This window comes from Enterobacter sp. HSTU-ASh6 (assembly GCF_026319105.1).
GTDB classification, from domain to species: domain Bacteria; phylum Pseudomonadota; class Gammaproteobacteria; order Enterobacterales; family Enterobacteriaceae; genus Enterobacter; species Enterobacter sichuanensis.
This window is the reverse complement of sequence record NZ_WSPD01000001.1, coordinates 1-115343: the sequence shown is the minus strand read 5'-3', so window position 1 is coordinate 115343 and position 115343 is coordinate 1. Positions and strand designations below refer to the sequence as shown.

At 54.5% G+C, this 115343-nt stretch carries 116 protein-coding genes and 1 other annotated feature (1 of these 117 running past the window's edge); of the genes, 40 read left to right on the top strand and 76 right to left on the bottom strand.

Annotated features, from left to right (window positions below):
- From GM298_RS00585 to GM298_RS00540, 10 genes are all read right to left on the bottom strand, one after another.
- Positions 1-120: the 5' end (the start) of a putative T6SS immunity periplasmic lipoprotein gene (locus GM298_RS00585; protein ID WP_231584234.1), read on the bottom strand. 348 nt of this gene lie to the left of the window's left edge; the window shows 120 of its 468 coding nt (coding positions 1-120); its start codon is at positions 118-120; its stop codon lies beyond the left edge, outside the window.
- Positions 114-668 carry a type IV secretion protein Rhs gene (locus GM298_RS00580; RefSeq protein ID WP_266153269.1) on the bottom strand — a complete coding sequence of 185 codons (555 nt, stop codon included), beginning with the start codon at positions 666-668 and terminating at the stop codon, positions 114-116. Before GM298_RS00580 ends, GM298_RS00585 begins: the two co-directional genes overlap by 7 nt.
- A complete protein-coding gene (gene tssH / locus GM298_RS00575) occupies positions 661-3294 on the bottom strand; it encodes a type VI secretion system ATPase TssH (RefSeq protein WP_266153268.1) in 2634 nt (877 codons plus the stop codon). Before tssH ends, GM298_RS00580 begins: the two co-directional genes overlap by 8 nt.
- A 160-nt stretch (positions 3295-3454) precedes the next feature.
- Positions 3455-3946, bottom strand: a complete 492-nt coding sequence (gene hcp / locus GM298_RS00570) for a type VI secretion system effector Hcp (protein WP_023325816.1) — start codon at positions 3944-3946, stop codon at positions 3455-3457.
- 5 nt (positions 3947-3951) lie between these two features.
- On the bottom strand, positions 3952-5667 hold the full coding sequence (locus GM298_RS00565) for an OmpA family protein (protein WP_266153267.1): 1716 nt from the start codon (positions 5665-5667) through the stop codon (positions 3952-3954).
- A gap of 3 nt (positions 5668-5670) precedes the next feature.
- On the bottom strand, positions 5671-6324 hold the full coding sequence (tssL, locus tag GM298_RS00560; protein WP_266153266.1) for a type VI secretion system protein TssL, short form: 654 nt from the start codon (positions 6322-6324) through the stop codon (positions 5671-5673).
- On the bottom strand, positions 6321-7658 hold the full coding sequence (gene tssK / locus GM298_RS00555; RefSeq protein WP_266153265.1) for a type VI secretion system baseplate subunit TssK: 1338 nt from the start codon (positions 7656-7658) through the stop codon (positions 6321-6323). The genes tssL and tssK overlap by 4 nt, the downstream gene beginning before the upstream one ends.
- A 10-nt stretch (positions 7659-7668) precedes the next feature.
- Positions 7669-9219 (bottom strand): type VI secretion system contractile sheath large subunit, encoded by a 1551-nt coding sequence (gene tssC, locus GM298_RS00550; protein WP_095449087.1) that lies wholly within the window; start codon positions 9217-9219, stop codon positions 7669-7671.
- 36 nt (positions 9220-9255) lie between these two features.
- The gene (gene tssB / locus GM298_RS00545) at positions 9256-9753 is read right to left on the bottom strand and encodes a type VI secretion system contractile sheath small subunit (RefSeq protein WP_045285074.1); all 498 of its coding nucleotides are present in this window, start codon (positions 9751-9753) and stop codon (positions 9256-9258) included.
- 545 nt (positions 9754-10298) lie between these two features.
- Positions 10299-11915 carry a peptide ABC transporter substrate-binding protein gene (locus GM298_RS00540; protein WP_266153264.1) on the bottom strand — a complete coding sequence of 539 codons (1617 nt, stop codon included), beginning with the start codon at positions 11913-11915 and terminating at the stop codon, positions 10299-10301.
- A gap of 185 nt (positions 11916-12100) precedes the next feature.
- Here GM298_RS00540 and mpaA point away from each other — a divergent pair, with 185 nt between their 5' ends.
- Positions 12101-12814: a murein tripeptide amidase MpaA gene (mpaA, locus tag GM298_RS00535; RefSeq protein ID WP_025756632.1), complete on the top strand. Its 714-nt coding sequence runs from the start codon at positions 12101-12103 to the stop codon at positions 12812-12814.
- On the opposite strand, the gene ycjG is transcribed toward mpaA, so the two are convergent.
- A complete protein-coding gene (gene ycjG, locus GM298_RS00530; protein ID WP_128340099.1) occupies positions 12805-13770 on the bottom strand; it encodes an L-Ala-D/L-Glu epimerase in 966 nt (321 codons plus the stop codon). The genes mpaA and ycjG overlap by 10 nt on opposite strands.
- 107 nt (positions 13771-13877) lie before the next feature.
- Between ycjG and tpx the strand changes: the two genes are divergently transcribed.
- Both tpx and GM298_RS00520 read left to right on the top strand, forming a co-directional pair.
- Positions 13878-14384, top strand: a complete 507-nt coding sequence (gene tpx / locus GM298_RS00525) for a thiol peroxidase (protein ID WP_025756630.1) — start codon at positions 13878-13880, stop codon at positions 14382-14384.
- A 274-nt stretch (positions 14385-14658) separates the two neighbouring features.
- On the top strand, positions 14659-15867 hold the full coding sequence (locus GM298_RS00520; RefSeq protein WP_266153263.1) for an aldose 1-epimerase family protein: 1209 nt from the start codon (positions 14659-14661) through the stop codon (positions 15865-15867).
- 37 nt (positions 15868-15904) lie between these two features.
- Here the strand turns inward: GM298_RS00520 and tyrR are convergent, their stop codons facing one another.
- From tyrR to GM298_RS00505, 3 genes are all read right to left on the bottom strand, one after another.
- Positions 15905-17446 carry a transcriptional regulator TyrR gene (tyrR, locus tag GM298_RS00515; RefSeq protein ID WP_045285079.1) on the bottom strand — a complete coding sequence of 514 codons (1542 nt, stop codon included), beginning with the start codon at positions 17444-17446 and terminating at the stop codon, positions 15905-15907.
- Positions 17447-17558: 112 nt separating this feature from the next.
- Positions 17559-18611, bottom strand: a complete 1053-nt coding sequence (locus tag GM298_RS00510) for a YcjF family protein (protein WP_047958798.1) — start codon at positions 18609-18611, stop codon at positions 17559-17561.
- On the bottom strand, positions 18608-20005 hold the full coding sequence (locus GM298_RS00505; RefSeq protein ID WP_025756626.1) for a YcjX family protein: 1398 nt from the start codon (positions 20003-20005) through the stop codon (positions 18608-18610). The genes GM298_RS00510 and GM298_RS00505 overlap by 4 nt, the downstream gene beginning before the upstream one ends.
- A gap of 155 nt (positions 20006-20160) precedes the next feature.
- Between GM298_RS00505 and GM298_RS00500 the strand changes: the two genes are divergently transcribed.
- The gene (locus tag GM298_RS00500) at positions 20161-21171 is read left to right on the top strand and encodes a LacI family DNA-binding transcriptional regulator (RefSeq protein ID WP_025756625.1); all 1011 of its coding nucleotides are present in this window, start codon (positions 20161-20163) and stop codon (positions 21169-21171) included.
- A gap of 32 nt (positions 21172-21203) precedes the next feature.
- Here the strand turns inward: GM298_RS00500 and GM298_RS00495 are convergent, their stop codons facing one another.
- From GM298_RS00495 to pspA, 15 genes are all read right to left on the bottom strand, one after another.
- The gene (locus GM298_RS00495) at positions 21204-22118 is read right to left on the bottom strand and encodes an OmpG family monomeric porin (RefSeq protein WP_266153262.1); all 915 of its coding nucleotides are present in this window, start codon (positions 22116-22118) and stop codon (positions 21204-21206) included.
- Between the two features lie 64 nt (positions 22119-22182).
- On the bottom strand, positions 22183-23265 hold the full coding sequence (locus tag GM298_RS00490) for an ABC transporter ATP-binding protein (protein ID WP_266153259.1): 1083 nt from the start codon (positions 23263-23265) through the stop codon (positions 22183-22185).
- A 13-nt stretch (positions 23266-23278) separates the two neighbouring features.
- Positions 23279-23944: a beta-phosphoglucomutase gene (gene pgmB / locus GM298_RS00485; protein ID WP_045285083.1), complete on the bottom strand. Its 666-nt coding sequence runs from the start codon at positions 23942-23944 to the stop codon at positions 23279-23281.
- Positions 23934-26213 carry a glycoside hydrolase family 65 protein gene (locus GM298_RS00480; RefSeq protein ID WP_266153258.1) on the bottom strand — a complete coding sequence of 760 codons (2280 nt, stop codon included), beginning with the start codon at positions 26211-26213 and terminating at the stop codon, positions 23934-23936. The genes pgmB and GM298_RS00480 overlap by 11 nt, the downstream gene beginning before the upstream one ends.
- A complete protein-coding gene (locus GM298_RS00475; protein ID WP_407719133.1) occupies positions 26207-27262 on the bottom strand; it encodes a Gfo/Idh/MocA family protein in 1056 nt (351 codons plus the stop codon). The genes GM298_RS00480 and GM298_RS00475 overlap by 7 nt, the downstream gene beginning before the upstream one ends.
- A 14-nt stretch (positions 27263-27276) precedes the next feature.
- Positions 27277-28065 (bottom strand): sugar phosphate isomerase/epimerase family protein, encoded by a 789-nt coding sequence (locus GM298_RS00470; protein WP_025756619.1) that lies wholly within the window; start codon positions 28063-28065, stop codon positions 27277-27279.
- A gap of 16 nt (positions 28066-28081) precedes the next feature.
- Positions 28082-29134, bottom strand: a complete 1053-nt coding sequence (locus GM298_RS00465; protein WP_266153256.1) for a zinc-dependent alcohol dehydrogenase — start codon at positions 29132-29134, stop codon at positions 28082-28084.
- Positions 29135-29165: 31 nt separating this feature from the next.
- Positions 29166-30008, bottom strand: coding sequence for a carbohydrate ABC transporter permease (locus GM298_RS00460; RefSeq protein ID WP_045285087.1), 843 nt, complete (start codon positions 30006-30008; stop codon positions 29166-29168).
- The gene (locus tag GM298_RS00455) at positions 29995-30876 is read right to left on the bottom strand and encodes a carbohydrate ABC transporter permease (protein ID WP_047958807.1); all 882 of its coding nucleotides are present in this window, start codon (positions 30874-30876) and stop codon (positions 29995-29997) included. The genes GM298_RS00460 and GM298_RS00455 overlap by 14 nt, the downstream gene beginning before the upstream one ends.
- 22 nt (positions 30877-30898) lie before the next feature.
- Entirely contained in the window at positions 30899-32191 is a 1293-nt protein-coding gene (locus GM298_RS00450; protein WP_225287692.1) for an ABC transporter substrate-binding protein, read from the bottom strand.
- Positions 32192-32206: 15 nt separating this feature from the next.
- On the bottom strand, positions 32207-33904 hold the full coding sequence (locus GM298_RS00445; protein WP_323138395.1) for a sugar phosphorylase: 1698 nt from the start codon (positions 33902-33904) through the stop codon (positions 32207-32209).
- 195 nt (positions 33905-34099) lie between these two features.
- A complete protein-coding gene (gene pspD, locus GM298_RS00440; RefSeq protein WP_047958810.1) occupies positions 34100-34324 on the bottom strand; it encodes a phage shock protein PspD in 225 nt (74 codons plus the stop codon).
- 12 nt (positions 34325-34336) lie between these two features.
- Positions 34337-34696, bottom strand: a complete 360-nt coding sequence (gene pspC, locus GM298_RS00435) for an envelope stress response membrane protein PspC (RefSeq protein ID WP_025756612.1) — start codon at positions 34694-34696, stop codon at positions 34337-34339.
- Complete coding sequence (gene pspB, locus GM298_RS00430) at positions 34696-34920, bottom strand: envelope stress response membrane protein PspB (protein WP_025756611.1); 225 nt, start codon at positions 34918-34920, stop codon at positions 34696-34698. The genes pspC and pspB overlap by 1 nt, the downstream gene beginning before the upstream one ends.
- 49 nt (positions 34921-34969) lie before the next feature.
- Positions 34970-35638: a phage shock protein PspA gene (pspA, locus tag GM298_RS00425; protein ID WP_025756610.1), complete on the bottom strand. Its 669-nt coding sequence runs from the start codon at positions 35636-35638 to the stop codon at positions 34970-34972.
- Positions 35639-35803: 165 nt separating this feature from the next.
- On the opposite strand from pspA, the gene pspF reads away from it, so the two are divergent.
- The 7 genes from pspF (at position 35804) to GM298_RS00390 (ending at position 43239) form a co-directional block, all read left to right on the top strand.
- Positions 35804-36781, top strand: a complete 978-nt coding sequence (gene pspF / locus GM298_RS00420; RefSeq protein ID WP_266153255.1) for a phage shock protein operon transcriptional activator — start codon at positions 35804-35806, stop codon at positions 36779-36781.
- 88 nt (positions 36782-36869) lie between these two features.
- Positions 36870-38510: an ABC transporter substrate-binding protein SapA gene (sapA, locus tag GM298_RS00415; RefSeq protein ID WP_266153254.1), complete on the top strand. Its 1641-nt coding sequence runs from the start codon at positions 36870-36872 to the stop codon at positions 38508-38510.
- The gene (gene sapB / locus GM298_RS00410; protein ID WP_045285954.1) at positions 38507-39472 is read left to right on the top strand and encodes a putrescine export ABC transporter permease SapB; all 966 of its coding nucleotides are present in this window, start codon (positions 38507-38509) and stop codon (positions 39470-39472) included. Before sapA ends, sapB begins: the two co-directional genes overlap by 4 nt.
- Positions 39459-40349, top strand: coding sequence for a putrescine export ABC transporter permease SapC (gene sapC, locus GM298_RS00405; RefSeq protein ID WP_025756606.1), 891 nt, complete (start codon positions 39459-39461; stop codon positions 40347-40349). Before sapB ends, sapC begins: the two co-directional genes overlap by 14 nt.
- The gene (gene sapD, locus GM298_RS00400; RefSeq protein ID WP_025756605.1) at positions 40349-41341 is read left to right on the top strand and encodes a putrescine export ABC transporter ATP-binding protein SapD; all 993 of its coding nucleotides are present in this window, start codon (positions 40349-40351) and stop codon (positions 41339-41341) included. Before sapC ends, sapD begins: the two co-directional genes overlap by 1 nt.
- Position 41342: 1 nt before the next feature.
- Positions 41343-42149, top strand: coding sequence for a putrescine export ABC transporter ATP-binding protein SapF (gene sapF, locus GM298_RS00395; RefSeq protein ID WP_266153252.1), 807 nt, complete (start codon positions 41343-41345; stop codon positions 42147-42149).
- 148 nt (positions 42150-42297) lie between these two features.
- Positions 42298-43239: an ATP-grasp fold amidoligase family protein gene (locus GM298_RS00390; protein WP_266153251.1), complete on the top strand. Its 942-nt coding sequence runs from the start codon at positions 42298-42300 to the stop codon at positions 43237-43239.
- On the opposite strand, the gene GM298_RS00385 is transcribed toward GM298_RS00390, so the two are convergent.
- Positions 43220-44284 (bottom strand): ATP-binding protein, encoded by a 1065-nt coding sequence (locus GM298_RS00385; RefSeq protein WP_266153250.1) that lies wholly within the window; start codon positions 44282-44284, stop codon positions 43220-43222. The two genes, GM298_RS00390 and GM298_RS00385, sit on opposite strands and share 20 nt — an antisense overlap.
- Entirely contained in the window at positions 44281-44985 is a 705-nt protein-coding gene (locus GM298_RS00380) for a response regulator (protein ID WP_025756601.1), read from the bottom strand. Before GM298_RS00380 ends, GM298_RS00385 begins: the two co-directional genes overlap by 4 nt.
- 271 nt (positions 44986-45256) lie before the next feature.
- On the opposite strand from GM298_RS00380, the gene GM298_RS00375 reads away from it, so the two are divergent.
- The 7 genes from GM298_RS00375 to pdeR all read left to right on the top strand — a co-directional run bounded on the left by GM298_RS00375 (position 45257) and on the right by pdeR (position 56311).
- Positions 45257-45643, top strand: a complete 387-nt coding sequence (locus GM298_RS00375; RefSeq protein WP_045285958.1) for a hypothetical protein — start codon at positions 45257-45259, stop codon at positions 45641-45643.
- A gap of 124 nt (positions 45644-45767) precedes the next feature.
- A complete protein-coding gene (locus GM298_RS00370) occupies positions 45768-46676 on the top strand; it encodes an ABC transporter six-transmembrane domain-containing protein (RefSeq protein WP_266153249.1) in 909 nt (302 codons plus the stop codon).
- A 4-nt stretch (positions 46677-46680) separates the two neighbouring features.
- Positions 46681-49776 (top strand): multidrug efflux RND transporter permease subunit, encoded by a 3096-nt coding sequence (locus GM298_RS00365; RefSeq protein ID WP_266153248.1) that lies wholly within the window; start codon positions 46681-46683, stop codon positions 49774-49776.
- Positions 49777-50046: 270 nt separating this feature from the next.
- Entirely contained in the window at positions 50047-50835 is a 789-nt protein-coding gene (fabI, locus tag GM298_RS00360; RefSeq protein WP_025756597.1) for an enoyl-ACP reductase FabI, read from the top strand.
- A gap of 152 nt (positions 50836-50987) precedes the next feature.
- Complete coding sequence (locus tag GM298_RS00355; RefSeq protein WP_266153247.1) at positions 50988-51974, top strand: CMD domain-containing protein; 987 nt, start codon at positions 50988-50990, stop codon at positions 51972-51974.
- An 88-nt stretch (positions 51975-52062) separates the two neighbouring features.
- Complete coding sequence (locus GM298_RS00350) at positions 52063-53997, top strand: exoribonuclease II (protein WP_095449148.1); 1935 nt, start codon at positions 52063-52065, stop codon at positions 53995-53997.
- A 322-nt stretch (positions 53998-54319) separates the two neighbouring features.
- The gene (gene pdeR, locus GM298_RS00345; RefSeq protein WP_208283194.1) at positions 54320-56311 is read left to right on the top strand and encodes a cyclic di-GMP phosphodiesterase; all 1992 of its coding nucleotides are present in this window, start codon (positions 54320-54322) and stop codon (positions 56309-56311) included.
- Here the strand turns inward: pdeR and GM298_RS00340 are convergent.
- Positions 56308-57177, bottom strand: a complete 870-nt coding sequence (locus GM298_RS00340; RefSeq protein ID WP_266153245.1) for a crotonase/enoyl-CoA hydratase family protein — start codon at positions 57175-57177, stop codon at positions 56308-56310. The two genes, pdeR and GM298_RS00340, sit on opposite strands and share 4 nt — an antisense overlap.
- A gap of 192 nt (positions 57178-57369) precedes the next feature.
- Between GM298_RS00340 and GM298_RS00335 the strand changes: the two genes are divergently transcribed.
- The 3 genes from GM298_RS00335 to osmB all read left to right on the top strand — a co-directional run bounded on the left by GM298_RS00335 (position 57370) and on the right by osmB (position 58829).
- Complete coding sequence (locus GM298_RS00335) at positions 57370-57552, top strand: hypothetical protein (RefSeq protein WP_045285947.1); 183 nt, start codon at positions 57370-57372, stop codon at positions 57550-57552.
- 43 nt (positions 57553-57595) lie between these two features.
- Positions 57596-58348, top strand: a complete 753-nt coding sequence (locus GM298_RS00330; protein ID WP_259566060.1) for a DNA-binding transcriptional regulator YciT — start codon at positions 57596-57598, stop codon at positions 58346-58348.
- A gap of 262 nt (positions 58349-58610) precedes the next feature.
- A complete protein-coding gene (gene osmB, locus GM298_RS00325) occupies positions 58611-58829 on the top strand; it encodes an osmotically-inducible lipoprotein OsmB (protein ID WP_008501216.1) in 219 nt (72 codons plus the stop codon).
- Between the two features lie 106 nt (positions 58830-58935).
- Here osmB and yciH read toward each other — a convergent pair whose 3' ends face one another.
- The 5 genes from yciH to pgpB all read right to left on the bottom strand — a co-directional run bounded on the left by yciH (position 58936) and on the right by pgpB (position 62586).
- On the bottom strand, positions 58936-59262 hold the full coding sequence (gene yciH, locus GM298_RS00320) for a stress response translation initiation inhibitor YciH (protein WP_025756590.1): 327 nt from the start codon (positions 59260-59262) through the stop codon (positions 58936-58938).
- Positions 59262-59999: an orotidine-5'-phosphate decarboxylase gene (gene pyrF / locus GM298_RS00315; RefSeq protein WP_095449215.1), complete on the bottom strand. Its 738-nt coding sequence runs from the start codon at positions 59997-59999 to the stop codon at positions 59262-59264. Before pyrF ends, yciH begins: the two co-directional genes overlap by 1 nt.
- 186 nt (positions 60000-60185) lie before the next feature.
- The gene (lapB, locus tag GM298_RS00310) at positions 60186-61355 is read right to left on the bottom strand and encodes a lipopolysaccharide assembly protein LapB (RefSeq protein ID WP_025756588.1); all 1170 of its coding nucleotides are present in this window, start codon (positions 61353-61355) and stop codon (positions 60186-60188) included.
- A 6-nt stretch (positions 61356-61361) separates the two neighbouring features.
- Positions 61362-61670 (bottom strand): LapA family protein, encoded by a 309-nt coding sequence (locus GM298_RS00305; RefSeq protein ID WP_025756587.1) that lies wholly within the window; start codon positions 61668-61670, stop codon positions 61362-61364.
- A 148-nt stretch (positions 61671-61818) separates the two neighbouring features.
- Entirely contained in the window at positions 61819-62586 is a 768-nt protein-coding gene (gene pgpB / locus GM298_RS00300; protein WP_095440495.1) for a phosphatidylglycerophosphatase B, read from the bottom strand.
- A gap of 197 nt (positions 62587-62783) precedes the next feature.
- Between pgpB and ribA the strand changes: the two genes are divergently transcribed.
- Complete coding sequence (gene ribA / locus GM298_RS00295; RefSeq protein ID WP_008501210.1) at positions 62784-63374, top strand: GTP cyclohydrolase II; 591 nt, start codon at positions 62784-62786, stop codon at positions 63372-63374.
- Between the two features lie 34 nt (positions 63375-63408).
- On the opposite strand, the gene acnA is transcribed toward ribA, so the two are convergent.
- From acnA to topA, 5 genes are all read right to left on the bottom strand, one after another.
- Entirely contained in the window at positions 63409-66084 is a 2676-nt protein-coding gene (acnA, locus tag GM298_RS00290; RefSeq protein ID WP_266153244.1) for an aconitate hydratase AcnA, read from the bottom strand.
- A 162-nt stretch (positions 66085-66246) separates the two neighbouring features.
- Positions 66247-66345: a small membrane protein YmiC gene (gene ymiC, locus GM298_RS00285; protein ID WP_032672427.1), complete on the bottom strand. Its 99-nt coding sequence runs from the start codon at positions 66343-66345 to the stop codon at positions 66247-66249.
- Between the two features lie 310 nt (positions 66346-66655).
- Positions 66656-66796: a YmiA family putative membrane protein gene (locus GM298_RS00275; protein ID WP_216689425.1), complete on the bottom strand. Its 141-nt coding sequence runs from the start codon at positions 66794-66796 to the stop codon at positions 66656-66658.
- 336 nt (positions 66797-67132) lie between these two features.
- Complete coding sequence (gene cysB / locus GM298_RS00270; protein WP_006175683.1) at positions 67133-68107, bottom strand: HTH-type transcriptional regulator CysB; 975 nt, start codon at positions 68105-68107, stop codon at positions 67133-67135.
- Between the two features lie 187 nt (positions 68108-68294).
- Positions 68295-70892, bottom strand: a complete 2598-nt coding sequence (gene topA / locus GM298_RS00265; RefSeq protein ID WP_025756584.1) for a type I DNA topoisomerase — start codon at positions 70890-70892, stop codon at positions 68295-68297.
- 399 nt (positions 70893-71291) lie between these two features.
- On the opposite strand from topA, the gene GM298_RS00260 reads away from it, so the two are divergent.
- The gene (locus tag GM298_RS00260) at positions 71292-71543 is read left to right on the top strand and encodes a YciN family protein (RefSeq protein WP_003856804.1); all 252 of its coding nucleotides are present in this window, start codon (positions 71292-71294) and stop codon (positions 71541-71543) included.
- Between the two features lie 34 nt (positions 71544-71577).
- On the opposite strand, the gene sohB is transcribed toward GM298_RS00260, so the two are convergent.
- Positions 71578-72624, bottom strand: coding sequence for a protease SohB (gene sohB / locus GM298_RS00255; protein WP_025756582.1), 1047 nt, complete (start codon positions 72622-72624; stop codon positions 71578-71580).
- Positions 72625-72875: 251 nt separating this feature from the next.
- On the opposite strand from sohB, the gene GM298_RS00250 reads away from it, so the two are divergent.
- Positions 72876-73637 carry a YciK family oxidoreductase gene (locus GM298_RS00250; protein ID WP_262783694.1) on the top strand — a complete coding sequence of 254 codons (762 nt, stop codon included), beginning with the start codon at positions 72876-72878 and terminating at the stop codon, positions 73635-73637.
- Positions 73634-74224, top strand: coding sequence for a cob(I)yrinic acid a,c-diamide adenosyltransferase (gene cobO / locus GM298_RS00245; RefSeq protein ID WP_059387019.1), 591 nt, complete (start codon positions 73634-73636; stop codon positions 74222-74224). Before GM298_RS00250 ends, cobO begins: the two co-directional genes overlap by 4 nt.
- A gap of 35 nt (positions 74225-74259) precedes the next feature.
- On the opposite strand, the gene rluB is transcribed toward cobO, so the two are convergent.
- From rluB to rnm, 3 genes are all read right to left on the bottom strand, one after another.
- A complete protein-coding gene (gene rluB / locus GM298_RS00240; protein WP_025756579.1) occupies positions 74260-75135 on the bottom strand; it encodes a 23S rRNA pseudouridine(2605) synthase RluB in 876 nt (291 codons plus the stop codon).
- 96 nt (positions 75136-75231) lie between these two features.
- Positions 75232-75852 (bottom strand): L-threonylcarbamoyladenylate synthase, encoded by a 621-nt coding sequence (locus GM298_RS00235; RefSeq protein WP_025756578.1) that lies wholly within the window; start codon positions 75850-75852, stop codon positions 75232-75234.
- Positions 75849-76742: an RNase RNM gene (gene rnm, locus GM298_RS00230; protein WP_126800172.1), complete on the bottom strand. Its 894-nt coding sequence runs from the start codon at positions 76740-76742 to the stop codon at positions 75849-75851. The genes GM298_RS00235 and rnm overlap by 4 nt, the downstream gene beginning before the upstream one ends.
- A gap of 148 nt (positions 76743-76890) precedes the next feature.
- Positions 76891-76985 (top strand) — a sequence feature (Trp leader region).
- Positions 76986-77008: 23 nt separating this feature from the next.
- Here rnm and GM298_RS00225 point away from each other — a divergent pair.
- From GM298_RS00225 to yedF, 7 genes are all read left to right on the top strand, one after another.
- A complete protein-coding gene (locus GM298_RS00225) occupies positions 77009-78571 on the top strand; it encodes an anthranilate synthase component 1 (RefSeq protein WP_266153242.1) in 1563 nt (520 codons plus the stop codon).
- Positions 78571-80166, top strand: a complete 1596-nt coding sequence (gene trpD, locus GM298_RS00220) for a bifunctional anthranilate synthase glutamate amidotransferase component TrpG/anthranilate phosphoribosyltransferase TrpD (protein WP_266153241.1) — start codon at positions 78571-78573, stop codon at positions 80164-80166. The genes GM298_RS00225 and trpD overlap by 1 nt, the downstream gene beginning before the upstream one ends.
- Positions 80167-80169: 3 nt before the next feature.
- Positions 80170-81528 carry a bifunctional indole-3-glycerol-phosphate synthase TrpC/phosphoribosylanthranilate isomerase TrpF gene (gene trpCF / locus GM298_RS00215; RefSeq protein WP_266153240.1) on the top strand — a complete coding sequence of 453 codons (1359 nt, stop codon included), beginning with the start codon at positions 80170-80172 and terminating at the stop codon, positions 81526-81528.
- A 10-nt stretch (positions 81529-81538) separates the two neighbouring features.
- On the top strand, positions 81539-82732 hold the full coding sequence (trpB, locus tag GM298_RS00210; RefSeq protein WP_047958829.1) for a tryptophan synthase subunit beta: 1194 nt from the start codon (positions 81539-81541) through the stop codon (positions 82730-82732).
- Complete coding sequence (gene trpA / locus GM298_RS00205; protein WP_045285935.1) at positions 82732-83541, top strand: tryptophan synthase subunit alpha; 810 nt, start codon at positions 82732-82734, stop codon at positions 83539-83541. The genes trpB and trpA overlap by 1 nt, the downstream gene beginning before the upstream one ends.
- 181 nt (positions 83542-83722) lie before the next feature.
- On the top strand, positions 83723-84934 hold the full coding sequence (gene yedE, locus GM298_RS00200; protein ID WP_266153239.1) for a selenium metabolism membrane protein YedE/FdhT: 1212 nt from the start codon (positions 83723-83725) through the stop codon (positions 84932-84934).
- The gene (gene yedF, locus GM298_RS00195) at positions 84931-85164 is read left to right on the top strand and encodes a sulfurtransferase-like selenium metabolism protein YedF (RefSeq protein ID WP_025756570.1); all 234 of its coding nucleotides are present in this window, start codon (positions 84931-84933) and stop codon (positions 85162-85164) included. The genes yedE and yedF overlap by 4 nt, the downstream gene beginning before the upstream one ends.
- A gap of 43 nt (positions 85165-85207) precedes the next feature.
- Here yedF and ompW read toward each other — a convergent pair whose 3' ends face one another.
- Positions 85208-85840, bottom strand: coding sequence for an outer membrane protein OmpW (ompW, locus tag GM298_RS00190; RefSeq protein ID WP_266153238.1), 633 nt, complete (start codon positions 85838-85840; stop codon positions 85208-85210).
- A gap of 282 nt (positions 85841-86122) precedes the next feature.
- On the opposite strand from ompW, the gene GM298_RS00185 reads away from it, so the two are divergent.
- The 4 genes from GM298_RS00185 to yciA all read left to right on the top strand — a co-directional run bounded on the left by GM298_RS00185 (position 86123) and on the right by yciA (position 88392).
- Positions 86123-86527, top strand: a complete 405-nt coding sequence (locus tag GM298_RS00185; RefSeq protein ID WP_047958832.1) for a YkgJ family cysteine cluster protein — start codon at positions 86123-86125, stop codon at positions 86525-86527.
- 25 nt (positions 86528-86552) lie between these two features.
- On the top strand, positions 86553-87296 hold the full coding sequence (locus GM298_RS00180; protein WP_025756567.1) for a YciC family protein: 744 nt from the start codon (positions 86553-86555) through the stop codon (positions 87294-87296).
- A 56-nt stretch (positions 87297-87352) separates the two neighbouring features.
- Positions 87353-87892, top strand: coding sequence for a septation protein A (locus tag GM298_RS00175; protein ID WP_025756566.1), 540 nt, complete (start codon positions 87353-87355; stop codon positions 87890-87892).
- A 104-nt stretch (positions 87893-87996) separates the two neighbouring features.
- A complete protein-coding gene (gene yciA / locus GM298_RS00170; RefSeq protein ID WP_008502796.1) occupies positions 87997-88392 on the top strand; it encodes an acyl-CoA thioester hydrolase YciA in 396 nt (131 codons plus the stop codon).
- Between the two features lie 38 nt (positions 88393-88430).
- Here yciA and tonB read toward each other — a convergent pair whose 3' ends face one another.
- Complete coding sequence (tonB, locus tag GM298_RS00165) at positions 88431-89153, bottom strand: TonB system transport protein TonB (protein ID WP_025756565.1); 723 nt, start codon at positions 89151-89153, stop codon at positions 88431-88433.
- A 220-nt stretch (positions 89154-89373) separates the two neighbouring features.
- On the opposite strand from tonB, the gene GM298_RS00160 reads away from it, so the two are divergent.
- Positions 89374-89670 (top strand): YciI family protein, encoded by a 297-nt coding sequence (locus tag GM298_RS00160; RefSeq protein WP_025756564.1) that lies wholly within the window; start codon positions 89374-89376, stop codon positions 89668-89670.
- Between the two features lie 41 nt (positions 89671-89711).
- On the opposite strand, the gene GM298_RS00155 is transcribed toward GM298_RS00160, so the two are convergent.
- From GM298_RS00155 to GM298_RS00020, 28 genes are all read right to left on the bottom strand, one after another.
- A complete protein-coding gene (locus tag GM298_RS00155) occupies positions 89712-90665 on the bottom strand; it encodes a bifunctional helix-turn-helix transcriptional regulator/GNAT family N-acetyltransferase (protein ID WP_266153237.1) in 954 nt (317 codons plus the stop codon).
- Between the two features lie 249 nt (positions 90666-90914).
- The gene (locus GM298_RS00150) at positions 90915-92216 is read right to left on the bottom strand and encodes an FRG domain-containing protein (RefSeq protein ID WP_266153236.1); all 1302 of its coding nucleotides are present in this window, start codon (positions 92214-92216) and stop codon (positions 90915-90917) included.
- A 286-nt stretch (positions 92217-92502) separates the two neighbouring features.
- The gene (locus tag GM298_RS00145) at positions 92503-92724 is read right to left on the bottom strand and encodes a DNA-binding transcriptional regulator (RefSeq protein WP_266153235.1); all 222 of its coding nucleotides are present in this window, start codon (positions 92722-92724) and stop codon (positions 92503-92505) included.
- Between the two features lie 79 nt (positions 92725-92803).
- The gene (locus GM298_RS00140; protein WP_266153234.1) at positions 92804-93970 is read right to left on the bottom strand and encodes a phage late control D family protein; all 1167 of its coding nucleotides are present in this window, start codon (positions 93968-93970) and stop codon (positions 92804-92806) included.
- Positions 93967-94431: a phage tail protein gene (locus GM298_RS00135; RefSeq protein WP_266153233.1), complete on the bottom strand. Its 465-nt coding sequence runs from the start codon at positions 94429-94431 to the stop codon at positions 93967-93969. The genes GM298_RS00140 and GM298_RS00135 overlap by 4 nt, the downstream gene beginning before the upstream one ends.
- A gap of 11 nt (positions 94432-94442) precedes the next feature.
- Entirely contained in the window at positions 94443-96890 is a 2448-nt protein-coding gene (locus GM298_RS00130; protein ID WP_266153232.1) for a phage tail tape measure protein, read from the bottom strand.
- Entirely contained in the window at positions 96880-97038 is a 159-nt protein-coding gene (locus GM298_RS00125) for a GpE family phage tail protein (protein ID WP_323138403.1), read from the bottom strand. Before GM298_RS00125 ends, GM298_RS00130 begins: the two co-directional genes overlap by 11 nt.
- Positions 97035-97340, bottom strand: a complete 306-nt coding sequence (locus GM298_RS00120) for a phage tail assembly protein (RefSeq protein WP_266153231.1) — start codon at positions 97338-97340, stop codon at positions 97035-97037. The genes GM298_RS00125 and GM298_RS00120 overlap by 4 nt, the downstream gene beginning before the upstream one ends.
- Positions 97341-97400: 60 nt before the next feature.
- Complete coding sequence (locus tag GM298_RS00115; protein WP_236921311.1) at positions 97401-97919, bottom strand: phage major tail tube protein; 519 nt, start codon at positions 97917-97919, stop codon at positions 97401-97403.
- 12 nt (positions 97920-97931) lie between these two features.
- Positions 97932-99125 (bottom strand): phage tail sheath protein, encoded by a 1194-nt coding sequence (locus GM298_RS00110; RefSeq protein WP_266153230.1) that lies wholly within the window; start codon positions 99123-99125, stop codon positions 97932-97934.
- Between the two features lie 123 nt (positions 99126-99248).
- On the bottom strand, positions 99249-99671 hold the full coding sequence (locus tag GM298_RS00105; protein ID WP_266153229.1) for a tail fiber assembly protein: 423 nt from the start codon (positions 99669-99671) through the stop codon (positions 99249-99251).
- Positions 99672-101732 carry a phage tail protein gene (locus GM298_RS00100; protein ID WP_266153228.1) on the bottom strand — a complete coding sequence of 687 codons (2061 nt, stop codon included), beginning with the start codon at positions 101730-101732 and terminating at the stop codon, positions 99672-99674. It lies immediately after the preceding gene.
- Between the two features lie 11 nt (positions 101733-101743).
- Positions 101744-102274 carry a phage tail protein I gene (locus GM298_RS00095; RefSeq protein WP_266153227.1) on the bottom strand — a complete coding sequence of 177 codons (531 nt, stop codon included), beginning with the start codon at positions 102272-102274 and terminating at the stop codon, positions 101744-101746.
- Complete coding sequence (locus GM298_RS00090) at positions 102267-103175, bottom strand: baseplate assembly protein (RefSeq protein WP_266153226.1); 909 nt, start codon at positions 103173-103175, stop codon at positions 102267-102269. The genes GM298_RS00095 and GM298_RS00090 overlap by 8 nt, the downstream gene beginning before the upstream one ends.
- A gap of 5 nt (positions 103176-103180) precedes the next feature.
- Positions 103181-103531, bottom strand: a complete 351-nt coding sequence (locus tag GM298_RS00085) for a GPW/gp25 family protein (protein ID WP_266153225.1) — start codon at positions 103529-103531, stop codon at positions 103181-103183.
- On the bottom strand, positions 103528-104169 hold the full coding sequence (locus GM298_RS00080; protein WP_266153224.1) for a phage baseplate assembly protein V: 642 nt from the start codon (positions 104167-104169) through the stop codon (positions 103528-103530). Before GM298_RS00080 ends, GM298_RS00085 begins: the two co-directional genes overlap by 4 nt.
- Positions 104170-104344: 175 nt before the next feature.
- Positions 104345-105325 carry a hypothetical protein gene (locus GM298_RS00075; RefSeq protein WP_266153223.1) on the bottom strand — a complete coding sequence of 327 codons (981 nt, stop codon included), beginning with the start codon at positions 105323-105325 and terminating at the stop codon, positions 104345-104347.
- Positions 105326-105440: 115 nt separating this feature from the next.
- Positions 105441-105902, bottom strand: coding sequence for a phage virion morphogenesis protein (locus GM298_RS00070; RefSeq protein ID WP_266153222.1), 462 nt, complete (start codon positions 105900-105902; stop codon positions 105441-105443).
- Complete coding sequence (locus GM298_RS00065; protein ID WP_266153221.1) at positions 105895-106362, bottom strand: phage tail protein; 468 nt, start codon at positions 106360-106362, stop codon at positions 105895-105897. Before GM298_RS00065 ends, GM298_RS00070 begins: the two co-directional genes overlap by 8 nt.
- On the bottom strand, positions 106325-106570 hold the full coding sequence (lysC, locus tag GM298_RS00060) for an Rz1-like lysis system protein LysC (RefSeq protein WP_266153220.1): 246 nt from the start codon (positions 106568-106570) through the stop codon (positions 106325-106327). The genes GM298_RS00065 and lysC overlap by 38 nt, the downstream gene beginning before the upstream one ends.
- Complete coding sequence (gene lysB, locus GM298_RS00055; RefSeq protein WP_266153219.1) at positions 106458-106883, bottom strand: Rz-like lysis system protein LysB; 426 nt, start codon at positions 106881-106883, stop codon at positions 106458-106460. The genes lysC and lysB overlap by 113 nt, the downstream gene beginning before the upstream one ends.
- Positions 106883-107389, bottom strand: coding sequence for a lysozyme (locus GM298_RS00050; protein ID WP_266153218.1), 507 nt, complete (start codon positions 107387-107389; stop codon positions 106883-106885). Before GM298_RS00050 ends, lysB begins: the two co-directional genes overlap by 1 nt.
- The gene (locus tag GM298_RS00045) at positions 107373-107594 is read right to left on the bottom strand and encodes a hypothetical protein (protein WP_001354073.1); all 222 of its coding nucleotides are present in this window, start codon (positions 107592-107594) and stop codon (positions 107373-107375) included. The genes GM298_RS00050 and GM298_RS00045 overlap by 17 nt, the downstream gene beginning before the upstream one ends.
- Complete coding sequence (locus GM298_RS00040) at positions 107585-107788, bottom strand: tail protein X (protein WP_266153217.1); 204 nt, start codon at positions 107786-107788, stop codon at positions 107585-107587. The genes GM298_RS00045 and GM298_RS00040 overlap by 10 nt, the downstream gene beginning before the upstream one ends.
- Positions 107788-108294, bottom strand: coding sequence for a head completion/stabilization protein (locus GM298_RS00035; protein ID WP_266153216.1), 507 nt, complete (start codon positions 108292-108294; stop codon positions 107788-107790). The genes GM298_RS00040 and GM298_RS00035 overlap by 1 nt, the downstream gene beginning before the upstream one ends.
- A 99-nt stretch (positions 108295-108393) precedes the next feature.
- Positions 108394-109149, bottom strand: a complete 756-nt coding sequence (locus GM298_RS00030) for a terminase endonuclease subunit (protein WP_266153215.1) — start codon at positions 109147-109149, stop codon at positions 108394-108396.
- A 3-nt stretch (positions 109150-109152) separates the two neighbouring features.
- Positions 109153-110220, bottom strand: a complete 1068-nt coding sequence (locus tag GM298_RS00025) for a phage major capsid protein, P2 family (RefSeq protein WP_266153214.1) — start codon at positions 110218-110220, stop codon at positions 109153-109155.
- Between the two features lie 55 nt (positions 110221-110275).
- Positions 110276-111130 carry a GPO family capsid scaffolding protein gene (locus tag GM298_RS00020; RefSeq protein WP_266153213.1) on the bottom strand — a complete coding sequence of 285 codons (855 nt, stop codon included), beginning with the start codon at positions 111128-111130 and terminating at the stop codon, positions 110276-110278.
- A 166-nt stretch (positions 111131-111296) separates the two neighbouring features.
- Between GM298_RS00020 and GM298_RS00015 the strand changes: the two genes are divergently transcribed.
- From GM298_RS00015 to GM298_RS00005, 3 genes are all read left to right on the top strand, one after another.
- The gene (locus GM298_RS00015; RefSeq protein ID WP_266153212.1) at positions 111297-113066 is read left to right on the top strand and encodes a terminase ATPase subunit family protein; all 1770 of its coding nucleotides are present in this window, start codon (positions 111297-111299) and stop codon (positions 113064-113066) included.
- 1 nt (position 113067) lies between these two features.
- Complete coding sequence (locus GM298_RS00010; protein WP_266153211.1) at positions 113068-114096, top strand: phage portal protein; 1029 nt, start codon at positions 113068-113070, stop codon at positions 114094-114096.
- 330 nt (positions 114097-114426) lie between these two features.
- Positions 114427-115343 (top strand): AAA family ATPase (locus GM298_RS00005; RefSeq protein ID WP_266153210.1); only part of this gene is annotated, 917 nt, incomplete at its 3' end.

The following is a 115343-nucleotide window of genomic DNA, read 5'->3' as shown; positions in this document are numbered from 1 at the left end:
AGAGGTTGTTTCATTGGGGATAAACCTGTCACCCGGTCCTGGGCATCCCGTTAATATCAACAGGCACATGCCAGAAAGTACAACAGGAAAAAATAGACTAAAACCAGGTACTTTTACCATGGGAACCCTCGTAATACAATTTTGTATCGTTTACGTATTACTGACTCAGTCGTATCGCCATCAAGCGTGATTGTTGGGTTTTTACCTCCCCACAATCGATGCCACACCTTATATCCCTGTGTTTGTAGCGTAAAATCATCCGCAATAATCTGCGCCTGTTGTTCCATGGGATATTCACTTAACAGGCGACCATCAAGGGTATAACGATAGCTGACCAACCAGCTTACCAGGCCCCTGCCAATGACATTCATTCCTTTCGTCCGTTGCCAGACATGGCTCATTTCATGAATAAACAGATGCTGCATATCATCGGTCGACTGCGAAAAGTCATCATGGTACTGGTTCCGAAAATAGAGCTCACCGTTCGGTGTCATCGCCGTATTTTCATTTTGCAGGTTAAAAGGAAGATAACTGGCTTTATGGATCCAGACTTTTGGATACTCGATAGTAGACGCAAATACCGACTGTGCCAGTTTTATTTCCCCCGTCGTCAGCAATCTGAGACCGTCTTCCTTTAAATTCTCCTTATCCTTTTTTTTCTCAGTCATGAGTAAACTCCATCACAATGCCCTCTCCCTCATCCCATCCGAGCATCAAAGAGTGTGGTTTTTGCTTCGCCGCCATATGGATTAACAACTGCTGGCTCAGTACCGGCAGGATCTGCTGGTTCAGCAGGCTGTCGACGTTGCGCGCACCGGTATCCGGCAGCAGGCAGGCCGCCGTCAGCGCGTCATACAGGCTCTCATCAACCTGCGTGGTCAGCCCGTAGTGTCGGTGCAGGCGCCGGCTCACCTGCCCGAGCTTCATTTCCACGATGGTGCGCATGGCGGCCTCGCTGAGCGGCCGGTAAATCACCGTCTGGAAGCGGGCCAGCAGCGCGGGCTGGAAGTGGTCGCGCAGCAGCGGGCGCAGCCGTTTATGCAGGTCGGATTCAGTCGCCTCCGGCTGTTCGTCCAGCAGTTGCATGATGTGGTCGCTGCCGAGGTTCGAGGTCATCAGGATAACGGTGTTGCGGAAGTCGATTTCCCGGCCTTCACCGTCGCGCATAAAGCCGCGATCAAAGACCTGGTAGAACAGGTTCATCACGTCCCGGTGCGCCTTCTCCACTTCGTCGAGCAGGACTACGCTGTACGGGCGTTTGCGCACCGCTTCGGTGAGGATGCCGCCCTGGCCGTAACCGACATACCCCGGCGGCGAGCCCTTCAGCTGGGATACGGTGTGCGGCTCCTGGTATTCGGAGAGGTTAATGGTAATCAGCGATTTTTCACCGCCGTACAGCACATCTGCCAGCGCCAGCGCGGTTTCGGTCTTGCCGGTGCCGCTCGGCCCGGTCAGCAGGAACACGCCCTGCGGACCGTTCTCCGGCGCCAGGCCCGTTTTACTGGCGCGCAGGCGCTGTGCGATGGCGTTCAGCGCCGCGTCCTGACCCACCACACGCCTGCCCAGGCTCGCTTCGAGACTCAGCAGTCCCGTCTGCTCATCCTTCATCAGCGAAGAAAGCGGCACACCGGTCCAGTCAGCAATCACCGTGGCAACGGTGCGGACGTCCACATCCAGGCCCAGCAGCGGGGTGTGCTGCTGAACAGCCGTGAGCTGCTTCTGCAAATCCGTCGTTTCTGCCTGGCGGGAGATATCTTTGCGGCAGGTAAGAAGCGCTTCCGTCAGATTCAGCTCCTGGCCGTACTGAGTTTCCAGCTGGTCAAGCTGCAGGATAATACGGACTTCGTCCTGTTCGATGGCGGCAAGGCGTTCGCCGTGGTTGCTTTTGCCCAGGGCGGTATCTTCCAGCAGCGCCCGCTTCTCCATATCCAGGGCAGTGAGCTGCGCCTTCAGGCGGGTCAGTGGCTCCGGCACCGTATCAAGACTCATGCGGATGCGGGCGGAGGCGGTGTCCAACAGGTCCACCGCCTTATCCGGCAGCTGGCGGCCGGTCAGGTAGCGGCGGGAGAGCGTGACGGCGGCGCGCACCGCATCGTCACTAATGTGCACCCCATGGTGCTCAGCGTAGCGGGATTTCAGGCCCCTGAGCATCAGACACGCCGTGTCGTCGTCCGGCTCGTCCACTTTGACCATCTGGAAGCGGCGCTCCAGCGCGGCGTCGCGCTCGAAGTACTGCTTGTACTCGCTCCAGGTGGTGGCGGCGATGGTGCGCAGTTCCCCGCGGGCCAGCGCCGGTTTCAGCAGGTTGGCCGCATCGGCCCCTCCCGCCTGGTTACCCGCGCCAATGATGGTGTGGGCCTCGTCAATAAACAGCAGCACCGGCAGCGGGGACTGCTGTACCGCCTCAATAATGTTCTTCAGCCGCTGTTCGAACTCCCCCTTCACGCCCGCCCCCGCCTGCAACAGGCCGAGGTCGAGGGTACGCACGGAGACGGGTTTCAGCGCGTCCGGGACGTTGCCTTCCGCAATGCGCAGCGCCAGCCCTTCCACAAGTGCCGTCTTGCCGACTCCCGGCTCGCCGACCAGAATCGGGTTGTTCTTGCGGCGGCGCGACAGGATATCAACCATCTGACGGATTTCATTGTCACGACCAAACACCGGGTCGATTTTACCCTCGCGGGCGCGGGCGGTGACATCGAGGGTGAATTTATCCAGGGCGTTCTGCAGCGCCGGATTCAGCCCGCCCTCTTCCGGTTCTGCACCGGCAGGACGGCCGACAAACTCCACGTCCCCGACACTGGCCAGTTCCGCCTCCTGCTGCACGTCCGGGCGTTCGTCGGACTGCGCGTCCAGTAACAGACGCAGGCGCTCCAGCTGACTCCGGCCCAGCGTCAGCAGCGGCCACAGACCGTCGCAGCGGACCAGACTCTGTTTTTCAACCAGCGCCATCAGCAGGTGAACACTGCGGATCTGCTCTTCACCACTGAGCGAGGCAATCATCCAGGCGTCCTGCATCAGCGTCCGGATGTTCCCGGAGAGTTGAGGTCGGTGGCGTACCGAGCGAGGTTGTTTGTCCAGCCAGCCAAGCAAATCCTGCCACAGGCTGTCCATATCCCACTCGTAACGACGGGCCAGCACCGTCAGGTCACCCTCGCCCTGCTCCAGCAGTTTCAGCAGCCAGTGTTCAGGCAGGATTTCCGCGTGGGCGCGGGTCTGGCACAGAGAAGCGGCGCCTTCCATCGCGCGGGCACAGTAAGGGTTCAGACGACGTAACAGGATGGCTGGATTTTCCATGAGATTCTCTCTTTGTCGGTTCCTGGACACGCTACCGCCCCTCGCTGTTCACCAAAGCGCATAAGGTCAGGCAGGCAGAATGTGTTTTTCTTTGCTGAGCGGCTGCGTCTCAGGCGCTCAGCAAAAAACTGCGGACAGGAAAGCCCTGCCCGCATCAGGATTACGCGGTGGCGCGTTCGTTCCAGGAGTCGGAATGAATGATGTTGCCGTCCTTGTAGGTCCAGGTGATTTTTTCGTAGCGCAGCTCCACGCGCTCAAGATGGTTGTGTTTCTCTTTGGAAGGATCCTTGATGTCGTACATTTCAGGATTCACTTTCACCACTTTCACGTTCTCAAGTTTGGTGTTGAAGTACTCCACTTCCTGACCCGCGTCGTTGATTTTGTACCACTTGAATTCAGCAGACTTAAGGGTCTGACCGGTGGTCACTGCCTTGTACAGATACGGGCTGGAGGAGTCGATTTCCTTGGTGAACAGGAATGGCGTGTGGATACGCGTGCCGGTCAGCTTGCCGGTGTTGTTATCGGTCGGGATGTACAGGTTGTGCTCCTGTGCCACCACCTCGATACTGCCTTCGCGGTCCTGAACGTCCACAGACCCTTTAATGTCCGCGCCGCCGTCGTCTTTCAGCCAAAGATAAACAGGAATTGCCATGTTAATTACTCCGTTTTATTTTCTGGGACGCCATCATCCTGCGATGGCACCGGGTTTTTGCCGGGTATCTGACAGGCACTGGCCTGCGGTACCAGACTGATTTCGACACGGCGGTTAAGGGCACGCCCTTGTGCCGTGTCGTTAGAGGCGACAGGACGGCTTTCGCCATAGCCCTGCACCGCAAAACAGCTTTCCGGCACGTCGCCGGTATCACGCATCCAGTTGCGCACGGACTCCGCACGCTTCAGCGACAGCGCCTGGTTGGCCTGTTCATCGCCGGTACTGTCGGTATGCCCCGCCACCACAATCAGCCAGCCTGGCTTCGCTTTGATGCCCACCAGGGAGTTCACCAGCAGCTTCGTCGAGCCAGGTTTAAGGTCGTATCTGCCGGTATCGAACAGCGACATGCTGTCGAGGCGTACAGTCTCCGGTCCCTGGACAATCTTTTTGATAACCGGGGGCGGTGGCGCCCAGTCATTGATGGCAGCCTCTAAAGGAGGCACCAGACGCAGCCCCTGATACAACCCGAGGCGGTAACGCAGGGGTTCACCCCGACGCAGCCAGTCGTCCAGCAATGCGCCGTCGGCCCGCAGCCGCTGCTGTGCCCGCAGTTTCGGCGCCACCGGTGTACCGGTGAGGTGGTGGTACAGGGCAAGATGGTCGCCGACATTACGGATCAGGCGCTGGTTGTTCATCCAGGACGCCAGCATGGCCAGCGCGAGGAAAATCCCGCCCAGTAATCCGACGTAACGCCAGAACACCATCCGGCGGCTGACGCCCCGACGGCGCGGCAGCCCCGACAACAGGTGTTCAGGCAACGGCAAAGGCTCACCACACTCAGCCGCATCCGGCGGCAGGGCGGTAACGGAGGCGATGTGCTGTTGCCAGAGATTGCCGGCAACACTGTTCACCGGCACCATACACAGCCCCTGTACACAGAGTTTCAGGACCGGTAGTTCCCCCTGACGCACCGACAGCAAACTGGTGACAGCGCGGTCCAGCCAGACGAGCCCACTGTCAAACCACAACCCCAGGCTCAGGCGGGAAAGTCGCTCACCCGCAGCCGTTTCACGGATCCAGTCTGCCAGCGACAGATTACCCAGCCCTGGCTGATATACCTGAACACCGGCCCGTTGCCTTCCCGTGATAAACCAGACGGGCTCTGCGCCTGCGCAGGCTGCTAGCGGTGATATCCAGGTCACACTCCACAGAGGGGGGATCGTGCCGAATGCCGCACGGCACTGTACGACAGCACGCTGCCAGCTCCGCAGGGACTGGGTAAAATCATCACAAGAGGTGTGATGCTCAGGTACCACCGCCAGCATGACGGAGATTTGCGAAACCAGCGCCGGGCGCACCAGACTCAGGTGCTGCGCAAACAAGGGCAACTGCTCAGCATTCTTCACGCGCAAATACCATCCCTGACGGGTCTCACGGTACGGAGTACCCTCAGCGAAAAGCGCGCGGTTATCGCCGCACGTCAGAATGACTGCGCCCTGAAAATCTTCCGGGGGCAGACTCTCGTCCGCAATATCCCTGCACGCCTGCGCCTGCATCCGGGATGTACGGTGATGACGCCACAGCATTCCCCCGCACACCAGAATGACCAGCAGGCTGAGCGCCACGCGACTCCCGGCCGACAGAGGCCAGAAACCGAGGACAAGCCACAGCGCCAGTACGCCCGCCAACGCGGTTAACAGACTCCGGTAAACATCACGCATGGCTTACCCCGGCCTGATCGTCTGGCTCACCAGTTCGGTGAGAGAGGAAGAGAGGACGAACCACAGTGCTGCCAGCGCCGCTGCACCGATAATCCAGGACAACCAGTACAGCTGGCGGCCGCTGCGCAGGTGGGGTGCCCTGACGACAACCGGCGCATCCTGCGAAAGCGCAAAGGCAGGCACCCGCTCGCCCAGCGCACGTACCACGTCTTCACGGCGCTCATCATCCTGCGCCCGGTACTGGCCAACAAACCCCAGCTGCAGGGTGCGGTACATGCAGGTCAGCACCGCCGTGTCCGGTGCAGGCTCTTTCAGCAGGTTGCGGATACGTTCCCACAGCTCCTCACCCGCATTCAGGGTACCGAAGAAACGGGCCTGAAGTGGGTCCCGGCGCCAGGTCAGGTAACCCTCATCGGTCGTTCCCCTGTTCAACACGCTTTCATCAAGCAGGGCGCACAGGGCATACACCATATGGTCGCGGCTGAGATCACTGAAACCGGCGTCCGTCAGTGCACTGCGGGCCTCCTGAACCAGACTGCAGGCCCGGCGATAGAGTCCCTCCCCGTCCCGGACTTCCTGTCCACCCCGTAACTGGCTGGCCATCAGCCAGCCCGGGTAGAAAATACGTTCTGTCTGACTGAGACTGGATGTATTCATGTGCGCAGCACCGCAAAGAGTTCAAGTTTCACATCCCCCAGCGAGCGCGGGGTGTAGAAGGTACAGCTTTCCGCTTCTAGCATCGCCCTCGCCGCATCGGTACTCAGGTCCAGAGAGAAGTACTGGTTTTCAAGGCGCAGAGGGATCGCCGCCGGAACATGGCTGAGTGGTTTGATAACCATGCCGCTCAGCGCCACGTTCACCACATCCGAGACATCCTCAAAACTGCCGGCTTTACACAGCTGCGGGAATTTCGTCTGCAGTTCGTGGTTCGGCATGGAAGCGCGTACGGAGAGGTAGAAGTCGGCCCCTTCGCGCAGGCGGGCATCATGCAGCGGGCCTTTCCAGATCTGATCGACATGCTCCAGTTGAATACTGATAACCCGGGAGGGAAGACTGGCTTCCAGCAGTTTATCCAGCAGCGTCAGTAATGGCGGGAATACACGTTCAGGCGCATCATGCCGGTAAACGGGAATGTCCCCGGCATCGTGCTCAAGTGAAAACGTCAGCAGGCTGCCCGCAAGACGGGTCAGCTCGCGGTAGATCAACTCAGGGTGACGTCCCGGGGTCTGCAGCAGTTCGGTCAGCACAGGCTCGGCGCTGTTCAGGGCATTGAGCAGCCAGAACAGGGAAACATCGGCCACAGCAAAATCTGCAAGACGCTCGTTGCTTTCACGCCGCATCGCCATCAGACGCTTGCGTCGTGCCTGCAGGCGAACCAGCAAATCGCCCAGTTCGGTCACAAGCACCGGGTTTGCCGCAACCGAGAGCATCGGCGGGATAAAGGACGGATCACGGCTCCACTGCCCCTGCACATTAGGCACCAGACGGGCCACCGGACAGGTCAGGTAAGCACTGTTTTCCTGCGTGGACAGGCGCAGCGTGATGGCATGACGCAGCACGGCCACTTCACCACTTTCATGCCCGGCAAGCTCCTGCACCACCACACGCTCGGCTTTCCAGCGGCGCGGGCGTTCGCTGTCCTGCCCGTTATCCAGATTTCCGCCATTCGCGCTCAGCAGCGGCAGTGCCGCCACGACATCAACGGCTTCACTGCCGTTTGCAGCGGATAAATCACAGACCGGAGGAAGGTTATCTGCCAGCTCGGTATCAACAATCGTGCCGTCCTGAAAACGGACCACCAGACGGGTGGCATTCAGGCGCGAGAGTGCGAGCGCCGCATCATCAAATTCTGCCGCAACCACACCCCAGGGGTGGGAAATCCCCATCCCGGCAACGGTGTCGGCAATATAGGCGTTCCAGCGGGCCTGCTGCTGGAACTGTTGCGGGGCCAGAACGGCCCCATCCTCCCAGAGTGGGCGGTAAATTTTCATCCCTGCCGCCTTATGCTTTAGCCTTCGGCATCCGGGAAACCAGCGACAGGTTGACATCCATCCCTTCCACCTGGAAGTGCGGCACGGCGTACAACTTCACGCGGAAGAAGCCCGGGTTGTCTTCGATGTCTTCCACCACCACTTTCGCGTCACGCAGCGGGTGAGAGGCCTGCAGCTCGTCTCCTGGATCGGTCATTTCCGTCACCAGAGTGCGCACCCAGGTGTTGAGCTCCAGCTCCAGCAGGCGACGGTCTTTGGTGGTCCCGATGTTTTCGCGCTGGATAAGCTTCAGGTAGTGGGCGATACGCGACAGCAGGAAGATGTACGGCAGGCGCGCGTTGATACGGCTGTTGGCGGTCGCATCAGCGGTGTCGTACAGCGCGGGCTTCTGGGTCGAGTTCGCCGAGAAGAAGCACGCGTAGTCACGGTTCTTGTAGTACGACAGCGGGATAAAGCCGAGATTCGCGAACTCAAACTCGCGGGTTTCCGGGATCATCACCTCAGACGGGATTTTCACCTGATTGCCGGTGCCGAGATCGTACAGGTGGATCGGCAGATCCTGAACCGCACCACCCGCCTGCGGGCCACGAATTTGCACGCACCAGCCGTTGTTAATGAAGCTCTTCACCATGTTGGCCGCAAAGGCGAACGAGGCGTTGGTCCACAGGTATTTGTCGTGGTCCGGGCCTTTGACCTGCTCAACGTAGTTGAAGCTGCGTACCGGGACGGTGTCAGGTCCGTACGGCAGGCGACCCAGCACGCGCGGCATCACCAGGCCGAGATAGCGGGAGTCATCCGTCTCGCGGAAGCTTTTCCATTTGATGTACTCGGCGCGGTCAAAGTAGTTGCCGATGTCTTTGATGGCCGCCACTTCTTCCATTGAGGACTTCATAAAGAACGCCGGACCCGCGGAGCCAATAAACGGCATGTGGGCAGCCGCAGACACTTTTGAAATATTACGCATCAGCGCCACGTCCTGCGCAGACGCATCAAACTCATACGCGGAAATCACCGCAGCAATCGGTTCGCCGCCGGGCGTGTCGTACTCCATCGTGTACGTCTGACGGTACAGGCCACTCTGGATAATTTCCGGCGAGTCCTCGAAATCCTGACGCAGTTCGTTTTTGGAAAGATCCAGAATCTCGATTTTAACGTTCTGACGAAAATCAGTCTTATCCACCAGCGACTTCAGTCCGCGCCATACGGATTCAACTTTCTGGAACTCATCGCTGTGCATCACTTCATCAAGCTGGCGGCTAATCTGGAAATCCAGTTCCGCGATGTGGTGATCCAGTAATGTCTTATCGAGTTTCTCGACTTTCTGGCCAGACTTCTGCAGGCACTGCATAAAGACCTGGACGGCTGCCGTAACGCGCGCATCAGCGGACGTTTCCGCCATTACGGTATTGTCTTCAAAACCATTCAGGTCACCAATTTCAGCAACCGGTGTTAAATTAATTTTGTTGAACAGGGACGCATAAACGCCATTCTGCGGCAGCGTCTTTTCAATTGTCGCGCCGCCTGTCTGACTCTGGGATTCATTATTGACTGACATAAGCATTTTACTCGTTATTATTCCGTTAACAGGTTCCGGTAGTTAATCCTGGGCCGGGGCAAGCGCGTTCAGTTCGCGGCGCAGTTCATCAGTGAGCGCCGGGTCCTTTAAAATAGTTTCCAGTTCTTTCCTGAAAGTGACGTTATCCAGAAGATTGGATTTCAAATCCCGCAGTAAATTACGCATGGCGAGCATTGCACGAAGTTGTGGAATTTGGCGTGCCACCGCTTCTGGCTCAAAATCTTTCATATTCTGAAAAGCCAGCTTCACGTTTTCTTCAGAGCCATCGTTCGCCAGGGTATTTTTAACGGCGATATTCACTTCGGGATGAAGATCAGCGAGAACGCTGTTGAAGTTATTTTTATTGATGTTGATTTTTTCGCGTTCTGAAAGGGTCCCTTCCGCCCTGCCATTGCTGTAATCGCCGACACTCAGCAGCTTCAGCGGCAGCTCAACTTTCTTCCGGGCACCACCCGTGACCAAATCCAGTTTTATATTTACGCGTGCGCGGGGTATCTCGTTCTGAAATGATTCAGACATGGTTATTTATCTCCTGAATAAATTAATCCCTTGCCGGGTTGAATATCGCCACATAAATGCAGGGGCGTTTTATTTTAACCAGTAACTTTCGTTGAGACAAAACGGCTAATATAAAAATTAATTTCAGTACAACTTACTGTACATTTAAACCTGAATTAACTACCGCGTCCGGACGGACATGATCACCAAACCGGCAGACCACTCGGTCAACCTGCAATAAAATGGCTACAAATTAAGACTTATCCCGGATGATATTACAGGATAGTGCTTAATACTGAAAAGCCCTGGAAATGTCCAACAGTGGACTTATGAATAAAACTCGGGATAACCAGAGAGACTATTTAATATATCTGGTATATCAGATTTAAGACAATCATCCACTGGATGCATGGAATGTATATTCAGGAAACGCCATTCAGCGCAATATCAGAAAAGTGATACTTCTGCTGTGGCGGGAATGGTCAGAAGGAGAAACTGGCGCGACAAACCGCGCCAGTTCAGGGTTTAGTGATGGTAATCTGCCGTTAGCCAGAGGTCAGTACACATCAGTGCTTCTCAATATACATCGTCCGGCTGTACGCCACGTCTTCCGGGTTATTAATCGGATATCCTTTCACCCACGGCTTGATAAGACGACCATTGGTGTACTGGTAGATGGGTGCGATAGGCGCCTTCTCCATGAGGATTTTCTCCGCCATGTTGTAGTCGGTATTACGCGCTTTCGCCGTGGTTTCCAGCGTTGCCTGCTGGATCGTCTTATCGTAAGCCGGATCGTTGAAACGCGAGATATTGCCGCTGTGGGTTGAGGTCAACAGAGACAAGAAGGTAGAGGGCTCATTGTAATCCCCCACCCATGACGCGCGGATCACATCAAAATTGCCGGTATTGCGGCTGTCGATATAGGTTTTCCACTCCTGGTTTTGCAGTTTGACATCCACGCCAAGGTTTTTCTTCCACATGGACGCCACCGCGATGGCGATTTTCTGATGGTTTTCCGAGGTGTTGTACAGCAAGTTCAGCTTCAGTGGGCGCTGAGGACCGTAACCTGCGGCCTGCAGCAAGGTTTTCGCCTGCGCATTCAGCTCCTGCTGCGACATTTGCTCAAACGGTGAAGGCTCAGGCGTGAAGCCCGCCGTCACGTCAGGGGTGAAATGCCAGGCCGGCTTCTCGCCGGTCCCCAATACCTTTTCCGCCATCAGGCGGCGATCGATAGTCATACTCAGCGCAAGACGGACCCGGGCATCGGCCGTCGGGCCCTTTTGCGTGTTAAACGCATAGTAATAAGTTCCGAGCTGCGGTGGCGTATAAACTTGTCCCGGAATGTCCTTCAGGAGCTTCTGATACATGTTTTTCGGGAACGACTCGGTAATATCGATATCCCCGGCCAGATAGCGTTTCGTGGCAGCGGATTCCTGATTAATCGGAATGAACGTGACTTTTTGCAGGACAGTTTTGGCGTTGTCCCAGTAGTGGGTATTCGGCACGACAACCAGTTTTTCATTCACCACGCGATCGTTCAGGACGTATGCGCCATTCCCGACCAGCGCGCCCGGGCGCGTCCACTCTTTACCACTTTCAACGTTCGCTTTTTGCACCGGGTAGAAGGCAAAGTTTGCTGTCAGGTTGCTAAACCACGGCAGCGCTTTATCCAGCTGAACGCGTAACGTTCGGGCATCCACCGCCGTCACGCCCAGGGTATCAGGCGCCGCTTTGCCGTCAATTATCGCCTGTGCGTTGCTGATCCCCGCCAGGGCCGCAAACCAGGCAAACGGAGAAGTTGTTTTTGGATCGACCAGACGCTGCCAGCTGTAGACAAAATCCTGTGCGGTGACAGGCGAACCGTCAGACCATTTCGCATTATCGCGCAAGGTGAACGTCCAGATACGGTTATCGTTGCTCTGCCAGCGCGTCGCCACGCCCGGGGTTAGTTCCCCTTTCTCGTTCTGATTCACCAGCCCTTCGAACAGATCGCGAATCACCTGAATCTCTGGCAACCCAACCGCTTTTGCCGGATCGAGCGAAGCCGGTTCGTCTTTAATGTGTCTGACCAGCTCCTGTTTTTGCGCCAGTACCGTGCCCTGTGGCACATCAGCAGCGTACGAGAGTGTAGAAAGTCCGCACAGGCACAGTGCGGTGAAAAGACGCGAAACAGGATGCTTCATAAGATCCCCTTTAATAAAGGCAGGTAACAAGCAGATGCGTAATTATTTGTTTCGACAATAAGAAATGCAAATACCTTCGTCAGGAATAGTGATTTAAGGCAATTCTCAACCGTTGCGGAAACTATTTGATTAACCGCGGGTTTTGCACAACACTGCCAGTAGAGACTTCTTTATCAGGATTTCGTATGGCAACCACCCGACCACGAGCGGAACGCGGCGCCTTTCCGCCGGGCGCAGAGCAATATGGCCGCTCATTCTTAGGCGCATCGCTGATCTGGTTCCCGGCCCCCAATGCCGATCGCGACAGCGGATTGATCATTGCCGGCACGCACGGGGATGAGAACTCATCCATCGTCACGCTCTCATGTGCACTGCGAACGCTGACCCCTTCTTTACGACGTCATCACGTGATCCTTGCCGTGAACCCCGATGGCTGCCAGCTTGGATTGCGGGCGAATGCGAGGGGCGTCGACCTGAACCGTAATTTCCCGGCGGCAAACTGGCGCGCCGGGGAAACCGTTTATCGCTGGAACAGTACCGCCGAGGAGCGTGATGTGGTGTTACTGACGGGGGACAAACCGGGCTCGGAGCCAGAAACGCAAGCGTTGTGCCAGCTTATCCATAAGATCCAACCCGCCTGGGTTGTCTCCTTTCACGATCCGCTGGCCTGTATTGAAGATCCGCGCCACTCCAGCCTGGGCGAGTGGCTGGCACAGGCGTTCGCCCTGCCACTCGTCTCCAGCGTGGGCTATGAAACACCCGGTTCATTCGGTAGCTGGTGCGCTGATTTGAGCTTGCCCTGCATCACCGCAGAATTCCCGGCGATCTCCTCCGACGAAGCCAGCGAAAAATACCTGAAAGCCATGATGCAACTGCTGTGCTGGCAGCCTCAGAGATGAAGCACGCCGCTGGTAAAATGGAGCGCTGGTGAGACGTCAACAGCGAGCCATGTCGGGCCATCCAGATCGGCAAAACGCACCTGCGTGGCCAGCGGCAGCGCCGCGCTAATCGCCCGGGAGGTGCAGAGCATACAGCCAAGCATCAATCCGAAGCCCTGCGCCCGGGCTTCTGCCGCCAGTGCCAGCGCTTCTGTCAGCCCACCAGTCTTGTCGAGCTTAATGTTGACCATGTCGTAGCGGCCTTCAAGTTCGCGCAAATTCTCACGGGTATGGCAGCTTTCATCCGCACAAACTGGCAGCGGATGAATAAAATTCTTCAGTGCGGCATCATCCTTCGCCGGCAGTGGTTGCTCCAGCATGGCCACGCCCAGGTCAGCCAACAGCTGGCATCGTGCGGCAAGCCCTTCGGGATGCCATGACTCGTTGGCATCAACAATCAGCGTGGCTGCGGGAACCGCCGAACGAATGGCGACCATTCGCTCGCTAATCAGACGATCGTCGAGCTTCACTTTTAACAGCGTGGCCCCGGCGTCAAAAAGGGCTTTTGCGCTGGCTGCCATCTGTTCCGGCTCACCAATCACCACCGTTTGCGCGGTAATGACGGATGTCGGCAATGCTACACCCAGCAAAGACGGCAGCGATTTTTGCCGCGTTGCGGCTTCGAGGTTCCATAGCGCACAATCAATGGCGTTGCGCGCCGCACCGGCGGGTAAACGCGTCTGTAATGCTTCACGCGTGAGCCCTTTTTGCAGATCAGGGACCAGGGTCATGATCTGTGCCATCACGGATGCCAGACTTTCCCCATAGCGTGGGTAAGGCGTACATTCCCCGACACCTTTAACCCCCTCTTCTTCAATTTCAACCACCACCACGCTGGCTTCGCTTCTACTGCCGCGTGAAATTACAAACGGGGTATGCAATGGCCAGGCTTCTTCATAGACCTTAACGCTTCTCATCACTGACTCCTTGCGGCCCGTAAAGGCGAAAAAATTGGTTTGCCGTGTTATCCGCTGATGGCATACACTAGCCCCGACGTTAACTATATGTAAACAGGAAGATATCTATGTCACAACTCGTTCATTTCCAGGGCAACCCGGTTGCTGTAGCAGGTTCCATTCCGCAGGCTGGCAGCAAAGCAAAGGCTTTTACTCTGGTGGCTAAAGATCTGTCTGACGTCACACTGGCTCAGTTTGCGGGTAAACGCAAAGTGCTGAACATTTTCCCAAGCATTGATACCGGCGTCTGTGCCGCATCCGTGCGTAAATTCAACCAGCTGGCGACTGAAATGGACAACACCGTTGTGCTGTGCATTTCCGCAGACCTGCCGTTTGCCCAGTCTCGTTTCTGCGGTGCTGAAGGTCTGAGCAACGTCATTACCCTCTCCACGCTGCGCAGCGCGGATTTCCTGGAGAACTACGGCGTCAGCATCGCGGAAGGCCCACTGAAAGGTCTGGCTGCACGTGCTGTACTGGTTCTTGATGAAAACGACACTGTTGTCTTTAGCGAACTGGTTAACGAAATCACCACCGAGCCGGATTACACTGCCGCGCTGGACGTGCTGAAAGCATAATAAGTCCTTAGTATTCTATACAACGTATTCTCAACCTCGCCACGGCGGGGTTTTTTATTTATTTTCAGCTGAATCGTTAAAGCTAATCTGGTCATACTTCACATTTTGAGCGCAATAATATTTTGTACATTCATCTTTTTGTGATTGCTCATACATAAAACTTGTTCTGTTATCACCTTTTATTGCGCAGTGAGACACATCACATTTCCTTTTTCGGCAAAACATTAGATTTGCTTACGAAATCAAATAATCGTTTCAGCAAAAAGGGATAAACATGAAGATAAAACTGGCTTTAACGCTTCTTGCGGTACTGGTTTCAGGTCATGCCGCGGCGAAAACCTGGGTGCTGACAAGCGCTGAAAGCAGCATAGAAAAAGGAAACTGGAAGATTTCCAGCAATGAGCTGAACGTTAAAAATCAAACGTTCAGCATTGAGCAAAAAGTCTTGCATGGCGGTAAGCAGGAAGGCAGTAAAGTCATCATTATTCGCAGCAAAGATGGCCTGACCATTGCCTTAAGCCCGACGCGTGGCATGAATCTTCTGCATGTTGAAGGCTTTGGTACCCGACTGGGGTGGAACTCACCCGTCAAAGAGGTGGTGAACCCAGCTTATATCAATTTTGAAAGTCGTAACGGTCTCGGCTGGCTGGAAGGATTCAATGAGATGATGGTCCGCTGTGGCTATGAGTGGACAGGCCATCCGGTGACGGCCGACGGTCAGATTTATACGTTGCACGGCAAGGCAGGAAATACGCCAGCATCACAGGTTGAGGTGGAAGTCGCGGATGCTGCACCGCATGAAATCCGCGTCAGGGGATTGATCAAAGAGAGCACTTTTAAAAAAGCGGATCTGCAAACCCTGACCGAACTGCGTTACGTGCCGGGCACCAACCAGTTCAGCCTGCACGATGTGTTGACCAACCATGCAGATTATCCTCACGACTATCAGATCATCTATCACAGCAACTTCGGTACGCCTGTCCTCGAGGAAGGCGCACGTTTCCTTGCCCCGGCAGCCAGCGTGAGCCCATTCAATGACTACGCCAAAGCGGGTGTTAACAACTGGCAAACCTATGCAGGGCCGACAAAAGACTTTGATGAGATGGTCTTTAACATCAAACCACTTGCGGATAATAACCATGAAACGCTCGCGGCCGTGGTCAATAAAGCCGGAGATAAAGGCGCGTCAATACAGTTTGATACCCGCCAGCTCCCCGTACTGACCTTATGGAAAAATACCGATACGCTGAAACAGGGTTACGTCACGGGGATTGAGCCGGGGACCAGCTACGCCTACCCCGTTACCATTGAACGCGAGCAGAAGCGGGTTAAGCAGCTGCAGCCTGGCGCCAGCGCGCAGTTTGATCTGACCTATACCCTGCTTCACAGCCCGCAGCAGGTGAAAGAGGTCGAAAACAGGATTGCGTCGATTCAGGGAGAGACAAAAACCGAAATCGTGACCACGCCTCTGGCGAAGGAATAAGCGGATAGTAAAAAAGCCTCTCTACAGAGGCTTTTCGTTATTCGTCACCCTTTTTGTGATTTAAACCGTACTCACGGAGCTTATTCGCAATCGCGGTGTGCGAGACACCAAGACGTTTTGCCAGCTTGCGAGTGCTGGGATAACTGCGATAAAGCTGCGTCAATACCGAACGTTCAAAGCGGCTGGTAATTTCATCCAGTGAGCCTTCCATTGCCTCTTCACCCACTGACACCGTTCCGGCGTCGTAATCCGGCAGCAGGATATCCTGCGGTCGCAGTTCATAGCCTTCCAGCTGCGTCAGCGCCCGATAAACAGCGTTTTTGAGCTGGCGAATATTTCCCGGCCAGCCGTAGCGCATCAACACCGTACCGAGGTCGGAAGAGAGCTTAGGCCGCGGAACCCCCTGCTCGTCGGCGAAACGGGCCACAAACAGCTCGGTCAACGGCATGATGTCCTGCGGACAATCGCGCAGCGGGGGAATATTCAGCGTCAGGACATTGAGACGGTAATAGAGATCTTCGCGGAAGATCCCCTTTTGCACCAGTTCGACCAGGTTTTTCTGGGTGGCACAGATGACGCGCACGTCCACATGCACTTCATGATCTTCGCCGACGCGGCGGAACGTGCCGTCGTTCAGGAAACGCAGCAGTTTGGCCTGCATACGAGGCGACATCTCACCAATCTCATCCAGCAGTACGGAACCGCCGTTAGCCTGCTCGAAGAAGCCTTTCTTCCCTTCCGGCGCATGACCAAACAGCTCGCTTTCAACGGCATCTTCCGGGATAGAGGCACAGTTCAGCGCCAGATACGGTTTTGCCGCACGCGGGCTCGCCAGGTGCACAGCGTGCGCCAGCAGATCTTTCCCGGTACCGGTATCGCCGGTAATCAGCAGCGGTGCGGTCAGGCTTGCGAGCTTGCGCGCCTGGTCAACCACATGGCGCATTTTCGGGCTGACGGCAATAATCTGGCTGAAGGCGCCGACATCCTGACTGGAGAGGTTTTGCAGCTGACGGCCCATGCGTAACGTCGATCGCAGCATGATCACCGCTCCAGTTAACACACGTGCATTCCCTTCCCCTTTCAGGTAAACCGGCGTGATCTCCATCAGGAAGTTCTGCCCGTTAATCACCACATGCTCGCTGTGCGTGTTCTGCGGATTACTGTCCAGCCAGCGCTGGAAGTTGAAGCCGGGGATCAGCTGTGCGGCGTTATGATTACTGAGCTTCTCCTGGCTCTGGGCGAAAAGCTGGCAGCTCGCGTGGTTTACGCGCTCAACTTTACTTTTTAAATCCAGGGAGAGGAACGGCTCCGGCATCGCTTCCAGTAGCGCGCTCAGTGCAAGGTGCTCACGCTCGGATGGCATCCAGGGAATGGTGCGTACATCCGTAACGCCAGCGATACGGCGGATTTCAGCCATCAGACTGCTGAATGTATTAAATTCAATTTCGGCAAAATTGAGGTAAATTCGCCCGACAGGATCGATCTCAATGCCACGTAAATCAATGCTACGTAAAACAAGAAGATCGAGTAATTCGCGGGTCAGACCGAGACGGTCTTCACAGAAGACTTCAAGACGCATGGGAAATTCACCGTTTTAAGCCAATAACATTAAAATGATATGTCAGAACACGGTAAACCGGAAGATGGCTGTCAAGAAATATTGACAGCCCGCACGCTTAGTGAACAAAACCTCACGGAGCCGGTTTTTTATTGAGCGTCTCTTTGAGCTGGCCGATCAACTCACGCCTGAAATCCCCCAGCCGGGGTTTATCGCCGTCAATCCACGGGAGCGGACGGCAGACCTCCATCGCTTTAATACCCAGGCGTGCCGTCAGAAGGCCTGCGCCGATACCCTGAGCTGCGCGAGCTGAAAGACGCGCCGCAAGATCCTGCGACATCCAGTCCATGCCCACTTCGCGGACCAGTTCACTCGCCCCGGCAAAGGCGATATTGAGCAGGACCAGCTTAAACAGTCTGATCCGACTGTAGTAACCCAGCTCTATGCCGTAAAGGTTTGCGATACGGTTGATCAGGCGCAGGTTACGCCAGGCGATAAAAGCCATATCAACCAGCGCCAGCGGGCTGACGGCAATCATCAGCGTGGATTCCGCCGCAGAGCGGCTGATTTCACGCCGCGCCTGAGCGTCCAGCACCGGCTGAACCATATGGGAGTAGAGCGTCACCACTTCCCGATCGTTCTGGGTTTCGTGAATGGCGGCATACCAGCGCTGGAGTGCCGGGTGCGACTGATCGATTCCAGCCTGGCTGGCCAGCTTTTCACAGAACACGCGGCCTTTACCGGTGCCGTGACTGTGCAGCAGATCCCGGGCCTCATCACGCTCGTGCGCGCGCTGTCGCAGACGCCAGAGCCGACGCCACTCGGTGGCAACCGATCCAACGCCCGCCCCGACAATCAGCGCGCCCGCGGCACATCCGCCGAGCGCAACCCAATCCTGGGTTTGCCAGGCATTCATCGTCCACTGTACACCCTGCCCGATCACGCTTACGCCAAACAGCGTCAGACCCGCGGTCACCATTTTACGCCACAGGCTGCGTTTCGGACGCAACGCGGCTTCCACGGCCGCCTCCGCAGGTCCTTCCTCAACGCCCGGCTCCTCCGCGAGCGCCGGGGCAAAATTATCTGCCTGCGCGCCGCTGAACGTCTGCGCCGTTTTAAACGCCTCCTGCTGCGCCTGCTCAAGCGTTCCGGTAAAGTCTATGCGCGGTTTTAACGGTTCCGTCATCGCAATTTATCTCCAATCAAAAACTCCAGCGCCGCATCCAGACGGATGTGGGGCAACGGGGTGTCGACGCTCATGGCCTGAGGGCGGAAGGCTTCAAACTGGAAGCCCTGGCTCTGCCAGAAGGCCTGGCCCGGCAGGCGCGAGGGCACTTCGCCCGGATAGACAGTAAGCGGTTCGCCGTCGCTGAGGCGATTCCCGCGTAAGGCCGGAATTTTCTCGCCGTTGAGGTCAATCAACCCGCTTTGCGTCGCCTGCACGGACGCAAGTCCCAGGCAATCCATGCTGATACCTTCAAACGCGGCGTTTTGCCAGGCATCCTGCACCAGTTGCTGCAGCAGCGATACCATATTGGCATGCTGATCGACCGTCACGTGATCGGCTTTAGTCGCCGCAAACAGCAGCTTATCGATCACCGGTGAGAACAGACGGCGAAATAACGTCCGCTGCCCGTAGTGAAAACTTTGCATCAGCTGCGTCAGCGCGAGGCGCATATCGTTGAAGGCCTGCGGCCCACTGTTAAGCGGCTGCAGACAATCCACCAGCACGATCTGACGGTCGAAGCGTAAAAAATGGTTTTTATAGAAACCCTTGACCACTTTTTCACAGTAGTAATTGTAACGTTCCCGCAGCATACCTGCGTTGGTGTGCTTGTCGGCCTGCGCCAGCTTCGCCTCTCCGGTACCGTCCACATCCGGCCACGGGAAGAACTGCAGCGCGGGTGCCCCTGCTAAATCCCCCGGCAGGACAAACCGCCCTGGCTGGATGAAATGCAGACCTTCCTGCTTACACTGATGCAGATACGCTGTCCAGGCCTCAGCAATAGCCGCCAGACGGTTTTCATCTGCTGGTGCCAGCGGATCCAGCCCTTCGCACAGCTGTCGCCACGTCGATGACCACTCTGCACGTTGCCCCTGCAACAGCCCCGTCATCTGCCGGGACCAGGTGAGGTAATCCTGCGCCAGCATCGGCAAGTCGAGCAGCCATTCGCCGGGGTAATCGACGATTTCGAGGTACAGCGTTGAGGTGTCCTTAAAGTGGCGCATCAGGGATTCATTCGAGCGGAAACGCAGCGCAAGGCGAATTTCACTGACTCCTCGTGTCGGCGTCGGCCAGCTGGGCGGATCGCCGTAGAGCTGCGCCAGCCCTTCGTCATAGGTAAACCGGGGAATACCAAAATCGCGTTGCGGAACACGCTTAACGCCCAGCAGACGCTCTTCCCGAACCGCGCCAAGCAACGGCAGGCGCGCGCCAGCGTGCAGATTCAGGAGCTGGTTTACCATCGCGGTGATAAACGCCGTCTTACCACTGCGGCTTAGCCCGGTCACCGCCAGACGCAGATGACGGTCAACGCCGCGGTTGACCAGTGAATTGAGTTCATTTTTTAGTCGCTTCATCGCCATCCTTCGTTGCCCGGAAGCCATAAATACCTTGCTTCAGAATACAATACATGGGGGCAGATCGTTGATTATCAATTCTTATTTATTGCTATTGCCGTTTTCTCTCCAGTAAGATGAACGGTATTGCTGTCAGTCCTGAGTGAGTAAGGTGTATGTCACCCACCATCTATGATATCGCACGGGTTGCGGGCGTATCGAAATCAACCGTTTCCCGCGTTCTGAATAAACAAACCAATATTTCTCCCGAAGCGCGGGACAAAGTGCTGAAGGCGATTGACGAATTAAATTATCAGCCCAATAAACTGGCCCGTGCCCTGACCTCTTCAGGTTTCGACGCCATTATGGTTATTTCTACCCGCTCAACCAAAACCACCGCCGGCAACCCTTTTTTCTCCGATATCCTTCACGCGATTACGGCAAAAGCGGAAGAAGAAGGTTTTGACGTCATTTTGCAAACGTCAAAAAGCAGTGAAGACGACCTTTTGAAATGCGTGAATAAAATAAAACAGAAGATGATCAAAGGGATCATTATGCTGAGCTCACCCGCTAATGAATCCTTTTTTACCACTCTGGATGCCTATGGCGTCCCGGTTGTGGTGATTGGCAAAGTGGAAGGGGATTATCAGAATATCTATTCCGTTGATACGGATAATTTTCATGACAGCGCCACGCTGACGGAAGCGTTTATTAAGAATGGTCGCCGCAACATTGCCTGTTTGCATGCGCCACTTGATTATCACGTGTCGATTGATCGCCTTGCAGGGTATAAAGCTAGCCTGGAGAAGCACAATATTGCGCTTAACCCGGACTGGATTATGGATGGCGGTTATACCCATGAGAGCGCGCTAACGGCGGCGCTTAAACTGTTGTCCTCACCCACGCCACCTGATGCCGTATTCGCCACTGACAGTATGAAATTGCTGAGCCTCTATCGCGCGGCGGATGAGTTAAACCTGATGATCCCGGAGCAGGTGGTGATAGCCGGATACAGTGACCCAATGCTGTCGCTTATTTTAACCCCCGCGCCTGGTGGCTTTGATATTCCCACCCGCAAACTGGGTGAAGAGAGCTGCGACCTTCTCTTCAGGCGAATTGCCGGTCGTCCCGCTCCGCAGAAAGTGCTTGTTGATACGCATTTTTTGCTGGCCGCCTCCCTGCGCTAACACCAGGGGCTGGCTGCCCCTGGTGACATCGGTCAGAACGCGTAGTTTACGCCAACCCCCGCATAGTGGAAGCGGTCGCTTTCGCCCTCATCGTGGTTTTCCCACTCATAAGCGTATTCCAGCGTCATGGACAAACCATTATTAAAGTCATACGCGTAGAGCATACCGAGTCGGTTGAAATCATGCCCTTCACGCTCAGGATCGTCCTGCCAGTCCCAGTTTGACCAGCGATCGAGCCCCAGGCGGGTATACGGCGTGAGCGTGGTCTGGCCTAATGAAATGGGCAGATAGGCACGAATTTCCTGCGTGGAAAATTCGCCGTTATTACGAGAACCGTCCATATTAAAACCACGCTCCAAATAGTAATTCACTTTTGCCGCAAAGGTTTCGTTAAGGGTCCAGGTAAAGCCGGTTTCAGTTTCGACGCGGCTGTCAGCATAGCCGGTTTTTTCCAGATCGTTGGCAAACTGATACATGGCAAACCAGCCGCCAAAACGCCAGTCGTCGGTTAATTTAATATCCCAGTCAGGCTGGATTTTATAGCGCTGCATATTCGCGCTACCGTCTTTCGCCCCGTGCACATCTTTGAAGTGGTAGCCGTAATTACGGAAACCACCGGTCAGGCCGAGGGTAAAATCATCGGTTCCGATAAAGCGATAACGTAATTCAAATTCCGGGCGATCAAAATAGGTGCCGCGAGTCATACTGCTGTAATCAACCGGCCCCTCCTGATACATGGCCAGCGAAATTGTCCACGCGTCCCAGGTGGCATTAAACCAAACGGACGGTTCATATAAGCCGTCTTTATCCTCGCCCTGCCCTTCGACGTTTTCAATTTCATACATCGCGCCAATATTAAATTCCCACTGCGTCGCTTTTTCAGTTGCCTGCGCACAGCTAACCCCTGCGCACAGAACGAGCGCAGCACTTCTTAGTAGAGTACTCATGTAATATTCCCTTTATAATTAACAAACAAAAAACCGGAAACGTGAATTTCCGGCAAACACTTTTTTATCTAATAGCCGCTTCGGTTTCCGCGTCGAAGAAATGGCACTTATTCATATCGAACTGAATACCGATATTATCCCCTGCGGCATAATCATTCGCGGCTCCTGCGCGGACAACCAGCTCATGTCCGCCGACGGTGGCATAGAGCATAAATTCCGCGCCAGTGAGTTCAGCGACGCTGACTTTCGCCGCAATGTCATCATCACGGTTCTGCAGGGTCAGGATATCTTCCGGGCGGATGCCAAACACCACCGCTTTACGCTGATACCCCGCGTTATTCAGAGCCGCAAGTATCTCCTGTGGGATTTCCAGGCGCAGGGTTTCCGTGACGAAATAACGATCGTCTAACGCGCCGCGAATAAAATTCATGGCAGGCGAGCCAATGAAACCCGCAACAAACATATTCGCCGGTTCGTTATAAACCTGCTTTGGTGCCCCCACCTGCTGAATAATGCCGTCCTTCAGGATGACGATGCGGGTGGCCATCGTCATCGCTTCCGTCTGATCGTGGGTTACGTAAATCATCGTGGTGTTGAGCTTTTGATGCAGCTTGCTGATTTCCGCTCGCATCTGCACGCGAAGCTTGGCATCGAGGTTGGATAACGGCTCATCCATCAGGAAGACACCCGCTTCACGCACAATCGCCCTGCCTAACGCCACGCGCTGGCGCTGTCCCCCCGACAATGCGACGGGTTTACGCTTCAGGTATTCACGCAAACCCAAAATCTGAGCCGCCCAGTTAACCCGTTCCTCAATGATCGCCGGGGCGATTTTTTGCATTTTCAGGCCAAACGCCATGTTGTCGTAGACCGTCATATGCGGATACAGCGCATAGTTCTGGAAAACCATGGCAATATCGCGGGATTTGGCCGGCACGTCGTTCATGCAAACGCCATCAATTACCAGTTCCCCTGCGGAGATCTCTTCCAGCCCCGCAATCATGCGCAGCGTCGTCGACTTGCCGCAACCTGACGGACCGACGAAAACGATAAACTCTTTGTCCTCTATGTCGAGATTGAAATCCTTTACCACATGAACCTGGTTATCATAGATTTTCTGGATATGTTTCAGAGACAATTGCGCCATTGTTAATTCCTTATCAATACGTCCGGGATGCCCAGAAATCGGTCAGGCATTTCCAGGTCAGTTCCCGCGTTGAATGAAGTTGTAATCCCGCATGGTGCAGGCCCGATCCAATCCCAACCGATAGCATTCCCGCGGCGTTGATCGCCTCAACGCCTGCGGGGGCATCTTCAATACCGATGGCCGATTCAGGACAAACCCCCAGACCAGCGCAGGCGGCGAGGAAGATCTCCGGGTCAGGTTTCGAACAGACAATGAGGGAGGCATCGGCACAAAAATCAAAGGCGTCCTCAATGCCGAGCGCCGTCAGTATGCGGGGCGCATTCAGGGAAACGGAGGCGAGCCCAATTTTGACCTTCGCCGCACGTATCTCCGCCAGCACCTCGCGGATGCCCGGCAGCAGCGACGCCTCGGTCAACGACGCCAGAGACGCGACGTAGAGCGCATTTTTCTTACCCGCCAGCGCCAGGCACTGTTTATCGTCGAATGCCCCCTCTTTTGAACCGTGTCGCAGGATCCGCTGCAGGGATTCCATGCGGCTAATTCCCTTCAACTCCTCGTTAAACACCTCATCGATGGCAATGCCAATCTCCTGCGCTACCGCGCGCCAGGCGAGGAAGTGCAGATGCGCGGTATCGGTGATGACGCCGTCAAGATCGAAAACAACAGCTTCAGGCTTCATGGCTGGCCTCCGTGGTAGCGGTCCCATTATCAGGCGTAAGAAAATCCCTTAAGGACAGGGCCTGCCGCTCCGTGACGCACAACATTTTTCCCCAGAGGGTTAACGTGACGGGTGCGGTGGTATCGATTGTTAGCACGTCTTTTTCAAAGGCAAAGCGCATGCGCGCGTTCCGCCAGCGCAGCGGAAATGCAAGTTTGCGCCAGTGAGCGGGCAGCTTCGGCGCAAGATGCAGTTCCCCTTCTACAATCTGCATACCGGCAAATCCCTGAATCACACCGGACCAGATCGCGCCGGTGGCGGCAGCATGAATGCCGTCGTCGCTGCTGTGGGGATCGTCCCCCAGGTCAATGGCGACACCAGCACGCCAGAAAGCATAGGCCCCTTCCGTATCGCCGCAACGGGCCGTCACAATGCCGTGAATGGCCTTGCTCAGCGAAGAGTCATGGATCGTACGGGGCTCGTAGAACGCCAGGTTGGCGGCACATTGCTGCGGCGTAAACCGTTCGGGCAACAGGTAGTTAAGCATCACAACATCGGCCTGCTTAAGGATCTGCATCTCATTCACTTCCGCGCGGGAGTAATCGAGCAGAATGGTCTGCTTCCCCGCTTTCGCTTTATAACGGCTCAAATCAATAGCCGGTTTCGCCATGAAGGTATCATCCTGTGGGATCACTCCGTCTGCATCGGCTTCCGGTAACCATAATCTCGCCAGGAACCGGGTGGCATTCTCCGTAAAACGCCCATCTTCACGCTCAAACATCGCCATAAACCGACATGCACTGGCAACGTTGTGCCAGGCCAGATAGTTGGTGTAGGCGTTATTGTTCACGTGTTCCGTGTATTCGTCCGGTCCAATCACGTCATGGATTTCCAGACGATCATTGACTTCCGTTGCGCGCCCCATCCAGAACGCGGCGGTTTCCATCAGCAACGTCAGACCTTCTTTGCGCATAAAGGCATCATCCTGCGTCGCCTGCCAGTAGGCGACCACGGCCCAGGCAATGTCCGCCACGATATGGTGTTCAGCCAGCGCGGAGGCCACCTTCTGGCGCGTGCCCGTTCGGATGTTGATGGCGGCAAACTCCGGCGTCTCTTCCTGACCACTTGCCGCACTCTCCCAGGGGAACAGCGCGCCCGGCCAGCCGTTGCGACGGGCTTTTTCCCGGGCGCCGGCCAGGTTAAGCCAGCGATAGCGCAGCAGGCTCCGGGCGACCTGCGGACGGGTAAAAAGATGGAAAGGCAGCAGGAAAATTTCCGTATCCCAGAAGACGTGGCCTTTATACCCCTCTCCCGTCAACCCTTTTGCGGCAATGCTGCTTCGCTCATCATGGGCCGGGGTCATGGCGGTCAGATGCCAGACGGCATAGTCCAGCGCCATCTGATCCTGACCTTCCGTCGAGTCCACCTCTACCCGGGCGTCGCGCCAGACTTCTTCCCAGACACAAGCAGAGCTTTCCAGCAACGCGGCATAACCCCTCGCCGCACACACTTTGAGATCCGCCAGCGCGCTGCGTGCAAACGACGCCTGCGACAGGGCTTCATCGCTGCGGTGAGCAACCCAGACAAGTTTATCCAGCGTGACAGTGTCACCTTGAGCCACCATCAATGAATAGTGCGCCAGCAACCGACGATTTTTTGCGGTGAAGCAGCTATCGCTGTTAGCAGACAGCTGACAAAACGCCGAGATGACAACCTCAGAGCCCCGGTCCTGCGTTTCATAGACACCCTGCAGGTAATGCTGGTCAAACACTCTGACCGACGCTTCATCCAGATGCTGTCTTCCGCTGTTGGTTTGCGTCGCATCAATGCCGGTGTTCAGCACGACCTGCGAGTCGGCATCAAGCGGCGTAATCGAGAATTGCATCGCCGCTAACGGCAACTGATCCAGCGAGACGAAACGGCGGCTCTCCAGACGGTAGCGTTTTCCGTTGGGCGAGCGCCAGACGACGCTGCGCCGGAGTTCGCCATTGGCAAACACCAGCTCGCGTTGCCACGTGAGGATCTCGCCTGAAAGCAGCGTAAAATTCACCCCATCCAGTTCAATATCCATACCGGTGATATCTGGCAGGTTGATCAGTTCCGTGGTCTCGTGACGACCCGCCTGATGATAAAGCCCGGCAAGATACATGCCTCTGGTTTGCCGGGTGTACTCTTCTTCATGCGTCGCCCGGATCCCCATGTAGCCATTACCGCAGGCCATGATGGAGGCGTATTTATTCAGGCTGTGGGGACAAAAGCCCGGCTCGGTTAAGACAGAGACGTTTAGCATAATGAGACGCTTTCCCCTGTTTCTGCCGACTCATACAGCGCGGCGACAAGCTGCTGGATAACCAGCCCCTGCTCTGCATCGGCGATCGTTACGGGTTCCCCCAGCACATGACGGACAAAGGCATCCATACTGCGTAAATGGCGCCGATCGTCCGCCTCTTCTCGCTGCGTGAGGGTATGTAAAACACCAGCGTCGTCGTGATAAATGTGGGCCGGGAAAAGCGTGGCCCCTGCCTTTTCACCGCAGAATGTGACGTTCATGATCGATTGCTCACGGATATTCAGCGCAAACGAGGTGTCCAGACGCAGAATGCCGCCGTTGCAAAATTCAATGGTGCCGAACAGGGCATCTTCAACGGTAAACTGAGCGGGATCCCACGTGCCAAACTGGCCGCTGCTTTTGCGGTTTCCCAGCCTTTGAAAGCTGTGCGCCGTCACCCGTTTAACCGCCGGGAACCCCAGCACGTACATCGCGGCATCCAGCATATGGATACCAATATCAATCAGCGGTCCACCGCCCTGTAACGATTTGTTGGTAAAGACGCCCCAGCCCGGCACCCCACAGCGCCGCAGCGCCTGCGCCGTGGTGAAATAAATTTCACCCAATGCGCCGTTCATCACGGCCTCACGCACCTGTTGCGTATCCAGTGCGAAACGATGGTGAAAATCATACGCCAGTACTTTTCCCGCCTTACGCGCAGCGATGCGCATCTGGTCGGCCTCTTGTGGCGTCATGGCTGGCGGTTTCTCGCACATCACATGGCAGCCGGCTTCCAGCGCTGCCATCACGTGTTCAAAGTGAAACCGGTTAGGCGAACAGACGCTCACCACATCCGGCTTAACCGCTTTAAGCATCTCCCGCACATCCTGCCAGGCAGAGGGGATGGCATGACGTTCCGCAAACGCCTGTGCCTGTTCAGGGTGGCTATCCATCACAGCCACCATCTGAACATCCCTGCGTGTGGCGTAATACGAGGCATGCACTTTTTCCGCGACCTGCCCGGCGCCAATAATGGCGACGCGCAGGCACGAAGGTGTAGAGGGACTCATCACGCTCGTCATCCTTAGCATTCACGCAAATAAGTGAGAGAGTCCTGGTACGCCTGAGCCGGGTCGTCGGCACGAACACGGCACTCATACACCACATAGCCCTGGTAATTATCCGCGCGCAGCTGATCGAACAGGCTGGCAAAATCGAGGCTACCGCTTCCCGGCTGATAACGATGATTATCGGCAATATGGACGTGACCAAGCAGATCGCGGTTGCGATGCAGCGCCTCCGTCAGTGAATCTTCTTCGATATTCATATGGTAGAAATCGCCGATGATCTGTACGTGTTTCAGCGCGTTCTCTTCGATATAACGACGCGCGTCCGCCAGGGTATTGATCATGTGATCCTGATAGCGGTTCAGGGGTTCCAGGTAAATCGTCGTTCCGGTACGCCCCGCCACCTCATCCAGCCAGCGCAGCGAAGCACTCACCGCGTTGCGGTCGCCTTCGAGGCTGCGTGGGGAGGTCATCGGTGGCAGGCGGAAGGTAAACATTCCCCAGGCTGCAGGCACGATAATGCCCTTGCCCCCTACCTCTGACAGGGCCTCCAGAATACGTTCAATCTGTGTTAACCCATTCAGCCGACGCTCTTCGATGAAGTCGCCAATCCAGCCATCGTATCCCCCACATGCTGTCGTCACCGGCAGGCCAGTGGCGTTGATCGCGGCTTTTACCTCATCAAGGTTTTCTACCAGCAGTTTGCCGTCAATTTCATAGCCATCAAAACCCATCGCTTTGATGTACTTGAACTTCTCCAGAATCGGGGTTGGGAAAAAGGCCTGGTTTTGGGTTGCGATTTTCATTGGTGCTCTCCTTAGCTTAAAAAGTGACGCCCATTTTGATGCTCAGTTCAGGATGCTGATCGACATACTGCATGTAGCTTTCAGCGCTGGTGGTAAAAGTGACAACCGGGTCGATCAGGTCCTCGCAGTTGAGATAACCGTTCATCAGCAGCTCCCAGCAGGTCTCCTCAATACGTTTGCGGTTCCAGCGCGGGTAATCCGGATTGGGTTCGCTGCAGGCGCGCGAAAAGACGATCTTCGCGTTATTGAAATGCGCTTCGCGACCGAGGTTGAAGCCTTCTGCGAACGGTTTCGCGAAGGCGACGTAGGAGATAGTGCCGCCGTAGGCGAGTCCGCGTAGCGCAGACTGCAGTGCATCAGCAAAGCCGCTGGTTTCGATGATCACATCCGCGCCCTGCTTCCCGGTCAGCTTTTTGATCTCCAGGCCGATGTCCGTACCGACTGGATTAAGGCAGTGGTCTGCCCCATGGCGGCGGGCAATCTCGCAACGGTGGGCGATAGGATCGACACCGATGACAATTGACGCGCCGGCTTTTTTCGCCAGTTGGATCGCAATCTGGCCAATGGCCCCAAGCCCGACCACGACCACAAAATCCCCGACCCGGACGTTGGCATCGCGCACGCCGCTCATGGCGAACTGTGCCGGATCGTAGCAAACGGCGTTTTTCCAGGACGCGCCCTGCTGCATTTTACGCAGCTTGTAGTTATTGACCGCGTTAACAATGACCGTCTCCTGCAGCGGACCATAGCAGCAGACGCTGTCGCCTGGCTGGTATTCCGTCACGTCAGCACCACATTCAATAATGTCGCCAACAATCATATTGCCCAGCTGGAACTTACCGAATTCGATCCCGCGGGCAGCACCGGGTTCACGCGGCGTGAACATCTGCCACTCCGCGTTGAACTCTTCATCAATAAACGGGCTTGCCGCGCGGAAATCCACAACTTCGGTGCCGTGCTTCGGTGCGCCAAAGCGGGCACGAATTTTCACTTCATGGACAGCAACCGGACGATCTTCATACTCCACCAGCGCCGCCAAACGAGGCGCCGTTGCAACTAACTTTTTCATGACTTGCTCCTGGGAAAAAATACTGGCCGCCTCAGCCCTTAACGCCGCCGGCGGTCAAACCACTTTTAATAAAACGTTCTGATAATGCGTACATGATGACCACCGGAAGTGCCGTCACCAGCGATGCCGCCATCATGCGACCCCAGATATAATCTGGCGTGCTAAAGAGGGTGTTCAGCCCGACCGGCAGAGTGAAATTGCTGGCACTCGAGAGGAAAATGGAGGCAAACAGATAGTCGTTCCACGCCACCATGAAGCAGTAGACAAAGACCGACACGAGACCGGAAATCGCCAGCGGCACGGTGATGCGAAAGATGATCTGCAGGCGATTCAGACCGTCCATCATCGCGGCCTCTTCTATTTCGTCCGGAATGGTGTCGAAATAGCTGCGCAGCATGAAGACGGCAGTGGGCAACGTCTGGGTCACCATGGTGACGATCAGCGCCAGTTCTGTGTCATAAATGCCGAGCGCGGTGATGATTTTGAACAACGGTACGACCAGCAAAATCCCGGAGAACATGTAGACGGTGTAGAAGCTCGCATTGATCGTCGCGCGTCCTTTAAAACGCAGTTTGGACAAGGCGTAAGCCCCGAGCGTACCGAGAAATACGGCAATCACCGATGAGATCAATGACACCACCATGCTGTTTCTGAAGTAGTCCACAAACGGGAAAATCAGCGGGTTGAAAATGTCGACGTAATGCTGCAACGTCCACTCCTGCGGCAATATGGTAGGGTGCAGGGATATCGCCTCTTTTGCGCTTTTGAACGACGTCATCAACATCACGAAAAACGGGAACAGTGTGATGACAAGAAACAGCAGCAGTCCCAGATAAAAACCAATACGGCCCAGTACGCGTTTATTTGTTGCCATTGAGGTTTACCCTTTTTCTGGTCAGCAGGATCACCGCGAAGATGATCACGAACAGCACGACGGAGATCGCGGCTGCTTTACCCAAATCATTGAAAGCGAAAGCCGTTTTGTAGAGATAGACGCCCAAAATATCGACCTTGGTCGTCAGCAGGTAGACATCCGCAAACATGTAGAACATCCAGATAGTGCGGAGCGTCACTACCGTCGCCAGCACCGGCATAATCGCGGGCAGCGTGACGATACGAAAACGCTGCCAGGCATTGGCACCGTCCATTTCCGCGGCTTCATACAACGATTTATCAATGGTCTGCAAAATCGCGAGAAACGAAATGAACGCGTACGGGAAGTAACGCCAGATGGCGAACAACACCACCAGCACAAAGCTGCTGCCTGGATTGTCGAACCACAGCGGCGCCTGGTCATACAGATGCAGCAGATCAACGCCCAGATAGTTCACAATCCCGTAGCCGTTGTTGAACATGTATTTCCAGGCAAACACCAGTGATATGGACGGGGTGACATAGGACAAAATCACCAGCGAACGGGCTGTTTTGCGCAGGCGAAACTCGCGGTTAAAGAAAAGGGCAACGGCCAGCCCCAGCACCGTACTCCCCATCACAACCAGTGCGGTGTACCAGAACGTCATCCACAGCGAATGCCAGAAAGCGGCATCACTGAGAATGCGAATGTAATTGTCCAGCCCGACAAACACGGCACTGATGCGCGGGTTAAGCGGCAAACGTAAAAAGCTGATTTCAATGTTGGAAATCATCGGCCAGGCCACCAGGCCCCCCAGCAAAATCAGGCTGGGGGCCAACAGCAGCATGGCGAAAGGCATATCTGAACGACCAGAAAACAACGTCTTCATAATTTCCTTCCGCAAAGCGCTCCTATCGTTGTGACATCAGGTCAGTCAGTTGCTTCTGGCTGCTGCTCAACGTCGCGCGGAGATCGTGTTGCCCCACCGTGACGTTATGCACCATGGAACTGATAATCCCGGACCCCGTCACATCCCCCATGCGAGTGAAGTTTTTGTCCCCCACGGCGCCAAACACCTGGACATTCGGGAACTGCGCGATCAGTTCGTAAGGCAGTTGCCCAAAGGCTTTGATCACATCATTGTTTTTCCAGGTATCGGTGCCGACGACCAGTTTGTTCACCGGCAATGCCGCGCCGGGCGACATCATTACCCAGTCCGTTGCCTGTTGAGCCTGTTCCATCCAGGTGACAAACTTCTCTGCGGCTTTCGTTTCGTCTTCAGTCTGACCGGCGGTGATCGTCAGGGAGGTGACCATGCCGTAGACGGCAGACGACTTTTCTGTTGGCACAACAAAGCCGAGGTTGGCCGGGTTTCCGTCTTTAAAGACCGCCGGCAGGATGTAGGTGGAGTAAACGGCCATGGGAGCAGAACCGTTCATGAAGGCATCTTTGATCTCCATGACATCGTTTGAGCCAGGCATGGTGTTCGCGGCCAGCGCTTTATAAAACGCCAGAGCGCCCGCCATTTCAGGGGTATCGATATTGATATTCCCTTTTGCATCAAAAACGTTCGCGCCACCGGAAAGTGCAAACTGCGAGAATGCCTGCTCGGTCATCACGCTTTCTGCGGTTGGCAGCGCAATGCCGTAATGTTTCCTGGCCGGGTCGTTCAGGCGCTGGCTGGCGTTAAGCAACTGTTTCCAGTTATGCGGCTCGTCAATACCCGCCGCGGCAAGCACATCTTTGTGGTACCAGACACCGGACAACCAGGCGCTGATCGGCACCCCCGTCCATGCAGAACCGTCTTCCGTACGAACAACGCGCAAGATGCCGTCATAGAAGGTGTTTTCACCGACCGCCTTGATGGCTTCGCCGATCGCCTTGCGATCCAGCAGTTGTTCCTTGTCCATCACCTTCGCGTAGTCGTGGCTGACTTCAATCACTTCGGGCAGCGCGCCGGTTCTGGCCAGCGTAATCACTTTGGTGTTATAGGCATCTTCTTCTACCGGCACCTGTTTTACGGTAATGCCGGGGTTCTCTTTCTCGAATTTTTCGATCAGTTTCGTAATAACCGCCTGACGCTCCTGCTCAACCGACGAGTGCATAAACTCGATGGTGACAGCAGAGGGTTTGTCATCCTTGCACCCTGATAACAAGGCGCACGAAACCAGTGCTGAGATCAGCACAATTCGGGGCATTTTCATGTTTAAGGTCCTTTTTTAGTTTTCTTTAATCCACAACACCTGCCATGGAGTAAGGGTTAGCGTTGTATCGGTAATAGCATTTCCGGCGATCAAATCCCTGCCAACTGAAATATCGGATTGCACCGTTTGTGTACGTTCGCTGAAATTAAATATTGCGGTTATCTTTTCACCCGACGCCGCAACGCGAGTGATTTTTAAAATAGCGCTCCCGGATGTACTAAAATACGCCTCACTGTCAGGATGAAATGCTTTTTCCATCCGTCGCAGCGCAATTAACCGGCTTAACGCGGAATAGACCTGATATCGCAAACTGTTTTTATTTTCCAACGCGCCATCAATTTGGCCTGCAACATATTTCTCTCGATTAATCGCACGGTTGTATCCCAGGCGCTTGACCCCTTCATAATCATTACGCGAACCCAGAATACTTTGAATATAAACCGCAGGCACACCCGGAAAACTTAACAGCACGGCGTGCGCCAGAATAAAGCGGGCCACGCGTTGATTATCATTACAATCACGCGTACTTAATGCATCCAGATAGGTTACGTTAATTTCATAAGGACTTCGGGTACCATCCGGGTTATTTTTCCAGTTAACCAGCGCCCCTTCGTGCTGAAGTTTTTCAACCAGGGAGAGGATCTCTGATTCGGGTAAAATTCCCCGTAACGGATTAAGGCCAATCCCGTCATGCGAGGCCAGGAAGTTGAACCAGGTGGTGTTCGTGGAGGGCAGCGTTAGCGACGCAGCCCACTCACTGAGAACACGAACATCCTGACTATGAACCGCATGCAGTACCAGCGGAGGCAGCGAGAACTGGTAAACCATCTGCGCTTCATTTTCACCGTTGCCAAAGTAAGAGATGTTGTCTTGATGCGGAACGTTGGTCTCCGTGATGATCACCGTGCCAGGTGCAACGACGTCGGTAATGGCGCGGAAGAGCTGAATGAGGAGATGCGTTTGTTCAAGGTGGATGCAACATGTTCCGGGCGTTTTCCACATAAACCCAACGGCATCCAGCCGGATGTAACGCGCCCCTTCAATCAGGTAATGCAGCAGCACGTCAACCATCGCAATCAGCACCTGTGGCGAGGCGAAATTGAGATCGACCTGGTCGTCACTGAAGTTGGTCCACAGGTGGCGTACGCTGCCATCATGAAGCGTGAAAGGTGTAAGAAGCGGTAATGCGCGCGGACGCGTTACGGCGGAGAGGTCAGTTTGAGGATCGACAGCAATAAAGAAATCGTCGTACCCTGGGGTTTGTTTAAGATAATTAGCAAACCATTTGCTTTTGGCTGACATGTGGTTACAGACAAAATCAAACATCAAACTGGTTGACTGTTTTAATTCGGCAACGTCTCGCCATGCTCCTGTTTCAGGTGCAACTTCATGATAATCAATGACAGAAAAACCGTCGTCCGAAGACCATGGATAAAAAGGTAAAAGATGGACGTGAGAAAAAGAAGCAGAAAGCCATTTATTATAAAAACGTGTAAAAACAGGAAGTGCCTTCTCCCCTTCTGCCGAAAACTGATCGGCATAGGTAATCAGGACAACATCATTTTCATCCCAACTCGTTTTACGCGTTTCCGTAATAACAGAAGCGGCCTTTCCGATATTTTCCAGTAGCGCATTGAGCTGGGCATCAGAAAACATTTCCCCGTAAATACGATTAATAAGTTCTTTAATTTTTGCGTTCACTTTATTTTCCATGGTAGCGGTCCCACGGATGGCAATCTACTCCCATGGAAAATATCTGTCAACGGACCGGGAGGCTGAAAAAGGGCACTGCAAAGCAGCTCAACGCAGTATTGTGAGCTGCCGCAAAGAAAGGATGGGGAAAAGCGAAAATAGCGTTAACTGTCGCCAGCCCTGCTCACGAAAGAGAAAGGCCAACGCGAGGGGACATTACCGGGTGAAATAACGGCGTGAAAGCCGTTTTGCAACGTTTTGCAACAGCGGTTCGAGTGCCACGGCCAGCACCATTCTGACCGGCTTGCGGGCAACCGATTTAATCGCCCACCCCGCTACCCCAGCCGGCCCGTAACGTAACGCGGTCATCAGGACCAGCTTACCTGCGATTTTCAGGCCGGGTTTTACCTTCTGACCGGCCTGTTGCCAGTGTTGTTTCATCTCTTTTCTCTCTTAAAGCTGACGGAAACGACTTCTCAGCGTAAACGTATCGGATGTGACATAACGTTCCATTTCCCGTAACCGCTTCTCACCGGCGGCGAGTTGCTCATCCACAGCATTGAGGAGATCGCTGCTGGTGGGAGCACCTTCCGCAGCCAGTTCCCCTTCCGGCATCGGGTCAAGAACAAACGACAGAATGATGTACGCCACCAGGGTAATAAATGCCAGACCGAAGAAGATCGACAGCACGGTGACCACGCGGACCAGTTTTACCGGGACATCAAGATAATGGGCCAGCCCGGCACAGACGCCTCGCACCATGCCCTGCTGCGGAATACGCCACAACTTTTTGTTCAGATTCAGTCCAGACATTAACGATCCCTCCAGTTTGGGTGTTCGGCATCGAGAATGGCTTCCAGCGCCTGAATGCGTTCGCGCATTCTGTTTGCCTCTTCAGAGAGCTGTGCCAGACGCTGTTGTTCACTCTGGGAAAGTTCGCCCCGTGAAGAACGGTTGCTGTAGTGCAGCCAGAGCCATATCGGCAATACGAACAGCACGAAAATAGTCAGGGGAATAGCCAGAAAAAGCGCGCTCATGTGTACTCCTTGTCTTACGAGGCGGCACGCTCAGGTGCCGCAGGCATTATTATTGGTTATCTTGCTTCATTTTGGCTTTCAGTGCCGCCAGTTGCTCGCTGATTTCATCATCGGCTTTCAGATCGGCGAACTGTTGATCCAGCGACTTCTGCTTGCCGATGCTGTGGCTTTCGGCTTCCGCTTCCATCTGGTCGATACGACGTTCAAACGATTCAAAACGCGCCATCGCCTCATCCAGTTTGCCGCTGTCCAGTTGACGACGCACGTCGCGGGAAGAGCTCGCCGCCTGGTGACGCAAAGTCAGCGCCTGCTGACGCGCCCGCGTTTCGCTCAGTTTGTTTTCAAGCTCACCGATCTCTTTCTTCATTCGGCTGAGCGTGTCATCCACCAGCGTCACTTCATGCTCAAGAGTCGCCACCAGCTCTGCAAGCTTCTGTTTTTCAATCAACGCCGCACGGGCCAGATCTTCTTTGTCCTTACGCAGCGCGAGCTCCGCTTTCTCCTGCCATTCGTTCAGCTGAGCGGTAGCCTGCTCAATACGACGCGTAAGCTGTTTTTTCTCCGCCAGCGCACGGGCGGAGGTAGAACGCACTTCTACCAGCGTGTCTTCCATCTCCTGAATCATCAGGCGTACCAGTTTCTGCGGATCTTCCGCTTTCTCAAGCAGCGAGTTGATGTTGGCGTTCACGATGTCGGCAAAACGAGAAAAAATACCCATAATCGAATCCTCATAGTTCTGTAATCGGGCGATGCCCTGCTGTACAGATAATTCAAAACCCGTGCCAACTTTTATCTTATTGATTTTTATGAGTCTGATTGCTTTTCAGGCAGCGCGCAACTATGCTTACCTGGTGAATATCGCTAAGGAGTGGTTAATTTCATCATGCCTGGATACAAAGACAATTTACTCGGTGAAGCCAACAATTTTCTGGAAGTGCTGGAACAGGTCTCCCGCCTTGCGCCGCTCAATAAACCGGTGCTCATCATCGGTGAACGCGGAACCGGAAAGGAGCTGATAGCCAACCGTCTGCATTATTTGTCCGGGCGCTGGGATGGCCCCTTCATTTCCCTTAACTGCGCGGCGCTCAATGAAAATTTGCTCGACAGCGAGCTCTTCGGCCATGAAGCGGGCGCGTTTACCGGCGCCCAGAAGCGCCATCCCGGACGCTTTGAACGCGCCGACGGCGGCACACTGTTTCTCGACGAACTGGCCACCGCGCCGATGCTGGTGCAGGAAAAACTGCTGCGCGTGATTGAGTACGGCGAGCTGGAGCGTGTCGGCGGCAGCCAGCCGCTGCAGGTCAATGTGCGCCTGGTCTGTGCCACCAACGCCAACCTGCCGGAAAGGGTCGCGGAGGAAAAATTCCGTGCCGATCTGCTTGACCGGCTGGCTTTTGACGTCGTTCAGCTTCCCCCGCTGCGCGAGCGGCAAAGCGACATCATGCTGCTGGCAGAACAGTTTGCTATCCAGATGTGCCGTGAACTGGGTCTGCCACTGTTCCCCGGCTTTAGCGACTATGCCCGGGAGACGCTGCTTGCTTATCACTGGCCGGGAAATATCCGCGAGCTGAAAAACGTCGTCGAGCGTTCCGTCTATCGCCACGCCAGCAGCGAGACGGAGCTGGACAACATTATTATCGATCCTTTTCAGCGCAGCGCCCCCCCGGTACCCACTCCGTCGTTGTCGGCCGATGCGCCCACCCTTCCCCTGGATTTACGTCAGTTCCAGCACGACCAGGAGCAACAGCTGCTGGAACAAAGCCTGAAGGCAGCAAAATATAACCAGAAACGGGCAGCTGAACTGCTGGGCCTGACCTACCATCAGTTAAGGGCATTGCTCAAAAAGCATCAAATGCGCTGACAATATCAGCACTTACCCGCAGACATTTTTACGAAGCAGGCGTAAGTGCGATACACTTTGCAGATCGAACCTAAAAACCTTAAAAATTATGCGTCTGGTTTTATCGTCCTTTTTTGCACTCGGTCTGTTCAGCAGCCTGGCCTTTGCTGCGCCCGGGCAAACGCCGCAGCCTGACATTCGAGACAGCGGCTTCGTCTATTGCGTCAGCGGCCAGGTGGACACCTTCAACCCGCAAAAAGCGGGCAGCGGCCTGATTGTGGATACCCTCGCCGCCCAGCTTTACGATCGGCTGCTTGATGTCGATCCTTACACCTACCGTCTGGTCCCCGAGCTGGCGGAGAGCTGGGAAGTACTGGATAACGGCGCAACCTACCGTTTTCATCTTCGTGATGATGTGGCGTTTCAGCGCACGCCGTGGTTTACCCCCACGCGCAAGCTGAACGCGGACGATGTGGTCTTCACGTTCCAGCGTATCTTTAACCGCAATCACCCATGGCATAACGTCAACGGCAGCAACTTCCCCTATTTCGACAGCCTGCAGTTTGCCGACACCGTTAAGAGCGTGCGCAAGCTGGATAACCGGACGGTTGAATTTACGCTGACCCGCCCGGATGCCTCTTTCCTCTGGCACCTGGCGACTCACTATGCGTCCGTTATGTCGGCCGAATACGCGGCGAAGCTGACGAAAAAAGATCGTCAGGAGCTGCTCGATCGCCAGCCGGTCGGCACCGGTCCGTTCCAGCTGGCCGAATACCGCGCCGGGCAATACATTCGTCTGCAGCGCCACGAACATTTCTGGCGCGGCACGCCGCTGATGCCGCAGGTGGTGGTCGATCTGGGTTCAGGCGGAACGGGACGTCTGTCAAAACTGCTCACCGGGGAGTGCGACGTGCTCGCCTGGCCTGCTGCCAGCCAGCTCACCATTCTGCGCGACGACCCGCGCCTGCGTCTGACGTTACGTCCCGGCATGAATATCGCTTATCTGGCCTTTAACACCGATAAGCCGCCGCTGAATAACCCTGCCGTTCGTCATGCGCTGGCGCTGGCGATCAACAACCAGCGCCTGATGCACTCGATCTACTACGGCACAGCGGAAACCGCCGCCTCAATTTTACCGCGCGCCTCGTGGGCCTACGACGGTGAGGCTAAAATTACGGAATACAATCCGGCAAAAGCGCGCGAACAGCTGAAGGCGCTGGGCGCGGAAAACCTCACGCTGCAACTTTGGGTGCCCACCAGTTCCCAGGCGTGGAACCCGAGCCCGCTCAAGACCGCCGAGCTGCTGCAGGCGGATATGGCGCAGGTCGGCGTGAAGGTGATCATCGTACCGGTAGAGGGCCGTTTCCAGGAGGCGCGCCTGATGGATATGAATCATGATTTAACCCTGACCGGCTGGGCCACCGACAGTAACGATCCGGACAGTTTCTTCCGTCCGTTGCTAAGCTGTGCGGCGATAAACTCGCAGACCAACTACGCCCACTGGTGTCACCGGGAGTTTGACGCCGTGCTGCAAAAAGCGCTTGCTTCCCAACAGCTGGCTTCCCGCATCGACGCCTATGATGAAGCGCAGAAGATCCTCGCGCAGGAGCTGCCGGTGTTGCCGCTGGCCTCCTCCCTGCGTCTGCAGGCCTATCGTTATGATATTAAAGGCCTGGTGCTGAGTCCTTTCGGCAACGCCTCGTTCGCCGGTGTGTCGCGTGAAAAAGAACAAGAGGTGAAAAAACCATGATTATTTTTACCTTACGTCGGCTCCTGTTGCTGCTGGTGACGCTCTTTTTCCTGAACTTTGTCGGCTTCAGCCTGAGCTATTTCACGCCGCATGCCCCGCTCCAGGGCTCTTCCCTGTGGGATGCCTGGCTCTTCTGGTTTAACGGTCTGCTGCACTGGGATTTTGGCGTGTCCAGCATTAACGGACAGCTGATTTCCGAGCAGTTAAAAGAGGTCTTCCCGGCCACGATGGAGCTGTGCATTCTGGCCTTCGGCTTTGCCCTGATGGTTGGCATTCCCGTGGGGATGTTGGCCGGCATTTATCGCAACAAATGGCAGGATAAGTTTATCAGTGCGCTGGCCCTGCTCGGCTTCTCTATCCCGGTCTTTTGGCTGGCGCTGCTGCTGACGCTTTTCTTCTCGCTGACCATGGGCTGGTTGCCGGTCTCAGGCCGTTTTGACCTGCTTTACACGGTAAAAACGGTGACGGGCTTTGCGATCGTTGACGCATGGCTCTCCGATTCCGTGTGGCGCGATGAGATGATCGTTAGCGCCCTACGCCATATGGTATTGCCGGTGCTGACCCTGGCGGTGGCACCGACGACCGAAGTGATCCGCCTGATGCGTCTCAGTACCATCGAGGTGTTTGACCAGAACTATGTCAAAGCCGCCGCGACGCGCGGGTTGTCGCGCCTGACCATCCTGCGTCGCAACGTCCTGCATAACGCCCTGCCGCCGGTAATCCCACGTCTGGGATTACAGTTTTCCACCATGCTCACGCTGGCCATGATCACCGAGATGGTCTTTAGCTGGCCCGGGCTGGGACGGTGGCTGATCAACGCCATCCGCCAGCAGGACTACGCGGCGATTTCGGCAGGGGTGATGGTGATTGGTTCGCTGGTGATCATTGTGAACGTGTTGTCCGATATTCTGGGTGCCATGGCCAACCCATTGAAGCATAAGGAATGGTATGCCTTACGATAGCGTATACAGTGAAAAGCGCACACCCGGTGTGCTGCGTACCGTGTGGCGTAAATTCTACGGCGACACCACGGCCATGATCGGCCTTTATGGCTGCGCCGGTCTGGTAGTGCTTTGCATTTTTGGTTCGTGGTTTGCGCCTTATGGTATCGATCAGCAGTTCCTTGGCTATCAGCTGCTGCCGCCTTCCTGGTCGCGCTACGGTGAAGTCTCCTTCTTCCTGGGAACGGACGATCTCGGACGTGACGTGCTAAGCCGCCTGCTGAGCGGTGCTGCCCCTACCGTGGGCGGGGCGTTTGTGGTGACGCTTGCGGCAACGATCTGTGGGCTGGCGCTGGGTATTTTTGCGGGCTCCACCCATGGTCTGCGTTCGGCGGTGCTTAACCACATTCTCGATACGCTGCTCTCGATCCCCTCTCTGCTGCTGGCGATCATTGTGGTTGCCTTTGCCGGTCCGCACCTGTCGCATGCCATGTTCGCCGTCTGGCTGGCTATTCTGCCCCGCATCGTGCGCTCGGTTTACAGCATGGTGCATGATGAGCTGGAGAAAGAGTATGTCGTCGCAGCCCGTCTGGACGGCGCAACGACCTTCAATATTCTGTGGTTTGCCGTTTTGCCTAACATTGCCGCCGGGCTGGTCACCGAGATCACCCGCGCCCTGTCGATGGCGATTCTGGACATCGCTGCGCTTGGCTTCCTCGACCTCGGCGCGCAGTTGCCGTCTCCTGAATGGGGCGCGATGCTCGGGGACGCGCTGGAATTAATCTACGTTGCGCCGTGGACGGTGATGCTGCCGGGTGCGGCCATTATGGTGAGCGTGCTGCTAATCAACCTGCTGGGCGACGGTATTCGCCGTGCAATTAACGCGGGGGTGCAATAATGCCGCTTCTTGATATTCGCAACCTCACCATCGAATTCAAAACCGGTGAAGGCTGGGTTAAAGCCGTCGATCGCATCAGCATCACCCTTGCTGAGGGTGAGATTCGCGGGCTGGTGGGGGAATCCGGCTCGGGGAAAAGCCTGATTGCCAAGGCCATTTGCGGCGTAGCGAAAGACAACTGGCGCGTGACCGCAGACCGTATGCGCTTTGATGATATCGACCTGCTGCGCCTCTCCCCGCGCGAGCGGCGTAAGCTGGTCGGGCATAACGTCTCGATGATTTTCCAGGAGCCGCAGTCCTGTCTCGACCCGTCCGAACGCGTGGGCAAACAGCTGATGCAGAACATTCCCGGCTGGACCTATAAAGGCCGCTGGTGGCAGCGCATTGGCTGGCGCAAGCGTCGCGCCATCGAGCTGCTGCACCGCGTCGGGATCAAAGATCACAAAGATGCGATGCGCAGCTTCCCCTATGAGCTGACCGACGGTGAATGTCAGAAAGTGATGATTGCCATCGCGCTGGCCAACCAGCCGCGCCTGTTGATTGCGGATGAACCCACAAACGCGATGGAGCCCACAACGCAAGCGCAAATTTTCCGCCTGCTGTCGCGTCTCAACCAGAATAACAACACCACCATTTTGCTGATCAGCCATGACCTGCAAATGCTCAGCAAATGGGCGGATAAAATTGATGTGATGTACTGCGGGCAAACGGTCGAAACCGCGCCGAGTGAAGACCTGATCACCGCGCCGCATCATCCGTATACGCAGGCGCTTATCCGCGCCATTCCGGATTTTGGCAGCGCCATGCCGCACAAGAGCCGCCTGAATACTCTGCCAGGGGCGATTCCGCTGCTGGAATCCCTGCCGATAGGCTGTCGTCTGGGGCCACGGTGTCCCTATGCTCAGCGTAAATGTATCGAGACGCCACGCCTGACCGGGGCCAAAAATCATCTATACGCCTGTCATTTCCCGCTGAACATGGAGAGAGAGTGAAATGGTCGAAACCTTGCTGGAAGTCCGCAACCTGAGTAAGACCTTTCGCTATCGTACGGGGCTGTTTCATCGTCAGACGGTCGAAGCGGTAAAACCCCTGAGCTTTACCCTGCGTGAAAAACAGACCCTGGCGATCATAGGAGAGAACGGTTCCGGCAAATCCACGCTGGCAAAAATGCTGGCGGGAATGGTCGAACCGACCGACGGTGAAGTGCTGATTGACGATCATCCGCTGGCGTTCGGCGATTACTCTTTCCGCAGCCAGCGCATTCGTATGATCTTCCAGGATCCGTCGACCTCGCTCAACCCACGCCAGCGCATTTCGCAGATCCTCGATTTTCCGCTGCGTCTGAACACCGACCTGGAGCCCGAGGCGCGCCGCAAGCGTATCTTCGAAACCCTGCGCATGGTTGGGCTGTTACCGGATCACGAAAGTTACTATCCCCATATGCTGGCTCCCGGCCAGAAACAGCGTCTGGGTCTGGCGCGTGCGTTGATTTTGCGCCCGAAAGTGATCATTGCTGACGAAGCGCTTGCCTCGCTGGATATGTCGATGCGTTCGCAGCTGATTAACCTGATGCTGGAGCTGCAGGAAAAACAGGGCATCTCGTATATCTACGTCACCCAGCATCTGGGGATGATGAAACACATCAGCGATCAGGTGATGGTTATGCACCAGGGGGAAGTTGTTGAGCGCGGCAGCACGGCGGATGTAATGGCCTCCCCGCTTCACGAGCTGACAAAACGACTGATAGCCGGTCATTTCGGTGAAGCACTGACAGCCGATGCGTGGCGCAAAGACCGGTAAACAAACGTTGCACCGCTTAATAAGGATTAAATAGCCTTAATACGCTGTTTAATCCTTAACTTTTTCATCTCCACAGCTGCTCCATATTTTCAGCAAAATACATCAACAGTTCTTCTCCAGAATATCCGGACATTACGGAGGAGAAGAAATGAACAACGCCACTTACATTCTCAAATATACCGAGTATCTCATCAGAAAATGTCGTTCATTTTTAATGACAGACCTGTACTTTCATACTGTGAGGCTCAAGAAAAAATCGGGGAAGCACCCTGACATTAAATCCCCCACGACGTTGAGTGAAAAAATATGTCATCGTCTGGTTTATGACCACAATAACGTCTATACCCTGCTTGCCGATAAACTCGCCGTTCGGGAATACGTAATCTCCAGAACAACGCGAGTCAAAACGGTGCCATTACTCGGCGTCTACAGTAAGGTGTCACAGATTGATTTTTCGACGCTCCCTGAAAAATTCGTCCTTAAGTGCAACCATGACAGTGGCAGCACAATAATATGTACAAACAAAGCGCAATTTAATGTCAGGGAAGCGTGTAAAAAACTTAGTCTCGCGTTAAAGAAAAATATGTACTACACCACGCGCGAATGGCAGTACAAAAACATTACGCCAAAAATACTTTGCGAACCGTTTGTCGATCTCTTCGATGATGCAGACAGGAACACAGCGCCCGAAATGCTGAGGATCCATTGCTTTCATGGCGTTGCCCACTATGTTGAAGCGGATTTTACGGATGATAACGGCAAAGGGTTTATCAACGTTTACGACAGGTACTGGAACTTACAACCCTTTCAGATGGAATATCCGAATACACCGTTGGCGCCAGGCGAACCGGCCTTGTTCCGGCAAGCGTTGCTGGCATCCCAGGAGCTGGCGGATGGCATTGACTACTGCCGCGTTGACCTCATGCTAAAAAAAGATGAAATCTATTTCAGTGAAATAACCTTAAGCCCGAGACGCGGTAAACTGACGATTACCCCGCAGGAATGGGATGCTAAGCTAGTAAAAATATGGCATTTACCGCCGGCAGGCACATTTGACCTGCCGCTGACGCTCACGAGTCGGGCCAGGTGAGTTTAAATATCGAGTGGTTTTGCGTCGATAAGGTATAGGTAACATCGCCACCATGAGCCAGCATGATGGCTTTTACCACCGACAGGCCCAAGCCACAGCCTTCCGGGTTCACATGTCTGGCGCCATTATCGCGCTGAAAGGGTTGAAACAGGAAATCATGAAACTCTCTGGGGATGCCCGGTCCCCCGTCCTGAATAAGGATATAATTGCCTTTATCAGAAACGCCATTTTTCACGATGAGCGTACGCGAGGTTGAATAGTGTAAGGCATTATCAAATAAAACGGTCAGACACTGATTGATGCGTAATGGATCGAATACGCACTGCTGCTCCCTCAGGTCTGTATTGACGGTAAACGCCTTACGGCTGAACTCGGGCATGAACGTATCGAGTGCGTTCTGTATTGTCCCTTTTAGATCGGTTCTGGACTGGCATAACGTGTATCCCGCCCCGCCATTCGAACTGACAACCCGGAGATCTTCAATCAGGCGGGTTAACCCTTCCGTCTGTTTGAGAAGATTATTAAACAGCACCGGGTCCGGGGTAAAAACGCCGTCAACCAACCCCTGAAGCCGCCCGCGTAAGATCGTGACCGGGGTTCTCAGCTCATGCGCGATAGCGGCATTCCAGGATTTCCTCTGAATATCCAGCGTCTGTAATTTTTCCGCCATTTCATTGAAATCCGTCACCAGGTGATTGATCTCACCCAGCCGGGAACTGGCGCAAAATGCCCTGGCGTCCAGATCGCCCTGAGAAATCTTTTTCAGGCTGGACGCTACCGCGTTTAGCGGGGTGAGTATCCGCGATGAAAGTTTGACCGTGAAAAAGAGGGCAATAATCATACTGATCGTAGTCGCGGTCCCAATCCATACCCAGTCCCACATCGTCATCTGCTCGTCATCGCCCGCAGCAGGGCCGCCCGGGAGGTGATCCAGAATAAAGGAGTAAAAAAACCAGGAGCCAAGTATGGCGATGGCAATGATAGTAAACGTCAGCAACAGCATATACGTTAAGATCTGACGACTCAGGAAAGACTCTTTGTTCATTTCTTTTCCCCAAGCCGGTAACCCATGCCTCTGATGCTCTCGGGAACACCGTAAAGGCCAGCCAGCTCCAGTTTTTTACGCAACTTGCTCATGTGGCTATCGACCGTTCTGTCGAGTGTATCCCCTTCCGGCAGACACGCGTTGAGTAGCTCTTCGCGTGAGCAGACCTTTCGCGGATATCTCACCAGGTATGTGAGCAATTTAAATTCGGTCGTCGTTAATACCGGGGAGACAACTTCTGCCCCCACGGTGACTTCCACGTAGAAGTCATCCGGGTAGACCGTAATAAATGGCGTTCTGAGCGGCTGGGAACCTGCCTGCTGAAGCGCGGGTTTTGTCCTGCGCAGCACCGCCTCAACCCGTGCGACAACTTCAGAAGGGTTGAAGGGTTTGATCACGTAATCATCCGCACCCAGCCTCAGCCCCATGAGCTTATCGACATCCTGATCGAGAGCGGAAACCATAATGACGGGGACAGCGCTTTCCTGACGAAGCGTGGTAAGTACGCTCCAGCCGTCACATACGGGCAGGTGAATGTCCAGCAATATGAGATCCGGTTTATGGAGGCGATTGAGCGCTATGGCCTGTTCGCCCTGCCTGGCTCGGAGCGTTTTCATTCCCGAACGCTCTAAGTAACTCATCAGTATATCGGCAATTTCGTCTTCATCTTCAACAACAAGGATCAGCGTATTTTTGTGCATTTTATCTCCGCGGGTAAAATCCCTTTGAGCTCGCTATCAGATATCTTTAGCACAATAAGACACAGCCTCCGGGAAAAAGTGCCGTAGTCGCGAAAATTTCCCGGCTGATTTACCTGCGCGGTTATTTCTCCATACAGCATACACATTCCGTCAATAAAGACTCGACAATACCCGTTCAAAATCGCTATTGGGGCATAACCCTTTTGGCAGTGAGCGTTGCAAATTAATCCTGTTACTTAAAGACTTTATGAAGTTGGCTGAAATAATGAACATGGAACTTTCTAAATATTTCTCCCCTAAAAAACTGGGAATATATTCCCTGTTCCTGCTGCTGTCCTGGGGATTACTTTATACCTGGCTGATGCTGGTACACAAAATGGATGAAAAAGTCGCCTCAACGCTGCTCTCATCACCGATCATTTATGGCTGCATCGCATTGTCAGTTGTCTCTCTGATAATCCAGAATAAAGCCGGCGCGTTGACCGAGCTGCTCGTCGTTGCCTTCTGGCTGATGGTGATTTTTGTCTATCTCATTATTACGTTCACCGTACTGTTAAACGCGATGCCCGATATCGAGGATTTGATCTTTTACTACGAGTGTTATTTGATCATTTTTTTTGGTGGAGCCCCGCTGTACCTTATTATGAGAATGATTTGAGCCGCTGCTCCACACAGCCTCCATCAACCGCCCATTTCCGCTAAACAGGCGCGCGGTAGACTCTCCATCACGCTATTTTGCGCAAAAATAACTCACCTAAAACATCTGATAAAACTTATCCATAATGATGAACCGTAATAATCTTCGTTCTTCTGAACCTGCCGGAGTGATGCACTCGCTAAAAAAACTCGCGATACGGCACCGGAAAAAACTGGTTGTCACTTTTTTCCTGGTGGTGGCCGAAAACGTGACGTTTTTACTTTATCCCGTTCTGGCTGGCATCGCGATAAATGCCATCCTCGCCGGTGAGACGCTTAACGCCGCGCTGTATGGCCTGATGGTGCTTTGCATGTGGTTCATCGGTGCGGCCAGACGAAGCGTAGACACGCGCACGTTTGCACGCATTTATGCCGGACTCGCGGTTTCCGTCGTCCTGGCACAGCGCAAATATCAGCTTAACCATTCGGCGATCGCCGCCAGGGTAACGCTCTCGCGCGAATATGTGGTTTTCTTTGAAATGCACCTTCCTCTGCTTATTACGTCACTGAGCTCACTTTTTGGTGCCGCAATCATGTTGTTGTTTATTGAATTTTGGGCCGGCGTCATGTGCTTTTCGTTTGTATTTATTCTGCTCGGATTTGTCTCAGGATATGCCCGTAAAAATGAATGGCTGTTCATGCGCCTGAATAATCGGCTGGAAAAAGAAGTGGATTATGTCCATAAGGCGGGCACGGCCACGCTTCACCGACATTACTCCACGCTGGCGCGTTTACGTATCGCATTATCTGACCGCGAGGCGTGGGGTTATTTATGGGTTGGCGTGCTCGTTGCCGCGCTTTTTACGCTGACCATCGTCTGGATGACGCGCTCAACCGGCATCACTGCCGGACATATTTACTCCGTGATGACCTACATGTGGATGTTCGCGACGAGCCTCGATGACGCACCGCAGCTTCTTGAGAAATTTTCGCAGCTCAGGGATATCGGCAAGCGCGTATCCACTGATGATGAAATTCACGTAACCGGACGTTAATTTAATGCCGCATTTTTTTATTGAACGCCCCGTTTTCGCATGGGTAGTAGCGCTTTTTATCGTTCTGGCAGGACTCCTGTCTGTCCCCCGTTTGCCGGTTGCGCAGTATCCGGCGGTGGCGCCGCCTGGAATCATTATTTCCGTCAGTTACCCGGGGGCCAGCCCCGATATCATGAACACGTCGGTGGTATCGTTAATCGAGCGCGAAATCTCTGGCGTAGATAATTTGCTCTACTTTGAATCATCCAGTGACACAACCGGTTCGGCATCGATTACCGTCACGTTTAAACCGGGCACGGACATCAAGCTGGCGCAGATGGATCTGCAGAATCAGATTAAGATTGTCGAGCCTCGTCTGCCTCAGGCGGTAAGGCAAAATGGGATTAACGTCGAGGCCGCTAACTCTGGCTTTTTAATGATGGTGGGGCTGAAGTCCGCGAGGGGTCAATTTGAGGAAGCCGATTTAAGCGACTATTTTGCCAGAAACGTCAGTGACGAGCTTCGTCGCGTGCCCGGCGTAGGGAAAGTTCAGCTGTTTGGCGGCGAAAAAGCGCTGCGCATATGGTTGGATCCCATAAAGCTCCACGGCTACGGGCTTTCGGTGAGCGATGTTCTTACCGCCGTTGGCCAGCAAAATGCCCTTGTGTCGCCCGGCAAAACGGGAGATGAGCCAGCCTCTGCAGGACAAGGGGTGACGTATCCCATCACCGTGAAGGGACAACTCTCCTCGGTTGAGGCGTTCAGGAATATCACCCTGAAATCTGATGCATCCGGCGCCCGCCTGAAACTGTCCGACATTGCGCGGATTGAATCTGGCCTGCAAAGCTACGCTTTTGGCATCCGTGAAAATGGCGTGCCCGCAACGGCGGCGGCAATCCAGCTCTCGCCAGGCGCCAACGCAATGAGTACGGCTTCCGGCGTACGGGCGCGCATCGACGAACTTTCCCGGGTGTTACCCGAAGGAATGGCGTTTACGATCCCCTTCGATACCGCGCCGTTTGTGAAACTTTCTATCGTGAAGGTTGTTCAGACATTTGTGGAAGCGATGGTCCTGGTCTTCCTGGTTATGCTGCTGTTTCTGCACAAGATACGCTGTACGCTTATCCCGGCGATTGTTGCTCCCGTCGCACTTCTTGGCACCTTCACCGTGATGCTGTTGAGCGGCTACTCCATCAATATTCTGACGATGTTCGGCATGGTGCTGGCGATAGGGATTATCGTTGATGATGCCATCGTGGTCGTAGAAAACGTTGAACGTCTGATGGAGGAAAAAAGCCTGTCCCCGCGTGACGCCACGCGGCAAGCCATGCAGGAAATCACCCCAGCAATTATTGGCATCACGCTGGTGCTGACCGCCGTCTTTATCCCCATGGGGTTTGCGGAAGGATCCGTCGGGATTATCTACCGACAATTTTGTATTTCCATGGCGGTCTCCATACTGCTGTCCGCGTTTCTTGCCCTGACGCTGACGCCTGCCCTGTGCGCAACGTTACTCAAGCCGCATAAGGCAGGAAAGAGCGGAGGCGGAAGGTTCGCGGTCGGATTTAACGCGCGCTTTCGTTCGCTCACCGCCTGTTACGAAGCCGGGCTGGGTGCCATTCTGAAGCGAACCGGGCGTATGCTGCTTCTGTACGCTGCGCTTTGTGCTGCACTATTTCTGGGATTGTCTTCGTTACCGTCGTCCTTTCTGCCGGATGAAGATCAGGGCTACTTTATGTCCTCAATCCAGCTGCCTTCTGATGCCACGATGCAGCGCACCCTCAACGTGGTGAAAAAATTTGAAGAGGAAATTGCGGCCCGGCCGGATATTGAAAGCAACATTATGATCCTGGGCTTTGGATTTTCAGGTTCAGGACCAAACTCGGCTATGGCCTTCACCACGCTGAAGGACTGGAAAGATCGGCAGGGTGCGACGGCACAGGAGGAAGCCGACCGGATACAGGCCAGCATGGCGAACGTCTCTGATGCCGTCACGATGAGCCTGCTCCCGCCGGCCATTTCGGATATGGGCACCTCGTCGGGCTTCACCTGGTACGTGCAGGACAGAGCGGGACTGGGCTACGAGGCGTTAAAGCGCGCTGCCGACGCGCTGGTCCTGCTGGCCAACCAGCGCCCTGAACTGAGTGATGTGTATATAGACGGGCTTCCGGAAGGAACAAGCCTTGCGCTCCAGGTGGACAGAGAAAAGGCGGAAGCGATGGGTGTCTCATTTGATGAAATCAACCAGACGCTCTCCGTCACCCTGGGCTCAAATTACGTCAATGACTATACGAACAACGGCCGCGTTCAGCAGGTGATTATTCAGGCCGATGCGCCCTACCGAATGCAGCCTGAGCAGTTACTGACATTATCAGTGAAAAACCGGATGGGGCAGATGGTGCCGGTATCAACGTTTGCCACGCTTTCCTGGCACGTTGCGCCCCAGCAGTTGACGCGTTATCAGGGATATTCGGCTATTCGCATTACCGGAAATGCGGCGCCGGGAGAGTCCAGCGGCACCGCAATGAAGGTTATGGAGAGTTTGTCCAGAGATTTACCTCAGGGCATGGCTGGCGAGTGGGCAGGGAGCTCATTGCAGGAGAGAAAATCGGAATCTCAGCTTCCGGGCCTTATCGTCCTGTCGATACTGGTCGTGTTTATGGTGCTGGCCGCCCTGTATGAGAGCTGGTCTATTCCATTTGCGGTCATGCTGGTCGTTCCGCTGGGCCTTATCGGCGCGGTCATAGCGGTGTCGGTTGCCGGCATGACGAATGACGTTTTCTTCAAGGTCGGCCTGATTACGCTTATCGGCCTGTCGGCCAAGAACGCCATTCTGATCGTTGAATTTGCGAGGCAGCTCCATCGCCAGGGGCAGCCCCTGCTGGCGGCAACCATTCATGCCGCTGGCCAGCGCCTGCGCCCTATTCTGATGACGTCGTTAGCCTTCACCTTAGGGGTTGTTCCGTTGATGCTGGCCCGTGGGGCGAGCGACAGTACGCAGCATGCCATCGGTACCGGCGTATTTGGCGGCATGATTAGCGGTACGCTTCTCGCCATTTTCTTCGTACCGGTTTTCTTTATCGTCATCGCGCGCTTCATCGACAACCTCAGGAAAGCGTGAATACCCTTGCAGGATCGCGCTTCCTCGCTGGTTGGATGAGGCGAAGCTGTTGCCGGGTGATATACTGGACGAATGCTGAAATTTTGAGCCCCCGCGAGTCCGCGGCGCATTCTTCGGGGCAGGCGTCTTCGGAGAACAGCGAGAAATATCGTGACACAAGGGGCTGTGAGTGGGCTATAATTTCGAGCTAATTTCGAATGATTTTGAAATACTGCCTGTAACGCTATGAATTACAAGGCAAAATTAGCAATGAATATAAGGATTAAAGCTATGGGTTTTCTTTCCGGTAAGCGCATTCTGGTAACTGGCGTTGCCAGCAAACTGTCCATCGCATACGGCATCGCACAGGCAATGCATCGCGAAGGCGCTGAGCTGGCGTTCACCTACCAGAACGACAAGCTGAAAGGCCGTGTTGAAGAGTTTGCCGCGCAGCTGGGTTCCAGCATTGTGCTGGAATGTGACGTTGCACAAGACGAGAGCATCGATGGCATGTTTGCGGAACTGGCAAAATCATGGCCGAAATTCGACGGTTTCGTTCACTCCATCGGCTTCGCACCAGGCGACCAGCTGGACGGTGACTACGTGAATGCGGTAACCCGTGATGGCTTCAAAATCGCGCACGACATCAGCTCCTACAGCTTCGTGGCGATGGCAAAATCCTGCCGCGCGATGCTGAACCCGGGCGCAGCCCTGCTGACCCTGTCCTACCTGGGCGCAGAACGCGCTATCCCTAACTACAACGTGATGGGTCTGGCTAAAGCGTCTCTGGAAGCCAACGTACGCTACATGGCGAACGCAATGGGCCCTGAAGGCGTGCGCGTTAACGCCATCTCTGCAGGTCCAATCCGCACCCTGGCAGCGTCCGGCATCAAAGATTTCCGTAAAATGCTGGCACACTGCGAAGCGGTTACCCCAATCCGTCGTACTGTTACCATTGAAGATGTGGGTAACTCTGCAGCATTCCTGTGCTCTGACCTTTCCGCGGGTATCTCCGGCGAAGTGGTTCACGTTGACGGCGGCTTCAACATCGCTGCAATGAACGAGCTGGAAATTAAATAAGCTGTGACTCTCTTCCCGCCCGGGAAGAGAGTTTTCTCCCGCCCCCTCCCTTCGTTATTCCGTTCTGCTATTTGTTATCACCTAACAATATTTTTCCCTTTATCAGCCTTACGCCAGGATATTGATCGCCATTTTGAGATCAAGGAACGCACATGGAACAACGCCGTTTTTCCGGCAAAGGCCACTGGTACCACGAAACCCAGTCAAACCACGCGCAGACGGATGTTCTGCCCCTGGTGCCCGAAGCCGCTAACGTCGACGATCGTTTTTTGCTCGATTTAGCCTTGCCTGATGAGATTGTCGCCGCCTGTTCTGGCTGGCTTACCCCTGCCAGAGCCTTATGTCATCTGCTGTTTCCGCTCTCGATTCCCGTGAACCGCCTGCACACGCTCAGCGCCTACGACAGGCTCAGCACCGCGCTGACGGTCGCGCAGGCCTGTGGCGTCCAGCGGCTTTGTAACCACTACGCCGCCCTCCTCGCCCCGCTTCCCGGCCCGGACTCCTCTCGCGAAAGCAACCGACGCCTGGCGCAAATCACGCAGTATGCCCGCCAGCTCGCCAGCTCCCCTGATGTCATTGATGATAAAGCGCAAAACCAGCTGGATGAGGTGGGCCTGTCCATATATGACATTGTGGTGATTAACCAGATTATCGGCTTTATCGGTTTTCAGGCGCGCGTAGTCGCGGTGTTTCAGGCGCTGTTGGGACACCCTGTTCGCTGGTTGCCGGGTCATCATATTCAGCCGCACACCCTGCCCGCGATCCACAGCGCGTGGGTGCCGCTGTTACCGGTCGTCGAACTGCGCTATGCGAGTGCGCATCAGCTTGAGTCGTTGTCCCGCTGGCAGGCAGAGCCCGCGCTTGAAGCGCTGACGCCGGTCCTTTGCCATGAGCCGTCGTTGCTCGACCTGACGGGAGAAATCCTGATACACAGCCGGGAAACGATTGCCCTGACCTCTCCTGCGCTCTCCTCTGCGGTTGAGTTGCTGACACGTTCACCGGACCGCTTCAGTGCCGCACAGTTTACCCCGCTCACGGATCAAGGACTTTCAGCCGAACACGCCATCGCGCTGCTGACTCAAAGTGCGTTTGAGGGCTGGCTTACGCGTCTGAAAGTCGCGTTGGGTAAAGAGGAATAACCATACTAATTACCCAAAGACCGCTTGCTGAGACAGTGAGAATCGCGTAAAACTGTCAGCCGCTCAATGGCTACGAAAATAGAACATTATGTTTCAGGACAACCCGCTGCTAGCGCAGCTTAAACAGCAACTGCATTCCCAGACGCCGCGTGCAGAAGGGGTCGTAAAAGCCACGGAAAAGGGCTTTGGCTTCCTTGAAGTTGACGCGCAGAAAAGCTACTTCATTCCGCCTCCGCAGATGAAGAAAGTGATGCATGGCGATCGCGTCATGGCCGTCATTCATACCGAGAAGGAACGTGAGTCCGCCGAGCCGGAAGAACTGATTGAACCGTTCCTGACCCGTTTTGTGGGCAAGGTGCAGAGAAAAGACGATCGTCTCTCTGTCGTACCGGATCATCCCCTGCTGAAAGATGCCATTCCGTGCCGTGCTGCCCGTGGTGTTGAGCATGATTTTAAAGACGGTGACTGGGCCGTGGCCGAAATGCGCCGTCATCCGCTGAAAGGCGATCGCGGTTTCTATGCCGAGTTAACCCAGTTCATCACCTTTGGCGCTGACCATTTCGTGCCATGGTGGGTCACCCTCGCGCGCCACAATCTTGAAAAAGAAGCGCCAAATGGCGTGGCGACCGAGATGCAGGACGAAGGTTTGACGCGTCGCGATCTCACCGCCCTGACGTTTGTCACCATCGACAGCGCCAGCACAGAAGATATGGATGACGCGCTCTACGCTGAAGAGAGCGATGACGGCAAACTGCATTTAACGGTTGCTATTGCCGATCCGACAGCCTGGATTGCCGAAGGCAGCAAGCTGGATGACGCGGCGAAGATCCGTGCCTTTACCAACTACCTGCCAGGCTTCAATATTCCGATGCTGCCGCGCGAATTGTCAGACGATCTCTGCTCGCTGCGTCCGGATGAAGTACGCCCGGTCCTTGCCTGCCGCATGACCATCGCAGCGGATGGTACCATTGAAGACGATATTGAGTTCTTTGCCGCCACCATCGAATCGAAAGCCAAGCTGGTCTACGATAACGTCTCCGACTGGCTTGAAAATACGGGCACCTGGAAACCGGAATCCGACGCGATTGCCGCGCAGATCCGTCTGCTGCATCGTATCTGCCTGAACCGCGGCGAGTGGCGTCAAACCCATGCGCTGGTGTTCAAAGATCGCCCGGATTATCGCTTTGTGCTGGGTGAAAAAGGTGAAGTGCTGGATATCGTGGCCGAGCCGCGTCGCATTGCCAACCGTATCGTAGAAGAAGCGATGATTGCCGCTAACATTTGCGCCGCTCGCGTGCTGCGCGACAAACTGGGCTTTGGTATTTACAACGTCCATACCGGGTTTGACCCGGCGAATACCGAAGCGCTGGCGGCCCTGCTGAAAAACCACGATGTGCATGTGGATCCGGAAGAAGTACTTACGCTGCCGGGGTTCTGCAAGCTTCGTCGCGAGCTGGATGCACAGCCATCCGGTTTCCTGGACAGCCGTATTCGTCGCTTCCAGTCCTTCGCAGAAATCAGCACCGAGCCAGGCCCGCACTTTGGCCTCGGCCTGGAAGCGTACGCCACCTGGACATCGCCCATCCGTAAATACGGCGATATGGTGAACCACCGTCTGCTGAAAGCCATCATCAAAGGCGAAACGATTGCCCGTCCTCAGGAGGAGACCACGCTGCAGATGGCCGAACGTCGCCGCCTGAACCGCATGGCGGAGCGTGACGTGGGAGACTGGCTGTACGCGCGCTTCCTGCAGGATAAAGCCGGCACGGATACCCGTTTTGCGGCAGAGATCATTGATATCAGCCGCGGGGGTATGCGCGTACGTCTGGTCGATAACGGCGCGGTGGCCTTTATTCCTGCTCCGTTCCTGCACGCTGTCCGTGACGAAATGGTCTGCAGCCAGGAAAACGGAACGGTGCAAATTAAAGGTGAAACAGTTTACAAAGTCACTGACGTGATTGACGTAACTATCGCCGAAGTCCGCATGGAAACTCGCAGTATTATCGCACGCCCTGTCGCCTGATAAGCTGTTCAATTGTCGGTCATTTCCTCTCAGGAGTGGCCGACAATCTCTCTTTTTACCCTCGACACAAAATCATCACGTTTTCTCACAAATTCCCCTCTCCCTTCGCCCAAAATCGCCATAATTATCTACAGTAAAAGGGGTTGTTATATTCGGTTACCTGAATTTTTATACGCTCGGTATTTTTTTCTGCCTGACTCGTTTTATTATAAGAAAACAGGGAAAAACAATAAGTTCACTTCGGTTTTGCCGCTGTTTCACAACGGAAAAGTCGACTGCAAATGAATAATTTGTGCGCTAATGAACAGCTGCGGGAGAAAACATGATGGACGATCTGGAGCAGAATTTGCTGTTTCGTTACATGGGGACGCACAGCCCCTGGTGGCGCCTGTCAGCTGACAGCAATGCTCTGCACCTGGCCACCAGCGAAAATGCCGACGTTACGCAGGTGGTGGCGCTGGACGACGAGCAGGCCGATCTTATCCGTCAGTTAACCGTGATTACCTCCAGTATTTCCATGTCGCTCTCCCTGTACGGGGAAGAGGTGCCGGTCCATCTTGTGGGGCGCAAAATCACCCGCAACGAGTGGGCAGGCACCGCGTCGGCCTGGAACGATACCCCTTCCGTGGCCCGCGATCTGGCTCAGGGACTCTCTTTTGCGGAACAGGTTGTTTCAGAGGCTAACTCCGTCATCGTTATTCTCGATCAGAACGGCAATATTCAGCGTTTTAACCGGCTGAGCGAAGAGTACACCGGTCTCAAAGAACACGAAGTGATTGGCCAGAACGTGTTTAAGCTGTTTATGAGCCGCAGCGAAGCGGCAGCCTCAAAGCGGAATATTACCGGTTTCTTTCGCAACGGCAGCTCCTACGAAGTGGAACGCTGGATCAAAACGCGTAAGGGGCAACGGTTGTTTCTGTTCAGAAACAAATTTGTTCATAGCGGCAGCGGTAAAAATGAAATTTTCCTCATCTGTTCCGGTACCGACATTACCGAGGAACGCCGCGCGCAGGAGCGGCTGCGCGTGCTGGCCAATACCGATACCATCACCGGTTTGCCAAACCGCAATGCCATTCACGAATTGATTTCTGACGCCATCGCTACCCGCGGCGATACGCAGGTTGGCGTGGTGTATCTCGATCTGGATAACTTTAAAAAGGTAAACGACGCCTACGGGCATATGTTTGGCGATCAGCTGTTACAGGCTGTCGCGCTCGCCATTTTGAGTTGCCTGGATGAGGGCCAGGTGCTGGCCCGGCTTGGCGGTGATGAGTTTATCGTCATGGCCACCCATACCTCTCAGGGGTCTCTGGAGGCGATGGCGTCCCGTATTTTGACTCGCCTGCGCCAGCCGTTCAGAATCGGTCTGATTGAGGTTTACACCGGCTGCTCGTTGGGGATTGCCCTCGCCCCGCAGCACGGTAACGACCGGGAAAGCGTCATTCGTAACGCCGATACCGCCATGTATACCGCGAAAGAGAACGGCCGCGGCAAGTTCTGCGTCTTCTCTCCCGAGATGAACCAGCGCGTGTTCGAGTATCTCTGGCTGGATACCAACCTGCGTAAAGCGCTGGATAACGATCAACTGCTGATCCACTACCAGCCTAAAATAACCTGGCGCGGAGAGATCAGAAGTCTGGAAGCGCTGGTCCGCTGGCAATCGCCGGAGCGCGGTCTGATCCCGCCGCTGGAGTTTATCTCTTATGCCGAGGAGTCGGGCTTGATTGTGCCGCTGGGCCGTTGGGTCATGCTGGATGTGGTTCGCCAGGTGGCGAAATGGCGCGACAAGGGGATAAACCTGCGCGTGGCCGTGAACGTCTCTGCGCGCCAGCTTGCCGACCAGACAATTTTCAGTGACCTGAAACAGGCGCTGAAGGATTTGAACTTTGAATACTGCCCTGTCGACGTTGAATTGACAGAAAGCTGTCTGATTGAGAACGAAGAGCTGGCGCTTTCGGTGATCCAGCAGTTCAGCCGGCTCGGGGCACAAATTCACCTCGACGATTTTGGTACCGGCTACTCGTCCCTTTCTCAACTGGCCCGCTTCCCCATTGATGCCATAAAACTCGATCAGTCTTTTGTCAGAGACATTCATAAGCAGTCAATCTCCCAGTCTCTGGTGCGCGCCATCGTCGCGGTGGCACAGGCGCTGAACCTGCAGGTGATTGCTGAAGGAGTGGAAAATGCAAAAGAAGACGCCTTTCTGACCAAGAACGGCGTCAACGAACGGCAGGGTTTTCTGTTTGCTAAGCCGATGCCCGCTGCCGCATTCGAGCGATGGCTAAAACGATATCAAGCGCGTAAACAACGTTAACTGGCTTTACGCAAACCCGCCGCGTGATGGCGGTTTTGCAGCATCACCAGACGCTCCATGTAGGCGATATCTTTGGGCTCCAGGCAGAACGCCGCGTCAACCCAGTCTTCCGTGATGTCCATCAGTTCACTGCGAGGCAACTGCAGAACACGCGCACGAGCGCGCAACATCGCCCTTACGCCATTCAGTTTTGGTGCCAGCGTATCGATGAAGGTTCTGGCAGAGACATAGCTTTGTCCGGGTTCAAACAGCACATCCACTAGCCCGTGCTGTTCGTACCATTCCGCCGTATGAGACTCTCCTTTGTAGATGAGTTCCTCCGCCAGCTTCATGCCTGACCGGCGTGCCACCAGGGAGTATCCGCCCATCCCCGGGAACAAATTAAAGGCGATTTCAGGGAAACCTAAACGGGCATCGCGCTGCGCCAGGACAAAATGGTGCGCCAGCGCGGCCTCAAAGCCACCCCCTAATGCACTGCCTTCGACCATTGCCAGGCTGATGGCTCCTGTATCAAACCCCCGTGACGCGGCGTGGACGCAATCAACGCAGGCGCGGGCATACGCCCGTAATGCTTCACGACGCCCGTTCTGCAGGCATTCGACGAAGAATTGTAAATCGCCGCCCACGTTATACTTTTCAGGCACCAGCGAACCGGTAACCCAAAAATCAACCGTAAAGCCGGACTGGCGAACCAGCCATGAAAAATTCATGATCTCCTCGATTAACGCATGGTTGAAGCACGGACGTGGCTGGGCTCGCAGCATCATCCAGACTGTGCGTCGTTCCGCCTCGTAATAGCCTGACAACTGGGTGAACCGTTCAGTATCGGTAAACAGTGTGCAGGTTGGCTGATTGATAACTGTCATAGTCTAATACCTCTTATAAAAAGCGCCTTGCGCGCAGTTTTAGACTAATCCACTCACCCGGCCTGCTTTATGAGGGGGAATAAACTTATCACTTCCGTTTATGTGATTTCGTTATTGCATTTTTTCCCTTCTCTTTTGATCCTAATTTCTGCATCATTGAAAATATTAACTTTTCGCGCCTGGGGTGAGATTATGTCTACTATTGATGCACAAGCTGTAGCACAACGTATTGATACCGTGCTGGATATCCTGGTGGCGGGCGATTATCACTCTGCTATTCGTAATCTGGAGATCCTGAAGTCTGAACTTCTTGCTCAGAATGGCGCTGACGTTGTGCCCGAAAACAGCCAGCCCAAAGCGCCGTGGGAAGTTTAAACCCACCGTTTCCGACTTCGTTTCGCTTTATTAAATGGATGCTATGAATTCCCGACAACAACTCATTTTGCAGATGGTCATTGACCAGGGGCGCGTCAGCGTAGTCGATCTCGCCAAAACCACTGGCGTTTCTGAAGTCACCATCCGTCAGGATCTTAATCTGCTGGAAAAACAGAGCTACCTGCGTCGCGCGCACGGGTATGCTGTCCCGCTGGACAGTGATGATGTAGAGACGCGTATGATGAATAACTACGCCCTGAAACGTGAACTGGCGGAATTTGCCGCATCGTTAGTGAATAATGGCGAGACAGTCTTTATTGAAAACGGCAGCAGTAATGCCCTTCTGGCGCGCACGCTTGCCGATCAGAAGGACGTAACCATTATCACTGTCAGTAGTTATATCGCGCATTTGCTTAAAGAGACGCGCTGCGAGGTGATTCTGCTGGGCGGTATTTACCAGAAAAAAAGTGAAAGCATGGTCGGCCCGCTGACCCGTCAGTACGTCCAGCAGGTCCATTTCAGTAAGGCCTTTATCGGGATTGACGGCTGGCAACCGGAAACGGGCTTTACCGGCCGGGATATGATGCGCTCTGACGTCGTAAACGCCGTACTGGAAAAAGAGTGTGAAGCCATAGTGCTCACCGATAGCTCAAAATTTGGCGCCGTTCATCCTTACACCATGGGACCCGTTTCACGCTTTAGCCGCGTTATTACTGACGATCGTTTAAGCGAGGAGCACCGGAATAAAATGGAAAAAGATGGTCTCGTCGTCAATATAATCAAAACAACCGCCTGATTTCCCTCCGCGCCCGAATTCGGGCGCGCATGTTGTTCTTTCTCTGAGAAGATTCTTAACCCTGCTTTAAGAGTTTTTACCTGTTTAACCTGACGTAAAGTCGTAAAATTATTGTTAGCGATATAACAGGAAGTGACTATCACCTGCGTGATGACGTAACACCTGCGCGACCAGCTTTCACGGAGAACGGTTTTAAGTATTCGATTCGTCTATACTTAACGTGTACATCTTTCCGTGAATCGATAATTCAGGAGAAAGTATTATGACCTTAACCAGCAAAAAATTAGCCGCCGCTGTTCTGGCAATCACTGTAGCAATGTCCCTGAGCGCATGCTCTAACTGGTCTAAACGTGACCGTAACACCGCGATTGGTGCCGGTGCTGGTGCTCTCGGTGGTGCAGTCTTAACAGATGGTAGTACGCTGGGTACATTAGGTGGCGCTGCTGTCGGTGGTATTATCGGTCACCAGGTTGGCAAATAATTACTCTATAAGCCTTCCCCCGATATTGCGATATTTGAACGCATTTCAGGTCTGACTTACGCACGTATATAAAACGAGCCGCGGCAATTGCCGCGGCTTATTTATTTTAACCACCCGCCAGTTTGACTTTCATGCCTTTGGCTTCGAGCAGAGACTTTATTAGATCGCGCTTATCGCCCTGGATTTCAATAATGCCGTCTTTCACGGCACCGCCGCAGCCACACTTCTTTTTCAACTCGGCCGCCAGCGTTATCAGCCCAGCATCATCCAGGTCAATACCCGTGATAAGGCAAACCCCTTTACCTTTTCGCCCGCTGGTTTGACGCTGGATGCGAACGATACCGTCCCCTTTTGGACGCTCCACTTTCGTTTTCGGTTCGTCTATGCGTCCGCTCTCGGTTGAGTAGACCAGACGACTGTTGGAATCGGTCATTATGCCCCCTTCTTCAACGATGCGTTGATGGCCTTCAGCGCCTCAGCCGGGTTTGCAGACTGCGTTACCGGACGTCCGATGACCATGTAGTCTACGCCTGCTGCCAGCGCCTGCTCAGGGGTCATAATACGGCGCTGATCGCCAACGTCGCTGCCTGCGGGACGGATCCCTGGGGTGACGAGTTTGAAATCCTGACCCAGTGCAGACTTGAAACGTACAGCTTCCTGCGCCGAGCAGACGACGCCGTCAAGGCCACACTGTTGCGTCAGTCGCGCGAGACGCTCGGCCTGTTCCGCAGGTGACAACGTCACACCGAGATCGCGTAAATCACTTTCGTCCATACTGGTCAGCACAGTCACCGCAATCAGTAACGGCGCATCCTGGCCGAACGGCACGAGCGCTTCACGGGCGGCCGTCATCATTCTTGCCCCACCCGACGCATGAACGTTGACCATCCAGACGCCGAGCTCTGCAGCGGCGGCAACGGCATGCGCCGTGGTATTCGGGATATCGTGGAATTTGAGGTCAAGGAAAACGTCAAAGCCGCGCTGTTGCAAATCGCGAACAATTTGCGGTCCAAACAGCGTGAACATCTCTTTGCCAACTTTCAGGCGGCAATCGCGAGGGTCGATACCGTCGACAAACGCCAGCGCGTCGTCACGCTTATTGTAATCAAGCGCAACAACAACAGGAGAATCGGTAATTACGCGGGAAGTGGAGGATGTAACAGACGTCATGACCAGCCCTTTTCGTCTATGGGCGCGCAGCGGCGCGGAACAGATAAACGGCGAGCATTCTACCTGCCGGCGCTGCAAAATGACAGGATCCATTTGCGCCCTCTGCTAAGCCGACAAACCGCACGGAGCCAGAAGAGGTTTTAAAGCCATTAGTATGTTGTAACTAAAATAAGGCGTTTTAAAAAATTACTGTCCGTCGAGACCACGTATAGGCTTAATGGTGGACCAGGCACGGCATGATGGACAATGCCAGTAGAGCGTATAGGCGGTGAAACCACATTTCTGGCAACGATAGCGCGGCTTACTGCGCACCTGCTCGCCGACCATGTCGCGCAGGACCATCAGGCTCTCTTTCGCGCGCCCTTCTTCAGCATCGTTCAGGTGGTAATCCATCAGCTTGTGGAAAACCCGCATGGTCGGATGACGCTGCAGCTGCCGGGTAATATAGACCTGGGCGGTATCACTCCCCTCATACTGCTCAACCACGTCTGAGAGCATCAGTTCCGCGGTCGCGCCGGTATTCTCTTCCACACAGCGACGCAGGAAAGCGACCCACTCCTCCTGCTTGCCCAGCTGTTGGTAGCAGGTTTGCAGCATCTCCAGCGTTTCACTGACCAGCTCTTTGTCCTGGTCGATCACCCGCAGCAGGCTTTCAACGGCTTTGGCGTAGTCACCTTTCGCCATAAAGACACGCCCCATCATGATGGAGATGCGCGCGCTGTTGCGGTCTGCGGCGGCCCCTTTCTTCAGCAACGCCATGGCTTTGTCCATGTCGTCATTGCCCATCTGCTGAAGGGCAAGCTCGCAGTAGAAATGGGCTATCTCTACGCGCTGCTTGTCTTTACCCAGCTTCACCAGACGTTCGGCCGTATCAATGGCTTTCTGCCAGTCACTGGTGGCCTGATAAATTTGCAACAGCTGCTGCAGCGCGCCGATGCGGAAATCCGTTTCGTCCACCAGCTGCGAGAACATATCTTCAGCGCGATCGTAGAGCCCTGCGGCCATGTAATCCCGCCCCAGCTGTTGTACGGCGAGGAGGCGTTGCTCGTATGTCAGGGAGGCGCTTTCCATCAGAGTCTGGTGGATACGAATGGCGCGATCGACCTCACCGCGCGAGCGGAACAGGTTGCCTAAGGTGAGATGCGCTTCAACGGTCCCGGTATCCTCTTTCAGCATGTCGAGGAACAGATCTACCGCTTTGTCCTGTTGATTACTCAGAAGGAAGTTCACCCCCGCCACGTAGTCGCGGGAGAGACGGTTGGCCTCATCCTGTTTTGTTTGTTGCGCACTTCTGCGGCCCATGTACCAGCCATAGGCTGCGGCGACAGGCAAAAGCAGAAACAACAACTCCAGCATCGTCGATTATTCCTTCACGACCGGCACACCAGAGCTTTCCGGTACGTCGGACGCAGGCGCAATGTTATTTTCGAGTCGTTTAATTTTACGTTCAGCGCGCGCAAGAGAGACACGGACTTTCAACCAGAACAGACCGCAAACCAGCCAGCCGATGGCAAAGCCCGCAGCAAATAAGACCGCCAGCAGGCTCGACACGCGATACTCGCCCTGAGCCAGCAGATAGTTAAACGTCACCTGTTGATCGTTTTGCGCACCCAATGTGACTGAAATGACAAAAATCGCCAAGACCAGTAAGAAAATGAGTAAATATTTCACATTACTTCCCGTTATGTGGTTCAAGCGAATAAAGTGTGTTCAACTCACCGCAATCAGCCTTATAAACTACCATTTTAGTGACGGGCGCGAAACGGAAAAAGTGACGCGCCAGTCATGGATTTATGGGCAAAATACGGAATATCAACCGTCAGGCGTCGTTTTGCTCCCGTTCGGCTATTTCTTGTTTCTCTTCTGGCGGTGGCGTAAGCGGCCCGCAGAAGCGTTCAGCAAGCCAGGTCGCCAGCGTCACCAGCATCCATGAGAGAAGCGTAGCGACGACCAGGTCCCGTGGCCAGTGCATCCCCAGCAGTAAGCGGCTCCCCATCACCCCCGTTGCCCAGACCAGCAGAATCGCGATGGTGACTGTCCGGCGTCGTGGCCAAAGCAGCCCGACCCCCAGTAATGCCCAGCTGGCCGCAAACATGGTGTGACCGGAAGGAAACGCGAACCCGGTCTCTTTTTGCCAGTGTTTACGCAAGAACTTTGGGATATCCTGCTGTTCCGAAAGCTGTTCCTTTACCAGCGCCCCGCGATCTTTACGCTTTAAAGTGTAGAACTCATCGACAGGAATATGATGTGCTTTTTCCAGCCAGACGACAAAAGGTCGCGGCTCCTGAACGCGATCCTTTACCCAGGACTTAACGCCCTGGCCAATAACGATCGCTCCCGCGAGGATCGCAAACAACATCAGCGCCGCGCGCAGACGAAAACGCAGGCACCAGAGGAACCAGGCACAGAGAAGCACGTGGGTAATGATTCCCCACGGCTGGGTCACCGTCTCCGTAATCCAGTATAACGTTTTCAGCCACGCGGTATTGTGCCCGGGCTGCCACATCCAGCCTGAAACCCATACGGCCAGAGGCATAATCAGTAAAATGGCCGCACCTGCTGCCGTACGTCTGGCGATTGAAAGCATGTCTTCTCCTTTTTCGCTAAGCGTCACAATCATAACTGAAATTTATCCGCCGGGTGGAGATGTCGGATCGTGCGTTTAACGTTCATATAGCGTGGCGCCCATTAGGCGAACATGCCGGGCTTGTGGCAAAATGAGCAGATACAGAAAGTAAAACAGGGCCTGGACACGAAACGTGCCAGCCTACTCTGGAGAATCACATGCAGCTTAAACGTGTGGCAGAAGCCAAACTGCCAACCCCATGGGGCGATTTCCTGATGGTCGGATTTGAAGAACTGGCAACCGGACAGGATCATGTCGCACTGGTTTATGGCGACATTTCAGGGCAGACGCCGGTGCTGTCCCGTGTACATTCGGAGTGTCTTACCGGCGATGCACTGTTCAGCCTGCGCTGTGATTGTGGTTTCCAGCTGGAAGCGGCCCTCTCTCATATTGCTGAAGAAGGCCGTGGTGTGCTGCTTTATCACCGTCAGGAAGGCCGCAATATTGGTCTGCTGAATAAAATTCGCGCTTACGCACTTCAGGACCAGGGCTACGATACGGTTGAAGCGAATCATCAACTCGGCTTCGCCGCTGATGAGCGTGATTTCACCCTGTGTGCCGATATGTTCAAACTGCTGGGCGTGGATGAAGTTCGACTCCTGACCAATAACCCCAAAAAAGTGGAGATCCTGACCGAAGCGGGGATCAATATCGTCGAGCGTGTTCCGCTGATTGTCGGCCGTAACCCGAAAAACGCCCACTATCTCGATACCAAAGCCGCCAAGATGGGCCATCTTCTGAAAGAGTGATGTAAAAAAGCCCGGCACAGGCCGGGCTCTTTCATCAGTCCAGCATCTTACGAATCACATAATGTAAAATGCCGTCGTTCTGGTAATAGGTCAGCTCGGTGGCCGTATCAATACGACACCGGCATTCCACCACCTCGGTTTTCCCGTCTGCCCGCGTTAATTTCACCGGCACCGTTTTCCCCGGCGCCAGGTTTTGCAGCCCGCTGATGTCAATCTGCTCTTCCCCCGTCAGGCCCAGGGTTTTGCGCGTCACGCCCTGCGGGAACTCAAGCGGCAGGATCCCCATGCCAATCAGATTCGACCGGTGAATACGTTCGAACGATTCCGCGATAACCACGCGCACGCCAAGCAGGCGCGGACCTTTCGCTGCCCAGTCACGGCTTGAGCCAGAACCGTACTCTTTCCCGGCGATCACCGCCAGCGGCGTACCTTGCTGCTGATATTTGACGGCCGCGTCATAAATCGAAACGACTTCCGTCCCCGGCAGAAGACGCGTCATGCCCCCTTCCACACCCGGTACCATTTCATTACGAATACGGATGTTAGCAAACGTGCCGCGCATCATGATTTCATGGTTACCACGGCGCGAACCATAGGAGTTAAAATCACGGCGCTCTACGCCACGGCTTTGCAGATAGCGGCCTGCAGGGCTATCGGCTTTGATACTCCCCGCCGGAGAGATATGGTCAGTCGTGACAGAATCCCCCAGCATCGCCAGGATGCGCGCGCCGTGAATATCCTTGAGCGGCGCCGGCTCGGCCAGCATCTCATCAAAGAATGGCGACAGACGAATATAGGTCGAGTCATCCTGCCAGTCATAGGTATCCGAACCTGCAACGTTAATGGCTTTCCATTCCGGCGTGCCTTCAAAGACTTCCGCATACTCCTTGCGGAACATCTCGGTGGAGACCTTTTCAACGGCCAGCGCGATTTCCCGCGAGGACGGCCAGATATCTTTCAAATAAACAGGGTCATTCTTGCGATCGTGACCAATCGGATCGGTCACGAGATTGATATTCATATTCCCTGCCAGCGCATAAGCCACGACCAGCGGCGGCGAGGCAAGCCAGTTGGTTTTTACCAGCGGATGAATGCGCCCTTCAAAGTTGCGGTTCCCGGAAAGCACAGCGCCAACCGTCAGGTCGCCCTGCTTAATCGCCGTTTCAATGGGCTCAGGCAGCGGACCGGAGTTACCAATACAGGTCGTACAGCCATAGCCCACGAGATTAAAGCCCAGTTCGTCGAGATACGGCGTCAGTTTGGCCTGAGCGAGGTAATCCGACACCACCTTGGAGCCCGGTGCCAGCGAGGCCTTGACCCACGGCTGGGGTTTGAGCCCAAGCTCGACCGCTTTTTTTGCCAGCAAACCGGCAGCCATCAATACGCTGGGGTTCGACGTGTTGGTGCAGGAGGTTATGGCGGCAATCACCACCGCGCCGTCCGGAAGCTGATACTGATGACCGTTCAGAACATAGTCGACTGGACGATGGTCTTTCTTCGCCACGTTCACCTCCAGCTCATTGCTGGCGGTAAACGCTTTCGGTACATCGGTCAGTGCGACGCGATCCTGAGGACGTTTAGGCCCGGCGAGGCTCGCCTCTACCGTTCCCATGTCCAGCTCCAGGGTGCTGGTAAATACTGGCTCATCACCCGGATTTCGCCACATCCCCTGGGCTTTGGTATACGCCTCTACCAGCGCCACCTGCTCTTCGCTGCGGCCACTGAGACGCATATATTCCAGCGTGACGTCATCGATAGGGAAAAAGCCGCAGGTCGCGCCATATTCCGGCGCCATATTGGCGATGGTGGCGCGGTCGGCCAGCGGCAGCGAATCCAGTCCGTCGCCGTAGAATTCAACAAACTTGCCCACCACGCCGTGCTTACGCAGCATCTGGGTGACGGTGAGCACCAGATCGGTGGCGGTAATGCCTTCGGACAACTTGCCGGTCAGCTTGAAGCCCACCACATCAGGGATGAGCATAGAGACCGGCTGGCCGAGCATAGCGGCTTCCGCTTCAATACCGCCTACGCCCCAGCCCAGCACACCCAGACCGTTGATCATGGTGGTATGCGAGTCCGTGCCTACCAGCGTGTCCGGGTAAGCCACCCACTCTTTATCCTGCAATTCGCTCCAGACAGCTTTACCCAGGTACTCAAGGTTCACCTGGTGACAAATACCGGTACCTGGCGGGACCACGCTAAACCGGCTGAACGCCTGCTGTCCCCACTTCAGAAAGACGTAGCGCTCGTGGTTACGCTCCATTTCCAGTCGCACGTTCTCGCCAAAGGCATCGTCATCGCCGAATCGATCCACGGTGACGGAGTGGTCGATGACGAGATCAACCGGGGAGAGTGGATTCACTTTTGCCGTGTCACCCCCGAGGCGCTTAACGGCCTCGCGCATGGCGGCTAAATCAACCACCGCAGGAACGCCGGTAAAGTCCTGCATCAGGACCCTTGCCGGGCGGTAGGCGATTTCTCTGTCGGCATGGGCATTCTTGAGCCACCCTGCCAGTGCCTGAATATCTTCGAGGGTAACGGAGTCACCATCCTGCCAGCGCAGGAGATTTTCAAGTAAAACTTTCAATGACTTGGGTAAACGCGAAATGTCCCCAAGCGTTCTGGCAGCCTTCGGCAGGCTGTAGTAATGCCAGGTTTTATTTTCTGCCTGTAATGTGTCCTTACTGGCTTCGCGTAGGGTTAACGACATAAGCTCCTCCTTAATCACAGAGATGTCCCGACAATCATCAGGGCTGTAATTAAAGATAACACAAAGATGTCGTAACGTTTTGATAACAACCCAAATTGATAAATTTCGGACTGGTCCAGAAGGGAGGAAACAAAAAACCCCGCCGTAGCGAGGTTTTACAATTTAGCTTAGGGCCAGCCAGATGAGTTGGCTCCAGAACAGAATCGACACGGTAAAAACGCCGATCCATGACCAGTATTTGTGAGACGTCATGTTATTCATCATAGGGACACCAGGCATTATTTATAAAAAGTTCCGAGGTTTGTCCTCAGCGCTATATTGCTGATGTGTATTTATTAAAGAGTACAAAGGTGCAGAGTCTTATTCAGACTATTTGCATCGTTACGCAATAAACTAAATTATTGTTTTTTGGGTTCGTCTTCTGCGAACACATCAATAAACGCTTGCTGCTGCGGCGTCAGTTTCCAGGACGCGGGGACAACCGTCGCCGGTGCTTTCCGCCCTCTGTGGCCATTGTCACGATGCTGACACATCTGTTTCACCGAAGCTGTACGAACCGTCACTGCCATATTTAACCCCAATATTTCCAGGCCAGGAGAGCAACAGCCACCCAAAACAGGGCGGAGACGAGAAAGACCGCCAGCCAGGCTTTACGCTTGAGCGCAGGATCCCTTTGCGGTTCTTCACTTCCTGAAGGCATTGCTAACCTCATACAATCGACATCGCTTATCATTTAGGACCAAACAATTGGTACAATTAATCATCTGTTGAGATAAATCCTAAAGAAACTTTAGCCGAAAAGCCAGTGAATTTACGCATCGGGAGGTATGAAATATTCAATCTTTTGACCAGAAATAAATAATTGAAAAGAAAAATTTGCGAAGCCGTAAAATAGTTTCTACTTTTGTCGCCAATTCACGACATTAAAACCACACAAAATAAAAGGCTAATGACATTATATGGCAGGGAGGGTAGATGATGATAATTCTAATTTAGCTTTGAGGGGTTATTTCGGTATCTTTCCGCAGGGGAAAGATACCGGGTGTGATTATTTTGCCGGGAGTTTGATATCTTTAAACATCTCTTCAATATCTTCATTAGAGCGTAATGCAACGGCGGTATCCACCACATCACGCGTTAAATGCGGGGCAAAGCGCTGAATAAAATCATACATATAGCTACGCAGGAAGGTGCTGCGACGGAACCCAATTTTTGTGGTGCTATGGCTGAAAATATCGTGCGCATCAAGGCGTACCAGGTCAGGGTCTGACACCGGATCGACCGCCATGCTGGCGATGACGCCTACCCCCAGCCCCAGCCGGACATAGGTCTTAATCACGTCGGCATCGGTGGCGGTAAAGACAATACGCGGCGTTAATCCTGCCCGGTTAAACGCCGTATCGAGCTCCGAGCGCCCGGTAAAACCAAACGTGTAGGTCACTAAAGGATATTGCGCCAGCTCTTCGATCGTCACCGAGCCTTTACCCGCCAGCGGGTGATCAGGGGTGACCACAATGGAACGGTTCCAGTGGTAGCATGGAAGCATTACCAGATCGTCATACAGGTGCAGCGCCTCCGTTGCGATAGCAAAGTCCGCATTACCTTTCGATACCGCCTCCGCAATCTGCGTTGGTGAGCCCTGATGCATATGCAGCGAGACGCGTGGATAACGTTCGATAAAGCCCTTAATCACACCCGGAAGCGCATAGCGTGCCTGGGTATGCGTCGTGGCGATATACAGCGAGCCTTTATCCGGCCAGGTGTGTTCCCCGGCCACAGACTTAATCGCATCGACTTTGGAGAGGACTTCCCGCGCAATACGGATGATTTCCTGCCCTGCAGGCGTCACCTGCGTCAGGTGCTTACCGCTGCGGGCAAATATCTGGATACCTAACTCGTCCTCCAGCATACGAACTTGTTTGCTGATACCCGGTTGCGAGGTATACAAACCCTCGGCGGTAGAAGAGACGTTAAGGTTGTGATTCACCACCTCAACGATATAACGAAGCTGCTGTAATTTCATGCCAGACCATCCGATTTAGCGCATGCGGTCAATCGCTTAAGACGATTTAATAATAAGAAACAGGTTAACTATAACCACTATATCATTTATAGCCTGACTGTATAGTACGGAACAAAAAATAATAACAAGGCAATAAAAAAGGGCCGGAAAGCCGGCCCTTTTGCAGGTAAGTTACGGTAAGGGAAGATTATTTCTTGCCTTCAACCCATTTGCCATCGACAAAGAAGGCTGACCATCCGGTCGCTTTACCCTCTTTCTCTGCCGCCACATACTGCTGCTTCGTTTTACGGCTAAAACGTACCACGGTTTTGTTGCCTTCCGGATCCTGCTGAGGCGCATCGGCCAGGTAACGCAGTTTCTCAGGCAGACGGTCGCGGAAACGGTGTAACTCTTCCACCAGCGGCGCGCGGGTTTCGCGCGATTTCGGGAACGTGTTGGCTGCAAGGAAAACCCCTGCAGCGCCATCACGCAGCACGAAATAGGCATCGGACTTCTCACACGGTAACTCTGGCAACGGAACCGGGTCTTCCTTCGGCGGAGCCACTTCACCGTTACGCAGAATTTTGCGCGTGTTTTTACACTCGTCGTTGGTGCAGGCCATATACTTCCCGAAACGCCCCATTTTCAGGTGCATTTCAGAACCACATTTCTCGCACTCCACAATCGGACCGTCATAGCCTTTAATGCGGAACTCACCCTCTTCGATCTCATAGCCGTCACACGTTGGGTTGTTACCGCAGACGTGCAATTTACGTTTTGGATCGATCAGGTAGCTGTCCATCGCCGTGCCGCATTTTTTGCAGCGGCGTTTGGCACGCAGGGCGTTGGTTTCTGCATCATCACCTTCCAGCACGTTAAGAACTTCATTCTCAGGCACCAGGTTGATGGTGGTTTTGCAGCGCTCTTTTGGCGACAGCGCATAGCCAGAGCAGCCGAGGAATACGCCCGTCGTTGCGGTGCGAATCCCCATCTTGCGGCCACATGTAGGGCAGTCGATGCTGGTCAGGACCATCTGGTTAGGCAGCATGCCGCCCTCTTCAGGATCTTTCTCCGCTTTTTCAAGCTGGTCGGTAAAGTCACTGAAGAAGCTATCGAGTACTTTTTTCCACTCTGCCTGATGGCTGGCAACCTGATCGAGGCTGTCTTCCATTTGCGCGGTGAAATCGTAGTTCATCAACTCGCGGAAGTTGGCTTCCAGGCGATCGGTGACGATCTCCCCCATTTTTTCCGCATAGAAACGACGGTTTTCAACACGTACGTAACCACGGTCCTGAATCGTCGAGATGATGGACGCGTAGGTTGACGGGCGGCCAATACCGCGTTTTTCCAGCTCTTTTACCAGAGAGGCTTCGCTAAAGCGCGCAGGTGGTTTGGTGAAGTGCTGAGCCGGGATCAGCTCAACCAGAGACAGTTCGTCCCCTTTGTTCACCGCAGGCAGCGTCCGGTCTTCATCGCCTTTACGCAGCGCGGGCATCACTTTCGTCCAGCCATCGAAGCGCAGGATGCGACCGCGCGCCTTGAGACGGAAATCCCCCGCGCCGACGGTCAGCGTGGTGGAATCGTACTGCGCTGGCGTCATCTGACACGCCACGAACTGACGCCAGATCAGCTGATACAGCTTCTGCGCGTCCGCTTCCATATCCTTCAGCGATTCGGCTAACACAGAGACATCAGAAGGACGAATTGCTTCGTGCGCTTCCTGAGAATTCTCTTTGCTGGCGAACTGGTTGGCAGTTTCCGGCAGGTATTTCTTGCCGAAATTGTCACTGATATAGCCACGCACCATGTTAACCGCGTCCTGGCTCAGGTTAGTTGAGTCAGTACGCATATAGGTGATGTAACCCGCTTCATACAGGCGCTGGGCCATCATCATGGTTTTCTTCACGCCGTAACCCAGACGGGTACTTGCCGCCTGTTGCAGCGTGGAGGTAATAAACGGCGCCCCAGGCTTGCTGCTGGTCGGTTTGTCTTCGCGTTCCAGTACCTGATAGCGAGCCTTTTCCAGCAGCGCCACGGCGGCCATGGTCTGGTCGCGGTTTTCTGGACGGAAAGGCTTGTCGTTCTGATGGCTGACCTGCAGCGGCAGTGCGTCTCCGCCCGGCGTGGTCACGCTGGCGTCCACTTCCCAGAACTCTTCCGGCACGAAGGCTTTAATTTCGCGCTCACGCTCAACGACCAGGCGCACGGCAACAGATTGCACGCGTCCTGCGGACAGGCCACGGGCAATCTTCTTCCACAGCAGTGGAGAGACCATATAGCCCACAACGCGGTCCATAAAACGACGCGCCTGCTGGGCGTTGACACGGTCAATATTCAGCTCGCCCGGCTTCTCAAACGCCTGACGAATCGCATTCTTCGTAATTTCGTTAAACACTACACGGCTGTAGCGTTTGTCATCGCCCCCGATCACTTCCCGCAGGTGCCATGCAATGGCCTCCCCTTCGCGGTCAAGGTCGGTTGCGAGATATATGTGGTCTGCTTTTTCAGCCAGCTGCTTCAGCTCGTTAACGACTTTTTCTTTCCCTGGCAGCACTTCATAGTGTGCATCCCAGTTATGCCATGGGTTAACACCCATGCGGTTGACAAGCGCGCTACGTTCATCCTTTTTAGGCTTTTTAGCCCCTTTGGTGGAGGTAGAGTCTGCGCTCTTTTTGCTGGCTGAGCCACTGGTCGGCAAATCGCGGATATGACCGACGCTGGACTTAACCACGTAGTCATTACCCAGATACTTATTGATCGTTTTGGCTTTTGCCGGGGACTCAACGATGACGAGAGCTTTACCCATATTCACCTTTACCTAATTTAATTCTTCCAGGAATACGCCGCACGTTGATTTCCCTTCCGCTGACGACGAGCCAATGATATTGCGACTGCGTCAGGAGATATCAACCCCTTTGTCTTACCGGGCATCAAAGAAAACACGCCCAGGTGATTGAGTTATCGGGTATTTTTCTCACATCTCGTGTAATTCGTGACGAATTCCCGGTCGAATGTCAAGCAATTCTGTTGCCAGAATGACGAAAGCGCACACTCTACCTGATAAAATTCGTTACGCAACTTTATTAGCATGCAAAAGCAAATCCTGCCAGCCAGGTCCCCGTACCTTATCCCCTCACAAAACAGGGAAAATTTGCCCCCAAAGCGCCCGCGGCGTAGACTATTGTCACTGTTTAAGGAGTGGATTATGCAGAATACGACCCAACCCATTGACCGAGCCTCTCTGCTTATCGAAGCAAACAAGCTTATCCGTGACCATGAAGACACGCTGGCGGGCATTGAAGCCACCGGCGTAGAGCAGCGTAATGGCGTGCTGGTGTTCAGCGGTGAATACTTCCTTGACGAACAGGGGTTACCGACCCCGAAAAGCACCGCCGTGTTTAACATGTTTAAATACCTGGCGCATACGCTTTCAGAGAAATATCACCTGGTCGATTAACGCAAAACGCGAGGCACAGGCCTCGCGTTTTTGTTTACAGCAGCGGTTTCTGCCCGCGTTGTAGCCAGCGGAGCAGCAGGCGGTCCGCACTCTCTGCCGCGCTGTTGGTAAAGCGGTCAAGCAGTCGCTTACGCTGGGTAAAGCGCACCCCAACCAGCTCACGGCCGTCCATCAGGTTGAGCAGCAGATCGTCACTGGTGCCAACGGCATCCACCAGCCCTTTCTCCAGCGCCTGGACGCCGTACCAGTGCTCACCCGTTGCCACCTGTTCGATATCCAGCGTCGGGCGCATACGGTGCACAAAATCTTTAAACAGGTGATGCGTTTCATTGAGATCCTCACGGAATTTTTGACGCCCTTCTTCTGTGTTTTCCCCGAGCAGCGTCAGGGTACGTTTGTACTGACCCGCCGTGTGAAGTTCGATATCAATCTCTTTATTTTTCAGGAAGCGGTTAAAGTTCGGGATTTGCGCGACCACGCCGATCGAGCCAATAATGGCGAACGGCGCGGCAACAATGTTATCCGCCACGCAGGCCATCATATAGCCACCGCTCGCCGCCACTTTATCCACGGCCACGGTCAATGGGATCTGTTTTTCACGCAAACGCTGCAGCTGCGACGCCGCCAGCCCGTAACCGTGAACCACGCCACCCGGGCTTTCAAGACGCACGACAACCTGATCCTGCGGTGTCGCCACGGCCAGCACGGCAGTGACCTCTTCGCGCAAAGACGCGACTTCATGCGCATCCATGCTGCCTTTAAAATCGAGCACATAAACCCGTGGAATGACCTTATCCTGCGGTGCATTGAGCTTAGCTTTTGCCTTCGCCGCTTTGGCTTCCTGTTTATGCTTTTTCTTCTGCGCTTTATGCCACAGTTTCTGTTGATGCGTATCCAGCAGAGCCAGTGACATCTCTTCCTGCATCTCTTGGTACTGCTCGCTCAGGCGGGTAATGCGTAATTCCCCACGCTGACGCTTGCGCTGCGTCAGGTTAACAATCAGAACGGCAACCACCGCAATGGCAATCACCACCGTTGCGATTTTGGCCAAAAACAACCCATATTGAGAAAGTAATTCCACGCGTTCCACCTTGATTTAACCACGAATCTTTCACGGCAGTGTACAACAGCCCTGCCCATGCGTCTCGCTCGTGACATTACCTCTGCGAGCCGCCTTCAGGAATCCCCGGTCGGGAGTTTAAATATTTGCAAATTGTTAATTTTACAGTAATGCGTCCTGTAGACTGATTGAATTCTCATGTTAATTCGGGCATAAAGCCGAAAAGTCATAAAAGAAGGCGTCTTTGAGTCACTGTGCGCCGAGGAGTCACCGTGCATTATCAACCGCAAAAAAATCTGCTGCAGAACCGCATCATCCTTGTCACCGGGGCCAGCGATGGGATTGGCCGTGAAGCGGCGCTAACCTACGCTGAGTATGGCGCGAGCGTCATCCTGACCGGTCGTAACGAAGAAAAACTGAAAGGGGTGGCGCAGGAGATTGAAGCCGCAGGTGGCCTTCCTGCCCGCTGGTACACGCTGGATCTGCTCACCTGTACCCCCGCGACATGTCAGGAGCTTGCTCACCGCATCAGCACGCACTACCCGCGACTGGACGGGGTACTGCACAATGCCGGTTTGCTTGGAGAGGTTCGCCCGATGGATGAACAGGATCCCGCGATCTGGCAGGAGGTCATGCAGGTCAACGTCAACGGGACGTTTTTCCTGACCCAGGCACTGCTTCCTTTATTACTCAAATCGGATTCTGGCTCACTGGTCTTCACCTCCTCCAGCGTTGGCCGGGAGGGGCGCGCGAACTGGGGCGCCTATGCCGTATCAAAATTCGCGACCGAAGGCATGATGCAGGTGCTGTCGGAGGAGTACCAGAGCCGTCATCTGCGCGTAAACTGCATTAATCCGGGTGGAACGCGCACCAAAATGCGCGCCAGCGCCTTCCCGAGTGAAGATCCGCAGAAGCTGAAAACCCCGGCCGATATCATGCCGCTTTATCTCTGGCTGATGGGTGATGACAGTCGCCGCAAAACCGGGATGACCTTTGACGCCCAGCCGGGCCGTAAGCCGGGAATTTCGCAATGAGTGAAGAACGTCATCAGCAACGCCAGCAGCGGCTGAAAGAACAGGTTGACGCTCGCATCGCTGCCGCGCAGGACGAGCGCGGGATCGTCATCGTTTTTACCGGTAACGGTAAAGGGAAAACCACCGCCGCGTTTGGCACCGCCACCCGTGCGGTCGGCCACGGGCAGAAAGTCGGCGTTATCCAGTTTATTAAAGGCGAGTGGCCCAACGGTGAGCGCAATTTGCTTGAGCCTCACGGCGTAGAGTTTCAGGTAATGGCGACCGGGTTTACATGGAACACCCAGAACCGGGAAACCGATACCGCAGCCTGTCTCGCCGTCTGGGAGCACGCGAAAAGAATGCTGGCCGATCCCACACTGAACATGGTTCTGCTGGATGAGATCACCTACATGGTCGCCTACGATTATCTGCCGCTGGACGCCGTATTGACGGCCCTCAAGAACCGGCCTGTCCATCAGACGGTCATCATCACGGGGCGCGGGTGTCATCGGGATATTCTGGAGCTGGCCGATACCGTCAGCGAACTGCGTCCGGTAAAGCATGCCTTTGACGCAGGTATCAAAGCGCAAATCGGGATTGATTACTAAAAAAAAGCCCGGTCACTGTGACCGGGCTTCTGTTTTTAACCGTTGTTATTGCGGCTGCCGGCGCGGCGATTGCTGTTCACCTGGCTATGGCGTTTCACCGCACGACGGATCTGATTCGCCTTCATGCGACGACGATCTTTCTCCACCGCCACCTTCGAGGTGGTTTCTGGCGTCAGGCCGACCAGCTCACGAAGATAGTTCGTTTGCGTCAGATCCAGTTCGGTATACCCCCCACGAGGCAGGCCTTTTGGCAGCAAAATATCACCGTAGCGAACGCGGATCAGACGGCTAACCTGGACGCCGACCGCTTCCCAAAGACGACGCACCTCGCGGTTACGGCCTTCGGTCAGGGTTACGTTGTACCACTGGTTAATGCCTTCCCCACCGGTAAATTTGATGGTTTTGAACGCCGCAGGACCGTCTTCCAGTTGAACGCCACGCGACAGGTCGCGCAGTTTATTTTCATCAACCTGGCCAAAGACACGCACGGCGTATTCACGTTCCACTTCACGGCTTGGGTGCATCAGACGGTTTGCCAGCTCACCGTCGGTGGTAAACAGCAGCAGACCGCAGGTGTTCACGTCCAGACGACCGACGGCAATCCAGCGAGCGCCACGCAGTTTTGGCAGACGGTCAAACACCGTCGGGCGACCTTCCGGGTCGTTGCGGGTGCACAGCTCGCCTTCCGGCTTATAGTAAGCCAGCACGCGGCAGATCTGCTCAGCAGACTCTTTCACGGAGATAAGATGACCGTCGATACGGATCTTCAGCCCCGGTACGATTTCTACGCGGTCACCCAGTGTGGCGATTTTACCGTCCACACTCACGCGGCCCGCTTCAATAATGGCTTCGATTTCACGGCGTGAGCCGTGGCCGGCACGCGCCAGCACTTTCTGTAACTTCTCGCTCATTGAGCTTCCTCAGGTGTCGCCTTCACAGGCGTCGAATCAGGTCAAAAAAGGGCCGCGCCCTGCTTTGATGGCCGCGTAGTATATCTGCTTATACCATTACAAGAAAGGCTTTACATCGCCCACGCCTTCACGAATCACTTCCGGCGTGTCTTCGGTTAAGTCGACCACGGTGGTTGGCTGCTGTCCGAGATAGCCACCGTGAATAATCAGCTCAACGACCTTCTCCAGACGATCTTTAATCTCTTCCGGATCCGACTCCGTAAACTCACTTCCCGGCAGCATCAGTGAGGTCGAAAGCATCGGCTCGCCGAGGGTTTCCAGCAGCGCCTGCGCTATCGGGTTCGACGGCACGCGCATACCGATGGTTTTACGTTTTTCCTGCAACAGACGACGCGGCACTTCTTTGGTCCCTTTCAGGATGAAGGTGTAATTACCCGGCGTGTTGTTCTTGATCAGGCGAAACGCCACGTTATCGACATAAGCATAGGTCGACAACTCGGAGAGATCGCGGCACATCAGGGTAAAGTTATGGCCGTCCGGCAGCTGGCGAATGCGGCAAATACGCTCCATCGCCCCTTTATCTTCAATTTTGCAGCCCAGCGCATAGCCAGAATCGGTTGGGTAGACAATCACGCCGCCTTTGCGGACGATCTCCACGGCCTGATTAATCAGGCGCGGCTGCGGGTTATCCGGATGGATATAGAAAAACTGACTCATACTTCCCTCTCTTCAATTTGCTGCGGCTGTTCCCAGAGCTGCCAGACCGGCTCAACGCCTGCGGGCAACCAGAGCTTGCGCCCCAGTTCGATCCAGGCGCAGGGCTGATGGAAATCAGACCCCTGCGACCCAAACAGGCCAAACTGACGCGCATAGGTCGCGAGCTGCGCACGCTCATTGGGCGCCTGCTGACACTGGGCGACTTCCATCGCCTCACCGCCGCATTCGGCAAAATGTGCCAGCAGTCTTTTCAGCCATTTAGCAGAAAGATTATACCGCCCCGGATGGGCCAGCACGGCCTTACCGCCAGAATGATGAATCACATCAATAGCTTGTTTTATTGTACACCACTGCGGCGGAACGTATCCGGTTTTCCCCCGTGCAAGATACTTTTTAAAGACATCCGCCATCGTCGTTGCCTTGCCTGCTTCAACCAGAAAACGGGCGAAATGGCCGCGTGTCACCGCCCCGCCGTTCGCCAGCTTTCGCGCGCCTTCCAGCGCGCCCGGAATATGCGCCTTTTCCAGCCGCTCGCCGATCATCTCAGCACGCTGATGACGGCGTGCTTTTTGTTCTTGCAAAAAGGCCCGAAGTGCCGGATGGTCTATATCGATGTTCAGGCCAACAATATGAATTTCGTGGTTTTCCCAGACCGTCGAGATCTCGACGCCTGGCACCAGATTCAGCGCCAGTCCGCTGCGGGCAATCTCGGCGCGCGCCGCCGGGATGGCATCTGTCGTATCGTGATCGGTTATCGCCAACGTGCCGACGCGCATTTCAACGGCACGATGAACCAGATCTTCGGGTGTCAGCAGGCCATCAGAGGCCTGAGTATGGCTGTGTAAATCATAAATAATCGCGTAGGTGGTATCGCTCAAAGCACTTCCCATAACAGGTTGGAGACATCCGAAACCACCATGATACCGACTTAAAACGAAATTCTGAAATCAAGGGTTGACAACACGCCATCGAACTAGTTAACTAGTACGAAAGTTCACACAAGAAAGGTATCTGAAAATGACAGCACATTGCACTCTGCACGGTTGGTGGCGTACTTCCTGATTATCGGGCAGTGTCACGCGTCTGCGAAATGCAAACAGATACCCAGCCCGCGACTAAGCGGGCTTTTTTTTGAACAGAAAATGAGAACACAATAATGCAAACAGCCAAACCACACCTCGAACTGCTGACCTGCGAGGCGGTCTATCGTCACAACCCTACCGCGCTGTTTCATCAGGTATGCGGTGCCCGTCCGGCAACACTGCTGCTGGAGTCGGCGGATATCGACAGCAAGGACGATCTGAAGAGCCTGCTGCTGGTCGACAGCGCGCTGCGTATTACGGCGTTAGGTAGCACCGTGACCATCAAAGCGCTGTCTGAGAATGGTGCGTCATTGCTGCCATTGCTGGATGCCACTCTGCCTGCCGGCATTGAAAATGAACGTCATCCGGAAATGCGTATTTTGCACTTCCCGCCAGTCAGCCAACTGCTGGATGAAGACGCGCGCCTCTGCTCCCTGTCCGTCTTTGATGCTTTCCGCCTGCTGCAGAATCTGGTCACTGTACCGGAAGATGAACGCGAGGCGATGTTCTTCGGTGGACTGTTTGCTTACGATCTGGTCGCCGGTTTTGAAGATTTGCCAGAAACCGAACAGGGTAACCGCTGCCCGGATTACTGCTTCTATCTGGCTGAAACCTTGCTGGTGATCGACCATCAGAAAAAATATACCCGCATTCAGGCAAGCCTGTTCACGCCGTCTTCCTCAGAGAAGCAGCGTCTCGAACACCGCATCACGCAGCTGCAGCAGCAGATGACCGAAGCGCCGCCTGCGCTGCCCGTGCAGCGCGTGGAGAAAATGACCTGCGAAGTTAACCAGACCGACGATCAGTACGGTGCCGTGGTTCGCCAGATGCAAAAAGCGATTCGCGCCGGGGAAATTTTCCAGGTGGTGCCTTCCCGTCGCTTCTCTCTGCCCTGCCCGTCGCCGCTGGCGGCCTATGATGTGCTGAAAAAGAGCAACCCAAGCCCGTACATGTTCTTTATGCAGGATAACGATTTCACCCTGTTTGGCGCGTCGCCGGAAAGCTCGCTGAAGTACGACGCCACCAGCCGCCAGATTGAAATCTACCCGATCGCCGGTACCCGTCCACGCGGACGTCGCGCAGACGGTTCACTGGATCGCGATCTCGACAGCCGCATCGAACTGGAAATGCGAACCGACCACAAAGAGCTCTCCGAGCACCTGATGCTGGTTGACCTGGCGCGTAACGATCTGGCTCGCATTTGCGCCCCTGGCAGCCGTTACGTGGCGGACCTGACCAAAGTTGACCGTTACTCCTTCGTCATGCATCTGGTCTCCCGCGTGGTCGGTGAGTTACGCCATGACCTCGACGTGCTGCATGCCTATCGCGCCTGCATGAACATGGGCACCCTGAGCGGTGCGCCGAAAGTGCGCGCCATGCAGCTGATTGCCGCCGCCGAAGGGCGTCGTCGCGGCAGCTATGGCGGCGCGGTGGGCTATTTCACCGCCCACGGCGATCTGGATACCTGCATCGTCATCCGCTCCGCTTACGTCGAAGACGGTATCGCCACCGTACAGGCGGGTGCCGGGATTGTTCTTGATTCTGTTCCGCAGTCTGAAGCTGACGAAACACGCAGTAAAGCGCGTGCGGTCCTTCGCGCCATTGCTACCGCACACCATGCACAGGAGATTTTCTGATGGCTGACATTCTGCTGCTCGATAACATCGACTCATTTACCTATAACCTGGCAGATCAGCTGCGTGCGAATGGACATAACGTTGTTATCTATCGTAACCACGTCCCGGCACAGACCCTGATTGACCGTCTGGCTACCATGCAAAACCCGGTGCTGATGCTCTCCCCGGGCCCTGGCGCACCGAGTGAAGCGGGCTGTATGCCGGAGCTGCTGACCCGCATGCGCGGCAAGCTGCCGATTATCGGCATCTGCCTCGGTCATCAGGCGATTGTGGAAGCCTATGGCGGCTACGTCGGCCAGGCGGGTGAAATCCTGCACGGTAAAGCGTCCAGCATCGAACATGACGGCCAGGCAATGTTTGCCGGGCTGCCGAACCCGCTCCCGGTGGCACGCTACCACTCGCTGGTCGGAAGCAACATTCCTGCCGGGCTGACCATTAACGCCTCGTTTGAAGGGATGGTGATGGCGGTGCGTCACGATGCCGACCGCGTCTGTGGTATGCAGTTCCACCCTGAATCGATCCTGACCTCACACGGTGCCCGTCTGCTGGAACAGACCCTGGACTGGGCGTTGCAGAAACTGGAGCAGACCAACACCCTGCAACCGATTCTGGAAAAACTGTACCAGGCACAAACCCTGAGCCAGCAGGAGAGCCACCAGCTCTTCTCTGCCGTGGTTCGCGGTGAGCTGAAGCCTGAACAGCTAGCGGCTGCGCTGGTGAGCATGAAAGTGCGTGGCGAAAGCCCGCAGGAGATCGCGGGCGCCGCTACGGCCCTGCTGGAAAATGCCGCTCCGTTCCCGCGCCCCGACTATCCGTTTGCGGATATCGTTGGTACCGGAGGTGATGGCAGTAACAGTATCAATATCTCTACCGCCAGCGCCTTTGTGGCGGCGGCGTGTGGTTTAAAAGTGGCGAAACACGGTAACCGCAGCGTTTCCAGCCGCTCCGGATCGTCTGATTTGCTCGCGGCATTCGGCATTAATCTCGATATGAACGCCGAACGTTCCCGTGAAGCGCTGGATGACCTGGGCGTTTGCTTCCTGTTTGCGCCGAAATACCACACCGGTTTCCGCCACGCGATGCCGGTTCGCCAGCAGCTCAAAACCCGCACGCTGTTTAACGTGCTCGGTCCACTGATCAACCCGGCTCACCCGCCGCTGGCGCTGATTGGCGTCTATAGCCCGGAGCTGGTCCTGCCGATTGCTGAGACGCTGCTCGTGCTCGGTTATCAACGGGCTGCCGTAGTACACAGCGGCGGGATGGATGAAGTGTCGCTGCATGCCCCTACGCTGGTGGCCGAACTGCGTGACGGCGAAATCCTGAGCTACCAGCTGGAAGCCGCTGACTTTGGTTTAACCCCGTATCACCAGGAGGCGCTGGCAGGCGGTACGCCGGAAGCAAACCGTGACATTCTGACGCGCTTATTACAAGGTAAGGGAGAGGTCGCCCATGAGGCCGCCGTTGCTGCCAACGTCGCCATGCTGATGCGTTTGCACGGTGAGGAAGATCTGAAGGCCAACGTTCAAAAAGTTCTGGATGTACTGCGCTCCGGTGCAGCTTACGATCGCGTTACCGCACTTGCGGCAAGAGGGTAAAGAATGCAGACCGTTTTAGCGAAAATCGTTGCCGATAAGGCCATCTGGGTGGAAGCCCGCAAGCAACAGCAGCCGCTTGCCAGTTTTCAGAATGACGTCGTTCCGAGCAGCCGTCGTTTCTATGACGCCCTGCAGGGTGCGCGCACCGCATTTATTCTTGAGTGCAAAAAAGCGTCCCCGTCTAAAGGCGTTATCCGTGACGATTTCGACCCGGCACGTATTGCCGGTATTTATAAGCATCATGCGTCCGCTATCTCCGTGCTGACGGATGAGAAATATTTCCAGGGCAGCTTCGATTTTCTGCCGATCGTCAGCGGCATCGCGCCGCAGCCGATCCTGTGCAAAGACTTTATTATTGACCCGTATCAGATCTGGCTGGCGCGTTTCTATCAGGCGGATGCCTGCCTGCTGATGCTCTCGGTTCTGGATGACGAACAGTATCGCCAGCTTGCTGCCGTGGCCCACAGCCTGAACATGGGCGTGCTGACCGAAGTAAGCAATGAAGAGGAGCTGGAACGCGCCATCGCGCTTGGGGCCAAAGTGGTCGGGATTAACAACCGCGATCTGCGCGATCTGTCCATCGATCTCAACCGCACGCGCCAGCTGGCGCCGCGACTGGGTTCCGGCGTAACCGTTATCAGCGAGTCTGGCATTAACAGCTACGCTCAGGTGCGCGAGCTGAGCCACTTTGCCAACGGTTTTCTGATTGGCTCCGCCCTGATGGCACATGACGATCTCAATGCGGCAGTGCGTCGGGTGCTACTCGGTGAAAACAAAGTGTGCGGCTTAACCCGCGAGCAGGACGCCCAGGCTGCCTATGAAGCGGGCGCCATTTACGGCGGACTGATTTTTGTGGAGACCTCCCCACGCTCGATAAGCGAAGAGCAGGCGCGTAAGGTGATAGCCGCGGCCCCACTCAGCTATGTCGGCGTCTTCCGTAATGCGGACATCGCCGAGGTTGCGGCGAAAACCGACGCGTTATCGCTGAGCGCGGTACAGCTCCACGGTGATGAGGATCAGGCGTATATCAATGACCTGCGCGCCGCGCTGGCACCGCAGGTGCAAATCTGGAAAGCACAACGCGTCGATAAGACGTTACCCGCGCGAAACCTGAGCCATGTGGACAAATACGTTCTCGACAACGGCCAGGGCGGCACGGGCCAGCGATTTGACTGGTCACTGCTGAACGGTGAAAAGCTGGACAACGTCCTGCTGGCGGGGGGTTTAAGCCCGGATAACTGCGTGGAAGCTGCCAAAATGGGCTGCGCGGGCCTCGATTTCAATTCAGGCGTAGAGTCCCAGCCCGGCATAAAAGATGCCAGCAAACTGGCCTCCGTATTTAAAACTCTGCGTGCATATTAAGGAAGAGAAGATGACGACATTACTTAACCCGTATTTTGGTGAGTTTGGTGGGATGTACGTCCCGCAAATCCTGATGCCCGCACTGCGCCAGCTGGAAGAAGCCTTTGTCAGCGCGCAGAAAGATCCGGCGTTTCAGGCTGAATTTACCGATCTGCTGAAAAACTATGCAGGCCGTCCAACGGCGCTGACCAAATGCCGCAATCTGACCGAAGGCACCAAAACCACGCTGTATCTCAAGCGTGAAGACCTGCTGCACGGCGGCGCCCATAAAACCAACCAGGTGCTGGGTCAGGCGCTGCTCGCGAAGCGGATGGGCAAAACCGAAATCATCGCAGAGACCGGCGCAGGCCAACATGGCGTAGCCTCTGCGCTCGCCAGCGCCCTGCTCGGCCTGAAATGCCGCATCTACATGGGTGCGAAAGACGTTGAGCGTCAGTCGCCGAACGTTTTCCGTATGCGTTTGATGGGTGCTGAAGTGATCCCGGTGCACAGCGGCTCCGCCACGCTGAAAGATGCCTGTAACGAAGCGCTGCGCGACTGGTCTGGCAGTTATGAGACCGCACATTACATGCTGGGTACCGCTGCGGGTCCGCATCCGTTCCCGACGATTGTCCGCGAATTCCAGCGTATGATCGGCGAAGAGACCAAAGCGCAGATCCTCGAAAAAGAGGGTCGCCTGCCGGATGCCGTTATCGCCTGCGTGGGTGGCGGCTCTAATGCGATCGGCATGTTCGCTGATTTTATCGACGAAACGAACGTCGGCCTGATTGGCGTGGAGCCTGCCGGCCACGGCATCGAAACCGGCGAGCACGGAGCGCCGCTGAAGCATGGCCGCGTGGGCATCTACTTTGGCATGAAAGCGCCGATGATGCAGACCGATGAAGGCCAGATTGAAGAGTCGTACTCCATCTCTGCCGGTCTGGATTTCCCGTCCGTCGGGCCCCAGCATGCATTCCTGAACAGCACCGGTCGCGCGGATTACGTTTCCATTACCGATGACGAAGCCCTTGAAGCGTTCAAAACGCTGTGTCGCAGCGAAGGGATCATCCCGGCGCTGGAGTCTTCGCATGCCCTGGCGCACGCGCTGAAAATGATGAAAGAAAACCCGGAAAAAGAGCAACTGCTGGTGGTAAACCTTTCCGGTCGCGGTGACAAAGATATCTTCACCGTTCACGATATTCTGAAAGCACGAGGGGAAATCTGATGGAACGCTACGATAACGTATTTGCAGAGCTGAAATCCCGCCAGGAAGGCGCGTTCGTTCCCTTCGTCACCCTGGGCGATCCGGGCCCGGAGCAGTCGCTGAAGATTATCGACACCCTGATTGAAGCCGGTGCCGATGCGCTGGAGCTGGGGATCCCGTTCTCTGACCCGCTGGCGGATGGCCCGACCATTCAGAACGCAACGCTGCGCGCCTTTGCCGCAGGCGTGACGCCAACCCAGTGCTTCGAGATGCTGGCGGCGATCCGCCAGAAGCACCCGAGCATTCCGATTGGTCTGCTGATGTACGCCAACCTGGTATTCAACCGCGGAATCGACGAATTTTATGCCGAGTGCGCGCGGGTGGGCGTCGACTCGGTGCTGGTAGCCGACGTGCCGGTTGAAGAGTCCGCACCGTTCCGCCAGGCGGCGATGCGCCATAATGTGGCCCCGATTTTCATCTGCCCGCCAAATGCGGATGACGCACTGCTGCGCCAGATTGCCTCCTACGGACGCGGTTATACCTACCTGCTCTCCCGCGCAGGTGTGACCGGTGCGGAGAACAAAGCGGCGCTGCCATTGCATCATCTGGTGGAAAAGCTGGCTGAATATCACGCCGCACCACCGCTGCAGGGCTTCGGCATTTCATCTCCGGATCAGGTCACCGCGGCGATTGACGCGAAGGCGGCAGGTGCCATTTCCGGCTCCGCGATTGTGAAGATCATCGAGAAGAACGTGGACAAGCCAGAGCAGATGCTGGCCGAGCTGAAAACGTTCGTCAGCGCCATGAAGGCCGCGACGCGTAAATCCTGACCCATCCACCGTCTGGCATCCCTGCCAGACGGTTACCCTTCCTTTCCCGCTATCTACAAAGAATTATGTCAAAATTGATCCTTTCGATATTTTCGGTGTGAATGGCTTTTCAAACGGTCATGTAAGCGTATGATCTGGACTCTTTTTTATCTTTAATCCTTCTGAGTTCAGAGGCTTATTCATGTCATGGCAATCCTTCAAACAGACTTACCTGGTTAAGTTCTGGTCACCTGTTCCAGCCGTTATCGCAGCTGGCATTCTCTCTACTTATTATTTCGGCATCACCGGTACCTTCTGGGCCGTGACTGGCGAGTTTACCCGCTGGGGTGGGCAACTGCTGCAACTCGCTGGCGTGCATACCGAAGCGTGGGGTTACTTCAAACTCATCCATCTCGACGGTACGCCGCTAACCCGCATTGACGGGATGATGATCATCGGCATGTTCGGGGGCTGTTTTGCCGCCGCGCTGTGGGCAAACAACGTAAAGCTCAGGCTGCCTAAAAGCCGGATCCGTATTTTGCAGGCAATTGTCGGCGGCATGATTGCCGGATTCGGCGCGCGCCTGGCGATGGGCTGCAACCTTGCCGCCTTCTTTACCGGGATCCCGCAGTTTTCGCTCCATGCCTGGTTCTTTGCTGTTGCTACAGCGATCGGCTCTTACTTTGGCGCAAAATTTACCCTTCTTCCGCTGTTCCGTATTCCCGTCAAAATGGTCAAAGTGAGCGCCGCGTCGCCGCTTACGCAAAAGCCCTCGCAGGCGCGTCGCCGTTTCCACCTCGGAATGCTTTTCTTTTTTGCGATGGTGGCATGGGCGCTCTGCACGGCCCTGAATCAGCCCAAACTCGGTCTGGCGATGCTGTTCGGTGTGGGTTTTGGTCTGCTGATTGAACGCGCGCAGATCTGCTTTACCTCCGCGTTTCGCGACATGTGGATCACCGGGCGCACGATGATGGCAAAAGCGATAATCGCCGGGATGGCAGTCAGCGCTATCGGCATCTTCAGCTATGTGCAGTTAGGCGTCGAACCCAAAATCATGTGGGCCGGTCCTAACGCGGTGATTGGCGGACTGCTGTTTGGCTTCGGGATTGTGCTGGCTGGCGGGTGTGAAACTGGCTGGATGTACCGCGCCGTTGAAGGTCAGGTGCATTACTGGTGGGTGGGGCTGGGAAATGTTATCGGCTCGACGCTCCTGGCGTACTTCTGGGACGACCTGTCCCCGGCGCTCGCCACCAACTGGGACAAGGTCAACCTGCTGAACACCTTCGGGCCTCTCGGCGGCCTGCTGGTCACCTATGCCCTGCTGCTGGTCGCGTTTTTACTGGTTATCGCGCAGGAGAAACGTTTCTTCCGCCGTGGGAGTGTCAAAACAGAAACGCAGGAGAACGCTGTATGAAACAGATTGTGCCTGATTACCGTCTTGATATGGTTGGCGAACCCTGCCCTTATCCGGCGGTTGCTACGCTTGAAGCGTTACCGCAGCTTAAGAAAGGCGAAATTCTGGAGGTGGTCAGCGACTGCCCGCAGTCCATCAACAATATACCGCTGGATGCCAAAAACCATGGGTACACGGTGCTGGATATCCAGCAGGATGGCCCGACCATTCGCTATCTGATTCAAAAGTAAGAAAGGATATGCGCCCCGCCGGGGGCGCATTGAACAGAAGGGACTAGAAGCGATAACCCGCAGAGAACATAAATACCCACGGATCCAGACGCGTGCTGATGCTTTGCTGCTGAGCGCCCGCTTTGAAGCGTACATCGGTATCGATATCCATATACCAGACGGAGGCGTTAATTAACCAGTCGCGGTTAATCAGATAATCCAGCCCGACCTGTCCCGCCATCCCCCACGAATCTTTCAGGCTGAGGTCAGTCAGACCGGCGTCTTTTCCGGTATCGTTAAATTTCTCATCAAAGAACGTGGTGTAGTTCACACCCGCACCAATATACGGGCGCACCTTGCTGCTTGCATCACCAAAGTACCACTGCGCCATCAGCGTTGGCGGCAGATGGTGCACCGTGGCGATATCACCGGTTGGCCCAAGGCCCACGCGATGACGGAAAGGCGTTGCGGCAAGAAGCTCAACACCAATGTTATCCGTCGCCATCCAGGTGAAGGTTAACCCCAACTGGGTGTTATTACTGACGTTAAAACCGCCCATTCCCAGCACGTTATCCGAACCTTCGGTTGGGCGAACCGTGGCCGAACCGGCACGAATAAAGAATTCGCCTGCTTCATGCGCGTACGCGCCACCAGAGAGACTGCTTAATACAAGGGCTGCCACCGCTAATTTTTTCATATCCGCTCCATCGTTGTGGTTTTAATCGCGGATGAGAATATACTCACAAAAGAGTAATAAGTGATCTGCCCCAGATCACATTAAAACCAGTAACTTAACATTCATTGATCTGGATTAATTTTTTGTTACGCACTAAAAACCGATAAGTTGTTCCCATGTCAATTTTTGGCATTTCACGGTTACAAAATTTTCTCTTTTCCCCCTCTTGCTCTTCCTCTGGCGGCTGGATAATTTAGCGCTCTCACAAATTGATTTGATGCGTTCTTCTTTTGCAGGTGTGCCATGAGTGATATCAACCCGTGCATGACGTGCGGAGCCTGTTGTGCGTATTTTCGAGTCTCTTTCTACTGGGCCGAGGCCAGCGATGGCGGCGGTACCGTTCCGGTTCATCTCACTGAGCCGTTAACCCCCTTTCTGCGCTGCATGAGCGGCACGAACCAAAAGCAGGCTCGCTGTGTGGCGCTGGAGGGTGAACCTGGGGTCTCGACCCGATGTTCCATCTATGAAAATCGCCCCAGCCCGTGCCGCGAGTTTGCGATGTCGGGTGAAGAGGGTCAGGTTAACGAAGCCTGTAATCGCGCCCGGGCGCGCGTTGGATTACCGCCGCTTTACAAAGATATGCTTTTCCATACAAGCCTTGATGCTGCCACAGCAGGCGCATCCGGTGTACAATTGCCGGCTAATTAACACCTGCAATACTCAAGGAGAGTGCATGTCTATCACGGCGAAGTCTGTCTACCGTGACACGGGAAACTTTTTCCGCAATCAGTTCATAACCTTTTTACTGATCGCGTTGTTATGCGCCTTTATCACGGTGGTGCTGGGTCATGCGTTCTCACCGAGTGACGAACAGATTGCCAGTCTGAGCCAGGGCGACCATCTGGCGGGAAGCGTGGGGCTGTTTGAACTGGTGCAAAACATGACGCCGGAGCAGCAACAAATTCTGCTGCGCGCGTCTGCCGCATCCACGTTCTCCGGCCTGATTGGTAACGCCATTCTGGCCGGCGGCGTGTTGCTGTTGATTCAGCTGGTGTCGGCGGGTCATCGGGTTAGCGCCTTACGGGCGATTGGTGCCAGCGCCCCGGTCTTACCTAAACTGTTTATCCTGATCTTTTTAACCACCCTGCTGGTGCAAATGGGGATCATGCTGGTGGTGGTGCCGGGTGTGTTACTGGCTATCGTGCTCTCCTTTGCGCCTGTGATGATTGTGCAGGATAAAATGGGTATTTTTACCGCGATGCGCAGCAGCATCCGTCTCGCATGGGCTAATATGCGTCTGGTAGCGCCTGCCGTAGTCGGCTGGCTGCTGGCCAAAACGCTCCTGTTACTGTTTGCACCGAATTTTGCGGTATTAACGCCAAATGTGGGTGCGGTAGTGGCGAATACGCTGAGCAATTTGATTTCAGCGGTACTGCTGGTCTACCTGTTCCGCCTGTATATGTTAATTCGCCAGTAACCCTGAGGCGGGGGGCATCCAGGCCTCCCGCCCCGCTCAGAAAATGGAATCACAGAATGAAGCAGTTTCTTGATTTTTTACCGCTCGTGGTCTTTTTTGCTTTTTATAAGCTGTACGACATTTATGCCGCGACCACTGCGCTGATCGTTGCGACCGCTGTTGTCCTGATTTACAGCTGGGTTCGCTATCGTAAAGTCGAAAAGATGGCGCTGGTCACGTTTGTTCTGGTCGCCGTATTCGGCGGGCTTACACTGTTCTTCCACAATGATGAATTTATTAAGTGGAAAGTGACCGTGATTTACGCGCTGTTTGCGGGTGCACTGTTAATCAGCCAGTGGGTAATGAAAAAGCCGCTGATCCAGCGCATGCTGGGCAAAGAGCTGACGCTGCCTCAGGAAGTCTGGTCGCGTCTGAATATTGCCTGGGCGGTGTTCTTTATTCTCTGCGGTCTCGCCAATATCTATATCGCTTTCTGGCTGCCGCAGAATATCTGGGTCAACTTTAAGGTCTTCGGCCTGACCGCGCTGACGCTTATCTTTACGCTGCTAAGCGGCGTATATATCTATCGCCATATGCCCCAGGACGATAAGCACTGATTAATGACTGACCAGAACGTCTGCAACAGGCGTTCTGGTCTATTCTCACCGCTGTGAAATCATAGTAGCATCCCGCCTGAAGTCTTCCGTTACGAGTTAAAACAATGACAACAACTAACGCCCCTCAGGGCGAACTGGTTTTACGCACACTGGCAATGCCCGCTGACACCAATGCCAATGGCGATATTTTTGGCGGCTGGCTGATGTCGCAGATGGATATGGGCGGCGCAATTCTGGCAAAAGAGATCGCCCACGGGCGTGTGGTAACCGTGAGAGTAGACGGCATGACCTTCCTGCGCCCGGTGGCGGTGGGTGATGTGGTGTGCTGCTACGCGCGCTGCGTAAAACGCGGCAACACCTCTATTTCCATTAACATCGAAGTCTGGGTGAAGAAAGTCTCTTCTGAGCCGATTGGACAGCGTTATAAAGCGACAGAAGCGCTGTTTATTTATGTGGCTGTCGACAGCGAAGGTAAACCTCGCCAGCTTCCGCAGGCCTGAACCACCGGCAAAAAAAAGCCTCCTTGCGGAGGCTTTTTTTATTCCATCTGTGCCCCGCCGTTCAGGCGGAAAACAATATTAATGACCAACCCACTACCCGGTTTGCCTGGCTCATAACGCCATTTGCGCATTGCCGCTTTCACGTCGCGCTCAAACATATTCGAAGGCTGCGCTGACAGGATCTCCACGTTATCAACGCGCCCATCCGCCGTGACGTCAAATTTTACCCGCACGCGGCCTTCAATACGCAACATCTGAGCGCGAGGCGGATACTGCGGTTGACTCCGGCTCACGGCGCGCGGGCCCGCTGGCGCGGCGACCGTTGGTTTGGTGGTCGTTGCCGTATTGTTCATCACCGGACGTGAAGGGGCTGCATTTTCTACCGGCTGGGTTGCGCGTGGTTCAACCGGACGCTCTTCGCGTTTCGGACGCTCCTCGACCTTCTTCACCGGTTTGGGCTTCGGCTTAGGTTTCGGTTTTGGTTCAGGTTTGTGGATCACCACCGGCGCTTCCTTCGGTGGTTCCGGAACAGGCTCGGGTTCTGGCTCCGGTTCTGCAACCGGCTGTGGCGGCGGCGGTGCAACCTGCGGGGGTTCGAGATCCGCAGGCGATACCATCGTCACCGAGATCGGCTGCGCGGGCGCGGGCATTTCAATAACCTGATGAACCGAGGTATAGAGCAAACCCGCCACAACAGCACCGTGAATCACGACAGAAAGCAGCGTCGGCCAGGGAAAGCGGCGAGGTAAATCAAGGGTCATCGAAGTCATAGTCATCAACGTTAAAAAACCGAACCCTGATTTTAAATGCAAATAGCAATCATATTCAATAAGACACTTTGTCCTGGCGCAACTTTAGCGCAAGAGAGGCGAAAAAAGGCGCATTCAGATCAGGGCATTAACATTGTTTTTATTTTACATTGCAGTCGTTTGCCCTTTCACATAACGTAACTGACACTTTTACCGGTTAAGGAGCTTCGCCGTGTTTTACGTGATTTACTCTGAAGATGTTGCTGATTCACTCGATAAACGTCAGTCTGTACGCCCTGCTCATCTGGCACGTTTGCAGTTGCTCCAGGATGAGGGCCGCTTACTGACCGCGGGCCCCATGCCTGCGGTAGACAGCAACGACCCGGGCGCCGCCGGTTTTTCGGGTTCCACGGTCATTGCTGAGTTTGAATCCCAGGAAGCCGCTCAGGCCTGGGCTGATGCAGACCCGTACGTTGCCGCGGGTGTGTATGCGAAAGTGACGGTTCGCCCGTATAAGAAAGTGTTCTGAGAAGAAATCGGCTCCGAAAGGAGCCTTTTTTATCATGGCGGCTACGCGTCCCGTCGTCGCGTAAACTGCTGCTCCGTTATGAGGCTGCCCCACTGGTCGCCTTCCCACTCTTTAACCAGCGTAAAACCAAACGATTCATACAGGCACCGGGCGGTGGTCAGCTCATTGAATGTCCAGAGATGTACGGCTGAAAACCCGACGTCGTCGCAAAAACGCATCGCTTCGGTGAGTAATTTTTTTCCAGCGCCATGGCCCCGACAGCCGTCGTCGATAATAAACCAACGCAGGTGGGCTGCGCCCTGTTCTAAATCCTCACCATCGATTGCCACTGACCCGACAATCCTGTCGTTCATCACCGCCAGCCAGACCTGGTTACAGGGTTTATCCAGCCGGCCACTAAACTCTGCCAGACCGGAGGCCACTTTAGCCTCAAAGAAGCGGCCGAAATGATGCTCGCGCGCGTAATAGCATCCGTGCATCTCTGCGATGCGGCCAATCATGCCGGGAAGGTAGCCCTGCACGATCTTAAGCTCATCAGGGGGCATAGCAACACCCTTCTCCCGACACGCCAGCAGCGCGTCGGCGTACAGGGACAATCCCCGGGAGATGGTTTCCTGCTGAGCGGGCTGCAGGGATTTTATCGCTGATACAACGCGCGCGTTGCTGAAGGTATTAATTTTATGGACCGTGTCGTGGCCTTTCGCCGTCAGCCTGAGGCATTTTGATCTGGCATCGTCAGCGGACACCACCTCTTCAAGTTCACCCGCGGCAATCAGGCGAGCCAGCATCCGGCTGACGCTGGATTTTTCCAGCCCCAGCAGTTGCACCAGTTGACCTGCGGTCATCTCTTTGCGCAAGGCGATTTCGACGAGCGTGTGAACGGCCGAGGGCGAATAAGGGGTTGAGGCCAGGGTGGAAGCCATAAAGCCCAACTCTCGCACCATCAGACGCGAGGAACGACGGATAACGCTGACTACGGGGGTTTCGCTGTGCATAGTATGCCCTCATCATTTAGTTGTACTATACAACTAAATGATGCGGGGTTGTCAATGACATTAAAAAGGCTCCCGCAGGAGCCATTTTAAATGCTGCAACACAATGAAATAAAAGGATTTATTTCAGGTCACGTCCACATATTGACCTCATCGTCACTTGAAGCCCTGCTGATGCGGGGCTTACTCTTAATGATATGAAATCAAACCGTTGTGCTAAGAAATCCAGCGATTAAACCGCTTTCGCTCTAGTTAACGAAGTTCATGCTCAGCTATAAGAAGAGCTGAAAGATGTCTTTTATGGATGCTATCGTTTTTGCAGCCACATTCATTATCATTATGTTCACGCTCCCATAAGCCGGATGGTTTTCTGCGATAGTACCACCCAGGGCATAAACCAGCCTTTGTCATCTTTAAACCAGGATGCATGACCACTAACTCGCAAATCTCAAGAAGATCTGTTCCGTGATTGATTATACCAATTCCTTTTTGGTACACAGTGTCATAACCCATGCCGGGATGCTTAATAATTTCATCGATTTCAAAAGCAAGGTAAGGTTTACCTTCAAGCATTTTTTCGATTTTAGGGAAGCTTAATGGGAGTCCGACTGGAGCAGTTCCAAAAATCATTACTCCAGGGGCTGAAACAACTTTACCCCCAGTAAGTTCTCCCATAGTCGTATCAAGAGAATTGAAATTTTCGCTAATTTTACCACCTTGATAAAATGCTGTGGATGGCGAAGCGATTTTTTTAAAACTATCCTGATACTCAGGCAATTCAAGCGCGCGTTTGAAAACTGGCACAGGGAAATTAGGATCACGTAATGACTCTATTTCTCTCCATGGCAAATCTAAAAGTGCCTTGAGAATGGGGTCTTTTGACACTGGTGGGAAAAGAGAATCTGGATTGGTTAAACCATGTAATGCTGCATAATCACGAAAAATAGCTCGGTTTGCAGTAATTTGAGCAATAAAGCAATCTTTAGGAACTTCATTACCCATCATCGGTCCTAAGAGCCAGGCCTTTTGCGCTTCAGTTCGTGGATAAAATGGTTCAATTGTTAACGTGGAAAGGTCTATTAGACCAATGCCATTTGCGAACGTTTTATCAATCACATAAAGGTGACCTGTTCCCTCCTCATAATCATAGCCAGCGTATTTTTTTCTCTCCCATAGAAAGTTTTCATCACAGTCTTCGCACATGTCGATACGGTATGATTCGGTGTATTTATGACTAGCAAACCATGCACTAACCGCGGGACTTGAAGAACAATCAACATAAAATGATCTCCATCCGTAATGTTGTAACAGTGCTTGAACATAGCCTAAGTCATTAACATGCTCACCAATTAGTGCCTCAAGGATCTTGCTCGCATAGCGAGACCACTTGATTGTTTCCGATGGAATACAATCTTGGCGATCAAATGAAGCAATAACAGATGGTTCACCGGGCGAGCCATAATGAGTAAGCTGCCCTCTAAATAACACGTCTTGACCAAATTCATCTATCAAGACCTCCAACTCATGGATCGTATTTATTTTAATCTGTTTCATTTTTCTCCATTGCCAAAAGTTATAAGTTAAAATTAAAGGTAGAAAATTTAGTAACAATGATATCTAATCGAAACTGCGTAAAACTTTTCAATGGCGACTTAGCTGGAAAGCTGATAAGCAATAATGAATACATATTTACATACTAATATCCATCGCTTCAACAGCAACCCTGAAAAACAATAAAAAATCAATAAGTTCACACCCTCACGCTACAGTCGGAATCTATCGTTTTTTTATTTATTAACCAAAAGAAAACCCCTCATTTGTTTGCGGGGTTTACTTATAGTCACTGCCAGTGAATTTGTTGCTGACCGGATGATGTTGGGTGCGGTGCCGCTGGTACTACTACCCCCGGCGATACGATAAAGCGCTCGACCGTCTCAGTGGTCACAAACGTCGCGCTGCAGTTGATGTTTGTGCACTGGTGATAGCGCTCTTTGGTCGTGTCGGTAAAATAGCGACTTGTGCGGGCGTGAGCGGCATAATGGCATTTTGGACAGTGAAACATGGCGAGCACCTCATTTAATTTCCGATGCGTTAATTTTACCCTCTTTACCCTTACAGAACAAATAGTTAAAAACACATCACTACGTTAATTCTTCGCTTTCGTACTCCACATCCGAAACCTTCACCTCAAGCTCTAAGCCCGTCGTGTAGCCGCTCCCGTTGAGGTTATGCACCACCCGGCTGATTATCCACGCCTGCTCGTCTATGACGCGCTTAAAGCCTTTCACCGCTACTGGCGTTTCAGGAAATAAATCGGCGCGGCCAATAGCCAGCGAGATTGAAAACTCAGCGACACCGCGCTGTAGCTTGTCCCACTTCGCCTGAGCGGCGCGCATGGCCTGCGCCTTTGTCGCGTAGATGGTCGTCAGCTCCAGCACGTTGTCAGCCTCACCGGCCATATACTCACCCTCGCGCGCTTCCTGCTCTTTTATGGCTTTAGTCTTTGCCGGGGCATTGGTCGCTTTCGGGTGCTGCAGCGCGCGGAGGTGCTTCTCTTTGGGCTTACGTTTGAGCTTCACCTTTTGCTTTTGCGGCTTCGGGTCTTTGGTGTGCAGCCATTTTGCCGACACGCCGGTGTAGGCTTCCCGGTCAGCAATGGCAAACTGATGACGATCGCCGTCCCCGCGCTCAAGCGTCATCTGCGGAATGGGCTTTCCGCTGGCCGTCTTACCGCTCCCCGCTTTCAGGAATAACAGTTTTCCCGCTTTTACCGAAACCACCGCACCGTTCCGGTCAGCCAGGCGGGACAGAAACACCGCGTCGGATTCCTGCGCCTGGTCGATGTGAGGCACGGGGATCGCTTTCAGCGTGTCGGCCACGCTGGCCGTCAGTTTGTTGCGCACCGCAACAGTCTCCACGATTTGCCCGAGCGTAGTGTCATGCCATGACTGCTCGCGGCGCGAGTTCAGCGTTCCGCGAAAATCGGCACTGCGCCCCCGGATGGTCAGCGTATCAGGTGCGCCCCGGTGCTCGATTTCATCGACCGTGAACATCCCTTTTTTTATCAGTGCTGCACCCTGCCAGCCTAACCACAGGGTCAACGTTGCGCCACGCGGTGGCATGGCTATCTGGCCGTCAGTGTCATCGAGCTCAATATCAAGCTGGTCGGCCTCGAATCCGCGATTGTCTGTCATGGTCAGACCGATAAGCCGGTCGCTGAAATTCTGCGTGATATCCGCACCGTCAAGCGTGAGCATAAACGCCGGAGCAATCTTTGCCCCGGCCTGAATATTCATTCCGGTAATCATCCTGCCAGCCCTCCCAGCCAGTTACCGGCAGACTTGACCAGATTGTCGGCCTGCGTCTGCAGGTCGCCATAAATGGCCGCGAGCGATTTATCAACCCGCTTTAGCGACAGGCTAAACTCGATTTTTCTGGCCGCTCCGTCGCTGAAAAGTTCGGTGTGCGTGTGCGTCACCTTGTCGATGACGTACATGCCGTGGATCATGCCCGTGCCATCAATCAACGGCCACGCTCGCCCCTCGTCGGCCATCAGCTCGATGGCGGTCAGCGACAGACGGCCACCGGTGATTTCGGGGTATAACACACCCGACAGCGTGCGCGTGGTTTCCCCTTCCCCGAGATATTGATAAGCCGGTGGCTTGCCGATACGGTCGTTTGACACCCAGCGGTAATCCTTCGAGTACTGCATTGACTGATGCGGTAGCGTGCGGCGCTCAAACACAAATAAACCTAAAACCATTAACATGCATTATCCCCTCAGTCATGGCGCATACTTGAGCGCTGGCGCGCACGGTTTTCCCGGTCGAGTTTATCGACAGCCTCGCGGAGCTGACGGTCAAGGTCGCTGCCCGGCGCGATGCCACCATTCAGGTGAATGTTATATTCAGGTTTGCTCTGGTCGACGTAAGTCTTTCCGGTGGGAGCCGTTACTGGCTGATAGGCCTGATAGCCACCATATGCAGAGGTGGCCGGAATATAAGACCCCTTTTGCGAGCCGGTGGCGGCACTGGCTTTTGCGGCCTTCTGGTCAAGGTCGCTTGATTCTTTATTGATAACCCCGAGCTTTTCCAGTAACCAGTTAACGCCGGTACGCAATGTATTAAAGCTTTTAAGCGGTAACATCAGCGCTTCGGCCAGCATCTTACCGAACATCACACCCGCATTTTTGCAACTGTCGAGCGTCTCCTGCGTCGATTTAACCGGTGCGATCAGGTCTTTAAACCACTGCCACGCAGCTTTAAGTTTTTCACCGAGCCAGTCAAAAACCGGCTTTAACGGTTCGAATAATTCCACTACCGGGGCAAAAGCCTGCTTTAGCCCCTCCATTACGCCTGAGAAAAACGCGCTTATTGGCTCCCAGTATTTGCGGATAAGCAGCGCACCAGCGACGATGGCAACGCCAGTAGCCACTATCGGCCACGTAAGCGCCCCCAGCATGGTCATAATGGCACCGCCCACCACAGAGAAAACCGTCCCGAGCAGTGATGCTCCGGCAATCAACATATTAATGCCGGTAATGACCGGCCAGGCGACCAGACCAATTGCCCCGAGGATGCCAATAATTGCCAGTGCGCCGCCTGCTATGATGCCGATGGTCTGCGCCAGCCCCTGATTTTTCTGGATCCAGCCGTCGAGCTTTAACACATATTTCGTGGCAGTTTGGGTGAGCTTACGCAGTGACCCCTCCTGCTTGTCAAACAGGTCAGTACCGACGGCCTCATAGGCTGACTGAAATTCTTTGAAGTCACCGCCGAGGTTGTCCTGCATGATTTTGACCAGCTCTGCGGTTTTCCCGTCCGAGGCTTTAAACGCCGCCGTGAGCTGGTCAAGTTTGCCGCTTGAGGCCGCGGTCATCAGTACCGCCGCCGCCGAGCTGGCTTCCTCACCAAAGATGGTTTTCATGTACTCGCCGCGCTGGCTTGTTCCGAGATTGTTTTTCTCAAAACTGCGCTGCATTTCTTTCAGAATGGCGAATATCGGGCGCGTGTTGCCCTTGCTGTCAGACGTTTTAACGCCGAGCTCTTTAATAGCCTCGTATGCCTTACCGGTCGGAGCCTGCAGGCGACTCAGGACGGCACGGCTACCCGTCCCCGCCATCGAGCCGGTGATTTTGGCGTCATGCAATGCGCCTACCATCGCCGCGGTCTGCTCGATACTGACCCCGGCATTTTTTGCCACCGGCGCGGCATACGTCAGCGCATCACTCAGCCCGTCAAAGTCAGCGGCCGTTTTGTTCATCGTCATAGACAGCACGTCGCCGATGTGTGCGATCTGGTCGTTTGACATCTGAAACGCGGATTTCATACCCGTCAGCAGTGCGGCGTTTTCTTCCATCGAGCGCCGGTTAGACAGCGCCATATTCAGCGTGACCGGCGTCGCCGCCTGAATCGCTGCGGCGTCCCCGCCGCTTTTCGCAATGATAATCTGCGCGCTGGCCGCATCGTCTGCGGACGCAGCAGTATTGTCCCCAAGCTGGCGCGCCTGTTTGCGCAGCACCTCCATTTCGGGAGACTGTTTATCGACGCCGAGCACGGCCTGCAGCTCAGAGTTTTTCTGTGCAAAGTCATAACCGGGCGTGAGTAATTTGACTCCGGCCATCGTTCCCGCCGTGGCGATACCGACGCCCGCCGCACCTGCCGCTGCAGCGCCTCCGGCAAGGGATTTACCGGCCTGATAACGCTCTTTAACCCGACTCAGCCGGGCTTGCTGTTGACTAACTCGCGCCAGCGCCTCACGTTGCCGGTTTAGCTGAGCGGTGGTTTCACTGATGCTGGTTTTCAGGCGGCGCTCATCCACCGACAGGGTACGTGTATTGATACCGGCCTGCGCGAGCTCGGTGCGCTGGCGCTGTACCGACTGCCTGAGGCTGTTGTATTTGAGCTGCAGGTCAGCAGCGGATTTTTTTGCCGCCTCCATCGCGCGCGCCTGCGCATTAGTGGGGTTCTGCGTATTTTTAAACTGAACGGCCAGCGTGGCGGCTTCCTGTTTAGCCTTGTTAAGCGATTGGCCGGTCACGGCAAGCTGTGCGCTCGCTTTCCTGAATCCGTCAATTCGGCCAGCCTGCGCATTCAGATCGCGCAGGCTGTTTTGAGAAGTGCGGATATCGCCAGCAAGTGTCTTGCTGGCAGTCTGGATAGCTTTAAGCGGTCTGCTTGCCCGGTCAACTGCGTTCAGCAGTACCTCAAGTCTGACGTTATTGCTCATGGTGGTGTCCGCTTCGCTGCAGCGCCTTTTCGCGCCATGTGATGAGCTCGGTCACGCTCAGGGAATTCAGCTCTGATGGCGGCCAGTGAAATATCACCGCAATATCCGCCATCAGGTCATCGACCGAAAGGGTATCCGGGAAGGTCAGCGAGCCGAAGATGGCGACAAAAAACCGACCACCTTACCGGCAAACAAAATCAGGTCTGACGCTACCAGACGCATGACCTCGTGCTCAGTCAGCGCCGGGTAAGTCATGCGCGGCAGCACCTTAATCAGCGCATCGACGTCAGAGTTTGCCAGTGCCGCCAGACTGACACCGCGCAGGGTTCCGGCATTGGGCTTGGTCAGCGTCACCTGTTCGATTTTTTGTTCACCGCGCATGACAGGGTTATCGAGGATCACAATGTTTGAGTTTTCGGTTTCGGTGGCGATTTCGTTGATGTTTTCCATGATGTTGCTCTCTTTGAATGTGAGTAAGTGACCGGCCAGCCTGGCTGACCGGTTAAGGGTTTACAGGCCAATCGCCCGGCGGTGCTCAGCGAGACGGTCGACGCCGTCGACTTTCATCACCATGTTGATGACGTCAATTTCGATGACCTCTTTGCCGTCAATCGTGAGCTGGTAGTAAGCGCACTCGGTCGACATCTTGGTCGTGCCGCTTTCACCCTGTTTGTTCTCGCCACCGTCGTACTCCTTGTGACGGCCACGCATGACCACCTCAACGGCAGAAATTGCGCCGGTGTCATCGCGCTGGAATGAACCGGTGAAACGCAGCGGCACGCTGTCCGCACCCGGTGACGCGTACTGTGCCCACAGCCCGACGTCAGGCAGACCGCCCAGCGTCCACTCAAGCGACAAAGCGTCGTCGTCGAGGCCGAGGTCGATTGACACCGAGCCCGGCATCCCGCCGCCACGGTATTTCTCAAGCTTTCGGGTCAGCTTTGGCAGGGTGACGGATTCAACGACGCCCATATAGCTCAGGCCATCGTTAAACATGTTCAGGTATTTCAGTTTGCGTGGTAACGCCATGCTCTGAGCTCCTTAGCTGTTAACCGAGTCTGACAGGTTCGCCAGATAGGTATCGGTGATGCGCTGGCGCAGGGTCAGGTTTTCCAGCGGCGGGACGGGGGTATAGTCGTAATCGATATACAGTTTCCCCGCTTTCAGGGTTTCCACGGTGTTTGACTCCGGGTCGTACCAGCAGGAGCCGTCAACGATATAGCCGTTATTTTTCAGCTCGCGGAATTTGGCATTGATACCGGCGACGATGTCGCGGATAAGCGTTGCAGTGACGGGTTTATCCATCGCCCACGCGTGCGCCTCCGCCATCGTATCGGCCAGCACCTGCGCCGTGCGGGTGTAGTTTTCAAAGACAAATAACGGGTCGTCCGAGCAGGTACGGTTGCCCCAGAATTTAAAGCCATCGTTGCGGATGAGCGTTGTCACCCCGGCCTGATTCAGCAGATTGGCGTCGGTGGCCTGCTCCTGCAAATCCCATGAGACCGAGGCACTGACGCCGGTAACGCCGTTCACGCCAACGTTAGACAGCGTTTTGTGCCAGCCGATTGTCTGGTCGGTTTTGGCGCGCAGGCCGAGTGCGCGGGCGGTCGCCCATGCAATATCGGTTTTGTTTGCCGTGGTGTCCCATGCCAGAAAATCAGGGTGAATCACCATGAGCTCGCGCTGGCTGAAATTTTCCCGATAGGCGATCGCTTCGGAAATGGTCTTGCAGCCCCACGCACTCACATAGCCGAACGCGCGCAGGCTCTGGCAGGTCGACGCAAGCGCGGTCGCCACCTCCAGAGAATCCAGCCCCGGCACACCGAGAATGCGCGGCTTAACGCCGGTGACGGTTTGCGCGGTTAACAGCGCTTTGAGCCCGGTGTAATTGCCGTTTTCGTCGGTCGTGCCGATGATGTTGGAAATCGTCTCTTTTTGCGCCGCTTCCGGGTCTTCCGGGTCGTCGAGACCTTCGGGAACGCGCACCACCACAATGACCGGTTTGCACTGGTCAGCAATGGCCTGCAGGGACTTCGCCAGCGTCCCCAGCTTACCGGCTTTAGCGATAGCGCTCTGCACGCTGGTAATCAGCACCGGCTTATTAAAAGGGAATGTTGCATCGTCAGCATCGCTGGCCGTACAGACCATACCGATGATAGCCGTCGAGACGGTGGAAATGGTGCGCGTGCCATCGTTAATCTCGATGACCTCGACGCCGTGATGATAGTCGCCCATCTGTTTAACTCCGTGGTAAAGGGGTGCGACTATTTTCTGTTGTGTGCTGCGCGGGTGCGATGTAATGCCGTTGGCGGGTGAATGAAACAACAAACAAAAGCCCTCCGGGGGGAGGGCTTCGGATTACTCAGGCAGCAAAGGCCAGTCTACCGGACCGGTGACAGTTTCCGTGGGGATGTTCTCCACCTCATCAATATAATCAAGCACGCTGTTTAACTGCGCGGTTTCCGCATCGCTGAGCGCGCGCCCGGCCTGCAGCTTGAGCTGAATAACGCTCACTGACTGCATGGCGTTGGCGATTAACATTTCCTTTTCCGTTTCTGCAATGGCCGGGTAATTAATTTCAACGGCCTGCAGAACGGGCTGGCCGTACTCATCCGGGACAATCAGACTGCCTTTAGCCTGCCCCTCAATTAAATACTGATACCACCGGTCTGAAATCGCGCTGGCATCATCAGGCCATCCGGCACCGGCAATACACGCCGGTTTATCCGCCTCAAAATAAAAGCCCTGCCTGCTTGCACTGTAATAAATTTGATTGTCCATTTAATACCCCGTGGCCTTAATCAATGCGGCAACCTGCCCGACGCTGCCATAAGCCCTGTTAGCCCTTACCACACAGCCGGTGTTTGATTTCGATATTAGCTGGAACATCCCCTCAGTATCATTGCTGTTATTCACGTTCAGGGTTCCCACCTCAACATGCAGACAGGCACTCGGGAATGCTTTCGGAAAGGTGATCGTCTGCGTGGTTTCACTGGTCATGGTTGCCCCCTGACACCACTGCTCGAGAATGCCGGTACTCCCGCACTGCCACCAACCGTTAGCCGCTTTAGAGGCCGAGTTAGGTGCACCGTAGGAGCCCTTTGGCTGGAATCGCCCGTCGCTTTCACTTTTTGAGTAAACACTTGTTTTTGCTGCATATCCGTTATCAGATTCTGCTTTAGTATAAGAATCCCCAGACTTTGCCAACTGTACGACTGCACTGCTGACCCTGTGACGCATATAAGGTCTTGCTGCATCACCGCTCACAAAGCCTGCAAATGTTGCTCCATCAGTTAATACATATCGAGAATCAAAGTTATCGTATTTTTGAGGGATAATTTGGTTAGTTACGTTAACGTTTTTGCCGTTTGCAGTATTTATCGACACAGAACCATCTTCGGCAAGGACGATACCGTTTAAGCCTATGTAGTTGTAGAGCGACACATGGTTATTCGCTCCCCCGCGGCCAACATACCAGGTATTTCCGCCGTTATACCCCTTACCAAGTAAATAACTTGCCTGTTGATCTGTAAGCGGCTGGATTGTTATCGATGCACCGTTACCTTTTACAATAATCGACTTCTGAAATGTTCCACCATACGAGGCTGACACAGCATCGGCATCTGCCGCAGTAGGTTTATTTAATGTCGTGTAATGAATTGCCCAGGGTGTATCAACATCAATTGCAACATCCGAAAGAGAGAACCTTGAATAAAATCTCCCGGAAGTGTCCATGAATGCCTGGGCGCGACGGGAAAGACCATATGCTGATTGCCATCCTGCACCATTAGCTGGTACCTCTTTAAAATCAGCGGCTGCATATGCGAGGAATTGTGATACCTGTCCCATGCGGAATTGAGCGGCAGAACCCAGCCCCTGCCAGCCCACCACTGGAACACGTCCTGCAGTTGTGTCGGTCATTGACGTTACGACATTTGCCCCTGACGCCGTTCCCAGAGTCTCTTTCATTTCATTAACTGCGGCGCTTACTGCTTTAGGTGTGGCCGCCAATGTCTCTGACGCGCTGTTAGTCGCACTGCTTAACTGGACAATCCCCTTTCGTCCTGTGGTTGCATCCTGCGCAGTGTATTTGCCGTTCGCAAGGTCATACGCCGCTTTAACTGCTTTCGGCGTCGCTGCGAGCACCTCAGACGTGCTGTCGGTGGCACTGCTGAGCTGGACGATACCTTTTTGCGCCGTGGTGGCGTCCTGAGCTGTGTATTTACCTTTAGCAAGGTCATACGCTGCCTTAACGGCTTTAGGCGTTGCTGCGACGCTCTCAGACACGCTGTCGGTCGCATTGCTTAACTGCGTAAACCCCTTTGCGGTGAGCGTGGCGTCAGGATGACGGCGGGACTGCTCATGCTCTGAGAGCTTATCGTCGACATAGTCCTGTGTTGCCATGACCGTTGAGGTATCAATCGTGAGTTCGACTGACTCGATATCGCTTACCATGATGACCATGCGCACAGTCTGCGCGCGGCCTGAGCCCTCCGCCAGCGCTGGCTTGTAACTTTCGGCCATATTGCCGACCGCAATCAGCGTGCCGGTGTCGTCATAGAGACCCATTTCACGCATCCAGAAACCGCCGGTTTCAGGTGGGATGAGCAGCTCCGCCACGACATAATTCTTGTTTTTCTTGTCCTGGCTGATTTTATTCAGGGCATGACGCCAGACCTCTTTGATGAGCTTCGTCTGGTTTGGGTCAGGCACTGGCAGCGAACCGCCACCGTCACCGACGGCCATCGCCGTAAAATTCACTTTTTTCCCGTTCGGGATGGTCGCTGCGGCCAGCTTAACTGCACCGGCTTTGGTGATGACCGTTTTATATTTCACTGTCATTGTGCTCTCACTTATCCGGGATAAACCGTAATGATGTCGCCGTCATAGGTCAGGGCTCCGGCGTACAGGTGGCCGGGGATGTCCTGAATAATATTGAGGCCGATAAGGTGGCGGCTGGCTGGCTTTGCATCAGCAATGAGCCGTTCCATCTCGTAATACATTTCCTCGGTGATGCCGGTCTCTAACACACCAATATCGAGCCGAAACGTGCCGGGCGGGTCGTTTGTTTCCCACCACTCGGACACATTAATCAGATAGCCGAGCGGCTCCACCACGCGACGCACTGCCCCAATCGTTCCTTTGTGCGCATGGATAAACCACGCCGCGCGGATCACATCGCGTTTGGTGTCCTCCGGCCAGTTCTCATCCCAGCGGTCAACGGAAAACGCCCACGCCAGCCACGGCAGCAGATTTGCCGGGCAGTCGTCAGGGCTCCAGAGGCGGCGCAGGGGAACGGGGGTATTTTCAATCTCAGCGCAGGCGCGCGCCGCCGCCACCTCAAGCGGTGACGAGCCCACCGGCAGCAGGCGGGTATCATTCATCGTTGCCCCCTATGGTGACGCTGTAGTCGCTGCACCATGACGCCTGCGTCTCATCGAGCACGATGTCGGCCACCGGCGAGGCCAGTTCGACGCGCTGCACGCCCTCAACGTGGAGTGCGGCATAAATGGCTGACTTGCGGATGTCGCGCCCGAGGCGGTGCTGTGCGGTGATATACGCCTGCAGTTTTGCTTTTGCCGCACTGAGCACCGGCTCGCTCTCGGGACCGGGATACAGGTAAAGCGACGCGGTAATTTTATAGTCGACAATTTTCGCTGACTGCACGGTCACGCGGTCGGCCACCGGCCTGACATCCTCATCGTTCAGCGCGTTGCGCACGATAGCGAGCAGTTCGTCAGATGCTACCCCGTTATTTTCACGCGACAGCACGGACACGGTCACACACGCAGGCGCGGGACTGATGACCGAAATATCGGCGACCCGCCCGTCAGCGCTGCGGCCATGAAACTGATATGCGCCGGTTGAGCCTGCGGTACTCAGCCCCTCAAAGGCCTGTTGAATGCGCAGCCGGTAGTCGGTGTCCGACTCCATGACGGCAGGCGTCGGCGGTAACGTCGTGTCGTCTGCAGGCGTGATGACAAGGCGCTCGACGTTGTAATTTCCGCCTAACTGGTCGAGGTCAGTACCGGCAGCGTAGGCCAGCATGACCGCGCACGCGGACTCGTTAACGCGCTGTCGCCAGATAACTTCCCGGTAGGCGTTTTCCTGCAGCAGCTTCACCAGTGGCTCTGACTCAAGCGTCAGCGTGCGCGCGATAGCCTCCTGCTGGTCTTCCGGGTATAGCGAGACAAGCGTCGCCTTTCGCTCTGCAAGGATGGTTTCATAGTCCAGCACTTCCACGACATCAGGCGCGGCGAGCTGGTTAAGGTCAACAATTGCCATAGCGTTTAACTCAGTGGAATGGTGAGTGAAAAAGGCTGACCGCCGGTGGAGCGGGTGCCGGTGATGTCGACATAAAGCCCGCCGTCGGTTTCCGACCGTTCAAAGGTGATGGTCGTCAGGCTGACGCGGGGCTCCCACTTCTGGATCGCGGAATAGCACGCGGCCATAATCTGCAGGCGCAGTGCCGGGGTCTGCGGCTGGTCAATCATCTGCGACAGGAGCGAACCGTATTCGCGGCGCATGACGCGCGAGCCAACCGGCGTGACCAGAATGTCGCGCACGCTTTGCCCGATATGCTCAACCTCAGAGATACTGAGCCCGGTCTGGCTGTTCATTCCCAGATAACGCACGGTCATTTGATGCCCTCCGTCCAGCTTCCGCCCCGTTCGACGCCGCCGTGGTCGTGGTCATCCACCTGCACGCCGTTTGAGGTCAGTTTCCCGCCGGTGTGTTCGATGTTCCCGGTCATTTTCCCGCCTTTCTGCACTTCGAGCGTGCCGGTTATCAGCTTGTTGGTACAAACCACCTCCGGCGTATCGAGCGTGATGCTGGTCGAGGCTTTCACCAGCACAACCGGTACGGTGGCCGTAATGGAATCTGACGCGGTGACGTCGGCGGTTTTGATGCCAGACACGGTGAGCGCGCCGTTTTCGGGTTCGTACTCGATGACAGCACCATCAGGAAATGACACATGAAGCGCATCAGGTGAGGCTGACGGCGCGGGATGGTCATCCGAGAAAATGCCGGGCAGCACAAAAGCGGTGTCGAGCTCGCCGCCGATGGCAAGTAAGAGCACCTGCTCACCAACGGAAGGAGCCCACCATACGCGCGAGCGACCGGCGCGACAGGTCATCCAGTTCAGCCAGGTGGTTTCCATACCGCCGGTCTGGACGCGACAAAGCCCCTCGTCGTGGTCGACGTCAGTCACGATGCCGGTGCGGATAAGGTTGCGGATCGCGCGTGCGATTTCCTGCAGAGAATTTAGATTATTCATGGGGAAAGGATGCCGCCGGGCGAGGCCAGCGGCAATTTAACGGTGTTTTGTGGCTGATAGAACAACAGACACTAAGGCAAGATTTGATTAGTTATGAACAACTTTAATAACAATTAAAAGTTAAAAAATCGCAAACCAAATAAAAAGCAAAATAACAACAACTTAGAAAATTTCCTTAAGGGTTCGCTTTATTGGAGGACTCTTTTCTTACTTCAAACTTCCCACCCTTGAACATAATATTCGAATCTTTAATACCATATAAAAGCATTTCATAAGGATGATTAATTTTCTGTTCTTTTGTTGCAACACCCGAGCTCATCAACTGTAATAAAGCAACATGATGTTCACTGGTGCCTAACTCTACCATCCTAGACGCCATACCATTAATTTGCTCCCTTTTCAAAAAATCCTCTCTTAGAGAAAGCAGGGTTAAGCTTCGTGCATTGCAAAATTTTATCATGTATACAACAAAAGCGCCCAACCCAATATATGAAAAGGATAAAGCAAAATAAACCGTCGGAGTTGCAGCAACCGCACGCCCTATTACCAAAAACATAAACAAACCAAAGAAATAAATAACATTAACCATAATAAACATATTACTCATTAATGCCTTAGTGCTTCTTGTTGCATCATATTCTTTCTCAAGGTGCTCTAAGAAAGATGAGATTTTAATTATGCCAAGCTTATCAAGAGTGGATTTTTCTAAATCTTTAAAGCCTTTACTTTCTCTAATCAGCTTATCTGTTAGTTTTTCCAAGGTGTCATTCAGAGATTGCGCAACAACTTCTTCAACGTATTCTTCAGAGTTGACATTTGAAAGTGCCTGCGCCGCCAACTCACTTTGCTTGTCCTCAATCAATCTGTTAAGGTTTTCTTTGTACTCAACAAAATAATCCCTACCACCTTCACTCATTAACACATCACGAACCAGCTTTTTCAACTCATCCTCTGAAAAAACTTGATTTTTTAATTGCGTTTCTTTTTCATCATCTTGAGATTTGGAGCTATAACGATCTTTACCTGAATCAAATAAGTTTCGTGATATAAATCTTGAGAATGGTCCGCGAGCAACAAAAAGAACACTTAAAATAATCAACAAATATGGTGAGGCGTTAATGAATGAACGGACAACCTCGTATGTGTATTGGTTCATAATACATTTCAGTCCAAAATTAGATCACTTGTTATCTTCGTATCATCTAACGATTGCTTCACTTTGACAATAAAAAAATTCAAATTTAGTCGGATGTCAATCGGCAACATGCTTGTTATCGTACTCGATTACACTTCAGATGCTTTAATATCAAGTCTTCAACAAGCTGCTCGTTACCTCTGTCAAAACCAAGCAGCCAACGCTTAGCATACTGCACATCCATAGCGTGCACATTTGGCCGGTCTTTTAGACCTAACTGATGGACGCGCGCGATACGCTGCACTTTGCCAGTAAATTCCACCACGGCATTGTTTTCACGGCCAATAGTTTTCATGTATCGGTTAGTTCGCAGCTTCTGGAACATCGCACGTTTAATCCGCCCGGTTTTTGCCCTGAGCGGCTGACGCTTTCGCGCCTGATACGGTGAGCCGTCCGGTGCTTTCTGCAGCTTGATACGTTGCTGTTGCGACTTGCGCAGCTCCTTTGCTATCTCTCCGGCCAGCTTACGGCGTGCAGCCGGTGACAGGGCAGCAATCAGACCATTGAGCCGGTCGTCAAAGGGCTTAAATTCATTCATCCCATTTGCTCACCAGTTCGCCGTTGATATAAAGCTCTTTTGGCCGGGTAACGGGCTCCGGCAGCGGCGGCTCAGGGGCATAGCTTACGTGCAGCGCGCCGTTTTCCTCTTTGATGATGGTGCGCTCGGTGAGCTGCATGCTGATACTGATATCGGCACTGTCCCCGTCGTTCAAATCCATCTGGAAACGGTAACCCTTTTTGCGGCCGTCATCGAGCGTGCAGATATCCGGCTGGTTTTCCCTGAGCCATGCGGCCACCGGCACGAAAATCATGTCAGGGTCGCCCACAAAGTCACACACGATCACATTCAGGGTATAAATTTTCTCATGGGACAGCGAGGCCGCGAGACGCGCATCGATATTCCCCTCATCGGCAAAGATGCGCATCATTTCGGGGTTTGTTTCCAGTTGCGGAACTGCTTTAATCAGCGCTTCGCGCAGGCTGCGTGCTTTCTTCATCGAGTTTATCCTGACAGTCTTTGATGGTTTCAACCTGCAGCGCGCAGGCGGCGAGCGCGTGCTCAAGCCTGCGAATATCGGCGCTCAGGTCGCCATTAGTGGCCGGGTCGCTTCCCGGCATCAGGCAATAGCTCACCTTCGGGCAGGCGCTGTAAACAATGACCGGCGGAGGCGCAACCGGCGCGGGTGTGCAGCCTGCGCACAACATCAGGCAGTTCAGCGCTATACCAGCGGCGTAAGGTTTCATTCTCATTTATCAGCCTCGTAATGGTTTGTTCACGCCGCACGGCCATCGCACCTGCGGCCAGCAGTTCACCGCGTAAATTGACCTGCGCGGTTTCATTTCGCCTGGCAATTCCCTGCGAAACGGAAAGCTGATTTTTCAGCATTCCGATCGCAGTTTTTTGTTCCGTGGCGACCCTGTTTGCCCGTTCAAACGAGCGCGTCAGGTTGCCGTTTTCATGACGCTGCCAGAGCACACCCGCCATCAGCGCGGCCAGTAAAAACAACATCACTTTCATTAAATCCCCCTGAGGCAGTAGGCACGCTCACGCGCGCGGCGGTTTTCCAGCCCTTTGTTAACTTCGCCATTCACGTAAACCCAGCGGGTGAGCTGGTCGCACGCCTGCGGCCATTGCTGGCGTTTGATAAACGAGACCAGCGTCGACCGGCAGGCCGCGCCGGTTCCCACGTTGAATGAAAAGCTGACCAGCGCGTCGTAAACGTGCGGCGGCATTTTCACCGGCGCACATACGGCCAGACGTTTCTCGACGTTCAGCACATCCGCGACGAGGTTCGCCGCCGCCTGTCGCTCGGTGATTTCCCCTTTTGGCACGACGCCTGCAGTGTGGCCGATGCCTGACGTCCACACTCCCGCGCTGCACTGGTAAGGCGTCAGGCGACAACTTTCGAGGTCGGCAATCAGCGCCAGCCCCCCGGGCGAGGTGTTAAGCAGACGAAAGTCAGGCATCAGCGCTGCCAGCGCCAGCACGGCGGCCACACTGCATTTTTTAACGATTGATTTCACGAATAGCCCCTTTATCGAGTCCGAGCGATGTCAGATAGAGGTACGTCTTGCGCTTAAACCAGTAGTTCGTCAGCGCGGTAAAAATGGCGCATCCGCCGCCCACGTAAAGCGCCATCTTTTCGGGGGACATTGCCCCGACATACGCCAGCCCCACGGCCAGCCAGTAGGCGATAAACGTGGTGATTTTTTCCATACTCAGTCCCATAGATTCACCGTTTCGGTTCTGGCCGCGCTCTCGGTCTCGGGCAGCTTTACTGCCGTGCCGTGCGGCAGGATCACACCGAGCTCAGACAGGCCGGGATTAGCCTCTAAGACGGTTTCGACCACGCCCTCAGTACGCCCGTAATACCGGGCGCAAATTGCGTCGAGGGTGTCGTCCTGCAGCGCATACGCTTTCATCAGATTTGCCCCACAATGCAGCGCGCTTTGTCCTGGATGCGCGCCACAGACCAGCGCATATCCCGCCACATTTCATCGATAGTCCTGTCGATGCTGTCGGCCTTTTTGTCGCCTTTGGCGGTCGCATCCACGCCGCGAAAACGTTCATAAAGCGTGGCCGTCGTCATCGAGCACACGGCGTTGAAGTAGTGGAAAATGCGCACGCTTTCGCCGTCGAGTTTGTCGGTCGGGACATCCGCCAGCGTGGCGTAACCGGCATCGAGCTGACTTTCGCGCCAGTCACTCAGCTCCGCGTTAGTCTCCGCGATCGCGGTCTTAATCGCCCGGCGCAGGCGCACGGGGGAAACGGTCTGCTCTAAACGCATTTCCTCACGCACGCGCTTCGGATCCACGTCAGGAAAAAACGGGGTGTTTTTGATTACCGGCTCGCTCACGCCCGGTGGCGGTATCACCACGCCCGGCACATCCTGCGGCTCTTTTTTTGGCTCAATAATCAGCGTCGTCATGACAACCTCGGGTAATGGGTGGGCGGTGGACGCCGGTCGCAGTCTGGGCAATTGATACCCGCATTGACCGGCGTGCCGCCCGGCTCGGGGAGCGCTCGTTTAACCTGCGGCTTTTGCCGCCTTTGGTGGACGCCCGCGCCGTGCCGCTGGTTTTGCGGCAGGCTTGCGCGTGCGCGGTTTAGTCGTTTTCGTTTTCGGTACCGGTTCGGGTTTTGGCCTGAGCTGACGCTCTAACTGCTCGATATCCTTTTTCACCCCGATAGTGCTTTCTAACTGGATCGCACGCTGCAGGTGCGCCAGCGCCTCCGGCAGTTGCTCCGCATCACGCAGCACGTAGCCGGTAATTTTGTGCAGCTTCGCACGCACGATATCGGGCATATCCGCGCGTTCAGTCAGCGCGATAGTGTCGAGCAGGTTCGCCAGATTGACCGGCTGTTTTGCCGTCAGCAGGCGCTGCGCGGCCAGTGCCACTTCTTCGGCCAGCAGGCACGGCGTCGGACGGCGACCGACCGGCATGGTGAGGCCGTAGGCCATGGCGTAACGGGCGATTTCCAGCGCCCCGGCGATGTCATCAGCATCGAGACGCCAGAGCATCACCGTCATGACAATGTCATCCTGTGCGCCTTTGCCGTTTTCGAGGACGCCAGCCACCCACGGCAGGTAGAACGGCAACAGCTCGCGCTTTTTCGCGGCTTTACGCTCTTTAGAGCTGATTTGTTTTAGCGTGCGGTTGTCTGCGGCCAGCTTAACGAGCATCTGCTCATAGGCAGTTGCATTGCGCAGCGGGACAGCAGCCCGCTGCGCAGTTTCAGAGGCCGAGACCCGCATCATGTGACGCGCTGCGGGACTCGTCATGGCTTACTCTCCGCTTTCCGGCGCTGCAGGTGCGGTGAAGTCACCGAGCTTGATGTTTTCAATCAGGCAACCGGCAGCATAAGCCTCGACCACATAGTCAACATTCATGGACTCGTAGTTTTCGACGCGGTCTTTCTTCGGGTTTTCGATGATGCTGCGACGATGCGCGTCATCCATGAAGTAGACAGACAGGTTGTCGAGACGCGTCACCATCAGGGCATTAGCCGGGAAATACGGCACGCGCACGGCAGGGAGGTTGCCGATTCGCTTCTGGCTGATGATGATGTCAGCCGCCAGCGACTCGGTGTTTTCCTGCTCTTTGTTGACGATAGGGAAATATTTATCCGCCATCAGCTTACGCCCGGTGATGACAACCAGCTCCGGGTCATCCTGATAAATCTCGTCAATCAGATTGCCGGTGGCATCCATAACCAGCGCGTCGAGGTTCGCATAGTCGCCGTTTTTACCCACGCGGATCACATCGGAAATGACCTTGCCGTCCTCGTCGGTGATTTTGGACATCACGCGCGCTGGCGCTTCATTGCGATACTTCTGCAGCCAGCCGGTCGCCACGTCCTGCAGCAGGGGATTTTTTTTACGGTCGGACGTTTCCGCACGCTCGATACCGTTAAAACCGGCCATGATGAAATCAAGGGACTGACGCTTGATAATGGCGTCACGGATACGGGTCTGGAAGTCCTGGAATCGCGCCCACAGGTCGAGCTGTTTGTAGCGAATATGGAAGTCAAAGTTAATCTGGTCGCACTCGTATTTGAATGACTCTAGCGCCGTGAAATCAGCGGTTTTACGCTCATCATCACCGGCGGTGTCGGTAGTGCTCGCAATCGTGCCGTTAACACCCACCCCGACTTTTTCGCCCTTCAGTTCGTCGACCGGCACGATGTTGATTTTGGTCAGAAACGCGGATGACATCTGCATGGTCGTCATCAGGGTTTGCGTGACCGACGGCTCGACGGTGAATTTCTTCGCCACGTCATCGGTGGAAATACCGTTCAGCTCCGCGACGCGGGACATGTAGGCATTAAATTTGAAACGGGTATCTTTACGCATGGTTTTTCCTGTTCGGGTAATAGGTATCTGGCCGGGCAACGCACCCGGCGTGTTATCAGCAGTTGGTCAGCAGCTCGTCGCCCGTACCGCCTTTTGAAAGCTCGCGGCGCGGTTGTCGCTGGCTTTCGGTGCTGTCGAGGGAGCTTTTCAGGGAGGTAAACGCCTGCGCGTTTTCATCAACTTTGCTGGTCACGTCCTGCTTAAACTTCGCAAAAGCGGTCTCCAGCTCGGTGACGCGCTGGTCGGTGGCGGTGAGATTGGTTTGCACCTGCTCGGTGACGGTGGTCACCGCCTCATGCACATCTGCGAGACGTGCGTCATCGCTGACCTGCTTGCGGCTGAAAATGGCTTTGACCTTGTCGGTCAGGCTGTTGAGCATAGTGTCGGGAACGTCCTCAAACTCCAGCTCAGCCAGTGAGGCCACAGAAAAAACGTCGTCCGGCTGGTCTTTTTTACCGGCGAGCGGGTTCTGTTTCGCGCGGCTGCAGAATTCGAGGTATTCCGTGCCGAGGCTTGCCGGGTCATCAGTGACGGCCAGGCCAACGAGATAACACTTGCCGCTGTTGGCAAAGTTCGGGCGGATCTCCATGGAGGTGTAAACCTTCTGCCCGGCCTTAACCATGCTGACCAGCTCGTCGAGCGGCTGGATTTTGCCGAACAGCGCTTTTTTGCCATCGAGCGCAGAGCCATCGCTGATAATCTCCGCCTTAAGCTCGGTTACATCGCCATAACGTTTAAACTGGCTGTCAGGCATCAGTCCCCGGATATGTTCGAGGTTAATGCGGCAGCCGTAGACGCGCGGGTCGAACGTGTCGGCCATATCCTGAATATCATCACCGCTGATGACACGGCCATCGCAGGTGTCACCCTCGACGCCGATACGAAACCATTTAGAAACTTTCTTTGCCATTGTTCAGGTGTCCTGATGTTGGGTTTTCTGGTCGGGTTTAGTTTCCCGACTCTGACACGTATCAGCCACCGCTTGTGCTCCTGTTAGATCTGATACAACAGGCACTTAGCGCGAATAACACTCCATTTCCTTAGCCTTGCCACGTACCAACAAAAACGAGGCAAGCATGACCATTTCAACTGACCTTTCTCTGTTAAATGACCCGCGACGACAGGCACGTCTGTTGTACTGGCAGGGGTTCACCGTGCCGCAAATCTGCGACATGCTGCAGCTCAAGCGCCCGACGGTGCAGAGCTGGAAGCAACGTGATGGATGGGAAGAAACCGCGCCGATTAATCGTGTCGAATCGACGTTAGAGGCGCGACTTATCCAGCTCTATGCAAAGCCAGACCTGACGCCGCATGACTTCAAAGTCGCTGATTTTCTGTCGCGCCAGATGGAGCGACTCGCGCGCGTGAACCGTTACGGCCAGACCGGTAACGAGGTGGATTTAAACCCCAACATTGCCAGCCGCAACAAAGGGGATCGCAAAAAGCCGAAACGCAACTATTTCAGCGAAGAGGCCATCGGGAAGCTGGAAGAGATTTTCTTCGACCAGTCGTTTGAGTATCAGCTCCGCTGGCATAAAGCGGGATTAGAGCACCGTATCCGCCACATCCTGAAATCGCGACAGATTGGCGCGACGTTCTACTTTGCGCGCGAGTCCCTCCTGCGCGCGCTCAGGACCGGGCAAAACCAGATATTTTTGTCGGCCAGTAAAACGCAGGCTTACGTTTTCCGTAAGTACATCATCGCCTTTGCCCGTCTGGTTGACGTCGACCTGTCAGGCGACCCGATTGTCATCGGCAATAACGGTGCAGAGCTGATTTTTCTCGGTACCAATTCCAACACTGCGCAGAGCCACAACGGCGACCTGTACGTCGATGAGATTTTCTGGATACCTAATTTCCAGCGTCTGCGCAAAGTGGCCTCGGGCATGGCGTCGCAATCGCACCTGCGCACCACCTATTTTTCGACGCCATCCACGCTGGCGCACGGTGCTTACCCGTTCTGGTCAGGTGAGCTGTTTAACCGTGGTCGCAGCAACCGCGACGAACGTGTCGACATTGATATCAGTCATCAGGCGCTTGCCGGGGGCATGTTATGCGGGGATGGCCAGTGGCGGCAGATTGTCACCATTGAGGATGCGCTCGCCGGTGGCTGCACCCTGTTTAACCTCGACCAGCTCAGACAGGAAAACAGCGCGGATGACTTCCGCAACCTGTTTATGTGCGAGTTCGTCGACGATAAGGCGTCGGTATTTCCGTTCGAGGAGCTGCAGCGCTGCATGGTCGATGCGATGGAAGAATGGGAGGACTTCGAGCCGTTCGCCGACCGTCCGTTTAACTGGCGTCCTGTGTGGATTGGCTATGACCCTTCACACACCGGCGACAGTGCCGGTTGCGCGGTACTGGCTCCTCCGCTGGTTGCCGGTGGCAAGTTCCGCATCCTTGAGCGCCACCAGTGGAAAGGCATGGACTTTGCCGCGCAGGCCGAGGCCATCCGGGCGCTGACCGAGAAATACACCGTCGACTATATCGGCATTGATGCAACCGGCATCGGCCAGGGTGTTTACCAGCTCGTGCGCTCATTCTTCCCGGCAGCGCGCGCCATCCGCTACACGCCGGAAATGAAAACCGCAATGGTGCTCAAAGCAAAAGACACCATCCGACGCGGGTGTCTGGAATATGACGCCGGGGCGACCGACATCACGCAGTCATTTATGGCTATCCGCAAAACCATGACCAGCAGTGGCCGCAGCGCCACTTATGAAGCCAGCCGCAGTGAGGAGGCCAGCCATGCGGATATCGCGTGGGCAACCATGCACGCGCTGTTAAACGAGCCGCTTTCCGCCGGTAGCGGTATGCAATCAAGCTCCATTCTGGATATTAACTAAGATGAAAAAACGCCAAAAGAAACAGCCGAAACAGACAGCAACCATGACCGCCAGCTCGCCGCAGAAAATGGAGGCGTTCACCTTTGGTGAGCCGTCGCCCGTTCTGGATCGCCGCGATATCCTCGACTATGTCGAGTGCATCAATAACGGCAAATGGTACGAGCCGCCGGTCAACTTCTCGGGGCTGGCGAAAAGCCTGCGCGCCGCAGTACATCACAGCTCCCCGATTTACGTTAAGCGCAACATCCTGACGAGCACCTACATTCCGCACCCGTTGCTGTCACGTCAGGACTTCAGCCGCCTTGTGCTCGATTTTCTGGTGTTTGCAAACGGCTACCTTGAAAAGCGCATGAGCGTGACCGGCCAGATCATGAAGCTGGAAACCTCCCCGGCCAAATACACCCGCCGGGGCGTCGAGGATGACGTTTACTGGTACGTGTCGAGTTTTACCCACCCGCACCAGTTCGCCCCCGGCTCGGTGTGCCATTTGCTTGAGCCCGATATCAATCAGGAGCTCTACGGGATGCCGGAATACCTGAGCGCACTCAATTCAGCCTGGCTGAATGAATCCGCCACGCTGTTTCGTCGCAAGTATTACCAGAACGGCGCGCACGCGGGTTACATCATGTACGTGACCGACGCGGCGCAGAGCAGCACCGACGTCGAGGCGCTGCGCTCCGCGATGCGCGACTCGAAAGGACTCGGGAATTTTAAAAACCTGTTTTTCTACGCCCCGAACGGGAAACCGGATGGCATTAAGATCGTGCCTCTGAGTGAAGTCGCTACGAAGGATGATTTTTTTAACATCAAGAAGGTAAGCGCCGCTGACCTGCTCGACGCGCACCGCGTGCCGTTTCAGCTCATGGGCGGCAAGCCTGAAAATATCGGCTCGATGGGCGATATCGAGAAGGTGGCACGGGTGTTTGTGCGTAACGAACTGACGCCGTTGCAGGAGCGTTTCAAAGAAATCAATGAATGGCTCGGTATGGAAGTGATCCGCTTTAAGGATTACAGCATCGAGACAGAATAAAACCCGCCTAAAATGCCGCCTCCGGGCGGTACGTCCTCAGAGCAAGCCAGACGCCGCACACGTGACGCAAGCGCCCCGACATCACCTTGACCGACTTCACATCACAGCGCGCCACCACGACGCGCACAGACGCGCAAAATAAATCCTGTCACCACGTCCAGCGCGCAGTGCTATCCCCGCCTCGCCTGCCCGCTTGAAAGGTCGGTTTTAATGCAACTGTTTCTATTGCTCTCGCTCCCACCTACTCTAGCTTTAGAGCATCAAATACGTTAAATTTTTTGCATGCAATTACATGCAGTTAGCGCATGCACAAAGACAAAGGAGATGTAAATGTACATTAGTGAAGTTAAGATCAGTAATTTCCGGAGTTTTAGAGAGTTAAATGTTAAACTGAGAAAAAACACAATACTCATTGGAGAAAATGACGTTGGCAAAACCAACTTTTTTGCAGCCTTATCTCTTCCCCTATCCACTAATCAAATTGATTTTAATAAAAAGAAATTAAACATTTCAGACATTAACAAAGAAGCCATTATAGATTTCTACAAGGCTATCATAGCAAATGAAAACAGTTCCACTTTATCCTCTAGAATCCCTAAGGTTAGTGTCAGCTTAAAATTCACAGATCCTAAAAACAATTACGAAAAATGCATTGTTGCAAAATGGTTAATTGAAGAAAATGATACCCCATGTTTTAAGATAAGGTATGAATTCAAACCTAAAAATGATAATGATCTGATTGCAGCCACTAAGGAAATATTAAAAAACAAAAGCATTAATGACACCCAATGGTTTTCATTCCCAATAGAACTTTATGATTATGTTATTGTTTCCGAAAATAATGAAAAACAGATTCCATTCATTGACCTTCAAAAGACAAGAATAAATAATATATTTGCAGAAAGAGATGACTTTTCGTCCGAAGGAATACTAAGGTCAAATAACATATTAACCAGACTGCTTATAACTTCCCTATCAGACAGTGAAAAATCCGCAATTAATAACTCTTACGTGGATTTCTTTAAGGCAATTGAAGGAACGGAAACATTTGAAAAATTAATAAAATATGACGATAGCTTTGAAAATATAAAAACATTTCTTGATGAACTTGAATGCACCCCTAATCTACCAAATCTTAAAAGCATTCTTTCGAATATCACATTAAAATATGGAGATGAATTTCTCTATCAAAAAGGCTTAGGCAAAAGAAACTTAATATACATTTTCCTTTTGTTTTCTTATTATAA

Coding starts and splice junctions, on each gene's coding strand:
- GM298_RS00135 (WP_266153233.1), bottom strand. CDS start 94,431: ATGTTAATGGTTTTAGGTTTATTTGTGTTTGAGCGCCGCACGCTACCG.
- ycjG (WP_128340099.1), bottom strand. CDS start 13,770: ATGAGAAGCGTTAAGGTCTATGAAGAAGCCTGGCCATTGCATACCCCG.
- GM298_RS00380 (WP_025756601.1), bottom strand. CDS start 44,985: ATGCACAAAAATACGCTGATCCTTGTTGTTGAAGATGAAGACGAAATT.
- GM298_RS00175 (WP_025756566.1), top strand. CDS start 87,353: ATGAAGCAGTTTCTTGATTTTTTACCGCTCGTGGTCTTTTTTGCTTTT.
- lysC (WP_266153220.1), bottom strand. CDS start 106,570: ATGTTGTGCGCAGGCTGCACACCCGCGCCGGTTGCGCCTCCGCCGGTC.
- GM298_RS00350 (WP_095449148.1), top strand. CDS start 52,063: ATGTTTCAGGACAACCCGCTGCTAGCGCAGCTTAAACAGCAACTGCAT.
- mpaA (WP_025756632.1), top strand. CDS start 12,101: ATGGCAACCACCCGACCACGAGCGGAACGCGGCGCCTTTCCGCCGGGC.
- pspA (WP_025756610.1), bottom strand. CDS start 35,638: ATGGGTATTTTTTCTCGTTTTGCCGACATCGTGAACGCCAACATCAAC.
- GM298_RS00385 (WP_266153250.1), bottom strand. CDS start 44,284: ATGAACAAAGAGTCTTTCCTGAGTCGTCAGATCTTAACGTATATGCTG.
- GM298_RS00030 (WP_266153215.1), bottom strand. CDS start 109,149: ATGACGAGTCCCGCAGCGCGTCACATGATGCGGGTCTCGGCCTCTGAA.
- GM298_RS00070 (WP_266153222.1), bottom strand. CDS start 105,902: ATGAATGAATTTAAGCCCTTTGACGACCGGCTCAATGGTCTGATTGCT.
- GM298_RS00355 (WP_266153247.1), top strand. CDS start 50,988: ATGGAACAACGCCGTTTTTCCGGCAAAGGCCACTGGTACCACGAAACC.
- GM298_RS00110 (WP_266153230.1), bottom strand. CDS start 99,125: ATGGGCGACTATCATCACGGCGTCGAGGTCATCGAGATTAACGATGGC.
- GM298_RS00390 (WP_266153251.1), top strand. CDS start 42,298: ATGAACAACGCCACTTACATTCTCAAATATACCGAGTATCTCATCAGA.
- GM298_RS00465 (WP_266153256.1), bottom strand. CDS start 29,134: ATGAAAAAGTTAGTTGCAACGGCGCCTCGTTTGGCGGCGCTGGTGGAG.
- yedE (WP_266153239.1), top strand. CDS start 83,723: ATGTCATGGCAATCCTTCAAACAGACTTACCTGGTTAAGTTCTGGTCA.
- GM298_RS00375 (WP_045285958.1), top strand. CDS start 45,257: ATGGAACTTTCTAAATATTTCTCCCCTAAAAAACTGGGAATATATTCC.
- tssK (WP_266153265.1), bottom strand. CDS start 7,658: ATGAAAATTTACCGCCCACTCTGGGAGGATGGGGCCGTTCTGGCCCCG.
- GM298_RS00080 (WP_266153224.1), bottom strand. CDS start 104,169: ATGAATAATCTAAATTCTCTGCAGGAAATCGCACGCGCGATCCGCAAC.
- ymiC (WP_032672427.1), bottom strand. CDS start 66,345: ATGAATAACATGACGTCTCACAAATACTGGTCATGGATCGGCGTTTTT.
- GM298_RS00520 (WP_266153263.1), top strand. CDS start 14,659: ATGAAGATAAAACTGGCTTTAACGCTTCTTGCGGTACTGGTTTCAGGT.
- GM298_RS00065 (WP_266153221.1), bottom strand. CDS start 106,362: ATGAAGAAAGCACGCAGCCTGCGCGAAGCGCTGATTAAAGCAGTTCCG.
- GM298_RS00580 (WP_266153269.1), bottom strand. CDS start 668: ATGACTGAGAAAAAAAAGGATAAGGAGAATTTAAAGGAAGACGGTCTC.
- sapC (WP_025756606.1), top strand. CDS start 39,459: ATGCCTTACGATAGCGTATACAGTGAAAAGCGCACACCCGGTGTGCTG.
- GM298_RS00495 (WP_266153262.1), bottom strand. CDS start 22,118: ATGAGTACTCTACTAAGAAGTGCTGCGCTCGTTCTGTGCGCAGGGGTT.
- GM298_RS00150 (WP_266153236.1), bottom strand. CDS start 92,216: ATGAAACAGATTAAAATAAATACGATCCATGAGTTGGAGGTCTTGATA.
- GM298_RS00020 (WP_266153213.1), bottom strand. CDS start 111,130: ATGGCAAAGAAAGTTTCTAAATGGTTTCGTATCGGCGTCGAGGGTGAC.
- tssL (WP_266153266.1), bottom strand. CDS start 6,324: ATGAATACATCCAGTCTCAGTCAGACAGAACGTATTTTCTACCCGGGC.
- pspC (WP_025756612.1), bottom strand. CDS start 34,696: ATGTCTGGACTGAATCTGAACAAAAAGTTGTGGCGTATTCCGCAGCAG.
- GM298_RS00130 (WP_266153232.1), bottom strand. CDS start 96,890: ATGAGCAATAACGTCAGACTTGAGGTACTGCTGAACGCAGTTGACCGG.
- tyrR (WP_045285079.1), bottom strand. CDS start 17,446: ATGCGTCTTGAAGTCTTCTGTGAAGACCGTCTCGGTCTGACCCGCGAA.
- GM298_RS00565 (WP_266153267.1), bottom strand. CDS start 5,667: ATGCGTGATGTTTACCGGAGTCTGTTAACCGCGTTGGCGGGCGTACTG.
- lysB (WP_266153219.1), bottom strand. CDS start 106,883: ATGAAAGTGATGTTGTTTTTACTGGCCGCGCTGATGGCGGGTGTGCTC.
- rluB (WP_025756579.1), bottom strand. CDS start 75,135: ATGAGCGAGAAGTTACAGAAAGTGCTGGCGCGTGCCGGCCACGGCTCA.
- topA (WP_025756584.1), bottom strand. CDS start 70,892: ATGGGTAAAGCTCTCGTCATCGTTGAGTCCCCGGCAAAAGCCAAAACG.
- pdeR (WP_208283194.1), top strand. CDS start 54,320: ATGATGGACGATCTGGAGCAGAATTTGCTGTTTCGTTACATGGGGACG.
- acnA (WP_266153244.1), bottom strand. CDS start 66,084: ATGTCGTTAACCCTACGCGAAGCCAGTAAGGACACATTACAGGCAGAA.
- GM298_RS00225 (WP_266153242.1), top strand. CDS start 77,009: ATGCAAACAGCCAAACCACACCTCGAACTGCTGACCTGCGAGGCGGTC.
- GM298_RS00115 (WP_236921311.1), bottom strand. CDS start 97,919: ATGGCGTTACCACGCAAACTGAAATACCTGAACATGTTTAACGATGGC.
- GM298_RS00095 (WP_266153227.1), bottom strand. CDS start 102,274: ATGAATGATACCCGCCTGCTGCCGGTGGGCTCGTCACCGCTTGAGGTG.
- rnm (WP_126800172.1), bottom strand. CDS start 76,742: ATGGGAAGTGCTTTGAGCGATACCACCTACGCGATTATTTATGATTTA.
- trpD (WP_266153241.1), top strand. CDS start 78,571: ATGGCTGACATTCTGCTGCTCGATAACATCGACTCATTTACCTATAAC.
- GM298_RS00480 (WP_266153258.1), bottom strand. CDS start 26,213: ATGCTAAACGTCTCTGTCTTAACCGAGCCGGGCTTTTGTCCCCACAGC.
- GM298_RS00505 (WP_025756626.1), bottom strand. CDS start 20,005: ATGAAGCGACTAAAAAATGAACTCAATTCACTGGTCAACCGCGGCGTT.
- GM298_RS00460 (WP_045285087.1), bottom strand. CDS start 30,008: ATGGCAACAAATAAACGCGTACTGGGCCGTATTGGTTTTTATCTGGGA.
- GM298_RS00540 (WP_266153264.1), bottom strand. CDS start 11,915: ATGAAGCATCCTGTTTCGCGTCTTTTCACCGCACTGTGCCTGTGCGGA.
- yciA (WP_008502796.1), top strand. CDS start 87,997: ATGACAACAACTAACGCCCCTCAGGGCGAACTGGTTTTACGCACACTG.
- trpA (WP_045285935.1), top strand. CDS start 82,732: ATGGAACGCTACGATAACGTATTTGCAGAGCTGAAATCCCGCCAGGAA.
- ribA (WP_008501210.1), top strand. CDS start 62,784: ATGCAGCTTAAACGTGTGGCAGAAGCCAAACTGCCAACCCCATGGGGC.
- tssH (WP_266153268.1), bottom strand. CDS start 3,294: ATGGAAAATCCAGCCATCCTGTTACGTCGTCTGAACCCTTACTGTGCC.
- GM298_RS00120 (WP_266153231.1), bottom strand. CDS start 97,340: ATGGAAAACATCAACGAAATCGCCACCGAAACCGAAAACTCAAACATT.
- sapA (WP_266153254.1), top strand. CDS start 36,870: ATGCGTCTGGTTTTATCGTCCTTTTTTGCACTCGGTCTGTTCAGCAGC.
- GM298_RS00140 (WP_266153234.1), bottom strand. CDS start 93,970: ATGATTACCGGAATGAATATTCAGGCCGGGGCAAAGATTGCTCCGGCG.
- GM298_RS00185 (WP_047958832.1), top strand. CDS start 86,123: ATGAGTGATATCAACCCGTGCATGACGTGCGGAGCCTGTTGTGCGTAT.
- pspF (WP_266153255.1), top strand. CDS start 35,804: ATGCCTGGATACAAAGACAATTTACTCGGTGAAGCCAACAATTTTCTG.
- fabI (WP_025756597.1), top strand. CDS start 50,047: ATGGGTTTTCTTTCCGGTAAGCGCATTCTGGTAACTGGCGTTGCCAGC.
- lapB (WP_025756588.1), bottom strand. CDS start 61,355: ATGCTGGAGTTGTTGTTTCTGCTTTTGCCTGTCGCCGCAGCCTATGGC.
- tssC (WP_095449087.1), bottom strand. CDS start 9,219: ATGCTTATGTCAGTCAATAATGAATCCCAGAGTCAGACAGGCGGCGCG.
- GM298_RS00035 (WP_266153216.1), bottom strand. CDS start 108,294: ATGACGACGCTGATTATTGAGCCAAAAAAAGAGCCGCAGGATGTGCCG.
- osmB (WP_008501216.1), top strand. CDS start 58,611: ATGACCTTAACCAGCAAAAAATTAGCCGCCGCTGTTCTGGCAATCACT.
- GM298_RS00490 (WP_266153259.1), bottom strand. CDS start 23,265: ATGGCGCAATTGTCTCTGAAACATATCCAGAAAATCTATGATAACCAG.
- trpB (WP_047958829.1), top strand. CDS start 81,539: ATGACGACATTACTTAACCCGTATTTTGGTGAGTTTGGTGGGATGTAC.
- GM298_RS00015 (WP_266153212.1), top strand. CDS start 111,297: ATGACCATTTCAACTGACCTTTCTCTGTTAAATGACCCGCGACGACAG.
- GM298_RS00470 (WP_025756619.1), bottom strand. CDS start 28,065: ATGAAAATCGCAACCCAAAACCAGGCCTTTTTCCCAACCCCGATTCTG.
- GM298_RS00100 (WP_266153228.1), bottom strand. CDS start 101,732: ATGACAGTGAAATATAAAACGGTCATCACCAAAGCCGGTGCAGTTAAG.
- GM298_RS00510 (WP_047958798.1), bottom strand. CDS start 18,611: ATGACGGAACCGTTAAAACCGCGCATAGACTTTACCGGAACGCTTGAG.
- sapF (WP_266153252.1), top strand. CDS start 41,343: ATGGTCGAAACCTTGCTGGAAGTCCGCAACCTGAGTAAGACCTTTCGC.
- GM298_RS00105 (WP_266153229.1), bottom strand. CDS start 99,671: ATGGACAATCAAATTTATTACAGTGCAAGCAGGCAGGGCTTTTATTTT.
- yciH (WP_025756590.1), bottom strand. CDS start 59,262: ATGACCGATTCCAACAGTCGTCTGGTCTACTCAACCGAGAGCGGACGC.
- GM298_RS00365 (WP_266153248.1), top strand. CDS start 46,681: ATGCCGCATTTTTTTATTGAACGCCCCGTTTTCGCATGGGTAGTAGCG.
- GM298_RS00340 (WP_266153245.1), bottom strand. CDS start 57,177: ATGACAGTTATCAATCAGCCAACCTGCACACTGTTTACCGATACTGAA.
- sapB (WP_045285954.1), top strand. CDS start 38,507: ATGATTATTTTTACCTTACGTCGGCTCCTGTTGCTGCTGGTGACGCTC.
- GM298_RS00330 (WP_259566060.1), top strand. CDS start 57,596: ATGAATTCCCGACAACAACTCATTTTGCAGATGGTCATTGACCAGGGG.
- GM298_RS00445 (WP_323138395.1), bottom strand. CDS start 33,904: ATGGAAAATAAAGTGAACGCAAAAATTAAAGAACTTATTAATCGTATT.
- GM298_RS00455 (WP_047958807.1), bottom strand. CDS start 30,876: ATGAAGACGTTGTTTTCTGGTCGTTCAGATATGCCTTTCGCCATGCTG.
- tonB (WP_025756565.1), bottom strand. CDS start 89,153: ATGACCCTTGATTTACCTCGCCGCTTTCCCTGGCCGACGCTGCTTTCT.
- GM298_RS00040 (WP_266153217.1), bottom strand. CDS start 107,788: ATGAAAGCGTATGCGCTGCAGGACGACACCCTCGACGCAATTTGCGCC.
- GM298_RS00450 (WP_225287692.1), bottom strand. CDS start 32,191: ATGAAAATGCCCCGAATTGTGCTGATCTCAGCACTGGTTTCGTGCGCC.
- GM298_RS00260 (WP_003856804.1), top strand. CDS start 71,292: ATGCAGAATACGACCCAACCCATTGACCGAGCCTCTCTGCTTATCGAA.
- ompW (WP_266153238.1), bottom strand. CDS start 85,840: ATGAAAAAATTAGCGGTGGCAGCCCTTGTATTAAGCAGTCTCTCTGGT.
- sapD (WP_025756605.1), top strand. CDS start 40,349: ATGCCGCTTCTTGATATTCGCAACCTCACCATCGAATTCAAAACCGGT.
- GM298_RS00045 (WP_001354073.1), bottom strand. CDS start 107,594: ATGGGACTGAGTATGGAAAAAATCACCACGTTTATCGCCTACTGGCTG.
- GM298_RS00155 (WP_266153237.1), bottom strand. CDS start 90,665: ATGCACAGCGAAACCCCCGTAGTCAGCGTTATCCGTCGTTCCTCGCGT.
- GM298_RS00235 (WP_025756578.1), bottom strand. CDS start 75,852: ATGAGTCAGTTTTTCTATATCCATCCGGATAACCCGCAGCCGCGCCTG.
- hcp (WP_023325816.1), bottom strand. CDS start 3,946: ATGGCAATTCCTGTTTATCTTTGGCTGAAAGACGACGGCGGCGCGGAC.
- trpCF (WP_266153240.1), top strand. CDS start 80,170: ATGCAGACCGTTTTAGCGAAAATCGTTGCCGATAAGGCCATCTGGGTG.
- cysB (WP_006175683.1), bottom strand. CDS start 68,107: ATGAAATTACAGCAGCTTCGTTATATCGTTGAGGTGGTGAATCACAAC.
- pgpB (WP_095440495.1), bottom strand. CDS start 62,586: ATGCTTTCAATCGCCAGACGTACGGCAGCAGGTGCGGCCATTTTACTG.
- GM298_RS00275 (WP_216689425.1), bottom strand. CDS start 66,796: ATGAGGTTAGCAATGCCTTCAGGAAGTGAAGAACCGCAAAGGGATCCT.
- GM298_RS00090 (WP_266153226.1), bottom strand. CDS start 103,175: ATGGCAATTGTTGACCTTAACCAGCTCGCCGCGCCTGATGTCGTGGAA.
- tpx (WP_025756630.1), top strand. CDS start 13,878: ATGTCACAACTCGTTCATTTCCAGGGCAACCCGGTTGCTGTAGCAGGT.
- GM298_RS00075 (WP_266153223.1), bottom strand. CDS start 105,325: ATGAACCAATACACATACGAGGTTGTCCGTTCATTCATTAACGCCTCA.
- pgmB (WP_045285083.1), bottom strand. CDS start 23,944: ATGAAGCCTGAAGCTGTTGTTTTCGATCTTGACGGCGTCATCACCGAT.
- GM298_RS00085 (WP_266153225.1), bottom strand. CDS start 103,531: ATGACCGTGCGTTATCTGGGAATGAACAGCCAGACCGGGCTCAGTATC.
- GM298_RS00180 (WP_025756567.1), top strand. CDS start 86,553: ATGTCTATCACGGCGAAGTCTGTCTACCGTGACACGGGAAACTTTTTC.
- GM298_RS00010 (WP_266153211.1), top strand. CDS start 113,068: ATGAAAAAACGCCAAAAGAAACAGCCGAAACAGACAGCAACCATGACC.
- GM298_RS00145 (WP_266153235.1), bottom strand. CDS start 92,724: ATGTTTCACTGTCCAAAATGCCATTATGCCGCTCACGCCCGCACAAGT.
- GM298_RS00370 (WP_266153249.1), top strand. CDS start 45,768: ATGATGAACCGTAATAATCTTCGTTCTTCTGAACCTGCCGGAGTGATG.
- GM298_RS00025 (WP_266153214.1), bottom strand. CDS start 110,220: ATGCGTAAAGATACCCGTTTCAAATTTAATGCCTACATGTCCCGCGTC.
- GM298_RS00500 (WP_025756625.1), top strand. CDS start 20,161: ATGTCACCCACCATCTATGATATCGCACGGGTTGCGGGCGTATCGAAA.
- yedF (WP_025756570.1), top strand. CDS start 84,931: ATGAAACAGATTGTGCCTGATTACCGTCTTGATATGGTTGGCGAACCC.
- tssB (WP_045285074.1), bottom strand. CDS start 9,753: ATGTCTGAATCATTTCAGAACGAGATACCCCGCGCACGCGTAAATATA.
- pspB (WP_025756611.1), bottom strand. CDS start 34,920: ATGAGCGCGCTTTTTCTGGCTATTCCCCTGACTATTTTCGTGCTGTTC.
- pyrF (WP_095449215.1), bottom strand. CDS start 59,999: ATGACGTCTGTTACATCCTCCACTTCCCGCGTAATTACCGATTCTCCT.
- GM298_RS00335 (WP_045285947.1), top strand. CDS start 57,370: ATGTCTACTATTGATGCACAAGCTGTAGCACAACGTATTGATACCGTG.
- cobO (WP_059387019.1), top strand. CDS start 73,634: ATGAGTGAAGAACGTCATCAGCAACGCCAGCAGCGGCTGAAAGAACAG.
- pspD (WP_047958810.1), bottom strand. CDS start 34,324: ATGAAACAACACTGGCAACAGGCCGGTCAGAAGGTAAAACCCGGCCTG.
- GM298_RS00475 (WP_407719133.1), bottom strand. CDS start 27,262: ATGAGTCCCTCTACACCTTCGTGCCTGCGCGTCGCCATTATTGGCGCC.